Origin of the sequence: Streptococcus sp. ST16 (assembly GCF_046098135.1) — a bacterium.
GTDB lineage: Bacteria > Bacillota > Bacilli > Lactobacillales > Streptococcaceae > Streptococcus.
Genome location: NZ_JBJUSE010000006.1, coordinates 1 through 92693 on the forward strand (window position 1 = coordinate 1; position 92693 = coordinate 92693).

At 39.4% G+C, this 92693-nt stretch carries 90 protein-coding genes, 1 tRNA gene, 2 pseudogenes and 1 riboswitch; of the genes and pseudogenes, 18 read left to right on the forward strand and 75 right to left on the reverse strand.

Features of this window, described 5'->3' with window-relative positions; all coding sequences use genetic code 11:
- Positions 1–203 precede the first annotated feature (203 nt).
- Both ACIY14_RS05205 and ACIY14_RS05210 read left to right on the forward strand, forming a co-directional pair.
- Complete coding sequence (locus ACIY14_RS05205) at positions 204–1112, forward strand: ATP-binding cassette domain-containing protein (RefSeq protein WP_409001790.1); 909 nt, start codon at positions 204–206, stop codon at positions 1110–1112.
- Between the two features lie 10 nt (positions 1113–1122).
- Complete coding sequence (locus ACIY14_RS05210; RefSeq protein ID WP_409001791.1) at positions 1123–1878, forward strand: ABC transporter permease; 756 nt, start codon at positions 1123–1125, stop codon at positions 1876–1878.
- Positions 1879–1917: 39 nt separating this feature from the next.
- Here ACIY14_RS05210 and ACIY14_RS05215 read toward each other — a convergent pair whose 3' ends face one another.
- The 9 genes from ACIY14_RS05215 to ACIY14_RS05255 form a co-directional block, all read right to left on the reverse strand.
- A complete protein-coding gene (locus tag ACIY14_RS05215; RefSeq protein WP_409001792.1) occupies positions 1918–2796 on the reverse strand; it encodes a sensor histidine kinase in 879 nt (292 codons plus the stop codon).
- Positions 2793–3494, reverse strand: a complete 702-nt coding sequence (locus ACIY14_RS05220; protein WP_409001793.1) for a response regulator transcription factor — start codon at positions 3492–3494, stop codon at positions 2793–2795. Before ACIY14_RS05220 ends, ACIY14_RS05215 begins: the two co-directional genes overlap by 4 nt.
- Before the next feature lie 191 nt (positions 3495–3685).
- The gene (gene aguB / locus ACIY14_RS05225) at positions 3686–4561 is read right to left on the reverse strand and encodes an N-carbamoylputrescine amidase (RefSeq protein ID WP_409001794.1); all 876 of its coding nucleotides are present in this window, start codon (positions 4559–4561) and stop codon (positions 3686–3688) included.
- A gap of 9 nt (positions 4562–4570) precedes the next feature.
- Positions 4571–5656, reverse strand: coding sequence for an agmatine deiminase (gene aguA / locus ACIY14_RS05230; RefSeq protein ID WP_409001795.1), 1086 nt, complete (start codon positions 5654–5656; stop codon positions 4571–4573).
- Positions 5653–6780, reverse strand: a complete 1128-nt coding sequence (gene nspC, locus ACIY14_RS05235) for a carboxynorspermidine decarboxylase (RefSeq protein ID WP_409001796.1) — start codon at positions 6778–6780, stop codon at positions 5653–5655. Before nspC ends, aguA begins: the two co-directional genes overlap by 4 nt.
- On the reverse strand, positions 6780–8039 hold the full coding sequence (locus ACIY14_RS05240; protein ID WP_409001797.1) for a saccharopine dehydrogenase family protein: 1260 nt from the start codon (positions 8037–8039) through the stop codon (positions 6780–6782). The genes nspC and ACIY14_RS05240 overlap by 1 nt, the downstream gene beginning before the upstream one ends.
- Complete coding sequence (gene speE / locus ACIY14_RS05245; RefSeq protein WP_000366717.1) at positions 8036–8896, reverse strand: polyamine aminopropyltransferase; 861 nt, start codon at positions 8894–8896, stop codon at positions 8036–8038. Before speE ends, ACIY14_RS05240 begins: the two co-directional genes overlap by 4 nt.
- Positions 8897–10357, reverse strand: coding sequence for an aminotransferase class I/II-fold pyridoxal phosphate-dependent enzyme (locus ACIY14_RS05250; protein ID WP_409001798.1), 1461 nt, complete (start codon positions 10355–10357; stop codon positions 8897–8899). It abuts the gene before it with no gap.
- A 595-nt stretch (positions 10358–10952) separates the two neighbouring features.
- A complete protein-coding gene (locus tag ACIY14_RS05255) occupies positions 10953–11969 on the reverse strand; it encodes a hypothetical protein (protein ID WP_409001799.1) in 1017 nt (338 codons plus the stop codon).
- A 251-nt stretch (positions 11970–12220) separates the two neighbouring features.
- Here ACIY14_RS05255 and ACIY14_RS05260 point away from each other — a divergent pair, with 251 nt between their 5' ends.
- A complete protein-coding gene (locus tag ACIY14_RS05260; protein WP_409001800.1) occupies positions 12221–13240 on the forward strand; it encodes a hypothetical protein in 1020 nt (339 codons plus the stop codon).
- Positions 13241–13301: 61 nt separating this feature from the next.
- On the opposite strand, the gene ACIY14_RS05265 is transcribed toward ACIY14_RS05260, so the two are convergent.
- From ACIY14_RS05265 to ACIY14_RS05360, 20 genes and pseudogenes are all read right to left on the reverse strand, one after another.
- Positions 13302–13613 carry a hypothetical protein gene (locus ACIY14_RS05265; RefSeq protein WP_409001801.1) on the reverse strand — a complete coding sequence of 104 codons (312 nt, stop codon included), beginning with the start codon at positions 13611–13613 and terminating at the stop codon, positions 13302–13304.
- Between the two features lie 119 nt (positions 13614–13732).
- Entirely contained in the window at positions 13733–15475 is a 1743-nt protein-coding gene (locus tag ACIY14_RS05270; protein WP_409001802.1) for a glycoside hydrolase family 13 protein, read from the reverse strand.
- Between the two features lie 177 nt (positions 15476–15652).
- Complete coding sequence (locus ACIY14_RS05275; RefSeq protein ID WP_409001803.1) at positions 15653–16144, reverse strand: phosphoribosylanthranilate isomerase; 492 nt, start codon at positions 16142–16144, stop codon at positions 15653–15655.
- A 63-nt stretch (positions 16145–16207) separates the two neighbouring features.
- On the reverse strand, positions 16208–17089 hold the full coding sequence (locus ACIY14_RS05280; RefSeq protein WP_409001804.1) for a diacylglycerol/lipid kinase family protein: 882 nt from the start codon (positions 17087–17089) through the stop codon (positions 16208–16210).
- Positions 17090–17306: 217 nt separating this feature from the next.
- Positions 17307–17954, reverse strand: coding sequence for an SAP domain-containing protein (locus tag ACIY14_RS05285; RefSeq protein ID WP_409001805.1), 648 nt, complete (start codon positions 17952–17954; stop codon positions 17307–17309).
- Positions 17955–18227: 273 nt separating this feature from the next.
- The gene (locus ACIY14_RS05290; RefSeq protein WP_409001806.1) at positions 18228–18824 is read right to left on the reverse strand and encodes a hypothetical protein; all 597 of its coding nucleotides are present in this window, start codon (positions 18822–18824) and stop codon (positions 18228–18230) included.
- Positions 18790–19278: a Panacea domain-containing protein gene (locus tag ACIY14_RS05295; protein WP_247912291.1), complete on the reverse strand. Its 489-nt coding sequence runs from the start codon at positions 19276–19278 to the stop codon at positions 18790–18792. Before ACIY14_RS05295 ends, ACIY14_RS05290 begins: the two co-directional genes overlap by 35 nt.
- A 284-nt stretch (positions 19279–19562) precedes the next feature.
- Positions 19563–19799 carry a hypothetical protein gene (locus ACIY14_RS05300; RefSeq protein WP_409001861.1) on the reverse strand — a complete coding sequence of 79 codons (237 nt, stop codon included), beginning with the start codon at positions 19797–19799 and terminating at the stop codon, positions 19563–19565.
- 3 nt (positions 19800–19802) lie between these two features.
- Positions 19803–19964 (reverse strand): annotated as a pseudogene (locus ACIY14_RS05305) (zinc ribbon domain-containing protein); the annotation flags it as partial.
- Between the two features lie 238 nt (positions 19965–20202).
- A complete protein-coding gene (gene rlmD, locus ACIY14_RS05310; protein WP_409001807.1) occupies positions 20203–21558 on the reverse strand; it encodes a 23S rRNA (uracil(1939)-C(5))-methyltransferase RlmD in 1356 nt (451 codons plus the stop codon).
- A 74-nt stretch (positions 21559–21632) separates the two neighbouring features.
- The gene (locus tag ACIY14_RS05315; protein WP_409001808.1) at positions 21633–22607 is read right to left on the reverse strand and encodes a DUF1002 domain-containing protein; all 975 of its coding nucleotides are present in this window, start codon (positions 22605–22607) and stop codon (positions 21633–21635) included.
- 73 nt (positions 22608–22680) lie between these two features.
- On the reverse strand, positions 22681–23295 hold the full coding sequence (locus tag ACIY14_RS05320; protein WP_409001810.1) for a lysozyme family protein: 615 nt from the start codon (positions 23293–23295) through the stop codon (positions 22681–22683).
- A complete protein-coding gene (locus ACIY14_RS05325; RefSeq protein WP_409001812.1) occupies positions 23295–24269 on the reverse strand; it encodes a nucleoid-associated protein in 975 nt (324 codons plus the stop codon). Before ACIY14_RS05325 ends, ACIY14_RS05320 begins: the two co-directional genes overlap by 1 nt.
- A gap of 7 nt (positions 24270–24276) precedes the next feature.
- Positions 24277–25533 (reverse strand): serine hydroxymethyltransferase, encoded by a 1257-nt coding sequence (gene glyA, locus ACIY14_RS05330; RefSeq protein WP_409001813.1) that lies wholly within the window; start codon positions 25531–25533, stop codon positions 24277–24279.
- 49 nt (positions 25534–25582) lie between these two features.
- Positions 25583–26014: a GNAT family N-acetyltransferase gene (locus ACIY14_RS05335; RefSeq protein WP_084851139.1), complete on the reverse strand. Its 432-nt coding sequence runs from the start codon at positions 26012–26014 to the stop codon at positions 25583–25585.
- A gap of 1 nt (position 26015) precedes the next feature.
- A complete protein-coding gene (locus tag ACIY14_RS05340) occupies positions 26016–26618 on the reverse strand; it encodes an L-threonylcarbamoyladenylate synthase (protein WP_084873038.1) in 603 nt (200 codons plus the stop codon).
- Positions 26602–27438, reverse strand: a complete 837-nt coding sequence (gene prmC, locus ACIY14_RS05345) for a peptide chain release factor N(5)-glutamine methyltransferase (protein WP_409001814.1) — start codon at positions 27436–27438, stop codon at positions 26602–26604. The genes ACIY14_RS05340 and prmC overlap by 17 nt, the downstream gene beginning before the upstream one ends.
- Positions 27438–28517 (reverse strand): peptide chain release factor 1, encoded by a 1080-nt coding sequence (prfA, locus tag ACIY14_RS05350; protein ID WP_001028815.1) that lies wholly within the window; start codon positions 28515–28517, stop codon positions 27438–27440. The genes prmC and prfA overlap by 1 nt, the downstream gene beginning before the upstream one ends.
- A gap of 9 nt (positions 28518–28526) precedes the next feature.
- Positions 28527–29006, reverse strand: a complete 480-nt coding sequence (locus ACIY14_RS05355) for a GNAT family N-acetyltransferase (RefSeq protein ID WP_409001816.1) — start codon at positions 29004–29006, stop codon at positions 28527–28529.
- Positions 28996–29595, reverse strand: a complete 600-nt coding sequence (locus tag ACIY14_RS05360) for a thymidine kinase (RefSeq protein WP_084867224.1) — start codon at positions 29593–29595, stop codon at positions 28996–28998. The genes ACIY14_RS05355 and ACIY14_RS05360 overlap by 11 nt, the downstream gene beginning before the upstream one ends.
- A gap of 122 nt (positions 29596–29717) precedes the next feature.
- On the opposite strand from ACIY14_RS05360, the gene ACIY14_RS05365 reads away from it, so the two are divergent.
- Positions 29718–29900, forward strand: a complete 183-nt coding sequence (locus ACIY14_RS05365) for a 4-oxalocrotonate tautomerase (protein WP_001117401.1) — start codon at positions 29718–29720, stop codon at positions 29898–29900.
- 134 nt (positions 29901–30034) lie between these two features.
- Entirely contained in the window at positions 30035–31408 is a 1374-nt protein-coding gene (gene mnmE / locus ACIY14_RS05370) for a tRNA uridine-5-carboxymethylaminomethyl(34) synthesis GTPase MnmE (RefSeq protein WP_409001821.1), read from the forward strand.
- 46 nt (positions 31409–31454) lie between these two features.
- Here the strand turns inward: mnmE and dapA are convergent, their stop codons facing one another.
- The 4 genes from dapA to ACIY14_RS05390 all read right to left on the reverse strand — a co-directional run bounded on the left by dapA (position 31455) and on the right by ACIY14_RS05390 (position 34611).
- On the reverse strand, positions 31455–32390 hold the full coding sequence (dapA, locus tag ACIY14_RS05375; RefSeq protein ID WP_000121604.1) for a 4-hydroxy-tetrahydrodipicolinate synthase: 936 nt from the start codon (positions 32388–32390) through the stop codon (positions 31455–31457).
- Positions 32391–32444: 54 nt separating this feature from the next.
- On the reverse strand, positions 32445–33521 hold the full coding sequence (locus ACIY14_RS05380) for an aspartate-semialdehyde dehydrogenase (protein WP_409001822.1): 1077 nt from the start codon (positions 33519–33521) through the stop codon (positions 32445–32447).
- 402 nt (positions 33522–33923) lie between these two features.
- Positions 33924–33996: transfer RNA gene (locus ACIY14_RS05385), tRNA-Thr, on the reverse strand.
- 105 nt (positions 33997–34101) lie between these two features.
- Positions 34102–34611: a QueT transporter family protein gene (locus tag ACIY14_RS05390; RefSeq protein ID WP_409001823.1), complete on the reverse strand. Its 510-nt coding sequence runs from the start codon at positions 34609–34611 to the stop codon at positions 34102–34104.
- Positions 34609–34705: riboswitch (PreQ1 riboswitch) on the reverse strand. It overlaps the preceding gene by 3 nt.
- Positions 34706–34733: 28 nt before the next feature.
- Here ACIY14_RS05390 and ACIY14_RS05395 point away from each other — a divergent pair.
- Both ACIY14_RS05395 and mscL read left to right on the forward strand, forming a co-directional pair.
- A complete protein-coding gene (locus tag ACIY14_RS05395; protein ID WP_409001824.1) occupies positions 34734–35180 on the forward strand; it encodes a GtrA family protein in 447 nt (148 codons plus the stop codon).
- Between the two features lie 70 nt (positions 35181–35250).
- Positions 35251–35631, forward strand: a complete 381-nt coding sequence (gene mscL / locus ACIY14_RS05400; protein ID WP_000910210.1) for a large conductance mechanosensitive channel protein MscL — start codon at positions 35251–35253, stop codon at positions 35629–35631.
- 42 nt (positions 35632–35673) lie between these two features.
- Here mscL and hemH read toward each other — a convergent pair whose 3' ends face one another.
- From hemH to pitA, 6 genes are all read right to left on the reverse strand, one after another.
- Positions 35674–36768: a ferrochelatase gene (gene hemH, locus ACIY14_RS05405; protein WP_409001825.1), complete on the reverse strand. Its 1095-nt coding sequence runs from the start codon at positions 36766–36768 to the stop codon at positions 35674–35676.
- 77 nt (positions 36769–36845) lie between these two features.
- Positions 36846–37718, reverse strand: coding sequence for a PI-2 pilus system class B sortase SrtG2 (gene srtG2, locus ACIY14_RS05410; RefSeq protein ID WP_409001826.1), 873 nt, complete (start codon positions 37716–37718; stop codon positions 36846–36848).
- 73 nt (positions 37719–37791) lie between these two features.
- On the reverse strand, positions 37792–38793 hold the full coding sequence (gene srtG1, locus ACIY14_RS05415; RefSeq protein ID WP_000851046.1) for a PI-2 pilus system class B sortase SrtG1: 1002 nt from the start codon (positions 38791–38793) through the stop codon (positions 37792–37794).
- A gap of 17 nt (positions 38794–38810) precedes the next feature.
- The gene (locus tag ACIY14_RS05420; RefSeq protein ID WP_409001827.1) at positions 38811–40034 is read right to left on the reverse strand and encodes a Spy0128 family protein; all 1224 of its coding nucleotides are present in this window, start codon (positions 40032–40034) and stop codon (positions 38811–38813) included.
- Between the two features lie 47 nt (positions 40035–40081).
- The gene (gene sipA / locus ACIY14_RS05425; RefSeq protein ID WP_409001828.1) at positions 40082–40633 is read right to left on the reverse strand and encodes a PI-2 pilus system signal peptidase SipA; all 552 of its coding nucleotides are present in this window, start codon (positions 40631–40633) and stop codon (positions 40082–40084) included.
- The gene (pitA, locus tag ACIY14_RS05430; RefSeq protein ID WP_409001829.1) at positions 40633–43206 is read right to left on the reverse strand and encodes a PI-2 pilus tip adhesin PitA; all 2574 of its coding nucleotides are present in this window, start codon (positions 43204–43206) and stop codon (positions 40633–40635) included. The genes sipA and pitA overlap by 1 nt, the downstream gene beginning before the upstream one ends.
- 356 nt (positions 43207–43562) lie before the next feature.
- On the opposite strand from pitA, the gene pepT reads away from it, so the two are divergent.
- A complete protein-coding gene (gene pepT, locus ACIY14_RS05435) occupies positions 43563–44786 on the forward strand; it encodes a peptidase T (RefSeq protein WP_409001830.1) in 1224 nt (407 codons plus the stop codon).
- A 36-nt stretch (positions 44787–44822) separates the two neighbouring features.
- On the opposite strand, the gene ACIY14_RS05440 is transcribed toward pepT, so the two are convergent.
- From ACIY14_RS05440 to ACIY14_RS05460, 5 genes are all read right to left on the reverse strand, one after another.
- Positions 44823–47876: a pneumococcal-type histidine triad protein gene (locus tag ACIY14_RS05440; RefSeq protein ID WP_409001831.1), complete on the reverse strand. Its 3054-nt coding sequence runs from the start codon at positions 47874–47876 to the stop codon at positions 44823–44825.
- Positions 47877–47883: 7 nt separating this feature from the next.
- A complete protein-coding gene (locus ACIY14_RS05445) occupies positions 47884–48801 on the reverse strand; it encodes a metal ABC transporter substrate-binding protein (protein ID WP_409001832.1) in 918 nt (305 codons plus the stop codon).
- 188 nt (positions 48802–48989) lie between these two features.
- Positions 48990–51533 carry a pneumococcal-type histidine triad protein gene (locus tag ACIY14_RS05450; protein WP_409001833.1) on the reverse strand — a complete coding sequence of 848 codons (2544 nt, stop codon included), beginning with the start codon at positions 51531–51533 and terminating at the stop codon, positions 48990–48992.
- 258 nt (positions 51534–51791) lie between these two features.
- Positions 51792–53525: a phosphoenolpyruvate--protein phosphotransferase gene (gene ptsP, locus ACIY14_RS05455; protein ID WP_409001834.1), complete on the reverse strand. Its 1734-nt coding sequence runs from the start codon at positions 53523–53525 to the stop codon at positions 51792–51794.
- A 5-nt stretch (positions 53526–53530) separates the two neighbouring features.
- Positions 53531–53794: a phosphocarrier protein HPr gene (locus ACIY14_RS05460; RefSeq protein WP_198459672.1), complete on the reverse strand. Its 264-nt coding sequence runs from the start codon at positions 53792–53794 to the stop codon at positions 53531–53533.
- 362 nt (positions 53795–54156) lie between these two features.
- Between ACIY14_RS05460 and nrdH the strand changes: the two genes are divergently transcribed.
- The 4 genes from nrdH (at position 54157) to ACIY14_RS05480 (ending at position 58684) form a co-directional block, all read left to right on the forward strand.
- Positions 54157–54375 (forward strand): glutaredoxin-like protein NrdH, encoded by a 219-nt coding sequence (nrdH, locus tag ACIY14_RS05465; RefSeq protein ID WP_308688582.1) that lies wholly within the window; start codon positions 54157–54159, stop codon positions 54373–54375.
- Between the two features lie 85 nt (positions 54376–54460).
- Positions 54461–56620 carry a class 1b ribonucleoside-diphosphate reductase subunit alpha gene (gene nrdE / locus ACIY14_RS05470; protein WP_409001835.1) on the forward strand — a complete coding sequence of 720 codons (2160 nt, stop codon included), beginning with the start codon at positions 54461–54463 and terminating at the stop codon, positions 56618–56620.
- A 194-nt stretch (positions 56621–56814) separates the two neighbouring features.
- Positions 56815–57777 carry a class 1b ribonucleoside-diphosphate reductase subunit beta gene (gene nrdF / locus ACIY14_RS05475; protein WP_000451378.1) on the forward strand — a complete coding sequence of 321 codons (963 nt, stop codon included), beginning with the start codon at positions 56815–56817 and terminating at the stop codon, positions 57775–57777.
- Positions 57778–57916: 139 nt separating this feature from the next.
- Positions 57917–58684: a DeoR/GlpR family DNA-binding transcription regulator gene (locus tag ACIY14_RS05480; RefSeq protein WP_409001836.1), complete on the forward strand. Its 768-nt coding sequence runs from the start codon at positions 57917–57919 to the stop codon at positions 58682–58684.
- 66 nt (positions 58685–58750) lie between these two features.
- Here ACIY14_RS05480 and ACIY14_RS05485 read toward each other — a convergent pair whose 3' ends face one another.
- The 19 genes and pseudogenes from ACIY14_RS05485 to ACIY14_RS05575 form a co-directional block, all read right to left on the reverse strand.
- Positions 58751–60781: an arabinogalactan endo-beta-1,4-galactanase gene (locus ACIY14_RS05485; RefSeq protein WP_409001837.1), complete on the reverse strand. Its 2031-nt coding sequence runs from the start codon at positions 60779–60781 to the stop codon at positions 58751–58753.
- Between the two features lie 15 nt (positions 60782–60796).
- Positions 60797–61369 carry a lactose/cellobiose PTS transporter subunit IIB gene (locus ACIY14_RS05490; RefSeq protein WP_409001860.1) on the reverse strand — a complete coding sequence of 191 codons (573 nt, stop codon included), beginning with the start codon at positions 61367–61369 and terminating at the stop codon, positions 60797–60799.
- A 105-nt stretch (positions 61370–61474) separates the two neighbouring features.
- A pseudogene (locus ACIY14_RS05495) lies at positions 61475–62455 on the reverse strand (PTS transporter subunit EIIC); the annotation flags it as partial.
- 79 nt (positions 62456–62534) lie between these two features.
- Positions 62535–62846 (reverse strand): PTS lactose/cellobiose transporter subunit IIA, encoded by a 312-nt coding sequence (locus ACIY14_RS05500; protein ID WP_000739188.1) that lies wholly within the window; start codon positions 62844–62846, stop codon positions 62535–62537.
- A gap of 12 nt (positions 62847–62858) precedes the next feature.
- Positions 62859–64259: a 6-phospho-beta-galactosidase gene (gene lacG, locus ACIY14_RS05505; RefSeq protein WP_409001838.1), complete on the reverse strand. Its 1401-nt coding sequence runs from the start codon at positions 64257–64259 to the stop codon at positions 62859–62861.
- A 10-nt stretch (positions 64260–64269) separates the two neighbouring features.
- Positions 64270–65106 (reverse strand): PRD domain-containing protein, encoded by an 837-nt coding sequence (locus ACIY14_RS05510; protein ID WP_409001839.1) that lies wholly within the window; start codon positions 65104–65106, stop codon positions 64270–64272.
- Between the two features lie 232 nt (positions 65107–65338).
- Positions 65339–66319, reverse strand: coding sequence for a tagatose-bisphosphate aldolase (lacD, locus tag ACIY14_RS05515; RefSeq protein ID WP_409001840.1), 981 nt, complete (start codon positions 66317–66319; stop codon positions 65339–65341).
- A 1-nt stretch (position 66320) separates the two neighbouring features.
- Entirely contained in the window at positions 66321–67250 is a 930-nt protein-coding gene (locus ACIY14_RS05520; RefSeq protein WP_409001841.1) for a tagatose-6-phosphate kinase, read from the reverse strand.
- A gap of 10 nt (positions 67251–67260) precedes the next feature.
- A complete protein-coding gene (lacB, locus tag ACIY14_RS05525) occupies positions 67261–67776 on the reverse strand; it encodes a galactose-6-phosphate isomerase subunit LacB (RefSeq protein WP_001216921.1) in 516 nt (171 codons plus the stop codon).
- A gap of 30 nt (positions 67777–67806) precedes the next feature.
- Positions 67807–68232: a galactose-6-phosphate isomerase subunit LacA gene (lacA, locus tag ACIY14_RS05530; protein WP_000029276.1), complete on the reverse strand. Its 426-nt coding sequence runs from the start codon at positions 68230–68232 to the stop codon at positions 67807–67809.
- A 280-nt stretch (positions 68233–68512) separates the two neighbouring features.
- Positions 68513–69409, reverse strand: coding sequence for an aldose 1-epimerase family protein (locus ACIY14_RS05535; RefSeq protein ID WP_409001842.1), 897 nt, complete (start codon positions 69407–69409; stop codon positions 68513–68515).
- A gap of 102 nt (positions 69410–69511) precedes the next feature.
- A complete protein-coding gene (locus ACIY14_RS05540) occupies positions 69512–70987 on the reverse strand; it encodes a PTS galactitol transporter subunit IIC (RefSeq protein WP_000382524.1) in 1476 nt (491 codons plus the stop codon).
- Positions 70988–71042: 55 nt separating this feature from the next.
- Positions 71043–71348, reverse strand: coding sequence for a PTS sugar transporter subunit IIB (locus ACIY14_RS05545; protein ID WP_000590551.1), 306 nt, complete (start codon positions 71346–71348; stop codon positions 71043–71045).
- Between the two features lie 37 nt (positions 71349–71385).
- On the reverse strand, positions 71386–71862 hold the full coding sequence (locus ACIY14_RS05550; RefSeq protein WP_409001843.1) for a PTS sugar transporter subunit IIA: 477 nt from the start codon (positions 71860–71862) through the stop codon (positions 71386–71388).
- A gap of 195 nt (positions 71863–72057) precedes the next feature.
- On the reverse strand, positions 72058–72747 hold the full coding sequence (locus ACIY14_RS05555; protein WP_409001844.1) for a sugar phosphate nucleotidyltransferase: 690 nt from the start codon (positions 72745–72747) through the stop codon (positions 72058–72060).
- Positions 72748–72758: 11 nt separating this feature from the next.
- The gene (locus ACIY14_RS05560; RefSeq protein ID WP_409001845.1) at positions 72759–73637 is read right to left on the reverse strand and encodes a DMT family transporter; all 879 of its coding nucleotides are present in this window, start codon (positions 73635–73637) and stop codon (positions 72759–72761) included.
- Between the two features lies 1 nt (position 73638).
- Positions 73639–74496 carry a phosphotransferase gene (locus ACIY14_RS05565; protein WP_409001846.1) on the reverse strand — a complete coding sequence of 286 codons (858 nt, stop codon included), beginning with the start codon at positions 74494–74496 and terminating at the stop codon, positions 73639–73641.
- Between the two features lie 16 nt (positions 74497–74512).
- The gene (locus ACIY14_RS05570) at positions 74513–75535 is read right to left on the reverse strand and encodes a ribitol-5-phosphate dehydrogenase (protein ID WP_409001847.1); all 1023 of its coding nucleotides are present in this window, start codon (positions 75533–75535) and stop codon (positions 74513–74515) included.
- A gap of 4 nt (positions 75536–75539) precedes the next feature.
- Positions 75540–76247 carry a 2-C-methyl-D-erythritol 4-phosphate cytidylyltransferase gene (locus ACIY14_RS05575; protein WP_000638514.1) on the reverse strand — a complete coding sequence of 236 codons (708 nt, stop codon included), beginning with the start codon at positions 76245–76247 and terminating at the stop codon, positions 75540–75542.
- 423 nt (positions 76248–76670) lie between these two features.
- On the opposite strand from ACIY14_RS05575, the gene ACIY14_RS05580 reads away from it, so the two are divergent.
- Complete coding sequence (locus ACIY14_RS05580) at positions 76671–76970, forward strand: YbaB/EbfC family nucleoid-associated protein (protein ID WP_000981517.1); 300 nt, start codon at positions 76671–76673, stop codon at positions 76968–76970.
- Between the two features lie 38 nt (positions 76971–77008).
- Here ACIY14_RS05580 and ACIY14_RS05585 read toward each other — a convergent pair whose 3' ends face one another.
- From ACIY14_RS05585 to glmU, 7 genes are all read right to left on the reverse strand, one after another.
- Positions 77009–78772, reverse strand: coding sequence for a glycerophosphoryl diester phosphodiesterase membrane domain-containing protein (locus ACIY14_RS05585; protein WP_409001848.1), 1764 nt, complete (start codon positions 78770–78772; stop codon positions 77009–77011).
- Between the two features lie 8 nt (positions 78773–78780).
- Positions 78781–79374 carry a 3'-5' exonuclease gene (locus tag ACIY14_RS05590; RefSeq protein ID WP_409001849.1) on the reverse strand — a complete coding sequence of 198 codons (594 nt, stop codon included), beginning with the start codon at positions 79372–79374 and terminating at the stop codon, positions 78781–78783.
- A gap of 81 nt (positions 79375–79455) precedes the next feature.
- On the reverse strand, positions 79456–79950 hold the full coding sequence (gene rocS, locus ACIY14_RS05595) for a chromosome segregation protein RocS (protein ID WP_000021249.1): 495 nt from the start codon (positions 79948–79950) through the stop codon (positions 79456–79458).
- A gap of 76 nt (positions 79951–80026) precedes the next feature.
- A complete protein-coding gene (locus ACIY14_RS05600) occupies positions 80027–80719 on the reverse strand; it encodes a 5'-methylthioadenosine/adenosylhomocysteine nucleosidase (RefSeq protein WP_409001850.1) in 693 nt (230 codons plus the stop codon).
- Positions 80720–80735: 16 nt separating this feature from the next.
- Entirely contained in the window at positions 80736–81047 is a 312-nt protein-coding gene (gene macP / locus ACIY14_RS05605) for a cell wall synthase accessory phosphoprotein MacP (RefSeq protein ID WP_000517856.1), read from the reverse strand.
- Positions 81048–81058: 11 nt separating this feature from the next.
- On the reverse strand, positions 81059–81604 hold the full coding sequence (locus ACIY14_RS05610; RefSeq protein WP_000393798.1) for an NUDIX hydrolase: 546 nt from the start codon (positions 81602–81604) through the stop codon (positions 81059–81061).
- Positions 81605–81613: 9 nt separating this feature from the next.
- A complete protein-coding gene (gene glmU / locus ACIY14_RS05615) occupies positions 81614–82993 on the reverse strand; it encodes a bifunctional UDP-N-acetylglucosamine diphosphorylase/glucosamine-1-phosphate N-acetyltransferase GlmU (RefSeq protein ID WP_409001851.1) in 1380 nt (459 codons plus the stop codon).
- A gap of 155 nt (positions 82994–83148) precedes the next feature.
- On the opposite strand from glmU, the gene ACIY14_RS05620 reads away from it, so the two are divergent.
- The 5 genes from ACIY14_RS05620 (at position 83149) to lysS (ending at position 87628) form a co-directional block, all read left to right on the forward strand.
- On the forward strand, positions 83149–83949 hold the full coding sequence (locus ACIY14_RS05620) for a glycoside hydrolase family 25 protein (protein WP_248023244.1): 801 nt from the start codon (positions 83149–83151) through the stop codon (positions 83947–83949).
- Between the two features lie 5 nt (positions 83950–83954).
- Complete coding sequence (locus tag ACIY14_RS05625; RefSeq protein ID WP_409001852.1) at positions 83955–84896, forward strand: DUF368 domain-containing protein; 942 nt, start codon at positions 83955–83957, stop codon at positions 84894–84896.
- The gene (locus ACIY14_RS05630; RefSeq protein ID WP_409001853.1) at positions 84896–85378 is read left to right on the forward strand and encodes an aminoacyl-tRNA deacylase; all 483 of its coding nucleotides are present in this window, start codon (positions 84896–84898) and stop codon (positions 85376–85378) included. Before ACIY14_RS05625 ends, ACIY14_RS05630 begins: the two co-directional genes overlap by 1 nt.
- Complete coding sequence (locus tag ACIY14_RS05635) at positions 85378–86001, forward strand: histidine phosphatase family protein (protein ID WP_409001854.1); 624 nt, start codon at positions 85378–85380, stop codon at positions 85999–86001. The genes ACIY14_RS05630 and ACIY14_RS05635 overlap by 1 nt, the downstream gene beginning before the upstream one ends.
- A gap of 136 nt (positions 86002–86137) precedes the next feature.
- Positions 86138–87628 (forward strand): lysine--tRNA ligase, encoded by a 1491-nt coding sequence (lysS, locus tag ACIY14_RS05640; protein WP_409001855.1) that lies wholly within the window; start codon positions 86138–86140, stop codon positions 87626–87628.
- A gap of 227 nt (positions 87629–87855) precedes the next feature.
- Here lysS and ACIY14_RS05645 read toward each other — a convergent pair whose 3' ends face one another.
- The 5 genes from ACIY14_RS05645 to ACIY14_RS05665 form a co-directional block, all read right to left on the reverse strand.
- Positions 87856–88695, reverse strand: a complete 840-nt coding sequence (locus ACIY14_RS05645) for an amino acid ABC transporter substrate-binding protein (protein WP_409001856.1) — start codon at positions 88693–88695, stop codon at positions 87856–87858.
- Between the two features lie 15 nt (positions 88696–88710).
- Positions 88711–89340, reverse strand: a complete 630-nt coding sequence (locus tag ACIY14_RS05650; RefSeq protein WP_409001857.1) for an amino acid ABC transporter ATP-binding protein — start codon at positions 89338–89340, stop codon at positions 88711–88713.
- A gap of 10 nt (positions 89341–89350) precedes the next feature.
- Complete coding sequence (locus tag ACIY14_RS05655; RefSeq protein ID WP_000121156.1) at positions 89351–89992, reverse strand: amino acid ABC transporter permease; 642 nt, start codon at positions 89990–89992, stop codon at positions 89351–89353.
- A 138-nt stretch (positions 89993–90130) separates the two neighbouring features.
- Positions 90131–91360, reverse strand: a complete 1230-nt coding sequence (locus ACIY14_RS05660) for a tetratricopeptide repeat protein (RefSeq protein WP_409001858.1) — start codon at positions 91358–91360, stop codon at positions 90131–90133.
- The gene (locus ACIY14_RS05665) at positions 91350–92516 is read right to left on the reverse strand and encodes an AI-2E family transporter (RefSeq protein ID WP_409001859.1); all 1167 of its coding nucleotides are present in this window, start codon (positions 92514–92516) and stop codon (positions 91350–91352) included. The genes ACIY14_RS05660 and ACIY14_RS05665 overlap by 11 nt, the downstream gene beginning before the upstream one ends.
- Between the last annotated feature and the right edge of the window lie 177 nt (positions 92517–92693).

Below are 92693 nucleotides of genomic sequence, written 5' to 3' on the forward strand. Positions count from 1 at the left end.
TATCTTCATAACTCAATTTCATAATAAAACACCCCAAAAGTTAGATTTTTTCTGTCTAACTTTTGGGGTGCAGTTCAAATCCTTAACTGGGTTTTTGACATTTTAAAAATCTGAAAACTTTAGAAACTCTTTAGAAATACTTGAGCTTTCTTTGATTTCTATACCTTATACTAAAGTTAGAAAAAAATCTAAAGGAGAAAATCATGAAAACAGTACTCGAAATTCATGGATTGACCAAACAATTCGGCCAACAAGCTATTCTTCAAGATCTTAGCCTAACCATAAAAGAGGGAGATATTTATGGTCTAATTGGAAAAAATGGAGCAGGTAAAACTACTCTTATCAAAATCATTACACAATTATTGTTTGCGGATAAAGGAACTATTTCCCTCTTTTCTAGTCAATCGGAAAATGAGTGGACCAAGGCTCTATCTCGAGTAGGTTCAGTTATCGAATCACCTGTAGCCCATAATCACTTAACAGCATACCAGAATCTGAAATATTATTGTATGATACGTCATATTCCAAATGCTGATAAAGTCATTCAAGAAACACTGGATTATGTAGGTTTGTCAGATACAGGTAAAAAAGTCTTCCGTGATTTCTCGCTAGGAATGAAGCAAAGACTTGGTATCGCCATTGCCCTCCTATCCAAACCTGATTTCCTGATTCTTGATGAACCCATTAACGGTCTCGACCCAATTGGAATCAAAGAATTTCGCCTCATGATCCAGCGACTAAATCAAGAAAAAGGCATAACTATCCTCATTTCTAGCCATATCTTGTCAGAACTCTATCTCTTAGCTAGTCGCTTTGGTATTCTGGATCAAGGTAAGATTATCCGTGAAATCAGTAAAGCTGAATTTGAAACACTGAGTGAGGATTATATTGTGCTTAAAACAAGCGATAAAGAAAGAGCTTGTCAGGTATTGAAAGAACAAATTCAACTCCAATTTAAGGTTGTCAATCCTGAAAATGAAATCCATATCTTTGGTAATGAACAAGATGTCAAACAGATTCTTAAGCAACTAACTTTGGCCGATGTTGCTATTGATGAGATTTACTTTGCCCGTCAAAACCTAGAAGAATACTTCACCCAATTAGTAGAATAGGAGAAAAATCATGATACACACCATTCAAGCAGATTTTTACCGTCTTTTCCGCTCCAAAGGATTCTGGATTACAGAATTCATTCTCTTTGCACTTATGTTAATGGGTGCTACTATCGGAGCTACAGGACATCTAATGTCAGTAAATACTACACCTGAAACAGAATTTCCGACCAAAGGTTGGGACGGCGTCCAAGCTCTTATCAATGCGTCTAGCAATGGTTCAAACTTCGTTTTTCTCTGCATCATTCTGGCATGCCTCGTTCTTGGAGTTGATTTAATCGGCAAGCTCTATAAAAATAGTTTGACAGTTGGTGTTTCTCGTACAGAGTTTTTCCTTGCCAAAACCTTTGTACTTGCTAGTATCGCTCTCTTACAACTCATCGCCAGCCTTGTGATTGCCTTTATTCCAGCAACTATCTTAAATGGATTTGGGACCATGCCTGATGGATTTATTGGCAATCTATTGATAACCATTTCCCTTCAATTCCTTTGTCTCCTCGCTTGGATTTCCATTGTTTCCTTCATTCTCTATGTTAGTCATTCTTATCTTGCGGTATTTATTGGTTATTTGGTCAGCTCTATCTTACTTTCTATGCCAATGCTCATTTTTCCAAATATCAAAATTTTACCATATTTATCATTACAGTTTGCCTATGCTATGACTGCTAATAGTGAGTCAATTTGCTACACACTTATAGTTAGCTTAGCTGTTATTGTAATCTTTAATATAGGTGGACTGACAGTTTTCAAAAAGAAAAGTCTATAAAAAACAACCTCCTCTGTAGGCTAGAGGAGGTTTATTTCTTTAAAAATAAATGAAAACCGATAACCACTGCCCATCTGTGCCTAGTTTCATTTCTGCACCAAGAAGATGACATAATTCCTCAGTGATATAAAGGCCTAAACCAGAGGATTCTTCGGTGTCTGATAGATTTTCAGAATAAAAACGGTTACTGAGATTTTCTATTCTTTTGATGGGCTGTTTAACAAGGTTTGCAATCTCTAAGACAAGCTGTTCCTTTTCCTTTCTCAAAGATAGACGCGCTTCTTCCTTGCCATGCTTGAGGACATTTCCAAGCAGATTTTGTAAAATTCGATCCAGTAAGTCCTCATCAGTTCTCATTTTTAAACCAGCTTCAACCTTAAAATCAAGCATGATATTTGCCGCCTGAAAAACATCATAATAAGCTAGAGTCTTTTTGGTGATAAAAGCTGAAAGATCCAATTCTTCCAGTTTCGGTTTGACAGCTCCTTCCATTAAACGACGATATTCTAGGAGAGCCTCCAAACGTTTGGAAACTAAATCAAGATGCTGGGCTATTTTTTGTAAGGTTTCTGATTTGTCTTCAGGAGACTTTATCAATTGTTGGGTGTAGCCTGAAGCGATAGTCAGAGGCGTCCGAATATCATGGGCGATATTGCTGATGGCCATATCCAGAGTCTGCTTTTCCCTTTTCATAACCAACCGAGACTGTTCTACTTCCTGAAATAGATTCTCAATCTGCTGGTAGAGATGTAAAAAATGTTTGGAAAAAATACTGACTCCGACTCTTTTCATACTACCTGTGATAATCTTGTCTTCAATCTGTTGACTCAGGCTCTTAAGTGCTAGATGGTAGCGAAGCAATGCAATCGATAAAATAATTAGGAGTACTAGTAGGACAAAAATTATCATGTAGGTCATTGCTTGTCTCCTTTTAATCTTACCCCAACTCCCCAAATGGTTTCAATATATTCTTGATTTGGGTCAAGCTGGTTTAATTTTTTACGAAGATTACTCAAATGCGTATTGAGAGTATTATCTCCAGGTAGATAGCTATCCTCCCAGACCAATTCATAAAGTTCTTCCTTGGTGAAAATTTTCTTAGGGTGTTTAAGGAGAGTTTGGAGAATCAAGCATTCTTTTTTGGCAAGGCGAATCGTTTTCTGGCTATTTTTGATTTCAAAACTTTCTGCATCAAACTGGATATTTTTCAAGTTTTGTGGTAGATTTTCAGTTTTTCCTATTTCCATAGGCTGTTTTTCTGCACTTTGGCGTAATTGAACAGTAACTCTAGCAAAGACTTCGTCCAAATCAAAAGGTTTGACTATGTAATCATTGGCACCGTCTAAGAGGTATTGACTGATTAACTTCCTATCGCTCAAGGCCGTTAGCATAATGACTGGGATTTGACTTTGTTCCCTGATGGCTTTTAAAACCTGATCCTCATTTTTCCCAGGAAGCATGATATCTAGCAAAACAAGGTCAATCCCACCTTGGTCAAAAAGCATGATTCCTTCTGTACCAGAAAAGGCTTGAACCACCTCATGCTCCTCAGTAAGAAGTGTTCGTAAAATCTCTTGAATGTCACTATTGTCTTCAATAACCAATATCCTGGTCATAAATACCAACCTTTCTGCAACTATTATAGCATGTTTTATTGATAAAGCTTAAACAGAAAAGCTCCTCGCATAAAAGCGCGAGAAAGCCTTAGAGGGTTAAAATATAAAATCCACTTACTAGACAACATAGTATCCTTATAGTTGAAAATAAGAAGTTAATCTAGCAGAATGAATCTCTCATTTCTCTCCTACTAGTCCGTAATACGTTGATACATTTCTGGTCTTCTATCTCGAAACAAGCCCCAGTTAAGGCGTTCACTTGCTCCCTTGTCAAGGTCATAGGTTTCTAACAGAACAGCTTCACCTTGTCTTTCAGCTCGCTCTAAAATAGCTCCTGTTTCATCCGTCATAAAGGAGGAACCGTAGAAGTCAAGACTGGAACTCTGTCCACCATTTTCCTCACTTGGAGTGACTTCTTCCAAACCATAGCGATTGGCTGCAATGACTGGAACAATATTCGCTGCTGCGTGCCCTTGCATGGTACGTTGCCAGTGCCCACAACTGTCTGTATCCAAAATTGGCTCTGAACCGATGGCTGTTGGATAAAAGAGTAACTCTGCTCCATTTAATGCAAGACATCTCGCTGTTTCAGGGAACCATTGATCCCAACAGATGCCAATCCCAATCTTAGCATAGCGAGTATCCCAGACCTTGAAACTAGTGTTACCAGGCGTGAAATAAAACTTTTCTTGATAATAATGGTCATCTGGTATGTGGGTCTTCCGATAAACGCCAAGAACCTCACCATCTGCATCAATGACAGCAATAGAATTGTATAAGACATTACCATCTTTTTCATAGAAACTAATCGGTAAAACAACTTCTAGTCCCTTAGAAAGCTCCTTAAAATGCTGAATAGCTGTATTTTCTGTCACCGACTGGGCATACTGGTAGTAATCATACTGGCGTTCCTGACAGAAATAGGGACGTTCAAACAATTCAGGCAAAAGAATAATTTGGGCTCCTTGCTCAGCAGCTTGTCGAACTAGACGTTCAGCTGTTTGGATATTTGTTTCCACATCCTTAGCACATTGCATCTGGATCGCTGCAACTCTTATATTTCTCATCTTTTTCTCCTATTCTGGGATTTGTTGGGTGATACAGTGGATATTTCCACCACCTAAGAGAATATCTCTGGCTGGTATTCCGACAACTTTACGGTCTGGGAAACACTTGCTGAGAATATCTAAAGCCACTTGGTCGTTTACATCCTCAAACTGTGGAACTAAGACAGCCTTGTTGGCAATATAGAAATTGACATAGGAAGCAGCAAGGCGCTCGCCCTCATAACGCTCCTCTTCCCCCTCTTCATAGGTATAGCCTGGTAAATCCTCTTTAGTGACAACCTGACAAATAGCTGGGATAGGAAGCTTATGAATAGTGAAGGGACGACCTTTTGCATCCGTTTCCTTCTCTAAAAGAGCAAGGTCAGCTGCAGACATACCATACTGGGGATCGTTTTGATCATCTGTCCAAGCCAAGACAAGTTCCGCAGGACCAACAAAGGCAGCAACATTGTCAACGTGTTCATTGGTTTCGTCCTGATAAATACCATAAGGAAGCCAAATAACTTTTTCAGCTCCAAGGCTCTCTAATAAGGTATTCTCGATTTCCTCTTTAGTCAAGTAGGGATTGCGACCAGCGCTTAGTAGGCAACTTTTAGTCACGAGAATGGTTCCTTGACCATCGCTATGGATCGCGCCTCCTTCCAGTACAAAAGGTTTAGCCTCGTAAACAGGTATTTCCAAGGCCTCAGCAAAATGACTGGCTACTTGATCATCATCTTCATAGTCTTGGTAGAGACCATCTACAGCCCCACCCCAGGCATTGAAAGACCAATCAACTGCCAACTTTTCTCTTTTTTCATTGAGTAGAATAGTCGGACCCGTATCACGGGCCCAGGCATCATTGGTGGGAATGTCTAGATAAACAACCGTGTCTCCAAGATAGGATTGTGCTTCAGATAGATAGTCCTGCTCCACCAAAAGATAAACCCTTTCTCCTTCTGCTATGGCCTTGATAATCTGGCTAAATGCTTTTTTGGCAGCCTTTCCTTGAAAGGGCCATGAACCTGGTCGAGTTGGCCATATCATGAGGGTACCATGATGGGGTTCGTACTCTGCTGGCATACGATAACCTAATTTCTTTGGACTGTCTATCATGATAATCTCCCTTTAAAGTCTTGATAGCCGAAGGCTTTGACTAAGCTACAGTCACCCTGCTCGTCCATAAGATAGAGACTTGGCAAGCCAATACCGTTAAAGGTATTATTTTTGACAAATGAGTAAATAGCCATATCTTCGAAATAGAGTCTGTCACCGATTTGGACAGGATTTTCAAAACTATAATCGCCAATCACATCACCCGTTAGACAGGTATTGGAAGAAAGTCTATAAGTATGAGCTTTTTCCTGCGCCTCAAATCCATTTCTCAAAGGTGGGCGATAGGGCATCTCAAGTACATCAGGCATATGGCAGGTCGCAGAGGCGTCTAAAACCAAGATCTCCATACCGTTTTCGACAATATCCAATACTTCAGTAGCTAGATAACCCGCATTAAGCGCAATAGCTTCACCCGGCTCGATATAGACCTCAAGATTGTAAGTTTCTCGGATACGCTTGATTTCAGAAATCAGCAAGTCCACATCGTAGTCTTCTCTTGTGATATGGTGTCCCCCACCCAGATTGAGCCATTTTACCTCATGTAAATAAGGGCCAAATTGCGCTTCTACTGCTTTCAAAGTTGTCTCTAAATCCTCTGAACCTTGCTCGCAAAGGGTATGAAAATGAAGTCCATCAACTAAATCCAACAAATCACTAGGAATTTTATCTAGTGTCACTCCAAAGCGAGAACCTGGCGCACAAGGGTCATAGAGCGCGTGATCTCCCTGAGTAGAGCATTGAGGATTGATACGGAGACCTACACTAATACCAGCCTCTCGGCAACGAGGACCGTGTTTACGCAACTGTCTCTCTGAGTTAAAGACGATATGATCCGTTATCTCAAGCAATTCCTCCATGTCAGCATCCTTGAAAGCAGGCGCAAAGACATGGACTTCACCAGAAAATTCTTCCCTTGCCAATTTGGCTTCATAAAGACCACTGGCAGTAGTTCCAGATAGATAGCGACTAATCAAGGGATAAGTCTTGTAGAGGGAATAAGCCTTCTGGGCGAGCAAAACCTTGCAACCAGACTTTTCCTGAACCTCTTGTAAAATGCGGCAGTTGGCTTCTAACTTTGCCAAGTCAATGACATAAGCTGGTGTTGGTACTTGTTCTAGCTTCATTAGTCCACCATTTGTGGATTTTCAACCACAACCCAAGGCAAACCATACTCATTCAAAGCTTCCATAAATGGATCTGGATCCAATTCTTCAAGGTTATAAACTCCAGCTTGTTTCCAAGTACCATTCATAACCAATTTTGTTCCAATCATGGCTGGAACGCCTGTCGTGTAAGAAATCGCTTGTGAGCCAACCTCTGCGTAGCATTCCTGATGGTCGCAAACATTGTAGATGTAGATGGTCTTTTCAACACCATCTTTGACACCTGTAAAGATACAACCGATATTGGTTTTACCGACAGTACGTGGTCCAAGACTTGCAGGATCAGGAAGCAAGGCTTTCAAAAATTGGATTGGCACAATTTCTTGACCGTTAAAGTTAATAGCATCCGTACGAAGGAGACCAACGTTTTCTAAGCATTTCATGTGCGTTAGATAAGATTGACCAAAGGTCATAAAGAAACGAATCCGTTTAACTCCTGGAATGTTTTTCGCTAATGATTCGATTTCTTCATGGTGAAGGAGATACATGTCTTTTTGCCCAACTTGAGGGAAATCATACTCGCGTTTGATAGACATAGCTTCGACTTCTACCCATTTTCCATCTTCCCAGTAAGAACCTGGCGCAGAAACCTCACGTAGGTTTATTTCTGGGTTGAAGTTTGTCGCAAATGGATAACCGTGGTCACCACCATTACAGTCTAAAATGTCGATATAGTGGATTTCATCAAAATAGTGTTTGAGAGCATAGGCTGAAAAGACACTGGTCACACCTGGGTCAAAACCAGATCCAAGCAGAGCGGTCAAGCCTGCTTCTTTGAATTTCTCCTGATAAGCCCACTGCCATGAATAATCAAAGTAGGCTGTAAAACCAAGTTCCTTGCAGCGTTTTTCGTAGATGGCACGCCACTCAGGATCTTCTGTATCCTCAGCCTCGTAGTTAGCTGTGTCGATATAGTGAACTCCAGTCACTAAACAAGCATCCATAATGGTCAAGTCTTGGTATGGTAAAGCAACGTTCAAAACGGCTTCTGGCTTGTAGCTTTCAATCAAGGCAATCACTTCTTCAACCTTGTCAGCATCAAGTGCAGCAGTTTCAATCTTAGTACTTGTTTTTCCTTCTAATTTAGCCTTCAAATCATCGCATTTTGACTTGGTACGACTAGCAATCATAATCTCTTTAAAAGTTTCGCTGTCTTGGCAAATCTTTGAAATAGCAACTTGGGCAACGCCCCCACATCCGATAACTAATAAACGACTCATTTTTTTCCTTCCTCTTCTTCTAAAATATCCTCAACATACTTGGGCAACATAAAGGAACCCACGTGTAAATTTGCAGTATAGTATTCTGTGAAAAGCTGGCGTTTTTTCCAGCCTTCCTTGTCAAAATCTTTGACAGGGTGGTATTTTTTCGATGCAAATCCAAATAGCCAATAGCCAGCTGGACTGGTTGGGATATGGGCCTGATAGACTCGGCTGATTGGAAAGGCTTGATTGACCTTACGGTGCATACTTCGGCAAGCTGACTCATCTTCGTCAAAGAAGGGACTCCCATGCTGATAGATCATGATGCCGTCTTCCTTCAGAGCTCTGTAACTGTTTCCGTAAAATTCCTTGGTAAAGAGCCCTTCCGTATGTCCAAATGGATCTGTCGCATCGTTGATGATAATATCGTAGTCATCTTCACAGTTTCGTAAAAAGCGTAGCCCATTTTGGTAGTAAATGGTAACACGAGGATCATCTAGCCCTGCAGCAAAGTCTGGGAAATACTCACGACAGACCTCAACCAACATCTCATCTGGTTCCACAATATCGATTTGCTCCAGTTCAGGATAGAGGGTTAATACTTGAGCAACACCACCGTCACCACCCCCAATAACCAAGACTTTCTTTGGATTCGGGTGGACAGCCATGGGAACGTGGACGGTCATTTCATTGTAAACAAAATCATCTGCATCTGAAAACAAGACGTGCCCGTTTAAAATCAGTATTTTACCAAAAGCTGGCGTATCCAAGACTTCGATATCCTGCCATTCACTTTTTCCAGCATAGAGTTGCTTGGCAGTTCTCAAGGACAATTTCACATCTGGAGTATGAACTTCAGAAAACCATAAATCCATCTAGTTCTCCTTTCTCTTAATGACGTTGATGTGATTGACCTCTGGATCTTCCGTCCCTTGGAGGGAGCAACCACGTTCCTTGGCAAATTGGATATAGTCTACAATTTCTCGTGTAATGCGTTCACCTGGAGCTAAGATAGGAATTCCTGGAGGATAGCACATGACAAACTCCCCACAGACTTGTCCGACTGATTCGTCTAAGGTCAAACTTTTTCTCTCTGAATAAAAGGCTTCCTGAGGAGACAGCACTAACTCGGGCTGGATATATTCTCCAGCAATCAAATCTTTTCCATCTCTCGAATAAAGTCTCTTGATGTCAGCCAAAGCACCGACCAAACGCTCGATGTCTTGGATGCGGTCACCAATGGAAATGTAGGCCAAGATATTGCCAATATCCCCGAATTCAATCTGAATATCGTATTCATCTCGCAAGAGATCATAAACCTCTATCCCTGTTAGCCCAACACCCTGAGTGTAAACTGACAGCTTGGTTACATCAAAATCACAAACAGACACACCGTCTATGAGCTCTTTTGAGTAGGCGTAGTAACCACCGATAGCATTGATTTCACGACGAGCGTACTCGGAGAGCTCAATGACTTTCTCAAAAGACTCTTTCCCGCGAAGGGCTAAGTTGCGACGAGAAATATCCAAACTAGCCATCAACAAGTAAGAGGCAGATGTAGACTGGGTCAAGTTGATAATCTGACGAACGTACTCAGGATTCATCTGCTCCCCGATAAGAAGGATGGAGCTCTGGGTCAAACTCCCACCAGACTTATGCATGGAAACTGCTGCCATATCAGCACCTGCATCCATAGCAGAAATTGGAAGTTTATCTGTAAAATGCAAATGCGCTCCATGGGCTTCATCTACTAAAACCATCATGCCAGCTTCGTGAGCCATTTCCGTTAAACCCTTAAGGTCTGAACAAATTCCATAGTAAGTAGGATTGTTAATCAAAATGGCCTTGGCATCTGGATGCTCCTTAATTGCCTGCGCCACACGGTCATTTTCAAGACCTAAAGCGATGCCGATTTTAGGATCTACACTCATCTCGATATAGATGGGAATGGCACCACATAGAACCAGCGCATTGATGGCAGATTTATGGACATTTCTCGGTAGAATAATCTTATCTCCTGCCTTACAGGTGGAAAGAATCATGGTTTGAACTGATGAGGTTGTTCCCCCAATCATCAGAAAGGCATGCGCCGCTCCAAAAGCATCTGCAGCCAATTCCTCCGCATCCCGAATAATCGAAATGGGATGACCAAGATTATCCAAGGGTTTCATCGAATTGACATCAATGCCAACACATTTTTCACCTAACAGTTCGACAAGTTCTGGATTTCCTCGTCCACGCTTGTGACCTGGCACATCAAAGGGGACAATCCTTTTCTTTCGTAACTTAATCAGTCCTTTATAAATAGGGGCCTGATTCTGATCTAACTTTTTCAAGACATACTCCTTTACCGTATTTTTAGCACCTCAAGAAGATAAAGGCGACTAAAGGTTGACTTATGAAAAAAGAGCAGGTTTTCACCTGCACTGCAATCTTCTGACGTGTGTATTTTGGTTTCTGTTGAGTATGTCTGTTCCTGATGTTTCCTAACTCTCTAGTAGCAAATATTACGTACTTTATTGATCGTTTCACAAGATGACGTGTGCTTTCACCACACTAACAAATGTATACGAATTAGAACTAATGTCCTAACATCAACTTATAAAAGTAGGCTTTTAACCCTATCAATAATGCGGCTTTCCAACCACGCTTCGGCATTCAACCCTGCCTGTCCGTAGGCATTTTTTACTCGGGTTTATATTTGCTAGAAAACATCATCTCATTTTCTAAGCCTTATAACTATATCATGTTTACAAGAGCTTGTAAAGTATTTTGTGAAAGTTTTTTAAAGAATTTCATTTTTTGTTCGTGAAATATTAGTCAACAATAAAAAGAAATCGTTTTAAATTGAAATCAAAAAACAAAAACAGGAACTAAATCGATTAGTTCCTTTGTTGAATCGTAAGTATAGTCAGTTATTCAAAATCTTATCTACTTATCTCGTGCTACTTGAACAGCTAGTTCAAAATCAGTCATCATATAATTTTCATCTAGGCGGATGAGACCATAGTACTCATTCCAAAATAGCGAATCACTGTTGCTGGACCACTTTAATCCATACCATAGTTGAGTGACATCACTTGTATTTGATGGCGGAATTGACCATAGATGCTTCTTGAAGGTTTCTTGAACAAGAGAAACATCCAGTCGTGTAGTCAAGTCAAGTTCATTTAATTTGAAAGTAATAGAATGTTTTTTCGCTGCCTCAATACTGTCCTTGTTAAATCGAACCTGAATAACCTTAGAATCTTCTATAGCCACATCATGGTCCTCAGCACCGTAAAAGGAAATACTGCCCAGTACTATGCCATCTTTTGCTAGGAGATAGGGAGCGTAAGGAACAGCATTGCTATCAAGCCTGAAGCCTTTTTCGATGGTAACTGTTTTATCTCCAGGATACTTTTGGAAACTGTTACTTGTCAGGAGGTCTTCATAATCGCTACCACCATCGCCCTGTCTTACATAGATGTCAAATCCAGCGTCCATCAGCTCACTGGATTTAGTTCCAGCTAAAATGATTTTACTTTCATTAATTTGTAAAATCGGTGCTTGAGGTGGCAAACCAATCGTGAGATTAAACGTGACTCCTACTAGAAAGACCATCAAAGTTATAAGGAGGGCAAGCATAGACTTCCCAGTTCGTTTTCTTGCATTGAAAAGGGCCATTAGAGCAGGTAGGAGGATCATTTTGGCTAAAATAGAATTCCCCACACCGCCTCTATTTAAGGTCTGAAAGGCAAAGATCCCTGCGATGACAATCAGGGTCAGGTAGACCAAAATCTCGCCTAGACCCAGTTTTTCTGTTCGAGTTTGTTGATTTACAGGAGTTTCGTACAATGACTGTCCATTCTCTTTCCTCTTTTTTAGAAAGAGATAAAAACCCAGACCTAGCAGCAGATTAAAGATTACAAAAGCAATTAAAGTACCTATAATCACTGTTCTACCCATGGCTCTCTACTCCTTTATGTTCTATCTCAAATCTTTTCTTTCTCATTAAAAGCAAATTCCCGACTAATAAAACGATTATTAAGAAAGGACTACCTTCTATCAGTACAATCGGTATAGCATAAATGGCAATCATTCCCATCTTTTTATCTTTAAGAATATTGCTGATATTTCTAGCTCTGTTTCCCAAGAAAGTGCTATAATGGAGCTAATAAATTGTTCTGTATTCATTGGTGAAAAAAGGGGAAATAGCCATGTTCACTACTGTTGTTTTGATTTTTTATGCTCTTTTCTTTCTATCCTTATCCTTTACCTTTTATCTCTATATTAGACTTGTAGTTGCGGTCAGACAAGGGAAAGATGTCCCAAAATGGATCTATAAACTCGGCCATGCAATTCAAGGAAGAATTCACGTTGACTATGAAGAAATCACAGATGCTAATGCCCTTAAAGAGATTCATTGGTTCTTGCTAATCTATTTAATCGTAAATCTACTCGTATTGGCTGTCTTCTACTATCATGGTAATAGCTTTCCTCAAGCCATTTATGAATGTTTGAAAAAACAATTTTTCATTGTGCTTTTTAGTATGGTTTTAAAAAGTATTGGTAAATTTGTTGTACTGGCTATAAGCAAAAACTTTCATAACAGTCATGTCTATGCATCAACCAACGCTTTTATCGGGACAGCTTTTTTAACGAGTTATGTTTTTATGTTTTGCATCATGATGAGTGGCCTTCCATCTCAACCTGTTCCAGTCACCATTCAAAATACCACAGTCATTATCGGTGAGACCAAGGCTTCCGAGCTTTTAGACCAAGGCTTTACCTTCGAAGATAAAGGTGCAAATAGTCCTATCACCAATCCAAAAAACGACCATTTCTACTACGGCCAGCTTCTCGAAATCAAGCGTGAAGATCAGTCCTATGGTTTTATGACCCTTACTCCTACTGGCAAAGATACTGATCAACTCAAAAACTGTGTCATTACCTACTATAGAACGCCTAAGGATGCCCATCAATTGCAGGGGATTTCTATCAATCATGTCAGTTTAGCAAATCTCAAGCTCCAAGATTTTCAAACAAGAAAATTAATCGATATCTTTGAAGTCAATCCTGCTGATTACAATGTCGCTGAGACTGACTCAAACTACATCCTAACCATTCAAACGGCAGATTACGACCTCTGGAAAAGATACAGGATTGAAGCCAAGTTCAATTCAGATGGTTCCATAGATAGTTATGGCGTCAGAGCCCAACATAGCATGTGGGAATGATGGAGTGTTAGCTTTAGTCATTAGTAAGCATAAAATCAAATAGATGAGCGTTTAGGCGCTCCTACTTGATTTTATGCTTATTCATTTTCTCTTGGAAAATATCTGTAATAATTTGTCGCAATTCTTGAGCTTCCTTTTCAGGAAGTTGGCCTTCTTGTTCAGCTATAGCATACAATTCCGGATATTCAAGAGAAATTCTCTTAATCGTACGCGTAATTGCATGTTTTCTAACAAAAAATGGAATCCGTTTAATCATATCTTGAGGAATTAAGGCGATAATCTTATCGGCTGTTTCCTTATCGTTCAGTTTAGAAAAAGTGAGTCCCTTTTTAATCATTTCTTGTTCTTTTTCTGTAAAATCTTGTGATTCCATCTGATTAATCCTCCTATTCTCTCTAAGTTAAATTATATATCAGGTGTAGCAAGACACCAAATAGTCTGTTTGTAAAATGCGTTCTATACTAGAATTTTCCTGTCACTCTTAATCTCTCTTTAGTAAAAAATCACAAAACCTTTAGGCAAAATAACCAGTTGCTGGTCCAATTCTTGGCAATGACTGGCTAGGGCTACAAAATCACGGTCTACAAGATAGTTTTCAGTTGATTGGTTAAAAATGGCTTGGATTTTTTGTCCATCATAATCCCAAGCCAGAGATACCACATCTGGCTTGATTTCTTTCAGTCTATAAGTCCCATGCTGGATTATATCTGAGACACTCTTGCGAAGCTGAATCAATTTCTTCATGAAACGAAACATGTCATTACTGTCGGAAACACGTTCCCAAGGCATGACACGACGACAATCTGGATCTGGACCTCCATCTAATTCTAACTCGGTTCCATAGTAGAAACACGGTGTCCCCCTTTGTAAAAAGAGGCAGGCGAGGGCAGACTTAACAAGTTGAACATCTCCTTTGGCTGTTGCCAAAATGCGTTCTGTATCGTGAGAATCTAGAAGATTAAACATCACTTCAGAAATCTGCTGTCTATAGTACATTGATTGACTATTGATCTCATCGATGAATTGAGGCGTCTTCTTAACCCCACGCAAGAAATAATCCTTGATACTATCAGAGAGAGGATAGTTCATGACTGCGTGGAATTCATCGCCATCTAGCCAAGGCTGGGAAGTGTGCCAGACCTCTCCAAGGATGTAAAGATCAGGCTTTTTAGCCAAGACAGCCTTACGGAAATCTCGCCAAAATTGGTGGTCCACTTCATTTGCCACATCTAAGCGCCAAGCATCAATATCAAACTCTTCAATCCAGTAGGTCGCAACGCTCAGTAAATAGTCTCTTACTTGAGGATTTGCCGTATTGAGCTTGGGCATATAGCTGGCAAAGGCAAAGGTATGATAAGGGAGCTTTCTTGGATCACCGAGCTTATCCTTGGTCACTGGGAACTCTTGAACATGGAACCAGTCTTTATATACTGACTCTTCACCGTATTTAAGGACATCCTGCCATTGAGGTGATTTGTCCCCGATATGGTTGAAAACAGCGTCCAGCATGATTTTCATGCCTCTCTGATGGACTTGGTTCACCAGTTGACGGAAAGTTTCCTTATCTCCAAAATGACGATCAATTTCGAAATAATCCGTCGTATTATACTTGTGATTGCTTGGAGATTCAAAGATAGGACAGAGATAAAGTCCTGTAATCCCCAAATCTTGCAAGTAATCCAGATGGTCAATAATACCTTGTAAATCACCACCAAAGAAATCGTTAGTCTTTGGTTTGATAGAAGAATCCCAAGCTAGCGCACCTTCAGGTGAAATATTTGGGTTTCCATTAGAAAAGCGTTCAGGAAAAATCTGATACCAAACCGTCTCAGTCACCCAGTCAGGAACATGGCAAGCATCAATCTCATGTATATAAGGGATTTTAAATCCATTTCCTTCGTAATGAAGATTTTCTAGTGAGCTTTCAACACATCCCTTATCCCCATACAAAATACTCTGGCCTTGCTTATCTTTAAGTTCAAAGAGATACTGGAGTCGGGCATAGCCAACCGTAACTTCCGCTTGCCAGTAATCAAATAAGGCATCGGAAGTCACTTTGACCATCGCCTTGCTTGCTTCATAACGGTCCTCTATAAAGATAAAAGGATCTCCATAATGCAAGTTGATGTTTTCAATATCATCTTTCTTAGTCCGGATACGAATGTGCATTGTCTTATCCTTATAGAGATAAGCATACTCCGACTCTGGTCTATGGTAAATGGCAGTCAATTCCATTGTATCTGTCTCCTAGTTTACTTTGAATCGCTTTACGACGCAAACGTTTTCATAATTGTGATTCTAGTATACTACTTTAAAATTTTATTTGCAAGGTTTGTTCATAGTTTCGAGTGGTTTGGTTCTATAAATAAAAAAGCAGCCAGTCATACAACTTACTACTTTTCAAATGATGATTTACAAATGTCTTTCCAGCCACTCAATCTTTTTAAAATCCTTATTGTTATTGTGGTCATTTCGATATGAATCTTGGGAAGAAGCCTTGTAAATACTTAAAAACTGTTCTAAATTTGGAACGCGAAAAGTGATGTTTTGGAGATGAATCAGTTCTATATCCGATTCCGAAACTCCTGCAAAATCAGGTAAAGAATCGATACTTCCAAACTCAACACTCAGACCATCCTTTTGGAATTCATGCTCATGAATATCTCTTAAGGCATAGCCTAAGTATTTCATCACTTTCATTATCTTGTCCCAGTCATAAATCCTGAGATGATCAGGTGCTTCCCAACCTCTAGGGTCACCAGGCACATGAATGTCAATGTCAGACGGCCCCCATTCTTCATTTGAACGGTATTCAAAACCTAAAGACCCCATGAGAGTCGGAGTAATCCCGACTTGGTTTAAATGAGAACAAATTGTTCGAAATTCATCAAATAGAGAATTCATTCCTCCTCCAATCGTTGATATGAAACTCGATTTCGCAGTGAAAAATAAACTAACTTCTACCTTCTACTCTTTCGGTTTTGAAAATACTTCTATTCGCTGTGCTAGGACTTTGATTTCTACAGGTAGGTTATCCGATTTATCGCCGTCAACATCTGACTCCAATTCACTATCTGAAGAGATCTTAATATTACGCGCTCTGATATACTCAATATTATCATTGCTGACAACATCTCCTTTTAGTAAATCAGGAATGACGGATAATTTAGAGAATATAGAGGCATCTTTTAGAATCAAAATATTGGCATAGCCATCTTTGTCTTCTTCAAAGATTTTCTTATCAGCAAAGTAATTTGTCAAGAGAACCAAAACATGACTAGCTTCACCAACATAATTTCCATTTTCTGTCTCAACCTTAATGTTAAAGACCTGATCCGTCATGACAGACTTCATGGTATTTACAGCATAGGCAAGGATACCAAATTTTGTCTTGTCCTCGATCTCCACATTGTGAATCGCCTCAGGCAGAGAACCGATACTAAAAATATAACCAAAATAGTTATCATTTGCTTTACCGATATCAATCTTATTAGTTAAGTTGAAATCCAGTTCATCAATTGCGCCATCGATGTCTTGATTGATTTCCAAAAGCTTTGTAATGAGGTTACCCGTCCCACCAGGGATAATCCCTAACTTAGGAATGTAGTCTCTCTCAGCAATACCCGAAATGACTTCATTGACAGTCCCGTCTCCACCAAACACAACCACTGCATCGTACTGCTCACGAGACGCTTCCTCAGCAAAGTGTGTTGCATCCAGTGCTTTTTCGGTAATTTTTGTTTCCACATGCTCAAAATAATCTTTGGCTTTATTCTCCAGCTTGACCTTATAATCCAAAGCCTTTTCCCCACCAGAGGTAGGGTTGATAATTAACATTGCTTTTTTCATTGATAATACTCCTTAATTTTTAAATAGAAATGTTAGTGTAACTACATCAGTCATCACATATAATGCTATTATATAATGAAAGCTCAAAAAATAGAAATCAGACGTACTGGAGATTAATATAATTTTATTCTATTTTCCCATCACCTAATTACAACCTTTAAGGATTCATCCAAATCAGAATAAGCATTATCCTTTATCCAATAAGGAATACCATAAGCTACCTCTGCCACCAAGTGAGATGGCGTTTCCACTTACAATACTCTTTTATTCTATCAGCATATTTAGTCAAAAGATTCTTTGAATAAAATTTTTCATTTTTTGAATTTCTAACTTCTTTCCAAAGAATAGAAGCAACTTTTAACTTGTTTGAGTAGTTACGACTATTTTCGTCTGCACAGAAATCCTTTAGAAATTGATTCCATTGACACACCGAATGGTCATACTTGGCATAATCTGAATCTCCATAATAAACTTTTAGCATATCTTGGATTGTAAAACTCAAATCATTTTCTTTTTTTACTTTTCTCCAAGCAGTTGCCATATCAGCAGTAAATTTAAAGGGCGAAACACCTGTTAAAGTTGAGAAATATTCTCTAAAGTGTGCATTAAAGGAGAATCCACATTCAAGTAAAGGCGTATCTAAAGTAAGGACTTCTACTTGTTTCTTTTTCCTTTTTATTGATGATTTTTTAATCAAATTCCCCTTAAAATACTGCTCAATAATATCATTAAGTTCTTGTTTGGTACCTCTATATTCAAGCCCTAATGACTTGCATATCTGTGAAAGTTCATCACGGTACCAGTAGTATTTATTAAACTCATCAAAGGATGAGATTTTTTCAAACTCAGGTCTGCTCTCTATCAATATAACACCTCCTTAAAAACAGTTTAGGTTGTCATCTCTAAGAACTGAGGCTTCACTCTCTATATTTTGAGGTTTTATCCACGTTTCTCTAACAAACTTACACATTCTACGTGTGCTGATAGGTCTTACCTATATTATGGAACGAAATAAATCTGGTTAGATTTAATATGATACTTTGAAACGATTCATAAAATAAAATGCTATGGCACTTGCAATAGCATTTTAAAATATTAGGTTTAGACATCAAAACTTAGAATCATTACTAATAATAAGTCATTTACTGTGTAAAGTACTTATACAAATAGTATTGCTCTCATTTCTATTATAAGTATTTGCATCTCTGGTAACTTTGTCAGGAATAACTAAGTGAAGTGGATCAACCAAAAAGACAATATACTTATCTTTAGCTAAATCTTTATACAAAAATATCCTGTATTGTGTTACTTGATCAAAATAATCTAAAACACTAAATTTAATAAAATCGTCCTTATGATTTTCAAAATCGACATCCGTCATATATTCAAGCATAATCTTTTTTATACGTGAATCTAATGTTACGGAATACTCTCTAAAATTTGCAGAAGCCATTTTATTAGGTTCATCTAGTATTGGAAACATCCTTAATTTATAATTACTAAGTTCATCCTCGTTCAAAAAATTAGTAAACTCTTCCTCATGACATTTCTTAGAGGTTAAAGTTTGTGAACTATAAAAACTAAAGTTAGAACTAGTACTTGCGGTAAGTGCAGTAGATGATGATATCTTGTTGCTCCTCAAGGCCTTGCTAGACTTCAAAGCCTTATTAAATTTTTTAGCACTAGTTTTGGTGGAACTGTTACCCCACACATTGGAAAATTTCTTGGTACTCATTTGCAATATCTTCTTTCAACATAATTGAAGATTTTCCTTTAGAAATAGCATCTTTCCAAACTTTGTCTTCATGACTTCTATCAACCAGAGCAAAATCTGATTTTTCTAATATCATTTCGAACACATCATCAATAAAATTCTTTATTTCTTTATCTACAGAACTTACTCCAAAATCATACTCTGTTGGAACATATTGTTCTGCTTTATTTTTTGAATACACTTCCCTAATTACTGGGCCATATGTCCATGCCTCAAAATTTGCATCAAACAAATATTTCGGATATTCATAATTTGACTCACTAACACCATCTTCCTCTGAATTCTGATAATTTCCAGAGTAAAATGCAAATAAAAAATATAAACCTTTTTGTAACTTTAATGGAGATAGTTCATTAAATTTATACAACAAATGCTGTACTAAATCATCAACATTTTCAAAGTAATAATCTGTCATAAGCATTCCTCTCTCTATATAATCTATCGAAATTCCTCAACTTAATTATAACATAAAACTCCTGGTTCGGATAGCAATATTTACTTTATTGCTACCTTCATTACTTTTTATGATACTTGTCAACTAAAATATATAAAAACATCAATTGTTATCTGAATATTCATCATTTTTAAAAGTTTCTAAATATAGTTAATCTATTCTATTAGTGTTATTATTTTACAAAAAACGAAAAGAAGACTGTCACCACAGTGTTTTCACACATTCATTACCGCCTTCTATATTTTCTATAAGTCTATCTCAGTTCCTTCTAAAAATTTTACGCTTATCTCCCCATCCTCCGCAATTGTTATGTTGTCCACCACCTGACACATCTCATACGAATTGAATTCCCATGAAATCTTGTTTACAATATCAGCCAACTTCATACTATAATACTTTTCTAGTGGACGATTTTCTTCCAGAATCTTATTCCACTTTCCATGCAATAGATCCACATTCTCACTCAATAGTACCACAGCCATTACTACGGCTTTCTCTAGCGTTTCTTCATCAATATGGTTATTCTGACAGCCAATCTGTCCTTTGACCCTATAACGATTGTTACACTGCCAGACTTTACGTTTACCTCGACTTGTAGTCCAATTTTTTCTACCAAATGCTGAACCACATTCGGAACAGAAAATCATGGTAGTAAAAGAAGCATTTCAATAATTTATTCATGGCCGTGAGCTATGTTTATTTCCCTTAAAACTCCTTTTCAATGAAAATAAATACATACTCACAGGGTGAATGAAAATAGGATTAGATAGTTTCTAGCTATCACTTCTACTCACTCCAAAAATTCTCTCACTCTGATACTTCCCTAGCACATAAGAAAAAGCCTTGATTCCAAGGCTTTTCAAAATGGCTTTAGTTCCAAGGTTTCTAGGCTTTAGCGAGCAGAGCAACACACTCAACATGATGCGTTTGCGGAAACAAATCCACCGGCTGTACTTTCTTCAGTTCATAACCCAACTCTTGGTAGAGTTTGATGTCACGCGCCATGGTTGCGACATTACATGAGATATAGGCGATGCGTTTAGCTCCTGTTTGGCTACTTGCTTTGATGAAGCTTTCGGTCAAGCCCTTGCGTGGTGGATCAACCAATATAACGGTTGGGTGAATACCTTCCTTGAGCCAGTTCTTCATAGCATTTTCTGCTGTGTCACAAACATAGTATGCATTTGTAAACTTGTTCAAAGAAGCATTCTTCTGGCTATTCTCTACTGCTTCTGGAATCACTTCAACACCGTAGACTTCCTTGACATGCTTCGCAACAGACAATCCAATCGTTCCAATACCCGAATAAGCATCGATCACCACGTCATCTTCTTTTAACTCTGCAAAGTCAATGGCTGTTTGATAGAGTTTCTCCGCCATTTCAGTATTGACTTGGTAAAATGCTGGTCCCGAAATTTGGAAGTCATTTCCTAACATTTGGTCCGTAATGTAATCTTGACCATAAAGTGTGTGCCATTCTTTCCCAAAAATCGCATTGGTATTCTGGTCATTGATATTTTGCATGACTGAGACAATCTCTGGGAATTGCTTGATTAATTGTTCAATCAACTGATCGACACGAAAAATTTTCGGACGAGTAGTTACCAAAATGACCATGATTTGTCCTGAATAGTGGCCTCGTCGCACGACAAGGTTCCGAATCAATCCAGACTGTTCCCTTTCGTCATAAGGTTTTAAATCAAAACGACAGAGCAGGTCTCGAAGAGCTACTACGACTTGGTCAATCACAGGATCCTGGATAAAGAAGTCTTCTAGAGGCATGAGATCATGCGAATTCTTACGGAAAAAGCCCGTTTCCAAGACACCATTGACGCGACGAACTGGCACCTGCGCCTTATTTCGATACTTGACTGGATTTTCCATACCTAGTGTTTCAGCGACCTCTACATCCCTAATACCAGCAATCTTGTAGAGACTATCCTTGACTTGCTTGGTTTTAAACTTGAGTTGCTCTGGATAGGCAAGATGCCCCAAGTCAGCGATACCTGAACGTAGATAAGCTAGGTCAAGGTCTTGATTACGATGAGGTGACTGAACAAGGTATTCTTCAACCTTCCCATAGCCAATCTTTTTATTGACTTTAAGGACACGCATGAGGATTTTCTCAGTTGGTAGAGCATTTTCTACAAAGAAAACCAAACCTTCTATCTTGGCGACCCCTGCCCCTTCATGGGTCAAATCAACAATTTCAACTTCTACAATATCATTTTTCTTTAACATATTCTTCACTTTCTATCGGCCGACAAAAAAAGACGGCAACATTTCTGTTACCATCTATTATATCATGAAATGACCTAAGCACCAAAACTCTTGAAGAAGTTGACAATGGCTTGCCAAAGAGAGCTAAAGAAGTTCCCCCCGTCTTCTAGCGCTTTATTAGCATCAAAGTTGAGGTTGATGTTTTTAAAGCTATCTCCGGCTTGGGAAACAATGCTTTGTTTGAGGTTATTTAGGGTTTTAGTGAAATCAGCATTGTTCAAAATGTCACTCTTTGAGAGGTTGAGAGCAAAATTGATGATGATATTGACCTGGTTTCCTGTTATAACCTGATCGAGTTTGTAGTTTTTTAGTGTGTCTTCTACAATTTTGCGGACATCTTCTTCTGTCAGATTACCTTTGGCTTCTTTTGCCTTTGCAATTCCTGCCTTGATATCTGTCATAGCCGCATTGAGCTTATTGGCATCGTAACCTGACTTGTCCTTGTTTTCAGCATTGATATCGGACAAGGCTTTTAACTCCTCTTGCGCCAAGTCTTTATTGGCTTGCGGGACTTTGGCACCATTGGCCTCTAACGAGTAGTAAATCCCAGCTAGGGCGCTCTCACCTGTAACTGGAATAGGAGCTGCTACTGTGATTTTGGCATGCTCGACTCCCAGGGTCACTGCTGCGTTACGGTACATATCCTGCGTCACCTTGGTGATATTTTCAGGCGTTTCAATCTTGACCTCTAGAGGTGATTTATCACCTAGCTTTTGAATCTTGGCCGACGAATAGAGCTGTATACTTGCATCATTAGCCACATTCATGATTTTCGAATAGATATCAGGTGTCATGGTTTTGATATCTTTGGTGTCTTTTGATGCGTCATAACCAAGTTTGCTAAGAGTCTGATTTTTCTGGTCTTCAGATAGAGAAGAACCTAGGACATATTCGGGTTGTACATAGGTTTCATCGATTACTTTTTGAACATCGGTTGCTGCGTGGACACTTGTCATAGCTGTTACAGCCCACAAAACTGCAGCACTTGTTAGAAAGAATTTCTTTCTCATGGGATATTCCCTCCTTTACCTTTCTAGGTTAATAAAACAATCTTAAAGAAAACTTATAGCAAAAACACCTGGTCTAGCCAGATGTTGAAAAGAAAGTGAAACATTTGATGATATAAAGGTTTAGTTGTACCTGTCTCGAGTAGTAATAATTTCCACCATTTTCATAGAGTTCGGCTCCGTGAAAGATAGAAATGGGGTTGATATAGGTATAGGTCTTCCCCGTAGTATTACCTAGAATTGGAGCGACCGTTTCTCGGGAGTAACGCTTGGCTAGTGCCAAAGTATTTTCCTTACCGTTCTGAGCAATAAAGTCTATATAGGCAGGTCCAAAATTATAGGCTTGAACGGCGGTCCAGACATCTACTCCTTTGCTCTGTGCCAAATAGAGATTATCTGTTAGTGTCTGTATCCCTTGGCGAATACTAGAGGCATCGTCTTTGATGGTATTGGTAGCGCCACTAGCAGACTCACTAGACTGCATGACATCCCGCTCTTTTCCCTTCGTTTCGGTATAAATCATGGCGAGGACCAACTCTTCATTTGCTGGAGTATCTCTTTCGCTCAAGATTTCTCGAACCATGGGTTGGTAGGTCATGACTTGTTTAACATCCTGATGAATATGATAAGCTTTGTATCCTGCGAAAAGGAAGACTGCTAGCACAAGCACTCTTCTTATAAATTTAAACATTATTTACTTTGAATATCCTCGATATTTTTGATTAAGATAGAATAGGTTCCATTGTCATTTTGAATAAACTCAACAGACTCCGCATCTTGATAGACATTATTGGGTACGATGAGTTCGATTCCGTTTGACAAGGAAAGTTTTTGATTTTCAAATTTCTTGAGCTGACGACTGGCATCAATTTCATCGAATTGGACTGGTTCTGGTACGGCTTCCTTGACTTGGTCAATAAAGCTCAAACGAGCTGTCAGATTATTATCAAAAAGGTCGTTAGCCAATTTTTCAGGTGACAGTTCATTGCTTTCTTCAAGATTGTTAAAAATCGCTGATTTGACCTTGGATTGAAATTGGAAGTCATCTGTGTTAAAGGACTCAGCAATTCTCTGGGCCGTTTTTTCCAGTTCCTTGATGGATTTTTTTGGCGAAATCTTAGGGGCAACGTTTAAGAGATTATCTGAAAAATAGTTCAAAAAAGTCCCATTGTACTTGATGCGTTTTTCGATGAGATGGTACTTGCGACTTTGAAGATTAACCACCAGAGCCTCATCAGCCCCCGTTCCAAATCCAGGCAGGTTATTCTGAGTTAGCTTGATTGGGTTATCAACTTCTCCACCGAGGTGGGTCAAGGTCTCACGTAGAGCAATTCGCAAGAAAGCGAAATGTTCAACACCTTCTTTAGAAAATTGTACAAAAATCAGGTCATTAGTCTTGAGATTTTCAGAAATGCTAAACTCCTCTTTCCAGAGATTAGCCAGTGTTACTGATGTCTCCAACAAATCATCCGTGATGTGATTGAAGAAGGGATTTTCTTCTTCGAAAATCCCAGTCTTGGCTTCATCTGAATACACGCGTTCGATTTTTTTACGTAGGTATTCCTCGATTTTTGGAGTGATATTGAGAAACTTATCCGCTAGAAACAACTCAGTATCGTCTGGGCTGAACTGATGGATAATAGCTTTCTTAATATAAATGTCCATAAAAGTATTAGTCCTCGTATAGTGGGAAGGCATCTGTCAACGCTTTGACTTCACTTCTCACTTCTTCTAAGACAGCTTCATTTTCTGCATTTTTAAGGGTTTTAATGATGAGTTCAGCTACTTTACGGCTTTCTTCTTCACCAAATCCACGTGCAGTGATGGCTGCAGATCCAATACGAATCCCACTTGTCTTGAATGGTGACAAGGTTTCGTATGGAATCGAGTTTTTATTTAGGGTAATATTAACTTCATCCAGCAAGTTTTGAGCAACTTTTCCGTTTTCTACAACCTTAGTCACATCCACTAGGAAGAGGTGATTTTCAGTACCACCTGAGATGATACGGAAATCAGGATCTTGCAAGAAGACTTCAACCATAGCCTTGCTGTTTTTGATGACATTAGCAGCATATTCCTTGAAGGCAGGGTCCAAAACTTCTTTGAAGGAAACCGCCTTAGCCGCCACAACATGCTCCAAAGGACCACCTTGAATACCAGGGAAAATAGCTGAGTTGATTTTCTTAGCTAGATCCTCATCATTTGTCAAGATCAAGCCACCACGAGGTCCACGAAGAGTTTTGTGGGTCGTTGTTGTCGTGATATGAGCGTATGGTACTGGGCTTGGGTGAAGTCCAGCTGCAACCAAACCAGCGATATGGGCCATATCGACCATAAGCTTAGCCCCAACAGCATCTGCGATTTCACGGAATTTTGAGAAGTCGATAATTTGAGAATAGGCTGAAGCACCTGCTACAATTAATTTTGGTTTTACTTCTTGAGCTTGTTTCAAGATAGCATCAAAGTCCAAGAGTTCCGTTTCAGGATCCACACTATATGACACAAAGTTGTATGTTTGACCTGAGAAACTGACAGGAGCTCCGTGAGTCAAGTGTCCACCCGCTGCCAAATCCATCCCCATAACGGTATCACCTGGCTCAATCAAGGCCATGTAAGCCGCACAGTTGGCTTGGCTTCCTGAGTGAGGTTGGACATTGGCGAATTTAGCACCAAAAATTTCTTTTGCACGTTCAATAGCTAGAGTTTCTACCACGTCTACCACATCAGTTCCACCATAGTAACGGCGACTCGGGTAGCCTTCGGCATATTTATTCGTCAAGATAGACCCTTGAGCTGCCATAACAGCCTTGGAAACTACGTTTTCCGAAGCAATCAACTCGATATTGTTTTGTTGGCGTTCTTCTTCTTTGGCAATAGCATTCCAGAGATCAGCATCGTATGCTTTAAAATCATCTTTGTCAAAAATCATAGGTCTTCTCCTTTATAGTGTGACAGGTCCTTTAGTGTAAGAAAATAAACTAAAAGATGCGAATAAACCGTTTCTGCACTTTATCACAAGTATAACCAACTTTTTCATAAAATGCATGAGCTCCCAGACGATGATCGGCAGAGTTTAAGCGGATAAACTCATAGCCCCGTCTTTTTGCTTCTTCCTCCAACCCTTGTAGTAAGCTTTTACCGATACCTTGCCCTTGTGCTTGAGGCGAAACTGCTAAGGCTAAGATATTAAATCCTGCTTTGGAATAGAGGGACTCATAGACCTCAGCGTGGACATAACCAAGTAAGGCATGACTGGCTACATCCTCATAACCAAGTAGGAAATGATGGGAATCCTGAGATAATTTAGCTAGTTGACTAGCTGTATCCTCTGGACTAAAAGAATAACCCAAAGCCTCTTGGTTAATCTCACATATAGCATTCACATCTGTTTCTTGCAAATCTCTTAGCATCTCATTCCTCCTCAAAAGAAATCTCTGGCAACCGAGCAAGAATATCTTCTCGCTTAATCGCCCCCTGGCGTAAGATTTTCACCTTGTCTCCAGACAAATCCAAAATAGTCGAATCCTGTCCAGTTAGAAAAGCGTCGTCCTCCAGACCCAGAACCTCTTGATCAAAATCCTCTAGAATTTGAGCAAAGGTCACTCCACTCGCCTGACCTGAGATATTGGCAGACGGCCCAATCAAGGGTCCTGTCTCTCGAATCAAATCAAGTGTAATGGGGTGACTCGGCATCCGAAATCCCACCGTTGCAAGACCAGAGTTGACCCAATAGGGAACTCGGTCATTGGCTTCGAGGATAATGGTCAAGGGACCTGGTAAAAAGGTCTCTACAAGTTTTTCTAGATAAGTTGGCTGATTCTTTGAAAAGTGTAAGATGTCCTCTAGAGAAGCGACATTAAGATTGAGTGCCTTATCTCTGGGACGACGTTTGAGTTGGTAAACATGGTCGACAGCTTTTTCGTCTAGGGCCTTAGCAAAGAGGCCATAAACTGTCTCAGTTGGTAGAACAACAGCTCCGCCCTTTTCTAACTCTTGTCTAATCCTGTCCATCATCAACTACAACCATCCTATCTTGACCAAATTGGTCCTTGAGTATTCGTGCTCGTTTTTCAGGAAAATGTTTCTTAAAAAGCGCAGGAACACTTTGACCTTGCCTGTATCCAATTTCAAGGTAAATCTTACCACCATCTGTGAGATAGTCTTTTGCATCTTCCGCAATTCTACGGTAAATAGCTAGGCCATCCTCATCTGCAAAGAGAGCTAGATGAGGCTCCGAATGTAAAACATTCAAACCAACCTCTGACTCATCTTCACGAGAGATATAGGGTGGATTGGATACAATTATATCATATTTTTCAGAAGTTTCTGCAAAACAATCAGATTTTTTAAAAAATATATTAAGATTTTGATTTCTAGCATTCTCTGATGCAACCTCTAAGGCATCTTGGGAAATATCTGCTGCTGTCACTGACCAATCTGGTCTGTTTTTTGCTAATCCAAGAGCTATGGCGCCACTACCTGTTCCGATATCAAGAACTGAAAGGTTCGTCTCAAGATTTTCGGCTAGGATGAGTTCCACCAACTCTTCTGTCTCTGGACGAGGAATCAAAACCCGCTCATCCACTTTTAACTGCATTCCAAAGAAATCTGCTTGACCAATGATATACTGAGCTGGTTTGTGAGCTGCTAAGTGCTGGTAAATTTCTTCTACAAATTGTTTTTCTTCTTCTGTTACCTCTTGTTGGAGGGCAAAGACGAAGTCCGTAAAAGAGAGATTTTTTAAGCTACGATAGACAAAAGAGAGGCTTTCTGCTTCCTCTCCTTGTCTTATCAACTCTTCTTCAAAATCTGAAAATAATTGAGCTAATTTCATTATTTGTTTAATTCTTCTAATTTTTGTGTTTGGTCATAAAGAACCAAGGCATCCACAACTTCATCCAATTTACCAGACAAAATGGTATCTAGTTTTTGGAGAGTCAAGCCAATACGGTGGTCTGTGACACGGTTTTGTGGGAAGTTATAAGTACGGATACGTTCAGAACGGTCACCAGTACCGATAGTAGACTTACGTTCAGCGTCTTGTTCATCTTGAGCAATCTGAGCAAAATGGTCAGCAACACGGGCACGGATGATCTTCATGGCTTTCTCACGGTTTTTCTGCTGGGTACGTTCTTCCTGCATCTCAACCTTGATATTGGTTGGCAAGTGAACGATACGAACGGCAGTCGCAACCTTATTGACGTTCTGTCCACCAGCACCTGATGCGTGGTAGATATCAACACGAAGGTCTTTTGGATCAATATCGTATTCTACTTCTTCCACTTCAGGCATGACAAGGACTGTCGCTGTTGAGGTATGAACACGGCCTTGACTCTCTGTCACAGGGACACGTTGCACACGGTGGGCACCAGACTCATATTTGAGTTTAGAGTATACAGACTGACCAGAAACCATAGCAACAACTTCTTTGAAACCACCGACACCATTCATAGAAGCTTCCATGACTTCAAAGCGCCAGCCTTGGGCTTCTGCATACTTTTGGTACATAGTTAGCAAATCTCCAGCGAAGAGCGCTGCTTCATCTCCACCAGCAGCTCCACGGATTTCAAGGATGATGTTCTTATCATCGTTTGGATCCTTTGGAAGGAGCAAGATTTTGAGTTTTTCTTCGTATTCTTCTTTTTCAGCCTTGGCATCTTTGAGTTCTTGCTTGGCCATTTCCTCCAAGTCCGCATCTCCACCTGATTCCTTAATCATCTCTTCGGCGTCAACGATGTTTTGGAGGACTTGTTTGTACTCACGGTAAGCCGTTACCGTATCACGAGTAGAAGCCTCTTCTTTTGAAAGCTCCATGAAACGCTTGGTGTCTGAAACGACATCAGGGTCACTCAGCAATTCTCCTAATTCTTCATATCGGTCTTCTACAGCTTGTAGTTGATCATAGATGTTCATTTTTTCTCCTTAGTTCTCAATTGTTAAATCATAGATTGCTACTACTTCGTTCTCAAATATTTCCCCAGTTTCTTTAAATCCATAACTGAGGTAACAAGATCTTGCATGTTCATTTTCTGGTTCATAAGACAACCAAAGTTTATTGCCTAAACCTGCTGGCGCTGTCCGAACATAGTCCAGCACTTTATCCATAATTGGTTTAAAATATCCTTGATTTTGAAAATTCTTATCAATCATAAAACGAAATAGTAAATAATTTCCACTACTAATTCCGATATTTTTATCATAAGCTATCATCACAAAACCTATAATTGCATCATTATCATAAACTGCTAATGGAGCTACAAAATCTCCATTTTTAGTGTAGACATATGCTTCAGCTAAACTAATTGCGTTGGTTGCAATGAATTGTTTTTGATATTCCTTGACATTCAAATTCAAAACATCAAAATAATTTTCCATTGTAACATCTCTTAGTTCAATTGTCATAGTTGTGCTCCTTGTTAGATGTTATCATTGGCGCAAAATAATGTTTACGGCAGACTGAGATATAGGTTTCATTGCCACCGATTTGAATTTGTTCGCCATCATAGACTGGCACACCATCGTGCGTACGCAACACCATAGTCGCCTTTTTCTTACAGTACTGACAGATCGTCTTGATTTCTTCAATCTTGTCTGCTAAGAGCAATAGATATTTGGAACCTTCGAACAATTCATTGCGAAAGTCATTCTTCAAACCAAAAGCCATGACAGGTATGTCTAACTCATCAACAACACGAGCTAGGTCGTAAACATGGTGACGCTTGAGAAACTGGGCCTCATCGACCAACACACAGTAAGGTTTTTCAGGTAAGTCTCGGATATAGCCGAAGATATCTGTCGTTTCCTCAATCGCAATGGCTGGGCGTTTCATGCCGATTCGACTCGACACATAGCCAACACCGTCACGCGTATCCAGAGCAGAAGTCATAATCACAACTCCCTTTCCTTGCTCCTCGTAGTTATAGGCCACCTTGAGAATCTCAATCGTCTTACCAGAGTTCATGGTCCCATAACGATAATACAACTGTGCCATGCTTCTAATTCACGTCCATTTCTAAATTTTTGCTACATTCTAGTATATCATAATTTTCTGAAGCTTTAAACGGCAAAATGTGGTAAAATAGAAGAAATAAAAAACTAGTGGAGGAAGCTATTATGCCATTTGTACGCATCGATTTATTTGAAGGACGCACGCTCGAGCAAAAGAAAGCTCTTGCTAAGGAAGTAACGGAAGCTGTTGTCCGCAACACTGGAGCCCCTCAATCAGCCGTTCATGTCATCATCAACGACATGCCAGAAGGAACTTACTTCCCACAAGGGGAAATGCGCACCAAATAAACCAGCTTAAGCAGAATTGCTTAGGCTTTTTCAATCTCCAAGTAGCATCCATTGAAGAAATAGTTTAAATTTGTTACAATTTGAAGAGATGCTTGGATACATATCCTAAGAAAAGAAATACAAAAGGAATTAGTATGATTACACGTGAATTTGATACCATCGCTGCTATCTCTACTCCACTAGGTGAAGGAGCCATTGGTATTGTCCGTTTGAGCGGAACTGACAGTTTTGCCATTGCGCAAAAGATTTTTAAAGGCAAAGACTTGAGTAAGGTTGCTAGCCATACCCTTAACTACGGTCACATTGTTGACCCTTTGACTGGTAAGGTCATGGACGAGGTTATGGTTGGGGCTATGAAGTCTCCAAAGACCTTCACTCGTGAGGATATTATCGAGATTAACACCCACGGCGGTATTGCGGTAACCAATGAAATTCTCCAACTAACTATTCGTGAAGGAGCTCGGTTGGCAGAACCTGGTGAATTTACCAAGCGCGCCTTTCTAAACGGTCGTGTGGATTTGACACAGGCTGAGGCGGTGATGGACATCATCCGTGCCAAGACTGACAAGGCCATGAACATTGCTGTTAAGCAATTGGACGGTTCCCTTTCCGACCTCATTAATAATACTCGCCAAGAAATCCTCAATACACTTGCCCAAGTAGAGGTCAATATCGACTATCCTGAGTATGATGATGTTGAAGAAGCCACTACTGCAGTCGTCCGTGAGAAAACTATGGAGTTTGAGCAATTGCTAACCAATCTGCTTAGGACAGCACGTCGTGGTAAAATCCTTCGTGAGGGAATTTCAACTGCTATCATCGGACGCCCCAACGTTGGAAAATCCAGCCTCCTCAACAACCTCTTGCGTGAGGACAAGGCTATCGTAACTGACATCGCTGGTACCACCCGTGATGTCATCGAAGAATACGTCAACATCAATGGTGTACCTCTCAAATTGATCGATACAGCTGGTATCCGTGAAACAGATGACATCGTGGAACAAATCGGTGTCGAACGTTCGAAAAAAGCCCTCACGGAAGCTGACCTAGTACTACTAGTCCTGAATGCCAGTGAACCACTAACCGCCCAAGACAGACAACTCTTAGAAATCAGCCAGGATACCAACCGCATTATTCTACTCAATAAAACTGACCTACCAGAAACAATTGAAACTTCGGAACTTCCAGAAGATGTCATCCGTATTTCAGTTCTTAAAAATCAAAACATTGATAAGATTGAAGAGCGTATTAACGACCTCTTCTTTGAAAATGCTGGTTTGGTTGAGCAAGATGCTACTTACTTGTCTAACGCTCGTCATATTTCCTTGATTGAAAAAGCAGTTGAAAGCCTACAAGCTGTTAACCAAGGCCTTGAACTGGGTATGCCAGTTGATTTGCTTCAAGTTGACTTGACCCGTACTTGGGAAATCCTCGGTGAAATTACCGGAGATGCCGCACCTGATGAACTCATCACCCAACTCTTTAGCCAATTCTGTTTAGGAAAATAAGAAAAATCCATGATCGTTCATTCGGTCATGGATTTTATTGTCTTTATTAGTAATCTGGTCTAAGGACACCTGTTACAGTTGCCTTAGTTGCTTCGTAGTCGCCATCTACGACAACTTTGATAATGCGTTTGGCATCTTCTTCTGGTGCTGGAACTAGAGGTAGACGAGTTGGACCAGCTTCAAATCCCATGTAGTTAAGGACTGCCTTAACTGGAGCAGGACTTGGATAAGAGAAGAGGGCGTTGACCTTAGGAATGAATTTACGTTGAATAGCTGCCGCTTTTTTCATATCGCTTTCTGCAATAGCAGTCAACATCTCGTGCATTTCATCCCCATTTGTATGAGATGCAACAGAAATAACCCCGTCCGCACCAAGATTCATGGCATGGAAAGCATCTCCGTCCTCACCAGTATAGACCAAGAACTCTTCTGGCTTGTGTTCAATCAAGTAAGCCATATTAGCCAGACTAGTACATTCTTTGACCCCAATGATATTTGGATGGTCAGCCAAACGAAGCATGGTTTCTGGAGTCAATTCGACAACTACACGCCCTGGAATGTTATAGATAATAATTGGTAAGTCAGAAGCATCTGCAATTGCTTTAAAGTGCTGGTACATCCCTTCTTGAGAAGGTTTGTTGTAGTACGGTACGATAGCGAGTCCAGCAGCGAAACCACCAAAGTCTGCGACTTCTTTGACAAACTCGATCGAGTCACGTGTATCATTGGTACCTACACCCGCAATCAAAGGAACGCGTCCATTGACAATCTTTTGTACAGCTGCAAAGAGTTCCAACTCTTCATCGTGAGTCAAAGTTGGACTCTCGGCCGTCGTTCCAGCTAGGAGAATGCCGTCTGTGTGATGGGCCAATAAATGCTCAATCAAGGCTGGAATGGCATCAAAGTTGATGGAACCATCCTCGTGGAAAGGGGTAATGAAGGCTGTGATGATTTTACACTCTTTTAAATCTTGATAAGACATGAAAACACCTCTCTATTCAAAGAAGGAGTTCATCTGAACTCCTAAACGATATGACTATTTTAATTCAAATTTCAATTCAGCTGTTGGACGAACCAATCCACGTTCGTGAAGCGTTTCTGCAATTTGAACTGAATTCCAGGCAGCACCTTTGAGAAGGTTATCTGAAACAACCCACATGTGGATCCCTTTTTCTGCATCTAGGTCTTTACGGATACGACCAACAAAAGTATCACGTGAACCAACTGCATTGACAGCTTGAGGATAGATTTGGTGCGCTACGTCATCCTCAAGAACAGCACCTGGGAAGGCTGCGATAGCTGTTTTCACTTCTTCGATTGGTGCCACTTCTTTTGTTTCGATATAAACAGATTCAGAGTGAGCTGACAAGACAGGAATACGCACACATGTTGCAGATACTGCGATGCTATCATCTTCCATGATTTTCTTGGTTTCCTTGGTCATCTTCATCTCTTCGTATGTGTAATCATTGTCAGTGAAGACATCGATTTGTGGAAGAGCGTTAAAGGCGATAGGATAGTGTTTCTTGTCACCGCCTGAAGGCAAGATTTCCGCATGCAAATCACGTGGATTCACACCGTCATTCAAGACTTCACGAAGTTCACGTTGTGTTTCAAGAATCGCTCCCATACCAGCACCTGAAACTGCTTGGTAAGTTGAAACGATGATGCGGTCCAAGCCCCATTTTTGACGAACTGGCTCAAGAGCTACCATCATTTGGATAGTTGAACAGTTAGGGCAGGCAATGATGCCGTTGTGGGCATCAAGTGCATGAGCATTGACCTCTGGAACAACCAGAGGCACATCTGGATTTTGGCGGAAGTAAGATGTATTATCCACTACTACCGCTCCAGCTTTCACTGCGTATGGTGCATACTTAGCTGATGTCGAACCACCTGCTGAGAAGAGTGCAATATCAACACCCTCAAAAGCTGTCTCAGTTGTTTCCTCAATCGTAATATCTTGGTCTTTAAATTTCAATGCCTTACCAGCTGAACGTGCAGAAGCAAGGTAACGGATTTTATCGATTGGAAGTGTTGATTCTTCCAACATTTTTATCATCTGAGCTCCGACAGCACCTGTCGCGCCGACTACAGCAACTGTATATCCCATAAATAACCTCTTTCGGAATTTTCTAAAAATTTCTATAATAGATGTATTATACTACTTTTTACAGAAATTGAAAAGCACTTTTAGACTATATTTTCTGAAAACTAAAAATCCCTAGCCACTCGACCAGGGACTAAGAGGCATCTTCATGTGATGAGCAGGTTCACACAACTCATCAAGGTCCGCTCCTGCGTTATGACCTCCTTATGCTCAATAGTAGTTCGAAGACTACCTATCGACTCATCGCAACTACTATTCTACTAGATAGAATCGCTTTTGTCAACAGACAAAACTCTTTGCTTCATTTATACAGGTGCATAAGAAATATCTTTGAAAAATTTGGGGCAGATTTGGGGCAGACATAACAAAAACCCTTGTAAATCAAGAGTTTTCCTGTCTATCTAATGCTAATTGCCGGGATTGAACCGGCGACCTCATCCTTACCATGGATGCGCTCTACCAACTGAGCTAAATCAGCTTACCTAAAAAGTATACTATAGTTCTATGCTCTTGTCAAGCGCTCTCTTTTAATTTTCTGGAATGAAAAAAGCTAGATTTAGCAAGAATCTAGCTTATAAACTTCTTATCTTGTTAGATCGATTCGCTGTCCCAGTTTATTGATCAAAATCGCACCTACGATAAGTGATGCAAACTCACCAATTCCAGTAGAGAACCATGTGAAGAAGAATGGAGCCTCTGCAACGATATGAAGTTCAGCTGCAATGGTAATCATTGAAACGGAGAAGAGGATTGAAAAGAAGAAATGATCTTTTCGAATTAAACCATTGAACAAATAGTCGTTTTTGTATTTGCTAAAGAGCCATACACCTAGACTTAGGAAAACTAGGGTAGAACCTCCACCAACAAAGACATCTATTAGACCAAAGCTAAAGAAATTCGCAATCATACAACCAATAGTCACACCGATGATGTATTTTGGATTGTAGAAAGCCAAGAAATTCATCATCTCTGAAATACGGAACTGGTAGGCACCGTAGCTAATGGCATTCAACGGTGGGGTAATGGTCAAAACCACATAGATGGCAGCGACAATAGCGATATCCGCCATATCACGAACAGTTAATTTTTTCATGTTTTCTCCTTTAGCGGTTTCCCGCGTAAAATATGCTTGGTGAAAGAAGCTAAGCACCAAGGGTTGAGACTATCAACCTTACCAGTATAGCACAATATAGGACTTTATGCTATACTAAAATCATGAAAAGAATAATAAAGGCATTCTTCGATAACGAAATCCTCTCCTACCTATTTTTCGGTGCTGCTACTACTCTGGTTTCTATCTTATCACGTTTGGTTATTTACCACATCAGCCACCAGGAAATCCTCGCAACCATACTCGCAAATCTTATCGGGATTCTCTTTGCCTTTCTCACAAATGATACAATCGTCTTTAAACAAGAGAGAAGGAATTGGTCAACTCGCCTGGCTAAGTTTTTCTTAGCTCGTCTCTCTACACTTGGACTTGACGTTCTTTTAACTTATATCTTCGTTACAACCTTTCCTAATGTTATTGGCCAGTTTGTCGAATATAATATAGATAGGATTAATACGGTTGAAACCATCCTAGCACAAATCTTGATTATTGTGCTTAATTATATTTTCAGTAAAATCTATATTTTTAAAAGGAGTAACCGAATTCCTTAAGCATCCAGGTTGCCTTTTGTCACAATTTAGGATATAATTATTTAGAAAATTAGGAAAGGAAATTATGAAAATGTTAAAGGACCTAAAAGAATTCTTGCTTCGCGGTAATGTTGTTGACCTTGCTGTCGGTGTGATCATCGCCTCTGCTTTTGGTGCTATTGTAACTTCACTCGTTAACGATATCATCACTCCACTTATCTTGAACCCAGCTTTGAAAGCTGCGAACGTTGAACGTATCGCTGAACTTTCATGGAATGGTGTTGGTTACGGTAGCTTCTTGAGCGCTGTTATCAACTTCCTTGTTGTGGGTACAGTTCTCTTCTTCGTTATCAAAGGTATTGAAAAAGCTCAAAATCTTCGTAAAAAAGAGGAAGTGGTTGAGGAAGCTCCTGCTGCTCCAACTGAACTTGAAGTTCTTCAAGAAATCAAAGCTCTTCTTGAGAAAAAATAAGACAGATAAAGGATCTAGCTTAAAGCTAAATCCTTTTTTTCTTTACTCTTTTGGTAACTTACCAGCCTTTTCCAGCATTTTCTTAATTAAGTACGGCATCTTTACATTTTCACGACCTTTTTTCTCAATGAGTTTTTTGACAAATTCTGGCATCTGAAGGTCATCTGTCTCCTCCATGATGTCCTTTGTAGTTGCTGAAGGAGCTAACTCATCAAAGGTTTCTTCTTCTGGGAGAAAAGCTTTAAATTCTTTTTGTTCGTTGGCTCTTACAGTAGCAACTAAAGCGTCAATTAAACGACTATCCGTATTGGGCATAGGTGGACGATGGTAGGTGACACCTAATTCCTGACACAACTCATAACATTCTACATCATTATCGAACAAGACTTCGATGTGCTCACTGATAAAGCTAATCGGAACAAAGATGTAATGCTCTGGATGTTGCTTTTGTTCTCGCAAATATTCTAAGACATCTGGCTTAATCCAAGGGATTCCAATATCGCTTTCGCTCTGCCAAGTATTGGTATACTGGTCTGTCATTAGGCCGAGTTGTTCAGCGATTAGCTCGCTATTATCGAAAATCTGATCGATATAAGGATCTCCAAAGTCCAAGGCAAAAATGGGAACACTATGGGCTGAAAAGATTACCTTGAAGGATTCTTCTCCCACATGGTTTCGTAAAATTTTTCTAATCTCATCTGTCCAGAAGTCCAGCAAAGGCTGTTGCTGATACCAGTCCTTAATGACTAAAAATCGGATCTGCTGGCTTTCCAGAAACTTTTCATATCCCATGACTGAGTAAAAGGAATAATGAGGTTCCAAAATCGAGCAGATACATTCTTCAACGCCATCATTTTCCATCTGCTTGATCACGTCTGGGATAAAGGGGCGAGAAAATTTGTTGGCAAAGTAGATACCGTACTCCTCCCCTAAACGTTCTTTGACTAAATTGACCTCCTCACGTGTAATCCGCTGCAAAGGCGTCCCATCGATAAGGACATAGTTGTCATAGAGAGTCTGGATTTCGTGGTCTTGGGGTCTAACTCCACGACGAATGTTTGTAAAAAATTCTGCTACTCCCTCAAAGCTAATCTCCTCCGGAGATCCAAAGGTCATCATTAATATTGCTTTTTTCATGTTATCATCCTTATGATATTATTTTCACTATCCATTCTATCATGAAAGAAAAAAATAGTAAACGCTTCCGACGTCTACTATTTCTTTTGTTCTTTTGTCTTTTTATCTCGTCTTATGATTAGAATAATAACTACTAGGAGCAAGATGACAATGATAAGAAGGAGTAAGGTTAGGATATAAATCCAATGTGTTGGAATCCCTTGGTCAAAATAGCGTGTTCCTACAGCTTCTCCACTTTTATCCTGTGCTGCTTTTACTGGTGCATCCGTTATTTTTGCTAAAAGGATATGGCGACCGTTGGTAATATTAAGAAAACAGGTGCTTAACAAAACAATCTTGTCCGTTGAAGTCAAGGAAACATCTCGCTTGTACTTGGCTTTACTCAACAGATACTGATAATAGGCCTGGTGTTCCTCATCGTTGGAACTCAAGGTTCGGTAAATCTCCGTGTCATAGGCATCTACTTCTAAAATCCCAAAAATCTCAAGACCACGTTCTCGACCATTGTAGTAGATAGAACCATAGCGATGCTGGTCGAAGAATTCCTTATCAGCAAATTTCTTAATCTCGCCGAACATAGCCCCTGAAGCCATAGAGTGTCCGTAGATGATGGTATTAAAATCAGTAAAGTTGGGATTAAAGCGATAGTCGAGAAAAATTGATCCCGTTATCGTATAATCGCCAAAGGCATTCCGGTCAAGGTATTTGACATTATCCTGACTTTGTAGAAGCGGATAGTCTACCTTGGTCCCATCAAGGCTAATCCAACCGCAAACATCATGATTAAGCTGTTGCAGGGTTTCAAATCCTGTGCTCGAAGCATCCTTTTCAATAGGATTATAGTGATCATAGTCACTCGCTTCCGCTCTCTGCCAACTAAAAAGAGCTACAAAAACACAGAAGAATACCAGAAACACGTTTTTAAATCGCGCTCTTTTTTGAACCGTCATCGGCACTCCTTTCTATGCGAGATTTCTTAAAAGGAAAGGAGGCGGGACAAAACCGCCTCTTTTCTATTCACCCTTAGTCAGTAAAAGGGTCTGCTTCTTGCATTTTTTTACTCTCTCTTCTACGACGTAGGATCAAGTAGAGGACAAGGAGTAAGAAAATCAAGAGCAAGAACAATACAAACAAGATAAGGTACCAAATCCATAGTGGGATTGATGAGAGGAAACGTCCAAGAGACGAGTCATCAAAGACACTGTATGGGAATGGTTTTGATTTTTTTGTATGGAAGGTATTTTTAGGGACAGTGTCTGTAATCTTTGCGACCACAATATGACGACCATTGGTCACATCAAGAAAACAGGTGCTGAGTAGGATGATACGATCACTCGGTGAGAGCGAGATATCCCGCTTGTGCATGGCGACTGAGAGCAGGTGGTCTAGATAGGCCTGCTGACGGTCCTCACCCTGTATTCCTGGATCATAGATGTTAAAGTCATAGGCATCAACCTCCAACATCTCAAAGATCTCGAGCCCTTTTTCCACACCATTGTAGTATATACTACCGTAACGATGCTGGTCAAAAAATTCCTGATCAGCAAACTTAGCCACATCACCAAACATGACCCCGTTTTCTACGTGGTGCCCGTAGATAATGGTATTAAAGTCTTCGAACTTGGGATTATTTCGTGCATCGAGAAAGATAGCGCCTGTCGCTGCAAACTCACCTTTGGAGTCCTTGTTGAGATACTTTTCATTGTCCTTGGCTTGGACTAAGGGATAGTCGATATTGGTGCCATAGACATTGATCCAACCGAGGACTTCGGGATTGAGTTCTTGGAGTTTGCTGAAGCCTGAAAAGCTAGCCAGCTCATCCTGTTGCGTCGTAACAGGTCGATAAGCTTCGTACTCACTTGACGAAGCCAAGGAGTAGACTTGGTTGGAATCCCAAAGGGCATAGAAACCAAAGAGAAAGATCAAAGCTGCAAAAATGAGCAGCAGGTGATTGATCACCCCATCCACAGCAAGAACGAGACGCCTAGACAGACTCTTTTTTGGTTTCTCACGCTTGGTTTTCATCGTCTCCCCCCAGCCATTTAGGCTTCTCTACGTTTTTTAGACAAGACAACAAATCCAGCTAAACCAAGACCAATCATCAAAATGAATGGAAGGTTGTCAATCAAGAGACCGGTAGGAGTCACGTCTTGGAATTTATTGGTAATAGTATTATCGTTGGTTTTTTCGCCAATTAGAATATTACTCATGGTGAAGTCTGTGGCTTGGATACCATCTGCTTTTGTCTTATCATCGCCATTTTCTTTATAATTTGCCGATGCTGTGTAACCTTTTGTACCAACCTCGGTTATTGTATAACGTGATCCAGCAGGAATATTAGAAATTGTAAAATCTTGGCCATGTTTTAGAGAAAATTCTTTACTGAATGTGGTATTATCATCTCCTACTGTAAGTTCTTCTTGTGTTCCACTGATATTGACGGTAATTTTAGTTACAGGTTTAGCTGAAGTCGCATTAGTACTTGGAAGTTTTACAGTGAAACGGAAATTGAAGTCCTTAGATTTGTCACCATAATTCCCATCTACTTTTTTCAAAATTTTCAAAGATTGAGTCAATGGATTTACTTGGGTAGGATTACTTGGATCTGGATCTTTAGGATCAATTTTACCACCATCTTTTGTATAAGTGTTATCAAATAAATCATATTTAAAACTACCTACTTTATCGGAAGGTTCTTTCTTTGGTGCATTTGATATTCCAATTTGTTTAAAATATACGGATGAAATATATGTTCCGCCATTTGATTTATTTTTTACAAGTACATGCATTTCGTATGAACGATCATCATATTTCATAGCATCAATGTCAACACCATCTTTTTTAATAGGATTCCATCCAGATTTGGTTTCCTTTACTTCATAAACGTATTCACCTGCATGCTCATATATCACACCATCAAAAATATTCTCAGTCGGTTTCACAATTTTATCAGCTGTTGGAATATCCGTTTTCGAATATTGTACACTACGTGATGGTATAGTTACACCTCGTTGATACGGAGCACCATTAGAAGAGGTACCATCTTTTTCAGTAAATGTGAAAGTGAATGTGGCAGTTGGGGTTGTAATTCCCTCAGCAATATGAAGAGTCTTATTAATCGCAACTTGTACGCTGTTCTCTCCAGAAGCCGTAGCTGTCGCATCTGCATTTTCATCCGCAAAGGTCGGGACACCTCTGAATACCGACAAAGCGGTTATAGCTGCAATACTTGCAGTGAATAGCTTTTTAAAGAATGTTTTTTTCATGATTATTCCTTTTGTTTTTTTTTATTTTCTTTTTTTCATTATGATCATCAAAAGCCTCGTCTTCTAATGACTGTTACAACTTTGACTTGAGTATCCTGTATAGGGATGGTTCCAAAAGCACGACTGTCTACAGCCGTTGTTCGATTGTCCCCAAGGACAAAGAGTTGTCCTGCTGGGACTTTCATCGGGAAGGTTGCCCCTTCCTTATAGAGCAGCGTTTCTTTGTAGATATCTTGCTCTTGTTGAGGAGAACCGTTGATGATGAGACCATTTTCGTTTATATCGATTGTACTTCCTTCGGTTGCTATGACACGCGCCACTCTTTCCTTGCCTTTATAACTATAGACTAGCAAATCACCAATCGAATAGCGTTTATCCAACCTATAATAGACGACCAAGTCGCCATCTTTTAAGGCGGGCTTCATTCCATCGTCATTGTATCTTAATAGTCCAAAGACGAAAAAGTAAAGGGTGGCTAGTACAAACCCAACCATCAGAAGTTTACTGACTAAGTAAAGGATATCTCCCCAGACACTCGGCGGAGACTTATCCCGATTGACTTGCGTTACTGGTTTCTTATGTTTCTTTTTAAGCAGCATCACTTCCTCCTATTCACCACAAGGTGACCAAGTAAGATGATAAAGAAGATCCCTCCTAGAGGAAGAACGACTCCAAGCACGAGAGTGCTACTCAAGAAGTCAATTCCCGTTTCAGGTACGCTGTTTTTATTATTCGTGACTGTCGCAGACTTATCCTTATCAAGCTTGCCTTCTTTATTTTTATAGGACACCTGATACCCACGAGACGAACTTGCTTCTTCTTCGATACTGTACTGGGCATTTAGAGGAAGGTCGAAAATTTTAATGGTTTTATCTTTCTTTAAATCGACCGTTGCCTTACCATTAGTAAATTTTAGGGTTGTTTTTTGATTATTTACTATTGCACTATAGGTTCCATTCAATGGTTTATTTTGCGCATCCTTTACGTTAATGGTAATCTTAAAGGATTGCAAAAGATTAGCAAAGGCACCTGTAACTTTTTTTGTAACTGAAAGTGTCGGAAGTCTGTGGTTGGTGACGATTGTTTGAACATCCTCTGATAAAGTCCCTTCTTGTTTGTCATAGGTGACATGATACCCAGCTTTAGATGTCTCTACTTCTTCTACCTTATAGTGGGTATCACGAGGCAGGTATTTGAGGGCAGTTTCCTGACCATTTTTGAGAGAAATCTGCGCTTTCCCGTTAGTCACTGTTGTATTCCCAAACTTGCCATTAATCGGTTTGCCATCCTTATCTGAAAGGGTAACATTAATTGTGAAAGACTTATTAGGTGATTGTTCACCTTCTAGGATTTTCTTTATGGTGAGACTTGGAAGCTGTCGGTAAATAACTTTGAAGGATGGTTTCTCTTTCGTACCTGTCTTTTGAACTTCGACTGTATATCCCGGAGCGTCTGGTGCTTTCAGTTCGTAGTCATATCCCTTGGCTACCTTTGCAAAACTAGTATTTTCAGTAAAACTATTCGTTTGAACTGAACTAGTGACCTTTCGATAGGAATCCTTTGTACTTTCATCTTTCTTTTGGTTTAATTTCAATTCAACACTAGGTGGACGATTTGCTGATGGATTTGATTTTCCATCCACACCTTTCCATTCAACTTCAACCGGAACCGTCAATGGATCTGACGGCTTGAAAGTGGGCTTCTCAGAATAGTCTTTTGTTTTGGTATGTGAGGTCCCAATACCATAGGAGTAGGTAACACTAGCTCCCTTGTTGGAGTAGAGTTTAGTAGCATCGGCCCCTTCGGCATCACCACTAGTCAGTGTCTTATCACCCGCAATCGCATCAAAGGCCTCTTGGGTAGAGGTGACAGTAAACTTGAGAACGTACTTGGCATCATCCTCTAAAGTATAGCTCGGATTAAACTTGGCTGTTACTTCCACTAATCCCTGTTCGTTCTTCTTACTCTCAACCGTAACTTGATTAGTTGTCAGTTCTTCCTCATTACCATCCTTGATTTTGACGACACGAAGGCGTGAAGCATTACCCGGTAACAGCTGAACGTACTTGGACAAGACATCTGATATAGTTAAATGGTGTACGCCTAGAGGTAAAATTTTATCAGTGATATCTTTGAATTTTTGTTGCAAGTCATTTTCATTGCTTGCAGAAAATATTTCGTTGGGGATATTGGGATTATATTGTCCTATGTATGATTTAATATTGGAAATACAGTCTCTAGTGTTAGAGTATCGAAATTTAATTGAGTAAAATCCGTCAATTCTAGGTGCCAGGCTTGATGAAATCCCTAATACAAATTGCTTGAGATAGTCATTAAACCAGTTGGGAGCTGTTTCTGTTTTAGCATCAATATTATTCCAGTTATATATAGTATAACCTTGATTATCGTAATACATATTAGCGAAACCATCTGATAGTAAAATAACAACCTTCTTAGCATTTGATCTTGCACTATACATTAACTGATCAGCCAAGGTTAATCCAGCACCAATATTTGTACCTGTGCCTATCCCTTGCTCATACCCTCTAGAATAACCACCTGCAATTGCCATATTATTAACCGCAACTTTAGCATTGTATGAATTATTACTCCAGCCCAAAAAAGTTCTCGCATCATCATAAGTCGAAACACCAGGATAATAACCAGCCCAATTTGGCCAATTTCCATATTGATAACTCTGATAATTCTCGTTATAATAATAACCTTTCTCCTGATTATCAATTTTTCCAGCAAAACCAACTATAGATAGACGGTTTTGAGAATTAGAAAGAATTGTATCAATGAGCCCCTTACGACCATTTACACCTCTCAGTGTATTTTTTAGTGCTTCAATTCTACTGATGTATCTTCCACTAGAGTAAGACCAAACATCTTGCTCTTTCATACTCCCTGAAAGATCGGCGACTAGGACAACATCCAAGGGTTCTGACTGGGTCTCCGTCCCCAGTTTAGATGTGATATCCAGTGACAATTCATACTGGTCTTCCTGCCCTGATATCGGAGTAATCGTTTTGCGAAGAGTTGTCTGAGGTTCCGTTGTTGAATCTGCATGTAAAGAATTAATCGGTGCACACAAAAAAAGAATAGCTAGAAAGATAACTAAACGACTGGTGAAACATTGAATTTTCTTAAAATCATATTGAATGTTCATGCTATCTCCCTTACTAGAATATGTTTAAATCTGTTACTATATAAATTTGAAACATCCATAGGTTAATTATATAATAATGTTGAACGTATGTCAATCAATGTGTTTGAAAACATGTTATTATAAATCACAAAAAAGTATGATTCTTCTTTGTTTTTCAATGTTTTCTGTGGTAAAATGGAAAAAATAGTAAAATATATCATAAAATATAGATGCATATATTTCATTCTAATAACTCAGAAATTTTTTTGAAAGTCTTCTGAATTTGAATTATTATATTTTTTCAAAATTCATAAAATTTCTCAAATCATATTTTTCCAAAGTTTTGTATTCTATTTTATGATAAAAAAGGAGTTTTTATGTCTTATCCGAACCTTTTGGAACGTTTTCTGACCTACGTCAAGGTCAACACGCGTTCTGATGAACACTCTACTACTACTCCAAGTACGCAGAGCCAGGTAGATTTTGCGACTAATGTTCTTATTCCTGAGATGAAACGTGTCGGCCTGCAAAATGTTTACTACCTCCCAAATGGTTTTGCCATTGGTACCTTGCCAGCTAATGACCCAAATCTCACTCGCAAAATTGGCTTCATCTCCCACATGGATACAGCTGATTTTAATGCTGAGGGAGTTAATCCACAGGTGATTGAAAACTACGATGGCGGAGCTATCGACTTAGGTAATTCTGGATTTAAACTGGATCCTGCTGATTTCAAGAGCCTTGAAAAATATCCAGGTCAAACGCTTATCACAACAGATGGTACGACCTTGCTAGGTGCTGATGACAAGTCAGGGATTGCTGAAATTATGACTGCTATCGAATATTTGATAGCTCATCCCGAAATCAAGCATTGTGAAATTCGAGTTGGTTTTGGTCCAGATGAAGAAATTGGTGTTGGTGCTAATCAGTTTGATGCAGAAGATTTTGATGTTGACTTTGCCTACACTGTTGACGGAGGACCACTTGGGGAACTCCAGTACGAGACTTTCTCAGCAGCTGCTGCTGAACTTCATTTCCAAGGACGCAATGTTCACCCTGGTACTGCTAAGGGACAGATGGTCAACGCTCTACAGCTAGCGATTGATTTTCATAATCAACTTCCTGAGAATGACCGACCAGAGCTGACAGATGGTTACCAAGGTTTCTATCATCTCATGGATGTATCAGGTAGTGTCGAGGAGGCGCGTGCAAGCTACATCATCCGTGACTTTGAAAAAGATGCATTTGAAGCGCGTAAAGTAGCTATGCAGTCTATCGCTGATAAGATGAATCAAGAGATTGGGAATGATCGCGTTAGCTTAACTCTGATAGACCAGTACTACAATATGAAAGAAGTCATAGAGAAAGACATGACACCTGTGACCATTGCCAAAGCTGTTATGGAAGATCTTGGAATCACGCCAATCATTGAACCAATTCGCGGAGGGACAGATGGGTCTAAGATTTCCTTTATGGGAATCCCAACTCCTAATATCTTTGCAGGTGGTGAAAACATGCATGGACGTTTTGAATACGTCAGCCTTCAGACTATGGAGCGTGCAGTGGATACCATCATTGGCATTGTATCTTATAAAGACTAAAAAAGACGAGGTAGCTCAGCTACTTCGCCTTTCTTTTTATTCGTTTGGTTGAGCACTTAGCTCAGACTCACTTTTCTCTTGCTTTTCGCTTGCTTGAGAAGTCGCTGTTTCACTATCTTTCTCAGACTTAGATTGGTTAGCAGTTTCACTTGATTTTGAACGGAGTTCTTGGTTCAAGCTAATAATCTCTTTTGCTAGAGTGAGGAGTCCTTCTTTATCACTGCTTTTGGCTGCAAGTTGATCAAATAGGGCATCAACACGTTCAAAGTCAGCATCGGATCCTTTGTTATCCTCTAAGTACTTGTGAAGAGAGAGCAAGACATTATAGAGTTTTTGGTAGATAATCACCGTTTGTGGATCTTGTTCTGCTTCTTTTTCCTCTCGTTGGATAGTCGCTGCAATACGATTTAAAAGATCCTCAAGTTGTGTTTTAGCTTCGTCAAGGTCTGCATTTTCCTTTTCAGTAGCCGCTTTGATATTAGCAGCTTCTTCAGCTAGGGATTGTTTGACACCATACTCTTTAACACGTGCTAGGAGTTGGGCAACTTTAGTTAGGAGAGCATCCACTTCTTCCTTCTTAACATGGCTAACCCGCTCTTCTGGCATAAAATCACCGTAGAGTTCTTTTAGGAATTCATAGATGGCTGTCTTAGCGGTTTGACTATCTACTTTTTCCGTATCTAGAATAGTCTTACCAGCTTTTGTAGAAACGGGTTCTTCTTTGAGAGCTTCTTCTACTTCTAGCTTAGTTTGGTAAATAGTTGGGAATAGCTTGTTCAAGTCGGTTGCTTTGAGGAAAGATTGTGACTGGTAAAGTTCCCATGTCAACTTGGCAACACGGTTCCGAAGTTCTTCTCTCAAACGACCATCAGATACATGTTCATAGAAATACTTGATGTACTCTACTGTTGTAACCCCTGTCCGATCACGGAAATCTTGCAAGGCCTGAAGTTTCGCTTCAATGGCAGCCAACTCTGTCTCATCTTGTGCTAGTTTTGCTTCCTGCAAATGTACCAAAAGATCTTTCTTAGACAAGCCATAAGTGTCCGTATCCAGTGTATTGATCTTATCTACAAGGGCTTGGTACTTCTTATCTAAAGGTGAAGTTTCAACTGGTGCCACACTTTGATCCACATGGATATATTGCTTATCAAAGAGATCCAAGGCTGCTAGATATCCAGCGGTTGAGTTGGTCGCCAGTTTTTTCATGTTTTCGGTAAATTGACCCAAAGCAAGTTCTACCCGTCTTTGCATGATAGGTTGGTCTTTGTAGAGACTTCTGCTATCCGCTAACAGTTGATCAACTTTAGAAAGAACAGTTTGTTCATCAAATGCTCCAGGTTGATAGGTCGATTGTAGGGCTGGAATCTTGTTCTTCAGAGCTACTTCATAGCCCTTAGTTTGAACCTTGATGTAGTGATTGTGGTCTCCGTGAGGAATCACAAAACTACCACTTTCTACCTGTAAACTATAAGGAGACACCCCATCACGTAGGGCAGTCGTATAAAGTTCATTTAGGAAATCCAGTTCTGGATTCCCAGTTTGGAGAGGAATACGAACATGTTCTTTTCGAACAGCATAGGGATGGATATGGGTTGGATCATAGGCTTGATCCGGATTTCCAAAGACAAAGAATCCATTTGAAATACGAATCGCTTCGAGCGGAACCCCATAGGTCTGTGAGATATACTTGATTTTTTCTTCATCACTAGCATCTCTTGAGAAACTTTCCACAGTCTTTGCAAGTGGTTGAACCGGCTCAGACTGATGATTTTCTTTCAAGTGATCTTGGGCAGCTTTGATTTGAGCTGCAGTCAAGTCTTTCTTAAAGAAATAATGAGCGTGATCTCCATGAGAAACTACAAACCCTTGCTCATCCTCACTGATGACACGGTCAGCTGCAAAACCATGATCATGTTCTTCACCGTGATGGTGGTCATGCTCCTCTCCATCATGGTCATGATCTTCATGGTTGGTATCCTGACTTCCATGGTCACCGTCTTGGTCATGATGATGATCCGATTGAGCTGGATGCTCTGCTGGTTTGCTTGGATTTTCCAAAGGTGTTGGTTTCCCACTGTCGCTAGATAAAGGAATCATTCGCGCAATCTTTTCTTCCAAGGCAGAAAGCTTTGTATATGGGATGAAATGATAGTGATTTCCATGAGGAATGGCTACGCCACTTGGTGTTCTGCTTGAAATCTTAGCAGGGTCAAAAATCAAGCCATCAGATTCTGCATAACGTTGATTACTTGGAAGTGCATAGAGTTGCTGCAATAGACTCTGTAAGCTCTCTTCTGGATTGCTTGGTGTTTCAGTTTGTTGATTTGGGTTGGTAGTTTGACCAGTTGTGTTTGGACTCGGACGATAGTCAGTCACACTTGCTTGTTTTCTAGTTCCAGATAGGTAAGCTTGAGCAGCAGCCAATTCGCTAGCAGACAAGGAACTCTTAGGAATGTAGTGGTAATGTCCACCGTGAGGAACGATATAAGCATCACCAGTATCCTCTATAATATCAGATGGATTAAAGATGTACCCATCATCGGTGGTATAGCGTCCTTGCGATTGAGCAAGCGCCACTGCATTATTAGAAGTTGGTGCATCATGAGTATGACCTTGTTTTTGGCGCTCAATTTCGTCCTTCGTACGAATATTATCAGCATGAGCCGCATCTTTAAGGTAGACATAATACTTGCCATCCACCTTGATAATATAACCACCTTTGATTTCGTTGACAATGTCAGCATCTTTCAGTTGATAATTGGCATCTTTCATCAACAGTTCTTCGCTGAAAATCGCGTCAAAAGGAACTTTACCATTGTAATAATGGAAATGATCACCGTGCGAAGTCACATAACCTTGATCGGTAATTTTCACAACAATTTGCTCTGCCTGAATATCTTCTTTTTTGCTAACTTGATCTGGTGTTTGGGTCTCTGTTTTTTGAGAGTCTTGCTTCCCATCGACATAAGACACACGGTTATTATCTTTGTTTCCTTCTAGCTGGTGTTGGTTCAGTGCATAGATGCAAAGACTCAGGGAAAGGACTAAAGCCGATCCCGCCGCAAGATACTTTTTCTTAATTTTCATAATCTCCTCATTTTAATTCTTCTGCAAGAACATTCATATTTTCTTCTAGGTTTTCTAAGTAAGTTTTGTCGTTTTCAGGGTCTGCTTCCAACGGATTCAGTGTTTTCAGACTAACTCCTGTTGATTTGACAAGAGTTTCAGCTACTTTTGAAGAAGCATTACTTTCTGTAAAGATCGTCTTAACCTTATAGGTTTTAACGAATTCCTGAATTTCTGTTAGTTGTCTTGGGCTTGGTTCTTGTTCAGGGGAAATCCCTGCAATACCAAGTTGTTTCAATCCAAATCGTTTAGCAAGGTAAGAAAAGGCTGTATGTTGCGTAACAAAGGTCTTTTGACTCGCTTTTTCAAAAATAGGCTGGAATTTCTTAGTCAATTCCTGAGCTTTTTTGATAAAGGCTTGAGCATTTTTCTGGTAAGTTTCTTTGTGTTCACTATCAACCTCTGAAAGTTTGTCAGCGATAATCTGGGCCTCTTCGCCTGCTTTTTCAGGGTCTAACCAAGTGTGCGGGTCGTAAAGTGTTTTTTCATCGATGCCGTCGCCAGCTTCTACATCTTCCAAACCTGGTACACGCTCCAAAGTCATTCCTTCAGACGCTTCTAAAACTTTAACTTTTGAGTTTTTCAAGTTAGGATCTAGACTTCCCGCCCAAGACTCCAGTGTATGCGAGTGGTAGACAAAGACATCCGCATCATAGATGGCAGCAATGTCATTCGCTGACGGTTCAAAGGAGTGAATCCCGTTACTTGACTGAATCATCCGTACATCATTCAAGTCACCTGATACCTCTTTGACCATGGCATAGATTGGGTAAAAACTTGTTACAATCTTCAGCCCTTTTGCTTCTTGTTTTTCTTTTTGACCACATGCTCCTAAGACAAGAACCAACAGACCTGTCATTAATAATAGAAATGTTCTTTTTTTCATCATTACTCCTTAACTAGTGTTTAACTGATTAATTAACCAGTAAATAGTTTATCTTTATTTACACTATCTGTCAAGATATTTTACATATTTTCATGAAAAAAATGAGAACTAGAACTCACATTCTGCTCTCATTTTTCGTTTTCCCGTTCTCCTATCCTGTTTTTAGGAGTTAGAAAATGTTGCTACCTTTACTTACTTTCCTTTAACAAAGCCAATAGTTTTTCAGCTTCTGCCATAATGGTATTGTTGTCCTGAGCGCCAAACAATAGATTATTCTTTAATCCTGTTAGAGTTTCTTTGGCGTTAGACTTGACGATGGGGTCTTGGATTTTTGCAAGTAGCTCTTCAGCCTCTCTTAACTTCGCTTCAACCTTTTCAGTCTCGACCTGAGGTTCTTCTGGCTCCTCTGGTGATTCTTCTTCCGGTTCCTCGGTTGGTTTTGGAGACTCTGGTTTCTCACTTTGCGGCTTCTCTTCGCGCGGTTTTTCTTCCTCAGGTTCTTCTGTACGAGGTTTCTCCACTGATGGTTTTTCCGTATGATTATTATCAGCTTGACCATTTTGGTTTCTTTGAACATGGTCGCTTGCATTGCCCCATCCACTATCTGAATGTGGACGTTCGTTTGGATGTTCAACATAGTACTTCACAGTCGCAAAGAGGTCCTCTAGAGTATAGCCCTTAGGTGCCTCATAAAGACCTTCGTCAAACCACTCAAATTTGATGTTATGGTAATGGTCATAATGAGGTATGATTAAACTACCGTTTTTGACTTCCACAGTATGTTGAAGATTGTAAGGCATACGATCAAGCGGTACTTTCTTAGCTGCTTTCACGCGGTTGTAGATAGCTTCTGCTCCCTTAGCCTCACTATTTCCTGAATTCTGATGGTCTGTCGAAGGAGGCGTTAAACCTTTCTCTTTAGCATAAGCCTGGGCTGCTGCTCTTTCAGCTTCAGACAAACTATCTTTTTTAATCCAATGACTATGGGTCATATGTGGAGTTACATAGGCATCCCCCTCATCACTGGTGATATCACGAGGATCAAAGATATAACCGTCTTCTGTTGTGTACTTGCCTGCCAACTTGGCTACTTGAATCTCATCATCGGTGTAGGCAATTTGCGCATTCGGTTTTCCTAAACGTTCTGGATGACGAATCGGTGCTAGGAAGGCGAGGATATCATCCACCAACTTGATTTTATCACTTGAGGCATCATTGAGACGTTCCAACAGTTTATCCAAAGCGTCAAAATCAGCTTGGCGCCCTTTATTATCAAGTAAGTTTTGATGAACTGCTGCTAGTAAATCATAAGCCTTATTGTAAAATTCTCGATCACTAGATGGGAGGTTAGTTTTCTTAGCTCCGAGTTTATGAGACAAACTTTCTTGCTTGGATAGTTTACTATCAATGGCTGCTACTGTCTCTGCTGAAAGTTCCTTAGCAGGAATATAACGTGAGGTTCCATTCTCCTCAAAGACATAGCCATCAGCTACTTTTCGAACCGCTTGTCTAACCAATTTTTCGTCAATTGGATTGCTTGGAGCTGGTTGAGGATTTGGTGCAGGTTGCGGGCTTGGACTAGGTTCCGGAGTCGTTTGTGGACTTGGTTGTTCTGGTCTTGAATCCGGCACCCAATGGTTCGAACGATAGCGAAGTGGGATGATGCGAGCAATTCGTTCTTCCAATTCAGACATCTGTGAATAAGGGATAAAATGGTAATGGTCGCCATGAGGTATTGCAACACCTCTAGCTGTTCGACTTGTGATTTGTGCTGGATCAAAAACAAGTCCATCTGATTCGACGTGTCGTTGGCTGAGTGGCAAGCCATAAAGTTGTTTCAGAAGGCCATCAATATCTTCATCACTTTGACTCGCTTGACTATCGTCGCTACTGTTACTGTTGTTAGCCGTGTTTGTGTTCGTATAGCCACTGCCTTGGTTATTATAGGATGGGGTCCATCTATCTACATCGTAACTACTACTGTTGTTATTGGTACGGCGATAAGTAGGCGTATTTGATTGACCACTTCTACCAGATAGGAAGGCTTCTGCGGCAGCCAATTCGCTGGCTGATAACTCACTCTTAGGAATGTAATGGTAATGGTTGCCATGAGGAACGATATAAGCATCACCAGTATCTTCAATGATATCAGAGGCATTAAAGATATAACCATCATCTGTGGTATAGCGTCCCTGTGAACGTGCCAAGGCTACCGCACCATCGTTTGCTGAAGTTCCTCCTTCACGATGCTGACTATGCTCTTGTTTTTGTCGATTAATTTCTTCTTTCGTACGGACATTATCCGCATGGGCTGCATCCTTAAGGTAGACATAGTATTTTCCGTCCACCTTGATAACATAACCACCCTTGATTTCACTGACAATATCCTCGTCCTTGAGCTGGTAGTTTGGATCCTTCATCAGCAACTCTTCACTGATAATAGCATCGTAAGGAACCTTGCCATTGTAATAATGATAGTGGTCTCCATGTGAAGTCACATAGCCTGGGTCTGTTATCTTGATGACGATTTGTTCGGCATTGATACCTTCTTTTTTACTGACCTCATCAGGAGTCAGATTCTCCGTTTTTTGTGCTTCTTGTTTTCCATCAACATAAGACACACGATTATTTTCCTTGACCGTTCTAGCTTGGTACAGTCCCAACTCATAAGAACAAACACTTAAAATCAAGGCTGCCGCAGAACCAGCTAGATATTTTTTATTAATTTTCATCGAAACTCTCTTTCCTTTTGATATTTCTAGTTGCAATTCATTTCTAAATTGCAGAAACTCCTCTCTAAAAGTTAACTGGTTAATAGTTTACTCCTAAATTTTCAACTTGTCAAGAATTTTATGAACCAGTTAACGATTTTTTTGTTTTCTGCACTATCTTCTACCTGAACAGTCTGATTTGAGAATCCTATATTGAAAATCAATCACCAAATTTTTAAAACAAAAAATCCCTGCAACTGAGTTGCAAGGACCTTTCAATTAATCAAAGTCAACGTATTCTTTTTGAAGTTCAAGAACTTCTTCCATTGTTGAGCATTCTGTAAGGGCACGGTTTGCGTACTCTTCCATCTTAGCTGTATCCAATTTCTTCATCAAGCTACGTGTACGAAGAATAGATGTTGCTGACATAGAAAACTCATCCAAGCCCATTCCTACAAGAAGTGGAACAGCTTTTTGGTCACCAGCCATCTCACCACACATACCTGCCCATTTACCTTCAGCGTGAGCTGCCTTGATAACATTGTTAATCAAACGTAGGATTGATGGGTTGTATGGTTGGTAAAGGTATGAAACTTGCTCATTCATACGGTCTGCTGCCATTGTGTATTGGATCAAATCGTTTGTACCAATTGAGAAGAAGTCAACTTCTTTAGCAAATTGGTCTGCAAGCATTGCTGCTGCTGGGATTTCGATCATGATACCAACTTGGATATTATCCGCAACTGCAACACCTTCAGCAAGAAGGTTTGCTTTTTCTTCGTCAAAGACTGCTTTGGCTGCACGGAATTCTTTCAAGAGCGCAACCATTGGGAACATGATACGCAATTGACCGTGTACAGACGCACGAAGAAGAGCACGGATTTGAGTGCGGAACATAGCATCTCCAGTTTCAGAGATAGAGATACGAAGGGCACGGAATCCAAGGAATGGGTTCATTTCATGAGGCATATCGAAGTAAGGAAGTTCCTTATCTCCACCGATATCCATTGTACGAACGACAACAGGTTTACCGTTCATTCCTTCAAGTACAGCTTTGTATGCTTCGTACTGCTCGTCTTCTGTTGGGAAGTCTTGAGAATCCATGTACAAGAACTCTGTACGGTAAAGACCAACAGCTTCGGCACCGTTGGCATTGACACCTTCAACGTCTTTTGGAGTACCGATATTAGCAGCCAATTCAAAGTGTTTACCATCAGCAGTCACCGTTTGAGCATCTTTCAAAAGTGCCCATTCAGCTTTTTGCTTCGCATAAGCTTCACCAGCAGCCTTGAATTCTGCCGCTTGCTCATCAGTTGGGTTGATAATCACTTCACCAGTGATACCGTTAACAGCAAGGATATCACCATCTTTAACAATTTCAGTGATGTTGTTTGTACCTAATACTGCCGCGATTTCAAGTGTACGCGCCATGATAGCTGAGTGGCTTGTACGTCCACCAATGTTGGTTACAAAAGCTTTTACAAAATTTTTGTCCAATTGAGCTGTATCTGAAGGAGTCAAGTCATGCGCAATCACAATCACTTCTTCATTGATAGAAGCTGGGTTTGGCAATTTTTTACCAAGGAGATTTGCCAATACACGTTTTGTCACGTCGCGGATATCCGCTGCACGTTCTTGCATGTATGGGTTGTCTTCCATGCCTTCAAAGATAGTGATAAACATGTCTGTCACTTCTTTCAGACCTGCTTCTGCATTCACTTTCTTCGCACGGATTGTTTCCTTGATTTGACTGATCATTTCTGGGTCAGCAAGAACCATTAAGTGAGCGTCAAAAACTTGAGCTGCTTCTTCACCGAGCGTACCTACTGCTTTCTCACGAATAACAGAAAGCTCGTCTTGTGATGCTTTTAGAGCGGCATCAAGGCGAGCTTCTTCTGCGTTTGTATCTTCGACTGTAATAGTCTCAAATGACAAATCCGGTTGAACGAGTAGATATGCTTTTGCAACTGCAACACCGTCTGATGCTGCGATTCCTTTAAGCATTTCTGTCATTTTCCTTATGCCAATCCTTCTTTTTCCATAGTTTCAGTGATAGCAACGATTGCGTCGTCGGCATCTGCACCTTCAGCTGAAATTGTAACATCAGCACCTTGGCCAACACCAAGACTCATAACACCCATGATTGATTTAAGGTTTACTGATTTACCTTTGTACTCAAGAGTGATATCTGAAGCAAATTTGCTAGCTGTTTGAACTAACAATGTTGCTGGACGTGCGTGGATACCTGTTTCTGCCACTACGTGGAAATCTTTAGAAGCCATAGTTTGACTCTCCTTTAATTGTTTCTTATTTGGATTATATGTGATAACCCTTACAAGACTGTATTATATCACCTTCTAGATAATTTTTCAAGTATTTTATGGATTTTCTTCGTTTTCCTTTCTGATAACTTGCTGAAAATCTTCTATTTATATTGCCAATATACAGTATGTAGTTTTTTTATTTTGAGAAAGTTTGACAGTTCAACGGAAATCAAAATTTATATTTTTTAAAAACACTATATCTTGTGTTTTGATTTCAAAACTGTAACTTTTTGGCACAAGATTTAGTTTAAAAAGTTTGACAAAGTTTTTTTTTCTGATATACTAAGAAAGTAATCTATTTTGAAAGAGGAGTTACGAAAATGGTAACCGTTTATTCTAAAAACAACTGTGTCCAATGTAAGATGACCAAGCGTTTCTTGGACAGCAACAATATCGCTTATCGTGAGATCAATCTTGACGAGCAACCTGAGTATATCGATCAAGTTAAAGAGCTCGGTTTCAGCGCTGCTCCTGTCATCCAAACACCAACTGAGGTCTTTTCAGGTTTCCAACCAGGAAAACTAAAACAGTTAGCATAATTTTAGTGCATCATCCAGAAGAAATTGCTTCTAGGGCTAACTTAGAGGCCTTTCTTTTGTAATCAGGTTAGATAAGGAAAATTTTATGGGATTAAAACATCTTGAAGACGTGACTTACTTCCGTCTCAATAACGAAATCAACCGTCCTGTTAATGGACAAATCATGCTTCATAAAGATAAGGAAGCCTTGGATGCTTTCTTTAAAGAAAATGTAGTTCCAAACACTATGGTTTTTGATTCAATCACCGATAAAATCAACTACCTCATTGAACACAACTACATTGAAACTGCGTTTCTCAAGAAGTACCGTCCAGAGTTTTTGGAAGAATTGCATCAATTTATCAAGGACCAAAACTTCCAATTCAAGTCGTTTATGGCAGCCTATAAGTTTTATAATCAATATGCCTTAAAGACAAACGACGGTGAATATTACCTTGAAAGCATGGAAGACCGTGTCTTCTTTAATGCACTTTATTTTGCTGACGGGGATGAAGCGATTGCAATTGATATTGCCAATGAAATCATCCACCAACGCTACCAACCAGCTACTCCTTCCTTTTTGAACGCAGGTCGTGCTCGTCGTGGGGAGTTGGTATCTTGCTTCTTGATTCAAGTAACTGATGATATGAACTCTATCGGACGTTCTATCAACTCAGCTCTCCAACTTTCACGTATCGGTGGTGGTGTGGGAATTTCCCTCAGCAACCTTCGTGAAGCTGGTGCACCTATCAAAGGCTATGAAGGTGCTGCTTCTGGTGTCGTACCAGTTATGAAACTTTTCGAAGACAGCTTCTCTTACTCAAACCAATTGGGTCAACGTCAAGGTGCTGGGGTTGTCTACCTCAACGTCTTTCACCCAGATATCATCGCCTTCCTTTCCACTAAGAAAGAAAATGCCGATGAAAAAGTTCGTGTAAAGACCCTTTCACTTGGTGTTGTAGTACCAGATAAATTCTACGAATTGGCTCGTAAAAATGAAGAAATGTACCTCTTCAGCCCTTACTCCGTAGAGCTTGAATATGGGGTGCCGTTCAACTACATCGATATCACAGAAAAATACGATGAACTAGTCGCAAATCCAAATATCCGTAAGACAAAAATCAAGGCGCGTGACTTGGAAACAGAAATCTCTAAATTGCAACAAGAGTCTGGCTATCCTTATGTAGTCAACATTGATACGGCTAACCGTGCAAATCCAGTTGACGGAAAGATTATCATGAGTAACTTGTGTTCTGAGATTCTTCAAGTTCAAGAACCAAGCTTAATCAATGATGCTCAAGAATTCCTTCAAATGGGAACAGACGTTTCATGTAACCTTGGATCAACAAACGTGGTCAACATGATGACTTCACCTGACTTCGGTCGTTCAATCCGCGCTATGGTTCGTGCCCTTACTTTCGTTACAGATAGTTCACACATCGTAGCTGTTCCAACTATCGATCACGGAAACAGTTTGGCCCACACCTTTGGTCTGGGTGCCATGGGACTTCACAGTTACCTCGCCCAACAACTGATCGAATATGGATCACCTGAGTCAATTGAATTTACCAGCATCTACTTTATGCTTATGAACTACTGGACCTTGGTGGAATCAAACAATATCGCGCGTGAACGTGGTATCACCTTCCACAACTTTGAAAAATCAGACTATGCTAACGGAAGCTACTTCGACAAGTATGTAACTGGCGAATTTGTTCCAAAATCAGACCGTGTTAAAGAACTCTTCAAAGATGTCTTTATCCCAAGTGCAGCTGATTGGGCTGAACTTCGTGACAAGGTTCAATCAGATGGTCTTTACCACCAAAACCGCCTTGCTGTAGCACCAAATGGTTCTATCAGTTACATCAACGATGTTTCTGCTTCTATCCACCCGATTACGCAACGCATTGAAGAACGCCAAGAGAAGAAAATTGGTAAAATCTACTACCCAGCTGCTGGTTTGTCAACAGAAACCATTCCATACTACACTTCTGCCTACGACATGGATATGCGTAAGGTAATCGATGTATACGCGGCTGCAACTGAACACGTGGACCAAGGACTTTCACTCACCCTCTTCATGCGTAGTGACATTCCAAAAGGTCTTTACGAATGGAAGAAAGAAAACAAACAAACGACACGTGACTTATCCATCCTTCGTAACTATGCCTTTAACAAGGGTATCAAGTCAATCTACTACGTCCGTACCTTTACAGACGACGGTGGAGAAGTTGGTGCTAACCAATGTGAAAGTTGTGTGATTTAATTTTTATCTGAGGCAACCACATTTTCTCAGACTACTGATTAAATTACCCGCCAGACAAAACTTGATAAGTATCTTAAATACTATGAAAAACCAAAAAGTCGGTCTTCCGACTTTTTGTGCGATACTCTTCTCAGACTATGATAAAATAGAGATGATTCGACAATCGCATTATTACATACAGAAAGAGATTTCAAATGGAAACTTACTACAAAGCCATTAACTGGAATGCCATCGAAGATGTCATCGACAAATCAACTTGGGAAAAGCTGACGGAGCAATTCTGGCTCGATACGCGTATCCCCTTGTCAAATGACCTAGACGACTGGAGAAAACTATCAAACAAAGAAAAAGACTTGGTAGGAAAAGTCTTTGGTGGTTTGACCCTTTTGGATACCATGCAATCTGAAACAGGAGTTCAGGCGCTTCGTTCAGACATCCGTACACCGCATGAGGAAGCTGTTTTCAACAACATCCAATTTATGGAATCTGTCCACGCAAAATCTTACTCTTCTATCTTTTCAACCTTGAATACCAAGGCTGAAATTGAAGAAATCTTTGAATGGACCAACACCAACCCTTACCTACAAAGAAAAGCAGAAATTATCAACGAAATCTATCTCAATGGTAGCCCACTAGAAAAGAAAGTTGCCAGCGTTTTCCTTGAAACCTTCCTCTTCTACTCTGGTTTCTTTACACCACTTTACTATCTCGGTAACAACAAACTGGCCAACGTTGCGGAAATCATCAAACTGATCATCCGTGATGAGTCTGTTCATGGAACTTACATTGGTTACAAATTCCAACTTGGTTTCAATGAATTGCCTGAAGAAGAGCAAGAAAAACTCAAAGAATGGATGTACGACCTGCTCTACACTCTCTACGAGAACGAAGAGGGCTATACAGAAAGCCTTTATGACGGTGTTGGCTGGACTGAGGAAGTTAAAACCTTCCTTCGCTACAATGCCAATAAGGCCCTTATGAACCTAGGACAAGATCCCCTCTTCCCAGATTCAGCTGATGATGTCAATCCTATCGTCATGAACGGTATTTCAACAGGAACTTCTAACCACGATTTCTTCTCTCAAGTCGGAAATGGTTACCTCCTTGGTGAAGTTGAAGCTATGCAAGATGAGGATTACAACTATGGTTTAGACTAATTTGACCAATCATTCAAAATATCATGGTTTGTTTAAAACAACCATGGTATTTTTGTTTTTGTTTTATTTTGTTTTTTTCTATTTGATTGATTGAGTGTTTTATGGTAAGATAATAATAGTAGAAATCGAGGTGATAAGGATGCTAAAGCAAGAAAAACTAGATAGTATTCTAGAAGCAGTAAATACAAAAGGCACTATTACTGTAAAAGAGATTATGGAGAGTCTTGATGTGTCAGACATGACAGCTCGCCGCTACTTACAAGAATTGGCAGATAAGGATTTGCTGGTTCGTGTGCATGGTGGTGCTGAAAAACTTCGTACGGGTTCTCTATTAAACAACGAACGCTCAAACGTCGAAAAACAAGGCTTGCAGATTGCTGAAAAACAAGAAATTAGCCGTTTTGCCGGTCATTTGATTGACGAAGGTGAAACCATTTTTATCGGACCAGGAACAACCTTAGAATGTTTTGCTCGTGAGCTCCCGATCGATAACATTCGTGTTGTAACAAACAGTCTCCCTGTTTTTCTCATCCTAAACGAACGAAAATTAACAGATTTGATCTTGATTGGCGGAAATTATCGCTCTATCACTGGTGCTTTTGTAGGGACACTTACCTTGCAGGATTTGACAAACCTTCAGTTTTCTAAAGCTTTTGTAAGCTGTAATGGTATCAAGGATAAGGCAATCGCTACTTTCAGTGAAGAAGAGGGCGAGGTACAACGAATCGCCTTGAATAATGCCAATAAAAAATACTTACTGGCAGACCATAGTAAGTTTAATAAGTTTGATTTTTACACTTTCTACAATATCTCAGAGATTGATACCATTGTTTCAGATTCCAAACTGAGTCAGGAGACATTTGAAGATCTGTCCAAACAAACAACCATTCTTGTATCAAAATCATAAAAAATTCCCCTGCCTCTTGGTGGGGAAATTTTATATTAAGATTTAATCGATAAGTTGAAATCTCAACTATTTTTTCCTGTGATACAAATTTGTTCCTATAGCTAATACGATACCTCCAAATCCCAATATGAACAATATCTTTTGATCTCTCATTCCCGTTTCGGGAAGATTTTTACGTTTATCATTCTGGGTTCTACTACCATCATCTTTTCGAACCGACTGGTTAGTAGTCACTTCTTGGGAGGAAGTTGATGGTTCTGTTTTAGACTTCGGATCTTCTGATGGAGATAATGGTGGTTCTAGCTTCTCTTCATGACTATCATCAGTTTGAGTCTGTTTCGATGGGTTTTGGGAATTTTCAGTTACATCGATTTTTTTCAATTTCCAATCGTCAGTTGTTCCCCAAGCTCCCGCATCCGCTGTAACCGATAAACCAACATTTACCCGAGTCTTTTCAGTAAGTTTAAGCACAACAACGCTTTCTTTCCAAATAGCATAACCTTCCAAGTGTAGTTGATTCCCTTCTGAAGTTGTATCATTAAACCTCACATAAGAGAAGATTCTTTCACTACTACCTGTTTTATCCCCTTGCATTTGAATTGAGAAACGATAGGTTCCTGGTTCAAGAGTAACTGCTTGCTCTACTTGATAATCAATACTCTTATCTGACCAAAAATGAAGGGCATATTGACCCGTCTTAGGGGTATCATTCTGACGCTCAACATAGCTTTGATTGATTTTATAGGCTTCTAAGTTCTCTTCTTCGAAACTTCCGTTTTGAAGTAAATTTGTGGTGTCTTCATCTTCTCTTTCTCTATTTTGATTATCCTTTTTCTCAGGTACTGTGCCATAGCCTGTGTTGACAAATTTAAATACCTTTAATGATTGAAGGGCTCTCCCATTAAAATCAAATAATGCTTGATTATCCCATTCAGATCCTCCATAATTTGATTCATCAACGTTAGGATCATAAGAGATTGCATATGATGAAGCCCAGCCAGAACCATATTGCTCCCAAATAGGTAGGTTCGAATTTCTATCAGCTTTACCGACCGGTATCCAAGCAGGTTCCCAATAGAACACTCCTAAAGCACCTGCAGATTGACTTGTAGCAATCACATCACGCAAATTATCGGCTTGGCCTTGCACTGTTGGAGGATACCCTCCATTCTTCGTTTGTTGCTCAGATTTTATCACATTCTTCTGACCATCACCATCTTCCAATGTGTAAGCATAACTTGTTTCTGCTATTAAAGTTTGTTTTCCATATTTTTCTCTGATCTCTGTCAAAACTGAATTTAAGTTTTCAAGACTTCCATGCCAAAATGAATAGTAACTCGTTGCAAAAACATCATAATCAATCTGATTCTCTTTTAGCTTTTCTGCATAATACAAGATCGTTGATTTCTTTTCTGGATTGGTGAAGTGTAAGGTTATCAGTATGGATTTGTCTACATCCCTGACAGCCTGCGTACCCGCTTTAAATAACTGATAACGTTCGTCACCTGCTTCTCCTGCCATGCCACTGCTAGTTGTTTCATTACCAACTTGAACCATACCAACATCAACACCCGAAGCACGCAGTGTATTCAAACTTTCTTTTGTAAATTGATATAAAGCTTTAGATTTTTCATCAATCGTCATATTGGCCCAAGCTTTTGGAGAGACCTGACGACCCGGATCTGCCCAGAAATCTGAATAGTGAAAATCCACCAGAACTCTCATCCCTGCAGCAGTAGCTCTTTTCCCAATTGCAATCGCCTTAGAAAGGTCACTATTACCAGCACCGTACCCATGACCTTTGTCATCATATGGGTTATTCCATATTCGAACACGAACATAATTTACGCCATTTTCTGCTAGAATAGTGATTAAATCTTTCTCGTTACCATTCTCATCATAATAGTGAACACCACTCTCCTCCTGAGCTATTAATGTTGAAATATCAGCTCCTTTGATAAAATCGCTGGGTAAGTTTTCAACCTTTTCGACATAAAAATCATCATCTGCAAAGACACTTTTAACTGGTAAGATAAAAAGGAATGCTAACAGAAAAGTGATCGAGATGAAATTGACCAATTTAGAATTATATCTCATATCATCGCCTAAACATTAATCGAAATAGGATAGCACAAATGAAATGGCTCCTTTAGGATCACGTGTTAATTTTATGTATTCAGCACCTTTTGTAGCAGCAAGTTTTATACCGAGGGCATCTGTGTCTTTCTTGATATCTTCATAGAATGAATTTACCTGTGGAGCCAGTATAATCATATCAAAGTTCTTCATGATTTCATAATGAGATCCATAAGCGCCAGCTGCTGCTGAAATAGTGGCGCCAGTTTCCTTGGCTCCTTCAGTGATTGCATTCGCAAGCATAGCACTTGTACCTGCTCCAGCACAAAGGACCAATACATTGATGGATTGATTCCCTAATTTGGTAACAGCTTCTTCGTTTGATACTGTTTCAGGATTAGACTGTTCTGTTCTTTCTTCGCTTGTTTTTTGTTTTTCTTCTTCAAGAAGTGAGGCATCATAAGCCTTGATAAATGGAAGATAGATAATACTATCTACAAAAATTAAGACAAATACTAAGATGATTGCGAGAACGCTTACACCAGTACCGAGGATTAATCCAATTGGAGCAGGTGTAGCCCAAGGTAGAACGTACATAAAGCTATTCATTTTTAAGACATCTACAAAGAACTTGAAGATCCAAACATTTGCAATTGGTGCAAATAGAAATGGTACAAAGAAATATGGATTTAAAATAATTGGTGTGGCAAAAAGTAAAGGTTCATTAACTGCAAAACTTACTGGAATAAAGGAAGCCTTACCTACAGCTTTTAATTGTTTTGATTTTGCAAAAAGGAGGAATAGGAAGGGAACAACTAAGGTTGCACCTGTACCACCCATAGTACCAACGAAATTACCCAAACCAACTGTTAAAACATTTGAAGCCTGTTCTCCTGCTTTAACCAATTGAAGGTTTGTTTCAACATTTGCATAGATAACTGCCACAATCGCTGGTTCTACAATAGATGGTCCGTGTACACCTACAAACCAGAAGAGAGCCATCGCACCCCAGATAATGGCAATTCCTAGATAACCATCAGCGGCGCTGAATAGCGGTTGCATTAAACTGATTACTGCTTCCGCAAATGAATGTCCAAAGAAATGGCGGATAAGTGTATCAATAATGACTGCTGCAAAAACTGCAAATGAGAATGGGAAGATATCTCGGAAGGTTTGGGATATAGTCCCTGGCACTTCTTTAGGCATCTTAATCGTAATATCTTTCAAAACACAGAATTTATACATATTTACTGTGATAAAAGCTGCTACGAATGCTGCTAGAATTCCCTTTGTACCCATGTAACCACTAGCAAGACCCTTGTCTATTTGATCAACACTTAATAGGAGAAAACTAACGATAGAAGCTAGCATCACGGATACTGCATTAATCTTTTTGTTTGCAGGCATTTTTCTATTGACAGATTCAGCTAAACAACGTGCGGTTGTAGCAGAAACTAGAAGAGCAACTACTCCCATTGAATAGTTATATATTTTCCAAAGCCAAGCTGAAACGTCTTCGGGCAATTTAACACCAAGAACATCCGGTATGGAAGCAATCAAGATAAAAATACTTGAAAATAATATCGCTGGCATAGCTGCTAGGAAACCATCACGGATAGCGCCTAGATAAATGTTACGTGAGACCTTCTCGAAAAAGGGTTTTCCTTTTTCAATTTGTTGAATGAGTTTATTCATGATAAAACTCCCTACAATCAATGCCTAGTAGAAAGGGAGGAAAATTCTACTAAGCATTGGTTATATCCTTTCTTTTAAATTAATGATTTTTATAAAGTTCTATAAAATCCTGAATTAAATCACGAAGCAACAAGGTTGTCATCAGGTGATCCTGACCGTGGATAAAGATAAAACCAATATCCAAATCCTCACCAGCAGCTTCTTCTGCTAATAGTTTTGTCTGAGCATTATGGGCTTTCGCTAAATTCTCGTCAGCATCACGCATAGCACGCTCTACATTGTCAAAGTTTCCAGACCTTGCTTCTTTTAATAATTGCAACAGCGTACTGCGAGCGTCACCCGAGTATGCAACAATTTCAAATCCAAGCATTTGTAATTCATTTTTTTTCATGTTTCAGTTCCTCTATTCTACAATTTTAGTCGTACTGGTGTGCTTGTACCAATAAGCCGATGCCTTAGGATACCGTTTCTGTGTTTCAAAATCGACATAAAACAGACCATAACGTTTATTGTATCCATTTGACCAAGAAAACAGATCCATCAACGACCATAAGAAGTAACCTTTAACATTAACACCTGCGCTAATTGCTTTTGAAATTGCTTGTAGATAAACTTTAAGGTATTCAATCCGAGGTTGATCCATGATGATTCCGTCATCAAATTGATCTTTATACCCCATACCATTTTCAGTGATGAAAATCTTATTATAATGAGGATAGTCCGATTTGATTCGAAGCAATAAATCATATAACCCTTCTGGATAAATAATCCAATCCCAGTCGGTTCTTGGAATTCCCTCTTTGTATATACGTTCTCCAATTCCTTTTACTTTATAAACAGAGGTTCCTTTATCACCAGTACCATTATGGTGAATAGCATTTTCACCTGTATAAGCCTTCACAAAGTGGCATTGATAATGATTAATTCCTAGATAATCATTCCGATGACTTGCCTTTTTCATTTCTTCAAAATCACTATCTAAGAATTCATATGTTGCCTGATTTGCTTGACAGATTTCTTCCAGTGCATCGAGAGTCTCTTTTGAGTAATAGCCAAAGTATGTAGCATCCAGCAAAAAACGAATTGAAAGAGCATCATCTAGAAATGCTGCATGTTTGTCTTCCTCACTATCACTCGCAGGATATTTCGTTTCAAGAGAATGTACTACTCCAATTTCTCCTTGATAGCCACCATCTTTAAACAAGTTAACTACTCTGGCATGTGCATACATCATATTGTGCAGGCATTGAATTACTTTTGAAAGATCATATTTAATTCCTGGTGGAAAAATACCGAGAAGGTATTGATTTGTTGCTACTGGATAGATTTCATTGAAGGTACTCCAATGTAGAACTTCTGTAAATTCTTCGAAGCAAAATTTTGCATAATTTACAAATGCTTCAATTGTATCCCTATTTAGAAAATCGCCATTATCAAATAATACTTTCGGAGTATCAAAGTGATGGAGGGTTACAAAAGCTGTAATCTGTCTTTTTTTACATTCTGCAAATACTCTATGATAATAGTCCACACCTTCCTGATTCACTTCACCAGTACCATTTGGAAAGATACGACTCCAGGCTATAGACAAGCGAAGTCCATTGACACCAAACTTTTCACAAAGTTCAATATCCTTTGGATACTGATGATAAAAATCACTAGCGGGATCCGGACTAAAGCGGCCCTGTTCTGACAAAAATTCATCCCAGGCCACCGGACCCTTTCCTCCTTCTTGTGTTGCTCCTTCAACTTGATAGGCGGCTGTAGCCCCACCAAAAATAAAATCTTCTGGTAATTTGTACATGTTTTTCTCCTTATTTTAACAAGCGTTGAATATGTAAAACGAGATATACACGCTCACTTCTCGATAAATCAATGTTTAGTTCTCTTTCAATCACCTGGTGAATTCTCTGTCCAATCTGATAGGCCTTAGGATAATCCAACTTAACATGCTCTTCCAATGGTATTAACGGAGTCATATCTTGTTTATCATTCTGAAGACGGTTTACTAGATAGGACAAATGAATCATCAAGCGATCGTATAAATTACTATTCTCAGTATTTCTTTCAATATGAAATTTTGATAGTTCATTTTCAACTATGCTTAAAACTCTCTTTGCAACATTCTCAGTTAGCTCTTCTGACAATTCATACTCACCCTTTGCATTGATATAATGCAAGGCAATCCTAGCAATTTCATCTTCAGGAAACACAATCGATAATTTCCTATTTAAAATTTTAATTGTATCTCGAGCCATTGAAAATTCTGTGACATACTCATTTGAAATATCAGGAAGATGATTTTTTTGATACGAACCACTTAATAATTTTTTATAGACGGAGTATAGGTGGTCAGTCAAAGTAACGTAGAGATATTCTTGAATTGGAAAGTGATACTTTTCGACGACTTCATCAATCGTACTATAGCCTATCGTTAGTATATCCAGTGGAATATCTCTTAAGAGAGTCTGAAAGTTTTCTCTGGACTCTTCTGTCTTCATCCGAAAGATCTTCTCTACTTGGTTTTCAGAAATTAAATCCCCCTTCTTCTTTCCAAATGTAATCCCTTTACCAATCACAATCACTTCTTCTCCCTTGTCATTTCTGACAAGCGAGACATTGTGATTCATTGGATTTAGAATTCGATACATGGCAACCTCCTTTTGTATCTTAAAGATATATGAGTACAAAAAATGACCACAAATGAGATTAGAAAATCTACTATTTTCTAATTCATCTGTGATCATGCCTAATATTACTTAGTAACACTCACTACTATTAATTTATGGTTTAATTATACCACTAAGATAAAAGATTGTAAACACTTTCAATCAAAAAAATTCTATTTTTAGACGAAAATGATCAAACAGTCTAATTAAAATCTTACACGCGTTCTTTCCATGAAGTCGCTGTTGTTTGAAGAACTTTGTTGAGTTCGTCAATGTTTTCAAATCCAGTTGTACGCAACCATTCACGGGCTGCTGCTTCACCGTCTTTGATGTAGGCTTCAACTGATCCAGCCCAAGTTGCACGGCCGCAAAGAACTCCGTTGAAGTTTGCGCCTGATTCGTGGGCAAACACAAGGGTTTCTTGGAAGAGTTTAGCCGATACGCCCGCACTCAAGTAGATGTATGGTAAGTTAGTTGCTTCATCTTGAGCTTTGAAGAAGGCTGCTGCTTCTTCACGTGTATGAACGATTTCACCATCACCAAAGCCTTCAACGTATTTAACATTGACTGGAACTTCTACTTTCAAGACATCGATGTTAAAGCGTGGGTCTGAGAAGACCTTCATAGCACCAATAACCTTGTGTGGTTTCACTTTTGCGTATTCAGCAGAACCAGCATCAGCGATTTTTTCATCGTAAGCGAGGATTTCGAGGAAGAATGGAATGTCTTCTGCCACACACTCTGAACCGATGCGTTCGATGTAGGCTTGTTTTTGTTGGTTGAGTTCGTCAGCGCTGTCCACGTCATAGTAAAGCAAGAATTTGACTGCATCCGCACCTTGTTCTTTAATGCGTTTTGCAGACCAAACATCCAAGCAGTCAGGCAAGCGTTTGGTGCTAGTTGTGTCGTAACCAGTTTTCTCATAAGCAAGGAGAAGACCAGCATTGGAATCAAGCGCTTTTGTAGCTGGAAGTCCATACTCAGGGTCAAGGAGCATAGATGATGCATATTTTGTCAATTCATCTGCAACCAAGACTTTGAGTTCTTCCATTTGAGCCACTGTTGGCTCTTCTGTTTGGTATTGAGCCATGAGGCGTTTCAAAGCACCACGTTGGTCAAAGGCAAGAGCTGAAATGATTCCATTTTCATCTGAAAGTTTTTCTAAGCGTGCACGTTTTTGTTCTGTTAAAGCCATTTTATACCTCTTTTACTGTTAATTGATCATATAGAGCTTGATAGTTGGCCATATTGACATGACCTGTCATCTTTTCTTGAGCATTGAGCATACCAAGGACATTTGCCTTGATGAGGAGTTCTTGATCAGATTCCTTATGAAGAAGACCTGAAGAAATTCCTGCCACAGTAGAGTCTCCAGATCCAACAGGGTTGACTACTTGAATTCTCGGAATATCTACCTTGTAGAAAGTATCACCATGTTTTGCAAAAGCACCATTTGCACCAAGTGAAACGATAATCCACTCAATCCCTGCAAATAAAGGCTCTTGAAGAACTTCTTTTAATTCATCCAAATCCTCAGAAACTTCTTTTCCAAGAAGCTGAGACAATTCTTCGTTATTTGGTTTGATTACTGTTGGTTTGTGTGGTGATTCAAGGACCGCCTGAAGGGCAGCACCTGAGCAATCCAGAACAACTGGTTTCTCTGCTTTATTAGCAAGTTCTACTAAGCTCGCATAGTAATCAACTGGAAGACCTGCTGGCAGACTACCAGAGATAGCAACTACTTCCACAGTGTCAAGGAGATTTTCAAAATGAGCCAAGAAATCTTGCCCTTCTTGTTCAAGAACTTCGGGACCTTTTTCAAGGATTTCTGTTTGGTTTTCACCGTGTAGAATAGCGATACAGTTACGAGTCTCTCCTTGAATGGAGAAGAAACGTTTCGTTACTTTATCGTCAATATGCTCTACTAAAAACTCACCAAGTTTACCACCGACCAAACCAGTAGCAGCAACAGAATCACCAAATTCTGAAAGAACTCGTGTAACATTGAGACCTTTACCACCAGCTGTCTTGGTCACGTCCACCACACGGTTGACAGTGTCAATTTTTAATTCATCCAAAGGATAAGAAATATCAATGGATGGATTCATTGTGACTGTTAAAATCATGCGTCACCTCTTAGTCGTGGTATTCACCGCGATCCCATTTTTCAAGGAATTCTGTAAAGAAGTTTGCATCTGCTTGATGAGCATTGTGAGTTTCAACGTGCTCAATTTTCGCAATCAATTTTTTGTTTTCTTCTGATGGTTTGTATTCAGCATTGATGAAAGCTTCAATGATGTCGCACATGAGCAATTCACCAGTGATTTTACCACCAAAACCAATAACGTTGGCATTCAATTGTTCTTTTGCATAAAGAGCTGTTGTCATATCACGAACCAAGGCAGAACGAACTCCTGGAACTTTATTTACAGCGTTGTTGATACCAACACCAGTACCACAGATACATACCCCAAGATCAGCTTGACCGCTAGTTACAGCTTCACCAACTTTTTTACCAAAGATTGGGTAGTGAGTACGTGTGTGGTCATAGGTACCAAAGTCGATAACTTCATATCCTTTTGATTTCAAAAATTCTGAAACCGCCATTTTTTCATCTGTTACGATGTGGTCACATCCAATTGCAATTCTCATTTTTAACTTACCTTTCTTACTGTAATCTAATTAGCACATTTTGTTCAACATATCAACACGAATTTGGTGACGACCACCGTCGTATTTACCGTTAACAAAACCTTTAGCAATATTTTTAGCCAATTCATCACCAACGATTTCTGCACCCATAGTGATCATACGTGAGTTGTTGTGTCCACGAGTCATATAAGCTGAACGTTCATCTGAAACTTCTGCAGCAACCATTCCTTTGATTTTAGTTGCAACCATAAATGGACCAGCTCCATAAGCATCAATCACGATACCAAGATTTTGTTCTTCTTTGTTTACTTCTGCAGCAACAGCAAGAGTCACATCAACAAAGTCTTGACCTTCAGCTGTAACATCCACAACGTGGAAGTTTTCTTTTTCCAAGAAGTCTTTCACAACTTCTTTCAATCTCAAACCTGCAGCATCTGCACCGATAACAATAGACATATTGTTTACTCCTTTTTACTTTTCTAGGCTAGTAAAGACTTTTATAACCTATAAAAGACTTTCTAGCAGTTTAGTGACAAATTTGATTGAATGAGATGAATATCACCTTATCCAAGTCCAGGAAATCAAGTTCCTAGAAACAAACTTTCTTCTCGAAAGAAAATATAACAAGCGATTATTTGTTTGTTACAAACACCATTTGTTGTTCACAAACATAATATACTCCTATTTCCATAAAAAGTCAACAGTTAATGTTTGTTTTTGTGTTTTATTTTTTAATCTAAAAGATTTCAATATCAAAACCAATTTGATCCACTTGACCAGGTTCTAGGAGACGAACATTCTTCTTATCTTCTAGATGATCTCCTTCTTCAAGGGATGTTGACAAGCCAGACCATGGTTCAAAGGCAATGAAAGGGCCCTTATTCAAAGTTGACCAGATAATGAGGTTTGGAAACTCTGCAAAGTGCACTTTCAATCCCTTATCATGTTTACGAGAACGAAGGGAAATTGTTCTAGATTGCAACTCATCTAAGGTAACTGCATCTGTGCTGAAAAGATCATAACTAAGATCTATTTCTTTTTGCCCCTCTAACCATGGACTTCTATCTTGAAAATCCAACATGCCTGTTTCTGGGAAAGGACGTGGAACAGAGCAAGTCTCTTCTTTTTCAAACTCTAAATAGTAGTCTTCATAAGTTTCGCCATCTAGAAGAGGGCAATTAAACCCCGGATGGCCTCCGATAAAGTATGGCATAACTTTGCTAGTTTCTTTATTAAAGACTTTGTATTGGGTACGAACGGTCTTGCCAGTAACCCTATAAGTGATTTCAAGTCGAAAATGATAAGGATAGTTTTGATAAGTATTCTCATCATCTTCGATAGCGAAGGTTACACTGTTTTCAGTTTGATCAACTAATTCAAATTCTTTTTTGCGAACCAAACCATGTCGAGGAATAGTTCCTTTCGTCTCCGTTCCATCTCCGTGACTGTAGAAGGCTGTATCCTCTCTTAAAGAGCCACAGATTGGAAAAAGTACTGGAGCTTGCCCACTCCAATAGGTGGCATCTCCTTGCCACAAGTACTCAACGCCATCCCGATCCTTAATAGACGACAAGGCACCACCAAAAGTTTTAAATTGGACCGTCAATTGCTCTGATTTTATTTCAATTACCATTATTTTCTCCGATTTCTTGATAGTTTATAAAAAACTAGGCTGTCACTCCCCATTAGGAAACTGACAACCTAGTTTTCACAATTTACATTTTATAGGAGCGAATTATTTAGCATTTGCTGCGTATTCTTCATTACGTTTAATCATTTGTTTTCTATACCAAGCAAAGATACCTACATAGAATACAAGGAAGACTACTGCGCCAAGGATTGCTTTAATATCACCTGTTGTGGCATTACCAATTGCCCAACCAAGAAGTTTTTCGATTGGTCCTTCAAGAGTTGAGTGAGTAATCAATTGAGTTTGACTCACACCTTCTGGGAAGGCACCCACACCTTTAGCAAGTTCAGTTGCAAATGGTGCAATAAGTGTACCTGAAAGAAGGAAGAGTGGCAACAAGAGAGTTCCGAAGATGATCATACGGAGCAATTTACCACGAGTAACAACCAAGAGAGCTGGAGTTACACCCATTGCGATGATACCTGCAAGTGGCAAGATACCATTTCCGACTTTAGAAAGAAGTACAGCTTCTACTAGCATGATTGGAGCAAGTACGTTGGCACAAGCCCAGATTTCAGCACGACCAGCGATGAAAGGCCAGTCAAGACCGATGTTGAATTTACGTCCTTGAAGACGTTTAGTAGCAACGTTTGTAATACCTTGTGAAAGTGGTTCTACGGCTGCGATGAACCATGATCCGATAAGTGAGAAGAGCTCCAAGCAGACACCGGCAGTCAAACCAAGGCTCAACCAACCTTTAATAACAAGTTCCCAAGATGCTGCTTCTTCTACTCCAGCAACTGGATGTGGAGTTCCCATCAAACCGATAACGATACCAAGAATGAAACCGATGAAGAATTTAGATCCCCAGAAACCGATTTTTTTGTTCAATTTTGCAGCGTCAAAGTCGTATTTATCAAGGCCAGGCAATACTTTATCAAAAATTTTATCCAAAACCATGATAACTGGGTTCATCATGTAGTTCATGTGAGTTGAAGTCATTGGAGATGAACTTGGTGCATTAAGAAGGTCGTCGAATGTTGGTTTCATCAAGTCAGAGTTGATGATTTTCAAAATACCTACAAGGACAACTGCTGCAGTTGCGATGAAAAGTGAAACCCCTTGGCTAACTCCATTGTTGTCTGCGTACCATTTAATCAAAAGACCAGTGATTGACAAGTGCCAGATATCGAAGATATCAACGTCAAGTGTGTCTGTTTTCTTCATTGCAAGCATCACAACGTTGACAATCAACATCACAAGCAAGAAGTAAAGTGTCCAGGCAGATCCCCAAGTGATGGTAGCAAGTGGTGCCCAACCAACGTCAGTGATGTTCAATTGAATACCAGTGTTTTCAACGAATTTCGCAAGTGATGCTGAGAAAGCTCCGTTGAGCATACCAATAATAGCACCGATACCAGTAAGGGCGATGGCAAGTTTGATACCACCTTCAAGCGCTTTGGAGAATTTCACTCCAAAAAGTAGGGCCAATACTGTCAAAATGATCAGCATGATGATAGGGCCACCCATAGCCAAGATAGGTTTGAAGATATCGTTGGCCAGATTGATAATGACATCCATAATAGTTCCTCCCGTTTTTCTAAGTTATATGAATGTTAACAAGATAAAGGATAAATTAGCTTAGTCCATGTTCTTTGATAGCTGCTTCAATATTGTCAAATACTGGAGCACTCATCGCTGGAATACGGAACAAGATTGGTCCAGCTTCAATTACTGGAATTCCTGGTTCAAAACCAAGGTCAGTTGCAGCGATTGGCGTGAAGATATCGTATCCCTTGATAAGGTCTTCGTTTACATCTTTCACCATGACTGCATCACAGTGAACGTCATAACCACGATTTGAGAGTTCTTCTTCTAGAGCACTTTTAATTTGGTGACTTGAGTTAACACCTGCACCGCAGGCAGCAAGAATTTTAATCATTAGGATTTCCTCCGATTTTATTTTTTAATAGACAAGATTAAGCAGTTGCTTCAGCAATGTAAGCATAAAGTTTTTCTGGTTCGGAAATTTTTGATAGATTTTCCAGATGGCCATTTCCTGTGAAAAAGTCCATCAACTGAGCCAGAATATTCGTTTGACTTGAACTTGAATTGTTAATGATAAAGAAAAGCAATGAAACTTCAACCTCTCTATCAGGAGCAATCATATTGTGAAAAGTTACTGGTTTTTCTAATCGAACAACCACTACTTTCTCAGCTAGATTATGGACAATATCTGTATGAGGAATCGCAACATTTGGTAGATCTTTCCCCAAAAATTCCATATCTAAGCCAGTTGGAAATGACTTCTCACGCGCGATCAAGGCTTCACGATAAGTTGGAGTAACGATTTCTCGTTCTTCCAATAAGGTTGCCACCTGATTAAAAAGTTGTTCTTGATTATCCGCTTCTAAGCAAAACACCAGGTTTTTGTCAAAGAAATGATCTAATCCCATAACCTTTTCCCTTCTTTCAATTATCTTTTATGGTATAAGTATAACACTATATGAAATCGTTGTCAATATTTTTTGTTTTATTTTGTTCATTTTTTTGTAATTTTTGTTTTGTTTAAAGAATATAATCAATATCAAACATTTCTGTTTTAAAATCTACAAAAAAAAGAAGGCTCAAGCCTTCTAATTTTGGATTGGTTATTTAATAGAAGATAAAATCTCTTCTAACTTATGGTAATCTTTTACACTATCAATTTCATAAATGCTATTGTCTTCTAATTCTTCAACATACACATCTAATTCTTTGATATTATCCTTAACCATGTTGTCCCAGTAGAGATCTACAAATTCACCACTTGCATAAGCTTTGTCAATAAAGCCAACAATCTTCTCTGCAGTTGGAGCATCCCAGAATGAAACCCCACTCAAAATGCGACCAGCTTTGCTGTCAACAATGATGTCTTGAACCTTATAGTCATCACCGTAAACCAAGAACCATTCATTCTCACAGTCTTCACGATAAACACTGAAATAGGTAGAACGTTCAAGATTATTTCTAAACATATTTTTGAAAAGATAGTTATCCGCATCAATAACATAGCTGTTAGCTAAATCTTCTTTTACAAGGTAAAGTGAGTAAAAGTTGTTGTAATCAGCATACTTGTCGTTAAAGACTAAACGAACACCATATTTTTCTTTTAGGTAGTCAAATTGTTCTTTGAGGTAGCCAACAACGATAATAATCTCATCAATTCCTCTCTCTTTCAAAAACTCGATTTGGTATTCTACCAAGGGTTTTTGGTTGACCTTAACCAAGGCTTTGGGGGTATTTTCAGTCATAGGACGCAGACGAGTTCCCAACCCCGCTGCCAAGATAATCGCTTTCACACGAATCTCCTTTATTCTTTAATAATAATATAAACACCAGCCATGACAACAAGCGATGTAATAATGGTCACCATATCGAGTGGTGTACCTAAAAGCATTGCTGAGAACAATACCGTCCATACGACATAGCTTACGTTCAAACCAGTTGCTTTTGCAGGTTGTAAACGATTGATAGCAATATAGTAAGCTAAATATGAAATCATATTACATGCTGCAAAGACTGACATCAAGCCGAGTAATTGTCCATCCGCTACTTCTGCAAATGAATGGTGAGAAAAGAGCACAATCACAAGATAAGACAAGAATGAAGTTACTTGGCGGATTAATAGTGCTTCAATTTCGCTTAGATCACTTTCCATGGCGTAGGAACTAAGAACACTTTCGCTTCCCCAGGCAATGGCACAAACTAATGCACAAAGAATTCCGATATAAAAAGAATTAACCTGCTCAACTTTGTATGTCTGGGCAATAATACCAGCGATAATCAACAAAATACCAAACACTGTATTCTTAGATACCTTGTGTTTCAAAATGAAAAATGCGAGTAAAACAGAGACTGCTGGATAGATAGCTGATACTGAAGACGCAAGAGAACTACCGATATACTTAACCGCGTAAAGATTGGCCTGCATGCCAATAGGTCCAGCTAGCAAGGCACCGATAATAACACTGACATTTCGAATATTTAGAAAGATTGATAAGCGAACTTTCCCTTCTTTTACCAAAAGAAAAGCTAACAAGATAAAGATACTCAAGAAATCATGAGCCGCTGCCACTACAAAAGGTGATAGATTGGTAAAAATCGAAAAGATATAAGCACTAATCGTTAGACCTAAACCCCAGAAAATACCAGAAAGCAGACCAAAAGAAACACCATTTTTATTCTTCATCCTAACCTCCATAATAAGTCAAACCTTCGACAGCTCTTTGGTAACGACTCACACCATAATCTCCAAAGTCAGCGCCTTGATCTTCTTTGTACACTGTCCACAAACTCCAGATAGTATCTTGCAAGATTTTATAGATACGAATCTTCTCTCGTGATACTGGCGTTTTGTTACTTTCATAGTAGGAAAGGAAATCATCTTCCTCTTGCTTTGTAAATTCAGACTCTAAGAAAAGAGCTGCCAAATCCCACATTGGGTCATTCATGGAAGAGTACTCCCAGTCGATCAAATACAAGCGACCTTGGGGAGACTCGATAAAGTTTTCTGGAACCAAATCAATATGGCAAGACTTTCTATCAACACCTAAGTCAGCCAATCTTTTCTCTAACGAAAATACATCTTTTCTCACAGCTTCATAATTGGCGTAAGGGATATTTCCCTCAATCAGGGCTTCGTATTTTTTGATTTCCTCAAAAGGTGCAAATTCCCCTCTTAATTCTTTCCCTGATGCATGAATGGTCTGTAGAATCGGGGCAATCTTTTCAAACTTGGTCTTAATCGAATTGGAATCAAGCGTTGTTGCAGATTCAATGTACTCATTTACCTTAATCCCTGAATCAATATCAAAAAGATAATTTTTGACATCAAGATTCAAATCTTTCAACAATTCAAGATTGTATTTTTCATCTTGACGATTGATGAGCTTTTCAGTCCCTTTTCCGAAAAATTTAACGATATAGGGTTTAGAAGTTGTTTTAACCAAATAATTCTGGTTGGTCATGCCTCCCAGCTGTTCAACACTGAGAACTTCCTCTTCATCAGCTAGTAAAGAAGAAATTTTTTCTTTGATGAGTTTCTCCACAAATAACCTCCATCTTCTAAACTTCCCACTTGAATACTGTTTTAAAAGCAGTATTAAGGTCTGTAGCAAAGACACGGTGAATGTCCTTGATTTCCCTCACCGGTTCTTCAATATAAAGGATATTTTTCAGACGATTCGCAAACTTTTTGACTTCCATCATTTGAATGGCCTTCTCAAAATCGATCCGTCCTGATCGTGACGAACCAACCAATAATAAACCTTTTTCTAAAGCATCTCGTGTATTGATATTGACTTTGTACTCGCTCACTCCCATCATGAGAATCGTTCCTTGTGGGCGAATATAACGAATCAAGTCATTGATGGCGGGACCTGTACCGTCACCACCGCAACACTCAAATCCATGATCAAAGGTCAAGTCCTCTGGGATATTATCCGTAATGTAGCACTCTTTTGCAAAAGAGAAGAGTTCCAGTTTTTCCCAATGGCGACCAATCACGATAATCTCTGCTTCTGGTAGAGTGTAATTGATAATATTAGCAACCACAAAGGCTAAACTACCATCTCCGATAACAGCGATACGCTCTCGTTTGCTATGAGCAAGATGTAGGAATCGATCCACGGCATGCATACCGACACTCACAAACTCGGTAATGGCGGCAACTGTGTCCTCGATGTCATTATAAGACACAACACGATCTTTCGGAAGAGAAACAAACTCTCTCATAAAACCATCATAGCCACTAGATAGGAAGTAGGTTCCTGTCATGTAGTTCTCGTAGAACTCCTTGTCACTCTGCATAGGCGGTTGATTTGGAATCATGACCACCTTTTGACCGACTTCATAAGTCCCAGTCGGATCTGAAATAACAGTTCCACAAGACTCGTGAATCATGGCCATAGGAAGTTTTCTAGCCAATATCTTTGGATCACGTTTCCCTTGATAGTAACGTTGATCCGCATGACAAACCGCCATATAATTCGGGCGAATAAGGATATGGTTCTCCTGATCAATGTCCTCTTCTTGGTATTTTACATTGATAAACTTTGGTTTTGTCAGTTGATAAATTTGATTAATCATAGTCTTAGTCTTTCTCAATCATGCTTTTCGCGATTTTCAAGTCTGTCACCGTTGTGATTTTAAGGTTTGAGTATTCGCCTTTAGCTAGGGCAACGTCTTTCCCTTTTATAACAAAAATCTTACATGCATCCGTCAGGATTTCCTTTTCTTGATCAGATAGAGAACCATACAAATCCATGAAATCCTTGCAACGGAAGGTTTGAGGTGTTTGACCTTGATAAAGATGAGCACGATTTGGAATATCAGTGATAAACTGACCATTGGTACTTTCAACAATGGTATCAACCGCTTCTACTACTGTATCAACCGCATCATGATTTTGGGCCAGTTTGATATTGTCCTGGATCATGCGAAGTGTAATAAAAGGACGAACAGAGTCGTGGGTAATCACGATATCTTCTGGAGTGATTGGACGATAGGCATCAATAGCTTCTATTATCTTCTCGATACTGGTATTGCGATCAGCCCCACCTTTGGTAATGATAATGCGATCCTTGTGGAGAGAAAGATACTTGTCAACCAAGTCCTCAGCATGAGAAACCCAATCTCCATGAACTCCAACCACAATTTTTTCAATACTTGGTTCTAAAACAAATTTTTCGATTGTGTGGATCAAAATAGGTCGATCACCCAACTCCAAGAATTGTTTTGGTAAATTACTGATTCCCATGCGTGTACCAGTTCCTCCGGCTAAAATTCCTGCATAGATCATTTATATTCTCCTTTAGTTTATTCTAAAAAACTCATTACTATCTATTATATCACAATCTGCCTCCATCATGAAGAAAAGATAAAGAACCACCATGTGAATCGGCTCATTATTTAGGATGAAAAATGAACAATATTCAACAAAGTCTGAAAAATTATAATAAATTAAGAAATAAATTTAGGTTATTCTCTATAACCCTCATTCAACGTTCGGTTAATATAGAGTTCTTTAGAATATAATAGAAAACTTAAAGAAAACTTAAACATATTTTTAAAAATACAAGAAAAAGCTAGGAAAATTGTGGCATCCATTTTTGTAAATTTAAGAAAGCAATCTCTACGATGTTTTAAACTATTGTTAGACTTTTGCTCCTAAAATTGGTAAAATAAAAAAGAAAATAATAGAAAAAGGAAACTATAAACCGCTATGATGAACATGCAGAACATGATGCGCCAAGCACAAAAACTTCAAAAACAAATGGAACAAAGTCAAGCAGAACTCGCTGCCATGGAATTTGTTGGAAAATCAGCTCAAGACCTTGTCCAAGCAACTCTAACTGGTGATAAGAAAGTGGTCAGCATTGACTTTAACCCAGTAGTTGTAGATCCAGAAGATCTTGAAACCCTTTCTGACATGACTGTTCAAGCGATTAACGCTGCACTTGAACAAATTGATGAAACGACTAAGAAGAAACTCGGTGCTTTCGCTGGAAAATTGCCTTTCTAATCCACAAAAAAAGAGAAACAGATGTTTCTCTTTTTTTCTTAGAACTCAAAGAATTCCATTGCTTTCTTTAAGAGTAATTCCGTGTATTCCGGATCATCTTGAGCCATTGTGACTTGTGACTGGACCATTTCAAGATCATCCGTTATCATGCCATCTGCTCCAAGTCTGACTGCCTTATCAAAGGACTCAGAACTATTCACAGTCCAAACATATAGTTTCTGATCTGTTGTCCAAAGTTTATTGACAAAGTATTCATCCAAAGTTGAATATTCCATGGTATAACCAGTCGCCTTGGTTCTCGGAAACACACTATTATATGGCAGGATGAAGTACACTGGAATTTCAGAATCATAAGCCAAGACCTTATCAATCACATGATAGTCTAGTGACTGCATCTGGTGCCCATATTTCTTGATAGTCGTTCCATACTTTTCAAGGAAATGGTCCATCATTTGTGGGCTATCTTTTTTACTGGTTTTAATCTCAATCAACAATTTTTGGTTTAAAGCATTTGCTCGCTCTAAATAGGCATCAAAACTTGAAATCTTTGTTTGATAACCATTCTCGTAAATATCTGTATTTGTTAATTCATCCAGAGTTAAGTCTTGCGGTGTAGCATTAATTCTTGCTAGCGATTTAAGGTTAGTGTCGTGCATCATCACGAACTGGCCATCCTTCGTTTCTTGCACATCCATCTCGATGAGGTCTGGTTTTAATTGGGCTGTCTTTTCCAAGGACTGTACTGTATTTTGAACACCATTTTTATTACTTACTCCTCTGTGCGAAATCACTAAAGGTGTATTGGTATCCGGAGACTCCAGATAGATGTAACCTTCTAAAGCAAAGAAGATACTTGCACACCCCATGACACCCCATCTCATCAGATGATCTTTTTTTCGCCTTGGCATGATTTCCAACTCTTCTCCTGTCAGGAAGGAAACAAACTTCACTAGGAAATAAGTCAGAGTCATGTAATGGAGATTTTTAATCAAGACAAAATTAATCACACCAAGAATCAAGGATTCTTTTTGAGTAAAATTATCCATTACCGCCTGAGCAAAGAGCAAGGGAATTAACAAAACAAAGAAGAAGAGATAGGTTTTAATGATAATGAGTAGAAGATGCCAAGAGAAGAAAAGGACGTTTTTCTTCGTCTTTTGGAGACTATATTTCACACTTTCTCTTACTGTCTTTCTTTCAAAGAGAATCTTAGGAAGGGCAAACATGAAGCGAACAGAAATGTAGAGAAAGATCCAAGCGGATGCTATGATCAACAGCCCTACCAGCCAGTTCTTATCTTCTAGGTATGTAACGATAAAATCAGGGATAATAATCTTATTGAGATAGTAGATTTTTAAAATTTTCCTAATAAAAGGAAAAAGTAGAGCTACATAAAAGAAGACAAAGGCCATCTTACAAAAGCTCAATCGTTTGACAAATAGAAAACTCTTGTGAAAGACTTTTCGACTATATTCAATCAAGGTTCTCTTTTCATGATAGAGAAGGTGACGCGCCCCAATGAACAAAAGACAGATTTGAAAATAAGCCACTAAAAGATTGATTACTATTAAAATGAGAAAGGCTAAACTGACAAAAGGCGAGCCTTGTATAATCGCCCAAAAGTTATTGTAGGAGATAAACAAGTAACCTGTTTGTCTTAGAAGTATGCCAGCTATCCATGAATTCAATGGCAACCAAACAAACTCTACCATCATGAAAATCAAGAAAAATAGAAATAGTATTTTATCTAGGTTATAGTATATCTTCCTAAAACCTAGCTTTTTAGGTTTTTCAGGTTTCATAGGCACTCCTAGTCTAAAAATTGAGATAAATCTAAGCCACCGAAAGGATTATTCAGAGAAAAACAACTCTGGTCTTCTATTAATAGCTTTCCTTCATCCGATTCTAAAAAGGCTTCGTAAACACGCGCCGTCATGCGGGCATCCTCTAAACTGTTATGAGACTTCCCGTGAAAACCTAAAAAATTCGCTACAGTTTGTAATTTAAGATTGGCTATGCCGTGTAAGTCAGAACTACGCCGTTCAAAAGCCTCATCATATAAATCAACCTTATACTGGTCATGATAATCAATACCGTGCTCCAAGAGAATAGGCAGATCACTTTTGGCCGCATTGTATCCAACCATAGGTAAATTACCAACAAAAATCTGAAAATCCCTTAAAACTTGCTCCACCATTGGCGCATCTTTTAAGGTTTCAGCTGTGATTCCAGTCAAGCCATTGATAAAACTCTTCAAAGGTGCTGTAGTATGAACATAAGAATCAAAGGCACCTATTTCTTGACCATTTTGAAAGCGAACTGCTGATACTTGAATCAAATGGGTAACCCCTTCGTATTGATTGAACTCCAAATCAAAGGCAATATAATCTCTTAATTTTTCCATCTTTTACCTCGGTTCCGACTCAATTTAAACCATAAATAATAAAAGAAGCTATCAGGTTAGTGAATAACCCAAACAGCTTCTTTATTTTCCTCCAAATAAGCGAGCAAAAAAGCCTTTTTTGGTAGCTTGAACTTCTTCTTTTGCTTGGTCCAACTCTAGTTTCAAACTTTCTTGATCCTTCATAGCTTGAAGAGTTAATTGTTGCTGTTGGTCCAATTGTTTATCCTTTTCAGCAATCTGTCGATCTTTAACACGCATCTGTTCATCTTTTTCTGCTAACTGCTGGTCTTTGGCCTTGAGCTGCTCATATAAACGAAGAATTTCAGCATTTTTCTCATCGACTAAGATTTCCATCAGTTCGCGTTGTTTGACATCATCACTGACTGGTTCATCTTCAAAAATCGTTTTTTTATAGATTTCTTCTAGCTTAATCAAGCCACTTCGAGTAACTACAGTTACACCTTTGTCATTTTTTTTCGTGTCCTCTTCTGGAAGTTCTTTGACACGATTGTTGATTGCTTGACGAGAGAGTCCTAAGACCTCTGCAATCTCACTGACGGTCATTTCAATACTCATAATATCCTCTGAAACGTTTTCTAGCTTTTCTTTACTTAAATCTTATCATAAGCTAGATAAACTGTCAAATTTCCGCTTAATCCATAGCCTTTAAAAAGGCCAGTAAAACTTGGGCAGAACGACATCCAGCTTCAATGATAAACTCATCAAAAGAGATAGAAGCTTCGTGATTGGCATTGTCGCTCATGGCACGAATGACTAAGAAAGGTAGGCCAAGAGCCTGAGCTGCCTGTGCAATCGCTGCCCCTTCCATTTCAACTGCTAAAACATCTGGAAAGTGAGATTTGATACTAGCAATCCTATCATCACCAGCTACAAAGCTATCTCCTGTAGCAATCAAGCCTAGGTGCCAGGTCTGTTCTAACTGAGATAAGTTTTCTTTAATCCTAGCGATAAAGTTCTTATCGGATTCAAAGTAAAGAGGTTGACCAGCCATCTGACCATAAGCATAGCCAAAAGCAGTTACATCCACATCATGGTAAGCCAACTTATCCGCAATCACTACATCTCCAACGGCAATACCTTCTGCAACTGCACCTGCCGATCCTGTATTGATAACGGCATCTACTTGGAAATGGTCAGCTAACACCGCTACACTCATAGCTGACATGACCTTTCCAATCCCACTCTGAACTAGAACAACTTCTGTCTTGCCAACAGTGCCAGTGTAGTAAGTATTTCCGAGGACTTGGACTTCTTGTGCTCGATCTAAATTCTGAGTCAAGTGTACGAGCTCTTCTGGCATTGCTGCAATGATTCCAATTTTCATTTTATTTCCTTTTCTATTACAAAAGTTTCATCGCCAACACAAGTAAAATCAAGAGTAGGATGACTGTAAATAAGATTCTGTTTAATTTCGAGTTAAAAACATTTCTCTTGGTATTCTCAATGCGACGGCTCTTATGAATCGTTGGCTCTACTTCGATTGTTAAAGTATCTTGAATAGAATTATAGTCTCTAGAACGTGAATAACCAAAGTTTTGTGAAGAAGTTGATAAAATTTTAGTTTCCTCGTCATCTTGAAGAGGTGGCCCAGAGATTTTCTCCCCACGATTGGCACGTTCGATTATTTCATCTGTTAACAAAGGTTTTCCCATGGGCTACTCCTCTATTTCTTTTGCAATTCCCAGTACTGGATTGCCATAATCGTCTTGGCATCACAGATATGGCCAGACTGAATTAAGTTTTTTGCTTCCTCAAGGCTGACCTCTAGAACTTCCAAGGTTTCATCATCATCTTGCGGACGAGGATTTTCTACCTTAGTTAAATCTCTTGCGAGGTAGAGTTTTAATTTTTCGTTACAAAAACCAATAGCAGAGTAGAAATCATATAGAAGCTCTAACTTACCCGTATAGGCAACTTCCTCCTCCAATTCACGAAGGGCTGCCGACATGGGATCTGCATTTTCACCAATTTCCAGTTTACCAGCAGGAATTTCATAAGAGATAGCTTCAATAGCTTTTCGGTATTGCTTAACAAGGACGATTTTATCCTCAGCTGTCACAGCTAGAACACATACGCCTCCATTGTGAAAAATCAGATCACGTTGGGCAGTTCCCTTCCCTTCTGGTAGTTCCACCTGATCTTGCACTAGCTTAAAAATAGGACCTTGGTAGATTTCCTTCCGGCTAATCGTTTTTTCTTCAAATTCCATGATAGACTCCTACTGATTCTTAGGATGATGAGGCAAACGTAGTGCATATTCATCTTTATTAACTTGACGTCCACGTCCAATAGCAATGGCGTCAGCTGGAACATCTTTTGTAATCGTTGAACCAGCTCCAACTAGTGAATTATCACCAAGTTCCACTGGAGCAATGATGGTTGAGTTTGATCCAACAAAGACATTGTTACCAATGACAGTCTTGTACTTATTCTTCCCGTCGTAGTTAACTGTAATCGTACCTGCACCAAAGTTAACATGGCTACCCACTTCACAGTTTCCGATATAGGTCAAATGACCTGCCTTGGTATTTTCACCGATTGAAGATCCTTTTACTTCAACAAAGTTTCCAATGTGAACTTGGGAAGCTAGACTTGAGCCTGGACGAATATGGGCATAAGGACCAACAGTCACGCCGTCTGCAACTGTACTTTCCTCAATCATGGAATTCGTAATCACAGCTCCAGCTCCGATAGCGCTATCCACGATATAAGTTCCATTTGTTAAAACAGTTTCCGCCCCAATCTTCGTTTGACCTTTCAAGGTAACGTTGGCTTCGATTTGGACTTCAGGAGCAATCTCGACATCAACATCGATGTATGTTGCTTCCGGATTAACAAAGCCAACACCATTAACCATGTGCTTTTGATTGATACGGCGACGCATCACTGCTTCCGCAGTGGCAAGAGCCACACGGTCGTTTACCCCAAGACTTTCATCAAAATCCTTGAGAGTATAGGCGCCAACCTTCTCACCTGCATTACGGAAAATACCAATCACATCAGTAATATAATACTCACCTTGGGCATTGTTGGTGTTGATGTTTTTAAGAGCTTCAAAAAGACGTTCATTGTCAAATACATAAGTTCCTGTATTGATTTCCTTAATTTGCTTTTCAAAGTCTGTAGCATCTTTCTGCTCCACAATACGAAGAACTTCAGCGTTATCGTTACGGACGATACGACCATACCCAAAAGGATCTGCTGCTTCAGCCGTTAAAATAGTCGCCACATTTTTATGATTGATATGGAAATCCAAGAGGTTTTTCAAGCTTTCACCTGTAATCAGAGGAGTATCTCCAGCGATAACCAAGGTGTGGCCAGTGCGGTTTTGGAGAATGGGCTCTGCCATCATGACAGCATGCCCTGTTCCCAATTGTTCTGCTTGGGTTACAAAGTCTGTCTGTCCAGCCAAGACTTGCTCAACTAACTCAGCCTTGTGTCCCACTACGGTAACTGTCTTTTCAGGTTGAATAGCACCAACACTACGAAAAACGTGTTCCAACATCGAAATTCCTGCTACTTTATGAAGTACTTTTGGAAGATCTGATTTCATGCGAGTACCCTTACCCGCTGCTAAGATAATGGCATAATTTGACATACTATTCTCTTTTCTGTAAAAATTCCCTTATATTATACCATAATTTACTTCCTTAGGAGTAAACAAACAGAGAAATAGGGGAAAACATGCTAGTTCATTCATCTTTTCAACGTTTTCTTTGATTTTTTTATCTATTTACGTTAAACTAATTAGATATGAGAAAAGAGATTCATCCAGCTATTATTTTTAGTCTATTCACCATTGTTATAGCTATTTTAATCTTTAATAAACCAGCTTATGAAGACCATTCGGTCAAGTCAAAAAGCAACACTGTCCAAGTTGAAAACCAGGCCTTGCATAATCTTGATAAACCCATTATTGACATTTCTGGTTGGCAAAGACCGGAGGAGATAAACTACGATATTTTATCTCAAAATATTTCTGGAGCTATTGTTCGTGTGCACAGTGGTACTCAACACACGGAAGCAAATGATGCGGCCTTTATCAATGGAGTTGATAAATCCTATAAAAATCACATTTCAGAATTTCAAAAGCGCAATGTCCCCGTAGCAGTTTATGCTTATCTAGCTGGTACGAACAAAGAAGAAATGGAAAAAGCGGCTGAAGTTTTCTACAATTCTGCTTCTCCATACAATCCTAGTTATTACTGGCTTGACGTTGAGGAAAAAACAATGGCCGATATGAATGACGGAGTCGAAGCTTTTCGGGCTAAACTTGAATCGCTGGGCGCTAAAAATATCGGGATTTACATTGGTGTTTATTTCATGCAAGAACATAGCATCAATACGGAAAATTTCTCGGCCGTCTGGATTCCTTCTTATGGGACAGACTCAGGCTACTTTGAGGCCACACCCAATACTGATTTAGACTATGACCTCCATCAGTATACTTCCAAAGGAAAAATTGCAGGATTTGAACATCACCTAGATATCAATCTCATTTCTACTGATAAGGAAAAAGAAGAAACCTTCAGAAAGCTATTTTTAAGACCATAAAGCAAGTGAAAATCGCAACTTTTTCACTTGCTTTTTCATTTTTTGCCGTCTGTGTTATAATTGATAAGACAGAGAAAGAAATTTATGAAATTGAGGAGTCTAATATGTTTTCATGGATTGCAAGAGTTATTAAAGGAATCGTCATCGCCTTAGGATTTATCCTACCTGGAATTTCTGGTGGTGTTTTAGCAGCCATTTTGGGAATTTATGAGCGAATGATTAGTTTTCTGGCTCACCCCTTTAAAGATTTTAAAGAGAATGTCCTATACTTTATTCCAGTAGCAATCGGGATGTTGCTAGGCATTGGTTTGTTTTCTTATCCAATCGAGTATTTGCTAGAAAATTACCAAGTCTATGTTTTGTGGAGCTTTGCTGGAGCTATCATAGGTACAGTTCCTAGCCTCCTTAGAGAATCTACTCGAGAATCTGATCGTGACAAGGTTGACCTAGTCTGGTTCTGGACTACCTTTACCCTTTCAGGTCTAGGGCTCTACGCGCTAAACTTTGTTGTTGGTTCTCTCAGCGCCAGTTTCGCCAGTTTCATCTTGGCAGGTGTTCTTTTAGCTCTAGGTGTCTTGGTGCCTGGTTTAAGTCCATCAAATCTACTCTTGATTTTAGGACTGTACGCTCCGATGCTAACTGGCTTTAAGACCTTTGATTTATTTGGTACCTTCCTTCCTATCGGGATTGGTGCAGGTGCAACTCTCATCGTTTTTTCAAAATTAATGGACCATGCCTTGAACAACTACCACTCCCGTGTTTATCACTTTATTATTGGGATTGTGCTATCAAGCACCCTCTTGATTTTGATTCCAAATGCTGGAAGTGCTGAAAGTATCCAATACACTGGACTTTCCATCGTAAGCTATGTTCTCATCGCCTTCTTCTTTGCACTTGGCATTTGGCTTGGTATCTGGATGAGTCAATTGGAGGATAAGTATAAATAATGGCAAAAAAAGTAAAAATTAAAAAAACTCTTATCGAGCAAATCTTAACCAAAGCAGGAATTGAGCACACAGGAATTCAAATCAATGCGCTTGAGGGTGAACTTCCTTCGGAATATGATCGAACACATATCTTTAAAACCTTGGCTCTGCTGGGGGACAAGACAGGCCCAATTATCGGAATCGTCCCCATACCAGAACACCTCGCTGAAAAAAAATTAGCAAAGGTTTCTGGTAATAAAAAAGTGAGTATGATTCCACAAAGAGACCTAGAAAAAACGACAGGCTATATTCATGGGGCAAATAACCCCGTCGGCATTCGCCAAAAACACAACTATCCTATTTTTATTGATAAAACAGCTTTAGATTTGGACAAAATAATCGTCTCTGCTGGGGAAGTCGGGCATAGTATCATTATTGCTCCACAAGACTTGGCTAGCTTTGTGAAAGCAGATTTTGCAGATATCTTGGAGGAAAACAACTGATGAAACTCTATTTTGTGCGTCACGGCCGAACTATCTGGAATCTTGAAGGACGTTTCCAAGGTGCTGGAGGGGACTCACCTCTTCTTCCTGAGTCTATTGATACCTTAAAGGCGCTCGGTCAATATCTCAGCAATATCCCTTTCGATGAGATTTATTCAAGTGATTTACCAAGAGCGGTCAAATCTGCTAAAATTATCCAAAGTCAACTCCAGATACAATGTCCTTTAAAGGCTATTCCTGACCTGCGTGAATGGCATCTCGGAAAACTAGAGGGATTAAAAATTGCAACATTAGAGGCCATCTACCCACAACAAATCAAGGCTTTTCGTACAAACTTAGCTAAGTTCGATACAAGAATGTTTGAAGCAGAATCCCTCTACTCTACAACTCAACGCACCATTCAATTTATCAAATCTCTGAAGGGGAGTCAGGCTAAGAGAGTTCTAATCGTTGGTCATGGTGCAAATCTCACTGCTAGTCTTCGTACCCTTCTAGGTTATAAAGAGCCCCTTCTTCGAAAAGATGGTGGTTTAGCCAATGCTAGTCTAACAGTTTTAGAAACCAAGGATTTTGAAACCTTCACTCTGGAAAGGTGGAATGACACTTCCTATCAAGGAAAATAATGGAACTTGATCTTAATGGCCAAGTTCTTTTTAGTTTTCAAAGAATATACGTGAATTTCTTGACTATTTATGATAAAATGGGAGTATCGCAAAAAGACTCATCGTATCAAATTTTGAGTAAAATTAGGAGGATTTCATGTCTACAGAACATATGGAAGAACTAAATGACCAGCAGATTGTTCGCCGTGAAAAAATGGCTGCGCTCCGTGAACAAGGAATTGATCCTTTCGGTAAACGTTTTGAACGTACTGCTAACTCTCAAGAACTAAAAGACAAATTTGCAGAACTCGATAAAGAACAATTACATGAATTAAACGAAACTGCTACTATCGCTGGACGTTTAGTTAGTAAACGTGGTAAAGGAAAAGTCGGCTTCGCCCATCTTCAAGACCGAGAAGGTCAAATCCAAATCTACGTTCGTAAAGATGAAGTCGGTGAAGAAAACTACGAAATCTTCAAAAAGGCTGACCTTGGTGACTTCCTTGGTGTCGAAGGTGAAGTGATGCGAACAGATATGGGAGAACTTTCTATCAAGGCAACTCACATTACACACTTGTCTAAAGCACTTCGCCCACTACCAGAGAAATTCCACGGTTTGACTGACGTTGAAACAATTTATCGTAAACGTTATCTTGACTTGATTTCTAACCGTGAAAGCTTTGAGCGCTTTGTCACTCGTTCAAAAATCATCTCTGAAATCCGTCGTTATCTAGATGGACATGATTTTCTTGAAGTGGAAACACCTGTACTTCACAACGAGGCTGGTGGTGCTGCTGCCAAACCATTTATTACACACCACAATGCTCAAAATATTGACATGGTGCTTCGGATAGCTCTAGAACTTCATCTCAAACGTCTAATTGTCGGTGGTATGGAACGCGTCTATGAGATTGGCCGTATCTTCCGTAACGAAGGAATGGATGCAACTCATAATCCTGAATTTACTATGATTGAGGTTTACCAAGCTTATGCCGATTTCCATGATATTATGGATTTGACAGAAGGTATTATCCAGCATGCTGCAAAGGCTGTCAAAGGTGATGGTCCAGTCAACTACCAAGGTACTGAAATCAAAATCAATGAACCATTTAAACGTGTTCACATGGTGGATGCTATCAAGGAAATTACTGGTGTAGACTTCTGGCAAGATATGACTTTCGAGGAAGCCAAAGCTATCGCTGCTGAGAAGAAAGTTCCAGTTGAGAAACACTACACTGAAGTTGGTCACATCATCAATGCCTTCTTTGAAGAATTTGTCGAAGAAACATTGAGTCAACCAACCTTCGTTTATGGACATCCAGTAGCTGTATCTCCACTTGCTAAGAAAAATCCTGAAGACGAACGCTTTACTGACCGTTTTGAGCTCTTTATCATGACTAAGGAGTACGGTAATGCCTATTCTGAGTTGAATGATCCAATCGATCAGCTTAGCCGATTTGAAGCCCAAGCTAAAGCCAAAGAACTTGGTGATGATGAAGCAACAGGTATCGACTACGACTACATCGAGGCTCTTGAATACGGTATGCCACCAACAGGTGGTTTGGGTATCGGTATCGACCGTCTTTGCATGCTCCTCACTGATACAACCACTATCCGTGATGTATTGCTCTTCCCAACAATGAAATAATACTCTTCGAAAATCTCTTCAAACTACGTCAGCGTTGCCTTGCCGTAGATATATGTTCCTGACTTTGTCAGTCTTATCTACAACCTCAAAACAGTGTTTTGAGCAGCCTGCGGCTAGCTTCCTAGTTTGCTCTTTGATTTTCATTGAGTATAAACTCTTATCCTCTGGTACTTGCCAGAGGATTTTTCGATACAAAAAGAGACTGAGGAAAAACTCAATCTCTTTTCTTATTCTTGATTTTTAACTTGACTGGTTGCTACATCTTCCCCAAACCATTTCTGGCTGATTTCCTGGAATTTTCCTTCTTGGTATAGTGATACAAAGGCTTGATTCAGAGCAGCTAGCAAAGTTTTATCAGCAGGTCTAACACCCACTGCAAAAGCTTCACTTTCAAACCCTGCTGAAAAGATATTGTAGTCATTTAATATTCCTTCGGACTGGAGATAGTAATTGGCATATACCCGGTCAATTAACAAGGCTTCAATTCGGTCATTTTTCAAATCAATCAAGGCTTCATTAAAACTTTGGTATTGGTTGGCCTTCTGGTCTTTGACACGATTTTTCAATAAGTCTGGCTGGGCTTCAAAATCCAAATAACCAGAAGATCCAGCCTGAGCCCCTAAAACTTTGTCTGTCATATCCTGAATTGAGTGGATATTTTTAGACTTTTTAGAGACCAAAACTTGTTGATTTTCCATGTAAGGAATGGTAAAAGCAACCTTCTCTTTCCGTTCATCTGTAGCTGTATAGCCATTCCAGATGGCATCAATAGTACCATTTTGTAATTCGGTTTCTTTCATATCCCAGTCGATGGGTTGAAATTTAATCTGAATTCCTAGCTTTTCAGAAACAGCTTGGGCTAGGTCAATATCAAAGCCCGCGTACTGGCCATTCTTTTCCTCAAATCCCATGGGAACAAAGGTATTGTCAAAGCCAATGGTAATGCTACCCTGCTTTTGATATTTGGCCCAATTATCCTGATTTGGATCACTTGCCTTCTGAGTACAAGCTGTCAGGAAGAAGCTAAAGAACAGAGCAAGTACAAGGGCAATTTTCTTTCTCTTCATAGGCACCTCCTACTCCTATTTTGGATCAACCTTAAGGATCTGATCAGCAATATTTTCCGCAAACTGAAGATCGTGGGTCACAACAATCTGAGTCATCCCACGCTCTTTATTTTGAAGGATAAGTTTTTCTACTTCTAATCGCAACTCTGGATCTAAGGCTGATGTAGGCTCATCATATCCAATAATTTCTGGGTTTATCATCATAGCGCGTGCTAAGGCTACCCGTTGTTTTTGCCCACCTGAAAGTGAGAATGGAAAGGCATCTTCATGTCCTGCTAACCCAAGTTGTTCCAACAAACCACGTGCCTTCTTCTCAGCAACTTCCTTCTCCATACTCATCGTTTTTATGGGCGACAAGGTTAAGTTATCTAGAACTGACAAATGCGGAAAGAGTTGAAAATCTTGGAAAACAAATCCCAGAAGATTGCGCTTTTCTAGTTCGTCTATAGCTAGCGATTCGCCGTTATAGTAGATTTCCCCAGAATCGATGGTCTCCAGTCCAGCTAGCATACGTAATAGGGTTGTCTTGCCTCCTCCTGATGGACCTACGATTGCAAGGATTTGCTTTTCAGGAATTGATAGGTTGAAATTGGTTAAGATTTGTTTGCCAGCAAAGGCCTTGTTGATATTTCGTAATTCTAACATAGCAATCCTCCTATCTGTAATAACTGTACTTCTTCTCAAGCTTTTTCGCTACAATGGTTACAAGACCAATCATGATTAGATAAATCGCTCCAGCTAAAAACATAGGCACAAGACTGGCATCTCGATTAGCTGCAGTCCGACTTGCCAAAATCAAATCTGAAATCCCAAGGGCATAAACCAATGAAGTATCCTTGACCAAACTCATAATTTCATTAAAGACACTCGGTAAGACAATCTTTGTAACCTGAGGAAGGATGATGTAGCGAACTGTATCAAAGGGGCTAAATTTTAACACTTTTGCGGCTTCATACTGCCCTTTTGGAATGGTTTCGATCCCACCACGAAAGATTTCCGCAAAGTAGGCTGCATAGTTTAATACAAAAGCAATCACAGCAGCAGGCAAACGATCTAAACGTATCCCAATACTAGGGAGCACATAGTAAATAAAGATTAATTGCAAAAGCAAGGGAGTTCCTCGCATTACCCAAATGTAAAGGTCAATGAGATAATGGAGGGGTTTCCAACGGACTTGCAAAGCAAAGGCAACGACAATACCTAAGGGAATTGAAAAAATTAAAACTAGAGCAAAGACTTGAAGTGTCATACTTGCACCGTTCAATAAACTTGGTAATATCTCAAACATATAAGACATACTGCACCTCCTAAAAATAATTGTTCCTATTATAGCATAAATAAACAATTTAGCAAGAGTAATTGTAAAAAAATTCTATTTCTCCTAAAAAAACGTATCTGACAAATTGACGGATACGTTCTTTTAGAGAGATAACTTTTAAAGTGTTTCTAAGAGTTCTTGCATCTGAACATCATCTGGAACGAGTTTTAAATAGGCTTCAGCTTGTATCTTGGCCTCTTCAAAATATCCTAATTCACGCAGGAGATAGCTATACTGCTCCAGAAACTCTGGATTGTCCTTGAGGTCAGACGATAGTTCCTGATAGAGCTCATAGGCCTTATCTAAATCCTCGATTTCCTGGTAAGAGCGTGCAATCATCCACTTGGTCAAGAGGTTTTCAGGTTCTTGACTTTGGAGAGCGATGATATCTTCATACCGCTCTTGTTCCATATAAATGGTTGCGAGGCGAAGAAAAATTTCTTCTGTATCCTCTGCATCTTCTTTAGCAGTAAGGAGAAACTGCTCTGCAGCACTAGGATCATGCAATTCATACGAAAACTGAGAAGCAGCTAGCAAGAGACGGGTTTCAAATGGATTTTTCTCCAGTCCTTTTTTAACGATACGAAGGGCCTCTTCCACCTGATGTTCCTTATGCAAGGCTTGACTATAACCATACTCATATCCTTCAAAATCAGGTGAAATGGTATCAATCTGCTTAAAGTAAAGAACAGATTTTTGATACTCTTCTTGATCAAAGTAAAGACTAGCCAGTTCGAAGGCAGTTTGGTCATCGTACTCTAGTTCTATAGCTTTTTCTAAGAATTCAGTTGCGGCTTCAAACTTGCCTAACTGGGCATAAGCGTAACCAATTCGTTGATAGGTTGAGACACCCGTTTGCTCATAGATAGAGCGATTGTCTAATTGAGCGTAGCCCTGAATGGCTTCCTGATAATTTCCTAACTCGCTATCCAACTCAGCCAAACCAAAAACTAATAAGGCATCATCTGAGTAATTTAAGGCTTCCAGTAACTTTTCACGTGCTACATCTGTCAAACCTTCTAACTGATAGAGATCTGCTTTCATTACCAAAGACGATACATACCAGTCACTTTCGGGTGTGATTTCTTCCAGATAGGCAAAGGCTTCCTCAACATTGCCATCCTCGCTAGCAATGCTTGCTAGGTTCAGATTCACTTCTGGAAATTCTGTCACAATTTTTAGATAGATTTCCTTGGCTTGTGGATAAAAGCCAATTCCCTCTAGATAATTTGCTAGTTCGTAAAGAACTTCACTTGAATCTGTTTTGAGGGCTTTGTGAAAATACTGATCCGCTTTGGTTAAATTCTGTTCATCCAAAGCTTGGAGCATGCGTTGACTATTGTTCACTCTTGATTTCCTCCCCTTCTTCTTCATACAAACCGCTGACTTTTTTATACCAGTTAAAGATAGCTGAGATAACGACCTTGGCAGAAGCATAGACAGGAATTCCCAGCAAGACTCCCCAAATACCAAACATAGAACCTGAAGTTAGGAGAACAAAGAGGACATTGATCGGATGGATATTTAGCTGACTACCTAAAATAAGCGGAGAAACGAAGCGACCTTCAATCGTTTGTTCAACAATAAAGACAATAATCACTTTCAAAAGCATCACAGGTCCTGCTATCAAGCCCAAAACCAAAGCAGGCAACATCGCTAGAAAACTACCCAGGTAAGGTACTAGATTGAGAATACCAGCCGTGATACCCAGAGTCACAGCATATCTGAGACCAATAATCTTAAAGAAGATAATAAACATAATTGCCACGATAATAGCAACTGTAACCTGTCCTCTAACATAGTTTGACAACTGTTTATTAACATCTGACAAAACTTGTCCGACAGGTTCTTTTAACTTGTTTGGGATGAATTTAGTTAGGTAATCCCGCAAGCCTTTCCCATCTCTCAAAAGATAAAAGAGCATGAAAGGTACGATAATGACCGCTACAATAACCTGGGATACACTGCTGACAAAAGCACTCACCCAGTTAACGGCTTGGGAAGAGATTTTGCTCGCCCACATCGTCGCCTCAGTAGAAATATTGGCAAGAACCTGCTCCAACTGTGGCCTAAAATCATCTGGTAAACGTTTGGTTACAAGATCATTGATCACCTTATCAGCGTCTTCCAGGTATGTCGGCACATTCTTCGCAAAATTTAAGACCTGACGTTGCAAATTTGGAATAGCAACAGCCAGCCCCCAAATGATAAAGAGGCCAATTATAACAAAGAGAATACTAATGGCAAGAACACGATTGATTTTGTGTTTCTCCATCCAGTCAACAATCGGATTGAGGAGATAATAAAGTAAACCAGATAAAATAACTGGCAACATGACAACTCCTAGAAAATCTAAAACTGGTAAAAGAATAAAACTAATCTTACTTAGAATGAAAAGATTCAAGCCCAGTAACAGGGTCACCAAGAATACAGTAATAGCTTTGTTATCTAAAAACCACTTAAAGAACCAAGATAGGCTAAAATGTTTCTCTTTATGTTCCATAAATACATCCTTTCTGTCATTCTCTCATTATACCATTTTTAGACTAAAATAACTCTTTTTTAAAGTGCTTACATAGATAGATAAAAAGAAAAATCTCCTCAATGAACTGCACCCCAAAAGTTAGACAGAAAAAATCTAACTTTTGGGGTGTTTTATTATGAAATTGAGTTATGAAGA

What these genes read in the sequence shown, in the direction of transcription:
- ACIY14_RS05205 (WP_409001790.1), top strand. Translation starts at nt 204, where the DNA reads ATGAAAACAGTACTCGAAATTCATGGATTGACCAAACAATTCGGCCAA.
- ACIY14_RS05210 (WP_409001791.1), top strand. Translation starts at nt 1,123, where the DNA reads ATGATACACACCATTCAAGCAGATTTTTACCGTCTTTTCCGCTCCAAA.
- ACIY14_RS05215 (WP_409001792.1), bottom strand. Translation starts at nt 2,796, where the DNA reads ATGACCTACATGATAATTTTTGTCCTACTAGTACTCCTAATTATTTTA.
- ACIY14_RS05220 (WP_409001793.1), bottom strand. Translation starts at nt 3,494, where the DNA reads ATGACCAGGATATTGGTTATTGAAGACAATAGTGACATTCAAGAGATT.
- aguB (WP_409001794.1), bottom strand. Translation starts at nt 4,561, where the DNA reads ATGAGAAATATAAGAGTTGCAGCGATCCAGATGCAATGTGCTAAGGAT.
- aguA (WP_409001795.1), bottom strand. Translation starts at nt 5,656, where the DNA reads ATGATAGACAGTCCAAAGAAATTAGGTTATCGTATGCCAGCAGAGTAC.
- nspC (WP_409001796.1), bottom strand. Translation starts at nt 6,780, where the DNA reads ATGAAGCTAGAACAAGTACCAACACCAGCTTATGTCATTGACTTGGCA.
- ACIY14_RS05240 (WP_409001797.1), bottom strand. Translation starts at nt 8,039, where the DNA reads ATGAGTCGTTTATTAGTTATCGGATGTGGGGGCGTTGCCCAAGTTGCT.
- speE (WP_000366717.1), bottom strand. Translation starts at nt 8,896, where the DNA reads ATGGATTTATGGTTTTCTGAAGTTCATACTCCAGATGTGAAATTGTCC.
- ACIY14_RS05255 (WP_409001799.1), bottom strand. Translation starts at nt 11,969, where the DNA reads ATGGGTAGAACAGTGATTATAGGTACTTTAATTGCTTTTGTAATCTTT.
- ACIY14_RS05260 (WP_409001800.1), top strand. Translation starts at nt 12,221, where the DNA reads ATGTTCACTACTGTTGTTTTGATTTTTTATGCTCTTTTCTTTCTATCC.
- ACIY14_RS05265 (WP_409001801.1), bottom strand. Translation starts at nt 13,613, where the DNA reads ATGGAATCACAAGATTTTACAGAAAAAGAACAAGAAATGATTAAAAAG.
- ACIY14_RS05270 (WP_409001802.1), bottom strand. Translation starts at nt 15,475, where the DNA reads ATGGAATTGACTGCCATTTACCATAGACCAGAGTCGGAGTATGCTTAT.
- ACIY14_RS05275 (WP_409001803.1), bottom strand. Translation starts at nt 16,144, where the DNA reads ATGAATTCTCTATTTGATGAATTTCGAACAATTTGTTCTCATTTAAAC.
- ACIY14_RS05280 (WP_409001804.1), bottom strand. Translation starts at nt 17,089, where the DNA reads ATGAAAAAAGCAATGTTAATTATCAACCCTACCTCTGGTGGGGAAAAG.
- ACIY14_RS05290 (WP_409001806.1), bottom strand. Translation starts at nt 18,824, where the DNA reads ATGAGTACCAAGAAATTTTCCAATGTGTGGGGTAACAGTTCCACCAAA.
- ACIY14_RS05295 (WP_247912291.1), bottom strand. Translation starts at nt 19,278, where the DNA reads ATGACAGATTATTACTTTGAAAATGTTGATGATTTAGTACAGCATTTG.
- ACIY14_RS05300 (WP_409001861.1), bottom strand. Translation starts at nt 19,799, where the DNA reads ATGGCTGTGGTACTATTGAGTGAGAATGTGGATCTATTGCATGGAAAG.
- rlmD (WP_409001807.1), bottom strand. Translation starts at nt 21,558, where the DNA reads ATGTTAAAGAAAAATGATATTGTAGAAGTTGAAATTGTTGATTTGACC.
- ACIY14_RS05315 (WP_409001808.1), bottom strand. Translation starts at nt 22,607, where the DNA reads ATGAGAAAGAAATTCTTTCTAACAAGTGCTGCAGTTTTGTGGGCTGTA.
- ACIY14_RS05320 (WP_409001810.1), bottom strand. Translation starts at nt 23,295, where the DNA reads ATGTTTAAATTTATAAGAAGAGTGCTTGTGCTAGCAGTCTTCCTTTTC.
- ACIY14_RS05325 (WP_409001812.1), bottom strand. Translation starts at nt 24,269, where the DNA reads ATGGACATTTATATTAAGAAAGCTATTATCCATCAGTTCAGCCCAGAC.
- glyA (WP_409001813.1), bottom strand. Translation starts at nt 25,533, where the DNA reads ATGATTTTTGACAAAGATGATTTTAAAGCATACGATGCTGATCTCTGG.
- ACIY14_RS05335 (WP_084851139.1), bottom strand. Translation starts at nt 26,014, where the DNA reads ATGCTAAGAGATTTGCAAGAAACAGATGTGAATGCTATATGTGAGATT.
- ACIY14_RS05340 (WP_084873038.1), bottom strand. Translation starts at nt 26,618, where the DNA reads ATGATGGACAGGATTAGACAAGAGTTAGAAAAGGGCGGAGCTGTTGTT.
- prmC (WP_409001814.1), bottom strand. Translation starts at nt 27,438, where the DNA reads ATGAAATTAGCTCAATTATTTTCAGATTTTGAAGAAGAGTTGATAAGA.
- prfA (WP_001028815.1), bottom strand. Translation starts at nt 28,517, where the DNA reads ATGAACATCTATGATCAACTACAAGCTGTAGAAGACCGATATGAAGAA.
- ACIY14_RS05355 (WP_409001816.1), bottom strand. Translation starts at nt 29,006, where the DNA reads ATGACAATTGAACTAAGAGATGTTACAATGGAAAATTATTTTGATGTT.
- ACIY14_RS05360 (WP_084867224.1), bottom strand. Translation starts at nt 29,595, where the DNA reads ATGGCACAGTTGTATTATCGTTATGGGACCATGAACTCTGGTAAGACG.
- ACIY14_RS05365 (WP_001117401.1), top strand. Translation starts at nt 29,718, where the DNA reads ATGCCATTTGTACGCATCGATTTATTTGAAGGACGCACGCTCGAGCAA.
- mnmE (WP_409001821.1), top strand. Translation starts at nt 30,035, where the DNA reads ATGATTACACGTGAATTTGATACCATCGCTGCTATCTCTACTCCACTA.
- dapA (WP_000121604.1), bottom strand. Translation starts at nt 32,390, where the DNA reads ATGTCTTATCAAGATTTAAAAGAGTGTAAAATCATCACAGCCTTCATT.
- ACIY14_RS05380 (WP_409001822.1), bottom strand. Translation starts at nt 33,521, where the DNA reads ATGGGATATACAGTTGCTGTAGTCGGCGCGACAGGTGCTGTCGGAGCT.
- ACIY14_RS05390 (WP_409001823.1), bottom strand. Translation starts at nt 34,611, where the DNA reads ATGAAAAAATTAACTGTTCGTGATATGGCGGATATCGCTATTGTCGCT.
- ACIY14_RS05395 (WP_409001824.1), top strand. Translation starts at nt 34,734, where the DNA reads ATGAAAAGAATAATAAAGGCATTCTTCGATAACGAAATCCTCTCCTAC.
- mscL (WP_000910210.1), top strand. Translation starts at nt 35,251, where the DNA reads ATGTTAAAGGACCTAAAAGAATTCTTGCTTCGCGGTAATGTTGTTGAC.
- hemH (WP_409001825.1), bottom strand. Translation starts at nt 36,768, where the DNA reads ATGAAAAAAGCAATATTAATGATGACCTTTGGATCTCCGGAGGAGATT.
- srtG2 (WP_409001826.1), bottom strand. Translation starts at nt 37,718, where the DNA reads ATGACGGTTCAAAAAAGAGCGCGATTTAAAAACGTGTTTCTGGTATTC.
- srtG1 (WP_000851046.1), bottom strand. Translation starts at nt 38,793, where the DNA reads ATGAAAACCAAGCGTGAGAAACCAAAAAAGAGTCTGTCTAGGCGTCTC.
- ACIY14_RS05420 (WP_409001827.1), bottom strand. Translation starts at nt 40,034, where the DNA reads ATGAAAAAAACATTCTTTAAAAAGCTATTCACTGCAAGTATTGCAGCT.
- sipA (WP_409001828.1), bottom strand. Translation starts at nt 40,633, where the DNA reads ATGCTGCTTAAAAAGAAACATAAGAAACCAGTAACGCAAGTCAATCGG.
- pitA (WP_409001829.1), bottom strand. Translation starts at nt 43,206, where the DNA reads ATGAACATTCAATATGATTTTAAGAAAATTCAATGTTTCACCAGTCGT.
- pepT (WP_409001830.1), top strand. Translation starts at nt 43,563, where the DNA reads ATGTCTTATCCGAACCTTTTGGAACGTTTTCTGACCTACGTCAAGGTC.
- ACIY14_RS05440 (WP_409001831.1), bottom strand. Translation starts at nt 47,876, where the DNA reads ATGAAAATTAAGAAAAAGTATCTTGCGGCGGGATCGGCTTTAGTCCTT.
- ACIY14_RS05445 (WP_409001832.1), bottom strand. Translation starts at nt 48,801, where the DNA reads ATGAAAAAAAGAACATTTCTATTATTAATGACAGGTCTGTTGGTTCTT.
- ACIY14_RS05450 (WP_409001833.1), bottom strand. Translation starts at nt 51,533, where the DNA reads ATGAAAATTAATAAAAAATATCTAGCTGGTTCTGCGGCAGCCTTGATT.
- ptsP (WP_409001834.1), bottom strand. Translation starts at nt 53,525, where the DNA reads ATGACAGAAATGCTTAAAGGAATCGCAGCATCAGACGGTGTTGCAGTT.
- ACIY14_RS05460 (WP_198459672.1), bottom strand. Translation starts at nt 53,794, where the DNA reads ATGGCTTCTAAAGATTTCCACGTAGTGGCAGAAACAGGTATCCACGCA.
- nrdH (WP_308688582.1), top strand. Translation starts at nt 54,157, where the DNA reads ATGGTAACCGTTTATTCTAAAAACAACTGTGTCCAATGTAAGATGACC.
- nrdE (WP_409001835.1), top strand. Translation starts at nt 54,461, where the DNA reads ATGGGATTAAAACATCTTGAAGACGTGACTTACTTCCGTCTCAATAAC.
- nrdF (WP_000451378.1), top strand. Translation starts at nt 56,815, where the DNA reads ATGGAAACTTACTACAAAGCCATTAACTGGAATGCCATCGAAGATGTC.
- ACIY14_RS05480 (WP_409001836.1), top strand. Translation starts at nt 57,917, where the DNA reads ATGCTAAAGCAAGAAAAACTAGATAGTATTCTAGAAGCAGTAAATACA.
- ACIY14_RS05485 (WP_409001837.1), bottom strand. Translation starts at nt 60,781, where the DNA reads ATGAGATATAATTCTAAATTGGTCAATTTCATCTCGATCACTTTTCTG.
- ACIY14_RS05490 (WP_409001860.1), bottom strand. Translation starts at nt 61,369, where the DNA reads ATGAATAGCTTTATGTACGTTCTACCTTGGGCTACACCTGCTCCAATT.
- ACIY14_RS05500 (WP_000739188.1), bottom strand. Translation starts at nt 62,846, where the DNA reads ATGAAAAAAAATGAATTACAAATGCTTGGATTTGAAATTGTTGCATAC.
- lacG (WP_409001838.1), bottom strand. Translation starts at nt 64,259, where the DNA reads ATGTACAAATTACCAGAAGATTTTATTTTTGGTGGGGCTACAGCCGCC.
- ACIY14_RS05510 (WP_409001839.1), bottom strand. Translation starts at nt 65,106, where the DNA reads ATGTATCGAATTCTAAATCCAATGAATCACAATGTCTCGCTTGTCAGA.
- lacD (WP_409001840.1), bottom strand. Translation starts at nt 66,319, where the DNA reads ATGGCTTTAACAGAACAAAAACGTGCACGCTTAGAAAAACTTTCAGAT.
- ACIY14_RS05520 (WP_409001841.1), bottom strand. Translation starts at nt 67,250, where the DNA reads ATGATTTTAACAGTCACAATGAATCCATCCATTGATATTTCTTATCCT.
- lacB (WP_001216921.1), bottom strand. Translation starts at nt 67,776, where the DNA reads ATGAGAATTGCAATTGGATGTGACCACATCGTAACAGATGAAAAAATG.
- lacA (WP_000029276.1), bottom strand. Translation starts at nt 68,232, where the DNA reads ATGTCTATTGTTATCGGTGCAGATGCTGCAGGTTTGAGATTGAAAGAA.
- ACIY14_RS05535 (WP_409001842.1), bottom strand. Translation starts at nt 69,409, where the DNA reads ATGGTAATTGAAATAAAATCAGAGCAATTGACGGTCCAATTTAAAACT.
- ACIY14_RS05540 (WP_000382524.1), bottom strand. Translation starts at nt 70,987, where the DNA reads ATGGATGTCATTATCAATCTGGCCAACGATATCTTCAAACCTATCTTG.
- ACIY14_RS05545 (WP_000590551.1), bottom strand. Translation starts at nt 71,348, where the DNA reads ATGATTAAAATTCTTGCTGCCTGCGGTGCAGGTGTTAACTCAAGTCAC.
- ACIY14_RS05550 (WP_409001843.1), bottom strand. Translation starts at nt 71,862, where the DNA reads ATGGGATTAGATCATTTCTTTGACAAAAACCTGGTGTTTTGCTTAGAA.
- ACIY14_RS05560 (WP_409001845.1), bottom strand. Translation starts at nt 73,637, where the DNA reads ATGAAGAATAAAAATGGTGTTTCTTTTGGTCTGCTTTCTGGTATTTTC.
- ACIY14_RS05570 (WP_409001847.1), bottom strand. Translation starts at nt 75,535, where the DNA reads ATGATTAATCAAATTTATCAACTGACAAAACCAAAGTTTATCAATGTA.
- ACIY14_RS05575 (WP_000638514.1), bottom strand. Translation starts at nt 76,247, where the DNA reads ATGATCTATGCAGGAATTTTAGCCGGAGGAACTGGTACACGCATGGGA.
- ACIY14_RS05580 (WP_000981517.1), top strand. Translation starts at nt 76,671, where the DNA reads ATGATGAACATGCAGAACATGATGCGCCAAGCACAAAAACTTCAAAAA.
- ACIY14_RS05585 (WP_409001848.1), bottom strand. Translation starts at nt 78,772, where the DNA reads ATGAAACCTGAAAAACCTAAAAAGCTAGGTTTTAGGAAGATATACTAT.
- ACIY14_RS05590 (WP_409001849.1), bottom strand. Translation starts at nt 79,374, where the DNA reads ATGGAAAAATTAAGAGATTATATTGCCTTTGATTTGGAGTTCAATCAA.
- rocS (WP_000021249.1), bottom strand. Translation starts at nt 79,950, where the DNA reads ATGAGTATTGAAATGACCGTCAGTGAGATTGCAGAGGTCTTAGGACTC.
- ACIY14_RS05600 (WP_409001850.1), bottom strand. Translation starts at nt 80,719, where the DNA reads ATGAAAATTGGAATCATTGCAGCAATGCCAGAAGAGCTCGTACACTTG.
- macP (WP_000517856.1), bottom strand. Translation starts at nt 81,047, where the DNA reads ATGGGAAAACCTTTGTTAACAGATGAAATAATCGAACGTGCCAATCGT.
- ACIY14_RS05610 (WP_000393798.1), bottom strand. Translation starts at nt 81,604, where the DNA reads ATGGAATTTGAAGAAAAAACGATTAGCCGGAAGGAAATCTACCAAGGT.
- glmU (WP_409001851.1), bottom strand. Translation starts at nt 82,993, where the DNA reads ATGTCAAATTATGCCATTATCTTAGCAGCGGGTAAGGGTACTCGCATG.
- ACIY14_RS05620 (WP_248023244.1), top strand. Translation starts at nt 83,149, where the DNA reads ATGAGAAAAGAGATTCATCCAGCTATTATTTTTAGTCTATTCACCATT.
- ACIY14_RS05630 (WP_409001853.1), top strand. Translation starts at nt 84,896, where the DNA reads ATGGCAAAAAAAGTAAAAATTAAAAAAACTCTTATCGAGCAAATCTTA.
- ACIY14_RS05635 (WP_409001854.1), top strand. Translation starts at nt 85,378, where the DNA reads ATGAAACTCTATTTTGTGCGTCACGGCCGAACTATCTGGAATCTTGAA.
- lysS (WP_409001855.1), top strand. Translation starts at nt 86,138, where the DNA reads ATGTCTACAGAACATATGGAAGAACTAAATGACCAGCAGATTGTTCGC.
- ACIY14_RS05645 (WP_409001856.1), bottom strand. Translation starts at nt 88,695, where the DNA reads ATGAAGAGAAAGAAAATTGCCCTTGTACTTGCTCTGTTCTTTAGCTTC.
- ACIY14_RS05650 (WP_409001857.1), bottom strand. Translation starts at nt 89,340, where the DNA reads ATGTTAGAATTACGAAATATCAACAAGGCCTTTGCTGGCAAACAAATC.
- ACIY14_RS05655 (WP_000121156.1), bottom strand. Translation starts at nt 89,992, where the DNA reads ATGTCTTATATGTTTGAGATATTACCAAGTTTATTGAACGGTGCAAGT.
- ACIY14_RS05665 (WP_409001859.1), bottom strand. Translation starts at nt 92,516, where the DNA reads ATGGAACATAAAGAGAAACATTTTAGCCTATCTTGGTTCTTTAAGTGG.